The organism is Hanamia caeni, assembly GCF_003721595.1.
Taxonomy (GTDB): Bacteria; Bacteroidota; Bacteroidia; order Chitinophagales; family Chitinophagaceae; genus Ginsengibacter; species Ginsengibacter caeni.
This window is the reverse complement of the sequence record NZ_RJJR01000014.1, coordinates 57,672-173,014: the sequence shown is the minus strand read 5'-3', so window position 1 is coordinate 173,014 and position 115,343 is coordinate 57,672. Positions and strand designations below refer to the sequence as shown.

At 39.5% G+C, this 115,343-nt stretch carries 78 protein-coding genes (2 of these 78 cut by a window edge); 49 read left to right on the top strand and 29 right to left on the bottom strand.

Annotated elements, in window-relative coordinates; all coding sequences use genetic code 11:
* The 3 genes from EFY79_RS16535 to EFY79_RS16525 form a co-directional block, all read left to right on the top strand.
* Positions 1–982, top strand: partial view of a M1 family metallopeptidase gene (locus EFY79_RS16535; protein WP_123121837.1) — the 3' portion only. Its footprint begins 884 nt before the window's first position; 982 of the gene's 1,866 nt are visible here — the last part of the coding sequence; its start codon lies beyond the left edge, outside the window; the stop codon is at positions 980–982.
* Positions 983–1,118: 136 nt separating this feature from the next.
* The gene (locus EFY79_RS16530) at positions 1,119–1,937 is read left to right on the top strand and encodes a purine-nucleoside phosphorylase (RefSeq protein WP_123121836.1); all 819 of its coding nucleotides are present in this window, start codon (positions 1,119–1,121) and stop codon (positions 1,935–1,937) included.
* Positions 1,938–2,004: 67 nt separating this feature from the next.
* Positions 2,005–4,014: a putative porin gene (locus EFY79_RS16525; protein ID WP_158605232.1), complete on the top strand. Its 2,010-nt coding sequence runs from the start codon at positions 2,005–2,007 to the stop codon at positions 4,012–4,014.
* A gap of 496 nt (positions 4,015–4,510) precedes the next feature.
* Here EFY79_RS16525 and EFY79_RS16520 read toward each other — a convergent pair whose 3' ends face one another.
* Entirely contained in the window at positions 4,511–6,751 is a 2,241-nt protein-coding gene (locus EFY79_RS16520; protein WP_123121834.1) for a DUF3857 domain-containing protein, read from the bottom strand.
* A 5-nt stretch (positions 6,752–6,756) separates the two neighbouring features.
* Entirely contained in the window at positions 6,757–8,628 is a 1,872-nt protein-coding gene (locus tag EFY79_RS16515) for a transglutaminase domain-containing protein (protein ID WP_148041950.1), read from the bottom strand.
* Positions 8,629–8,994: 366 nt separating this feature from the next.
* On the opposite strand from EFY79_RS16515, the gene EFY79_RS16505 reads away from it, so the two are divergent.
* From EFY79_RS16505 to EFY79_RS16400, 22 genes are all read left to right on the top strand, one after another.
* A complete protein-coding gene (locus EFY79_RS16505) occupies positions 8,995–9,495 on the top strand; it encodes a GNAT family N-acetyltransferase (protein ID WP_123121831.1) in 501 nt (166 codons plus the stop codon).
* A 12-nt stretch (positions 9,496–9,507) separates the two neighbouring features.
* On the top strand, positions 9,508–10,431 hold the full coding sequence (locus EFY79_RS16500; RefSeq protein ID WP_123121830.1) for an NAD-dependent epimerase/dehydratase family protein: 924 nt from the start codon (positions 9,508–9,510) through the stop codon (positions 10,429–10,431).
* Positions 10,432–10,611: 180 nt separating this feature from the next.
* Positions 10,612–13,041: an ABC transporter permease gene (locus EFY79_RS16495; RefSeq protein WP_123121829.1), complete on the top strand. Its 2,430-nt coding sequence runs from the start codon at positions 10,612–10,614 to the stop codon at positions 13,039–13,041.
* 240 nt (positions 13,042–13,281) lie between these two features.
* Entirely contained in the window at positions 13,282–14,031 is a 750-nt protein-coding gene (locus EFY79_RS16490) for a head GIN domain-containing protein (protein WP_158605231.1), read from the top strand.
* Between the two features lie 60 nt (positions 14,032–14,091).
* Positions 14,092–16,479, top strand: a complete 2,388-nt coding sequence (locus tag EFY79_RS16485) for an ABC transporter permease (RefSeq protein ID WP_123121827.1) — start codon at positions 14,092–14,094, stop codon at positions 16,477–16,479.
* A gap of 401 nt (positions 16,480–16,880) precedes the next feature.
* Positions 16,881–19,301: an FtsX-like permease family protein gene (locus tag EFY79_RS16480; protein WP_123121826.1), complete on the top strand. Its 2,421-nt coding sequence runs from the start codon at positions 16,881–16,883 to the stop codon at positions 19,299–19,301.
* A 211-nt stretch (positions 19,302–19,512) separates the two neighbouring features.
* Positions 19,513–21,870 carry an ABC transporter permease gene (locus EFY79_RS16475; RefSeq protein ID WP_233578040.1) on the top strand — a complete coding sequence of 786 codons (2,358 nt, stop codon included), beginning with the start codon at positions 19,513–19,515 and terminating at the stop codon, positions 21,868–21,870.
* 119 nt (positions 21,871–21,989) lie between these two features.
* Entirely contained in the window at positions 21,990–24,377 is a 2,388-nt protein-coding gene (locus EFY79_RS16470; protein ID WP_123121824.1) for an ABC transporter permease, read from the top strand.
* Between the two features lie 157 nt (positions 24,378–24,534).
* Positions 24,535–26,904 (top strand): ABC transporter permease, encoded by a 2,370-nt coding sequence (locus tag EFY79_RS16465; protein ID WP_123121823.1) that lies wholly within the window; start codon positions 24,535–24,537, stop codon positions 26,902–26,904.
* 188 nt (positions 26,905–27,092) lie between these two features.
* Positions 27,093–29,489, top strand: a complete 2,397-nt coding sequence (locus EFY79_RS16460; RefSeq protein ID WP_123121822.1) for an ABC transporter permease — start codon at positions 27,093–27,095, stop codon at positions 29,487–29,489.
* A 230-nt stretch (positions 29,490–29,719) separates the two neighbouring features.
* Complete coding sequence (locus EFY79_RS16455) at positions 29,720–32,101, top strand: ABC transporter permease (RefSeq protein ID WP_123121821.1); 2,382 nt, start codon at positions 29,720–29,722, stop codon at positions 32,099–32,101.
* A gap of 107 nt (positions 32,102–32,208) precedes the next feature.
* Positions 32,209–34,593 (top strand): ABC transporter permease, encoded by a 2,385-nt coding sequence (locus EFY79_RS16450; RefSeq protein ID WP_123121820.1) that lies wholly within the window; start codon positions 32,209–32,211, stop codon positions 34,591–34,593.
* 111 nt (positions 34,594–34,704) lie between these two features.
* Positions 34,705–37,101 (top strand): ABC transporter permease, encoded by a 2,397-nt coding sequence (locus EFY79_RS16445; RefSeq protein ID WP_123121819.1) that lies wholly within the window; start codon positions 34,705–34,707, stop codon positions 37,099–37,101.
* A gap of 166 nt (positions 37,102–37,267) precedes the next feature.
* On the top strand, positions 37,268–39,673 hold the full coding sequence (locus EFY79_RS16440) for an ABC transporter permease (protein ID WP_123121818.1): 2,406 nt from the start codon (positions 37,268–37,270) through the stop codon (positions 39,671–39,673).
* Between the two features lie 182 nt (positions 39,674–39,855).
* A complete protein-coding gene (locus tag EFY79_RS16435; protein ID WP_123121817.1) occupies positions 39,856–42,270 on the top strand; it encodes an ABC transporter permease in 2,415 nt (804 codons plus the stop codon).
* Between the two features lie 95 nt (positions 42,271–42,365).
* Entirely contained in the window at positions 42,366–44,822 is a 2,457-nt protein-coding gene (locus EFY79_RS16430; protein ID WP_123121816.1) for an ABC transporter permease, read from the top strand.
* Between the two features lie 144 nt (positions 44,823–44,966).
* On the top strand, positions 44,967–47,345 hold the full coding sequence (locus tag EFY79_RS16425) for an ABC transporter permease (RefSeq protein ID WP_123121815.1): 2,379 nt from the start codon (positions 44,967–44,969) through the stop codon (positions 47,343–47,345).
* A gap of 164 nt (positions 47,346–47,509) precedes the next feature.
* Positions 47,510–48,337 carry a helix-turn-helix domain-containing protein gene (locus EFY79_RS16420; RefSeq protein ID WP_123121814.1) on the top strand — a complete coding sequence of 276 codons (828 nt, stop codon included), beginning with the start codon at positions 47,510–47,512 and terminating at the stop codon, positions 48,335–48,337.
* A 112-nt stretch (positions 48,338–48,449) separates the two neighbouring features.
* Positions 48,450–48,734 (top strand): YciI family protein, encoded by a 285-nt coding sequence (locus EFY79_RS16415; protein ID WP_123121813.1) that lies wholly within the window; start codon positions 48,450–48,452, stop codon positions 48,732–48,734.
* A 92-nt stretch (positions 48,735–48,826) separates the two neighbouring features.
* The gene (locus tag EFY79_RS16410) at positions 48,827–49,150 is read left to right on the top strand and encodes an EthD family reductase (protein WP_123121812.1); all 324 of its coding nucleotides are present in this window, start codon (positions 48,827–48,829) and stop codon (positions 49,148–49,150) included.
* 255 nt (positions 49,151–49,405) lie between these two features.
* A complete protein-coding gene (locus tag EFY79_RS16405) occupies positions 49,406–51,838 on the top strand; it encodes an ABC transporter permease (protein ID WP_123121811.1) in 2,433 nt (810 codons plus the stop codon).
* 231 nt (positions 51,839–52,069) lie between these two features.
* Complete coding sequence (locus tag EFY79_RS16400; RefSeq protein ID WP_123121810.1) at positions 52,070–52,981, top strand: sugar phosphate isomerase/epimerase family protein; 912 nt, start codon at positions 52,070–52,072, stop codon at positions 52,979–52,981.
* Between the two features lie 90 nt (positions 52,982–53,071).
* Here EFY79_RS16400 and EFY79_RS16395 read toward each other — a convergent pair whose 3' ends face one another.
* On the bottom strand, positions 53,072–53,482 hold the full coding sequence (locus EFY79_RS16395) for a bactofilin family protein (RefSeq protein ID WP_123121809.1): 411 nt from the start codon (positions 53,480–53,482) through the stop codon (positions 53,072–53,074).
* A gap of 1 nt (position 53,483) precedes the next feature.
* Positions 53,484–54,323: a M23 family metallopeptidase gene (locus EFY79_RS16390; RefSeq protein ID WP_123121808.1), complete on the bottom strand. Its 840-nt coding sequence runs from the start codon at positions 54,321–54,323 to the stop codon at positions 53,484–53,486.
* A gap of 271 nt (positions 54,324–54,594) precedes the next feature.
* On the opposite strand from EFY79_RS16390, the gene EFY79_RS16385 reads away from it, so the two are divergent.
* On the top strand, positions 54,595–55,710 hold the full coding sequence (locus EFY79_RS16385) for a Gfo/Idh/MocA family protein (RefSeq protein WP_123121807.1): 1,116 nt from the start codon (positions 54,595–54,597) through the stop codon (positions 55,708–55,710).
* Here EFY79_RS16385 and EFY79_RS16380 read toward each other — a convergent pair.
* Complete coding sequence (locus EFY79_RS16380) at positions 55,705–56,070, bottom strand: DUF6249 domain-containing protein (RefSeq protein WP_123121806.1); 366 nt, start codon at positions 56,068–56,070, stop codon at positions 55,705–55,707. The two genes, EFY79_RS16385 and EFY79_RS16380, sit on opposite strands and share 6 nt — an antisense overlap.
* A 134-nt stretch (positions 56,071–56,204) precedes the next feature.
* Between EFY79_RS16380 and EFY79_RS16375 the strand changes: the two genes are divergently transcribed.
* Both EFY79_RS16375 and EFY79_RS16370 read left to right on the top strand, forming a co-directional pair.
* Positions 56,205–56,786, top strand: coding sequence for an RNA polymerase sigma factor (locus EFY79_RS16375; RefSeq protein ID WP_123121805.1), 582 nt, complete (start codon positions 56,205–56,207; stop codon positions 56,784–56,786).
* Complete coding sequence (locus EFY79_RS16370) at positions 56,776–57,183, top strand: hypothetical protein (protein ID WP_123121804.1); 408 nt, start codon at positions 56,776–56,778, stop codon at positions 57,181–57,183. Before EFY79_RS16375 ends, EFY79_RS16370 begins: the two co-directional genes overlap by 11 nt.
* Before the next feature lie 141 nt (positions 57,184–57,324).
* Here EFY79_RS16370 and sucC read toward each other — a convergent pair whose 3' ends face one another.
* The 3 genes from sucC to EFY79_RS16355 form a co-directional block, all read right to left on the bottom strand.
* Positions 57,325–58,536: an ADP-forming succinate--CoA ligase subunit beta gene (gene sucC / locus EFY79_RS16365; protein WP_123121803.1), complete on the bottom strand. Its 1,212-nt coding sequence runs from the start codon at positions 58,534–58,536 to the stop codon at positions 57,325–57,327.
* Between the two features lie 97 nt (positions 58,537–58,633).
* The gene (locus tag EFY79_RS16360; RefSeq protein WP_123121802.1) at positions 58,634–59,971 is read right to left on the bottom strand and encodes a sensor histidine kinase; all 1,338 of its coding nucleotides are present in this window, start codon (positions 59,969–59,971) and stop codon (positions 58,634–58,636) included.
* Between the two features lie 26 nt (positions 59,972–59,997).
* Positions 59,998–61,353, bottom strand: coding sequence for a sigma-54-dependent transcriptional regulator (locus EFY79_RS16355; RefSeq protein WP_123121801.1), 1,356 nt, complete (start codon positions 61,351–61,353; stop codon positions 59,998–60,000).
* 394 nt (positions 61,354–61,747) lie between these two features.
* On the opposite strand from EFY79_RS16355, the gene EFY79_RS16350 reads away from it, so the two are divergent.
* The 7 genes from EFY79_RS16350 (at position 61,748) to EFY79_RS16315 (ending at position 68,329) form a co-directional block, all read left to right on the top strand.
* Positions 61,748–61,936, top strand: a complete 189-nt coding sequence (locus EFY79_RS16350; RefSeq protein ID WP_123121800.1) for a hypothetical protein — start codon at positions 61,748–61,750, stop codon at positions 61,934–61,936.
* Between the two features lie 33 nt (positions 61,937–61,969).
* Positions 61,970–62,158 (top strand): hypothetical protein, encoded by a 189-nt coding sequence (locus EFY79_RS16345; protein WP_123121799.1) that lies wholly within the window; start codon positions 61,970–61,972, stop codon positions 62,156–62,158.
* A 196-nt stretch (positions 62,159–62,354) separates the two neighbouring features.
* Entirely contained in the window at positions 62,355–63,611 is a 1,257-nt protein-coding gene (locus EFY79_RS16340; protein ID WP_123121798.1) for an efflux RND transporter periplasmic adaptor subunit, read from the top strand.
* 245 nt (positions 63,612–63,856) lie between these two features.
* The gene (locus EFY79_RS16330) at positions 63,857–64,534 is read left to right on the top strand and encodes an ABC transporter ATP-binding protein (RefSeq protein WP_123121796.1); all 678 of its coding nucleotides are present in this window, start codon (positions 63,857–63,859) and stop codon (positions 64,532–64,534) included.
* 117 nt (positions 64,535–64,651) lie between these two features.
* A complete protein-coding gene (locus EFY79_RS16325) occupies positions 64,652–67,009 on the top strand; it encodes an ABC transporter permease (protein WP_123121795.1) in 2,358 nt (785 codons plus the stop codon).
* A gap of 152 nt (positions 67,010–67,161) precedes the next feature.
* On the top strand, positions 67,162–67,821 hold the full coding sequence (locus tag EFY79_RS16320; protein ID WP_123121794.1) for an NAD-dependent epimerase/dehydratase family protein: 660 nt from the start codon (positions 67,162–67,164) through the stop codon (positions 67,819–67,821).
* Position 67,822: 1 nt separating this feature from the next.
* Positions 67,823–68,329: a uracil-DNA glycosylase family protein gene (locus EFY79_RS16315; protein ID WP_123121793.1), complete on the top strand. Its 507-nt coding sequence runs from the start codon at positions 67,823–67,825 to the stop codon at positions 68,327–68,329.
* A gap of 64 nt (positions 68,330–68,393) precedes the next feature.
* On the opposite strand, the gene EFY79_RS16310 is transcribed toward EFY79_RS16315, so the two are convergent.
* On the bottom strand, positions 68,394–68,984 hold the full coding sequence (locus EFY79_RS16310) for a TMEM175 family protein (protein ID WP_123121792.1): 591 nt from the start codon (positions 68,982–68,984) through the stop codon (positions 68,394–68,396).
* Positions 68,985–69,263: 279 nt separating this feature from the next.
* On the opposite strand from EFY79_RS16310, the gene EFY79_RS16305 reads away from it, so the two are divergent.
* From EFY79_RS16305 to EFY79_RS16280, 6 genes are all read left to right on the top strand, one after another.
* Positions 69,264–69,614 carry a DMT family transporter gene (locus EFY79_RS16305; protein ID WP_123121791.1) on the top strand — a complete coding sequence of 117 codons (351 nt, stop codon included), beginning with the start codon at positions 69,264–69,266 and terminating at the stop codon, positions 69,612–69,614.
* Between the two features lie 190 nt (positions 69,615–69,804).
* On the top strand, positions 69,805–70,839 hold the full coding sequence (gene proB, locus EFY79_RS16300) for a glutamate 5-kinase (protein WP_123121790.1): 1,035 nt from the start codon (positions 69,805–69,807) through the stop codon (positions 70,837–70,839).
* Positions 70,840–70,877: 38 nt separating this feature from the next.
* Positions 70,878–72,122, top strand: a complete 1,245-nt coding sequence (locus EFY79_RS16295) for a glutamate-5-semialdehyde dehydrogenase (protein ID WP_123121789.1) — start codon at positions 70,878–70,880, stop codon at positions 72,120–72,122.
* A gap of 141 nt (positions 72,123–72,263) precedes the next feature.
* Positions 72,264–73,415 carry a glycerate kinase gene (locus EFY79_RS16290; RefSeq protein WP_123121788.1) on the top strand — a complete coding sequence of 384 codons (1,152 nt, stop codon included), beginning with the start codon at positions 72,264–72,266 and terminating at the stop codon, positions 73,413–73,415.
* A gap of 2 nt (positions 73,416–73,417) precedes the next feature.
* Positions 73,418–74,368, top strand: a complete 951-nt coding sequence (locus EFY79_RS16285) for a D-2-hydroxyacid dehydrogenase (RefSeq protein WP_123121787.1) — start codon at positions 73,418–73,420, stop codon at positions 74,366–74,368.
* A 209-nt stretch (positions 74,369–74,577) separates the two neighbouring features.
* Positions 74,578–76,041, top strand: coding sequence for an alpha-L-fucosidase (locus EFY79_RS16280; RefSeq protein ID WP_199727558.1), 1,464 nt, complete (start codon positions 74,578–74,580; stop codon positions 76,039–76,041).
* Between the two features lie 104 nt (positions 76,042–76,145).
* On the opposite strand, the gene EFY79_RS16275 is transcribed toward EFY79_RS16280, so the two are convergent.
* Together EFY79_RS16275 and EFY79_RS16270 are read right to left on the bottom strand one after the other, a co-directional pair.
* Positions 76,146–78,740, bottom strand: coding sequence for an ABC transporter permease (locus EFY79_RS16275; RefSeq protein ID WP_199727557.1), 2,595 nt, complete (start codon positions 78,738–78,740; stop codon positions 76,146–76,148).
* A gap of 84 nt (positions 78,741–78,824) precedes the next feature.
* The gene (locus EFY79_RS16270; RefSeq protein WP_123121887.1) at positions 78,825–79,526 is read right to left on the bottom strand and encodes an ABC transporter ATP-binding protein; all 702 of its coding nucleotides are present in this window, start codon (positions 79,524–79,526) and stop codon (positions 78,825–78,827) included.
* Between the two features lie 163 nt (positions 79,527–79,689).
* On the opposite strand from EFY79_RS16270, the gene EFY79_RS16265 reads away from it, so the two are divergent.
* Positions 79,690–80,403, top strand: coding sequence for an arylesterase (locus tag EFY79_RS16265; protein ID WP_233578039.1), 714 nt, complete (start codon positions 79,690–79,692; stop codon positions 80,401–80,403).
* 124 nt (positions 80,404–80,527) lie between these two features.
* On the opposite strand, the gene EFY79_RS16260 is transcribed toward EFY79_RS16265, so the two are convergent.
* Entirely contained in the window at positions 80,528–81,289 is a 762-nt protein-coding gene (locus tag EFY79_RS16260) for an SDR family NAD(P)-dependent oxidoreductase (protein ID WP_123121885.1), read from the bottom strand.
* Between the two features lie 216 nt (positions 81,290–81,505).
* Between EFY79_RS16260 and EFY79_RS16255 the strand changes: the two genes are divergently transcribed.
* The 3 genes from EFY79_RS16255 (at position 81,506) to EFY79_RS16245 (ending at position 85,440) form a co-directional block, all read left to right on the top strand.
* Positions 81,506–82,741 carry a PQQ-dependent sugar dehydrogenase gene (locus EFY79_RS16255; protein WP_123121786.1) on the top strand — a complete coding sequence of 412 codons (1,236 nt, stop codon included), beginning with the start codon at positions 81,506–81,508 and terminating at the stop codon, positions 82,739–82,741.
* Positions 82,742–83,035: 294 nt separating this feature from the next.
* Positions 83,036–83,980, top strand: a complete 945-nt coding sequence (locus EFY79_RS16250; RefSeq protein WP_123121785.1) for a class I SAM-dependent methyltransferase — start codon at positions 83,036–83,038, stop codon at positions 83,978–83,980.
* A gap of 77 nt (positions 83,981–84,057) precedes the next feature.
* A complete protein-coding gene (locus EFY79_RS16245) occupies positions 84,058–85,440 on the top strand; it encodes a protoporphyrinogen/coproporphyrinogen oxidase (protein WP_123121784.1) in 1,383 nt (460 codons plus the stop codon).
* Positions 85,441–85,497: 57 nt separating this feature from the next.
* Here the strand turns inward: EFY79_RS16245 and EFY79_RS16240 are convergent, their stop codons facing one another.
* From EFY79_RS16240 to EFY79_RS16180, 12 genes are all read right to left on the bottom strand, one after another.
* Entirely contained in the window at positions 85,498–86,862 is a 1,365-nt protein-coding gene (locus EFY79_RS16240; protein WP_123121783.1) for an aldehyde dehydrogenase family protein, read from the bottom strand.
* Between the two features lie 3 nt (positions 86,863–86,865).
* Entirely contained in the window at positions 86,866–87,570 is a 705-nt protein-coding gene (locus EFY79_RS16235) for a gamma-glutamyl-gamma-aminobutyrate hydrolase family protein (RefSeq protein WP_123121782.1), read from the bottom strand.
* Between the two features lie 4 nt (positions 87,571–87,574).
* Positions 87,575–88,723, bottom strand: a complete 1,149-nt coding sequence (locus EFY79_RS16230; RefSeq protein WP_123121781.1) for an iron-containing alcohol dehydrogenase — start codon at positions 88,721–88,723, stop codon at positions 87,575–87,577.
* A gap of 137 nt (positions 88,724–88,860) precedes the next feature.
* Positions 88,861–90,219 carry a glutamine synthetase family protein gene (locus tag EFY79_RS16225; RefSeq protein ID WP_123121780.1) on the bottom strand — a complete coding sequence of 453 codons (1,359 nt, stop codon included), beginning with the start codon at positions 90,217–90,219 and terminating at the stop codon, positions 88,861–88,863.
* 29 nt (positions 90,220–90,248) lie between these two features.
* A complete protein-coding gene (gene eat, locus EFY79_RS16220) occupies positions 90,249–91,553 on the bottom strand; it encodes an ethanolamine permease (protein WP_233578038.1) in 1,305 nt (434 codons plus the stop codon).
* 230 nt (positions 91,554–91,783) lie between these two features.
* Complete coding sequence (locus EFY79_RS16215; RefSeq protein ID WP_123121779.1) at positions 91,784–95,212, bottom strand: ThuA domain-containing protein; 3,429 nt, start codon at positions 95,210–95,212, stop codon at positions 91,784–91,786.
* Positions 95,213–95,458: 246 nt separating this feature from the next.
* Positions 95,459–96,583 carry a DUF4249 domain-containing protein gene (locus tag EFY79_RS16205; protein ID WP_123121777.1) on the bottom strand — a complete coding sequence of 375 codons (1,125 nt, stop codon included), beginning with the start codon at positions 96,581–96,583 and terminating at the stop codon, positions 95,459–95,461.
* Positions 96,584–96,695: 112 nt separating this feature from the next.
* A complete protein-coding gene (locus tag EFY79_RS16200) occupies positions 96,696–99,137 on the bottom strand; it encodes an alpha-2-macroglobulin family protein (protein WP_148041949.1) in 2,442 nt (813 codons plus the stop codon).
* A complete protein-coding gene (locus EFY79_RS16195; protein WP_123121775.1) occupies positions 99,128–100,276 on the bottom strand; it encodes a DUF4249 domain-containing protein in 1,149 nt (382 codons plus the stop codon). The genes EFY79_RS16200 and EFY79_RS16195 overlap by 10 nt, the downstream gene beginning before the upstream one ends.
* A 6-nt stretch (positions 100,277–100,282) precedes the next feature.
* Entirely contained in the window at positions 100,283–103,060 is a 2,778-nt protein-coding gene (locus tag EFY79_RS16190) for a TonB-dependent receptor (protein ID WP_123121774.1), read from the bottom strand.
* Position 103,061: 1 nt separating this feature from the next.
* A complete protein-coding gene (locus tag EFY79_RS16185; protein WP_123121773.1) occupies positions 103,062–103,793 on the bottom strand; it encodes a hypothetical protein in 732 nt (243 codons plus the stop codon).
* Positions 103,794–103,946: 153 nt separating this feature from the next.
* A complete protein-coding gene (locus EFY79_RS16180; protein WP_123121772.1) occupies positions 103,947–104,669 on the bottom strand; it encodes an SGNH/GDSL hydrolase family protein in 723 nt (240 codons plus the stop codon).
* 576 nt (positions 104,670–105,245) lie between these two features.
* Between EFY79_RS16180 and EFY79_RS16170 the strand changes: the two genes are divergently transcribed.
* The 4 genes from EFY79_RS16170 to EFY79_RS16155 all read left to right on the top strand — a co-directional run bounded on the left by EFY79_RS16170 (position 105,246) and on the right by EFY79_RS16155 (position 108,463).
* Entirely contained in the window at positions 105,246–105,794 is a 549-nt protein-coding gene (locus tag EFY79_RS16170; protein ID WP_233578037.1) for an RNA polymerase sigma factor, read from the top strand.
* Between the two features lies 1 nt (position 105,795).
* The gene (locus EFY79_RS16165) at positions 105,796–106,617 is read left to right on the top strand and encodes an anti-sigma factor (protein ID WP_123121770.1); all 822 of its coding nucleotides are present in this window, start codon (positions 105,796–105,798) and stop codon (positions 106,615–106,617) included.
* Between the two features lie 275 nt (positions 106,618–106,892).
* Positions 106,893–107,597, top strand: a complete 705-nt coding sequence (locus tag EFY79_RS16160; RefSeq protein WP_123121769.1) for a ferritin-like domain-containing protein — start codon at positions 106,893–106,895, stop codon at positions 107,595–107,597.
* 11 nt (positions 107,598–107,608) lie between these two features.
* Positions 107,609–108,463: a ferritin-like domain-containing protein gene (locus EFY79_RS16155; protein WP_123121768.1), complete on the top strand. Its 855-nt coding sequence runs from the start codon at positions 107,609–107,611 to the stop codon at positions 108,461–108,463.
* 63 nt (positions 108,464–108,526) lie between these two features.
* Here EFY79_RS16155 and EFY79_RS16150 read toward each other — a convergent pair whose 3' ends face one another.
* The 5 genes from EFY79_RS16150 to EFY79_RS16125 form a co-directional block, all read right to left on the bottom strand.
* Positions 108,527–110,179 (bottom strand): UxaA family hydrolase, encoded by a 1,653-nt coding sequence (locus EFY79_RS16150; protein WP_123121767.1) that lies wholly within the window; start codon positions 110,177–110,179, stop codon positions 108,527–108,529.
* 2 nt (positions 110,180–110,181) lie between these two features.
* Positions 110,182–111,693, bottom strand: a complete 1,512-nt coding sequence (locus tag EFY79_RS16145) for a tagaturonate reductase (protein WP_123121766.1) — start codon at positions 111,691–111,693, stop codon at positions 110,182–110,184.
* A gap of 163 nt (positions 111,694–111,856) precedes the next feature.
* Complete coding sequence (gene kduI, locus EFY79_RS16140) at positions 111,857–112,699, bottom strand: 5-dehydro-4-deoxy-D-glucuronate isomerase (protein WP_123121765.1); 843 nt, start codon at positions 112,697–112,699, stop codon at positions 111,857–111,859.
* A gap of 119 nt (positions 112,700–112,818) precedes the next feature.
* Positions 112,819–114,060 carry a DUF2264 domain-containing protein gene (locus EFY79_RS16135; protein ID WP_123121764.1) on the bottom strand — a complete coding sequence of 414 codons (1,242 nt, stop codon included), beginning with the start codon at positions 114,058–114,060 and terminating at the stop codon, positions 112,819–112,821.
* Between the two features lie 152 nt (positions 114,061–114,212).
* Positions 114,213–115,343: the 3' portion of a glycoside hydrolase family 88 protein gene (locus tag EFY79_RS16125; RefSeq protein WP_123121762.1), read on the bottom strand. 63 nt of this gene lie beyond the right edge of the window; 1,131 of the gene's 1,194 nt are visible here — the last part of the coding sequence; the start codon falls outside the window, past its right edge; its stop codon occupies positions 114,213–114,215.

Genomic DNA, 115,343 nt, shown 5'->3' with positions numbered 1-115,343 from the left:
TTCACTGGAAAGAGCGTGGCAAACCGCTGCGGATGCGGCTGTAACTGTGCTGCCCTATATGGAAAAACGTTTCGGTAAATATGCCTATCCGCAATATTCCTTTATCCAGGGCGGCGATGGCGGAATGGAATATCCGATGGCTACCTTAATAAAAGGTCCGGGACTGGGAACAGTTTTCCACGAGTGGATGCATAGCTGGTACCAGATGATGCTCGGCTCAAATGAAAATGAGCACCCATGGATGGACGAAGGATTTGCGAGCTATGCTGAAGGGGAAGTATATTCCTATTACCGCAAAGCAAAGGGATTGAAAGAACCAGAATCGTTACCACTTAACCATGCCGACGCTTACAGGAATTATTACTACCTGGTGAAAACAGGGCTCGCGGAACCGATGACAACCAATTCTGATCATTACAATACCAATCTGGCTTATGAAATCAATGCGTATTCCAAAGGTGAAATTTTATTAGAACAATTAGGATATATCGTCAGTGATTCTGTGCGCAACAATATATTGTTGGAATATTATAAACTGTGGCGGTTTAAACATCCCAATCCTAATGACTTTTTTAAGATAGCGCAGGACGTAAGTGGGATTCAATTGGGATGGTACAAAGAATATTGGCTGAATACAATTAAAACGATTGACTATAGCGTAGATAGCCTTTGGGAAGAAGGAAATACGACTAAAATCAGGTTACGAAGAATCGGCGAAATGCCTATGCCTGTTGATCTTCAGCTTACATTTAAAGACAGCACCAAAGAGATGCATTATATTCCGATGGATATGATGCTGGCCGGAAAGCCTGCAGAAAATTCAGAAAAAAGATTCATTCATAAAGCATGGAGCTGGACAAACCCTACTTACACAGTGGAATTTGATCATCCCTTAAGCCAGCTAATAAAAGCAGAAATTGATCCATCGAAAAGAATGGCAGATGTAAACCAGGACAATAATGTATTGAAATTAAACTGGTGATTTCTTAAAAATAAATTCCTGTTTTTTGTTGCTTTACTGTACTGCTATAATTTAAGACAGCAATAACTAATCAGCAATTCAGTTGCCGGCAAACTGAAATAATCTTAACTATCTTTGACCACAATTTTTTTAATCAATGGATACGCTGAATCAAATTAATGATGCGATACGATATATACAGTCAAGATGCGCTACAAGACCGGTTGCCGGAATAGTGCTGGGGAGCGGGTTAGGTAGCTTTGTGGATGAAATAGATATCGAATGCGAAATATCATATAATGACATTCCACACTTTCCGGTAAGCACAGTGAAGGGCCACAAAAGCAAAATGATTTTTGGAAATATCGGTGGAAAAAATATAGTGGCTATGGCCGGAAGGTTTCACTATTACGAAGGCTATTCCACCGCAGAGGTAGTTTTTCCCATAAGAGTTCTTAAATTTCTGGGCATTCAAACCCTGCTACTCAGTAATGCGGCCGGTGGCATCAATCCTGATTTAAAAGTCGGAGACCTGATGATAATTCGTGACCATATCAGTTTTCTTACCATTAATCCTTTGATAGGAAAAAATGAAGACGTATTTGGCGAACGATTTCCGGATATGAGCGAGCCTTACAAAAATGATTTGATATTGAAAGCAAAGAAAATCGCCACGCTTGAAAACATTGCGATAAAAGAAGGCGTGTACGTGGGCGTAACAGGGCCTTCATTTGAAACAAGATCCGAATACAAAATGTTGCATATTCTTGGAGGCGATGCCGTAGGAATGAGCACTGTGCAGGAAGTGATAACCGCAGTGCACCTGGGCGTACCCGTATTTGCGCTTAGTGTTATTACAGACGTGGGCATAAGGGAAGAAGAAAATATTATTACCCATGAAGAAGTGCTGCAGGCTGCAAAGGAGGCCGAACCCAAGTTGACCCATATCTTCAAACAGATGATAGCAGCACTATAAGCATTCTTATTAAATGGCTACTTTACCTAAAATATTTAATAATTACCTTGTTTTAAAAAAGATATTCATGCTGGCAGGGCTGATATTTTGCATTGAATATTGCCATGGCCAAATCCCAGGTTTGAGAAGAGGAAACCCGATGGGAGGTTTCAGGAACATGAGTGGCAACTCATCAAGTTCTGACACCATCGCCTTTGAGCACCGCGATGATTTAAAAGATTCTATTACAATTTACTATTTTCATCTCAATTCACTGGTAAGGGAATACCTCGATTCTTCTATAAATGATTTTGGAAAAGTTTTTACGGTTCCTGCCGGCTACGTAACCCTTGGAAATAATGGCAATGCAGCATACCCTATTTTATTCTCGCCTATTCTTGATGCCGGTTGGGATGCAGGCTTTCATGCGTTTGATTTATACAAATTCACATTGGACAATACACGGTTTTACCAGACCACAAAACCTTACACTCAATTAGGATACTACCTGGGGTCGGGAAAACAGCAGGTAGTAAAAGTATTGCAAACTCAAAATATTAAACCCAATTGGAATGCCGGAATTGATTACCAGTTAATTTCTTCACCGGGTACTTTTCAAACCCAAAACACCAATGACAACAGCTACCGCCTTTTCTCCAATTACCGGGGAAAAAGAAAAAGATATGGCGCCTTTTTGGTTCTGTTGGGCAACAAGCTAAATTCATCTGAAAACGGAGGCATCAAAGCAGATTCTTTTTTGTATGACCCGCACAACAACAGGCGGCTTGCAGTGCCCGTAAACCTTGGTGGCGACAATCCGAGTCCAAATATTTTTTCAACCACGATTAATACAGGAAATCTTTATTCAAACTTTACCGCCTTTTTCAGGCAAACCTACGACCTCGGCAAAAAGGATTCAATTGCAGTAAACGACAGCACCACAGAATATTTATTCTATCCCAAATTACGATTCCAACATACTATCAATTATTCCTCCTACAAATACCAGTTCCAGGACACGTTGTCTGATTTCAATTTTGGAAAAGCAGATTCCGCTTTTTTTAAACAACACTACGATACCGCCATCAGCGCTAAAAACGGGATAAATTTTAAGGTGGAAGACCGGTGGAAATTTGTTTCAAATGATTTTGCCATCACTCAGTTTCCTGACACAAAAAACCTGGGACAATTTATACAGGCAGGCCTCCGGCTTGAAAATTTTTCAGGCTATTTTGAATCGGGAAAAAAGAATTTTTTCAATGTGGTGCTCCATGGTGAATACCGGAACAAAACACGAAACCGGAAATGGGACGCCAATCTTCAAGGTGAATTTTATGCTGCCGGGCTCAATGCCGCTGATTTCAACGTGTATGGCTCCCTGACAAGAACGCTTAATAAAAAACTGGGCGACATCCAGGTGAGTTTTCAAAATGTAAACCGCTCCCCTTCTTATATTTATGAAGGAAATTCTTCGTTTAACTTTGGAAACAATCTTCATACAAAAAAAGAAAACATCACTGTGCTTACGGCGATGGCAGCCAATCCCCGTTTTTCATTGATGGCGAGAAATATTTCAATTGCCAACTACACTTATTTTAAAAATTTTTATCAGACCGACCAATATAACGGCCTGGTGAACATCACCCAGTTTACCGCGTCAACTCATGCGAAAATTGTCGGCCATCTCAATCTTTACAGCGATTTTATTGTGCAGCAAACCGCCGGAAATAACCCGGTAAGAGTGCCGCTTTTCTACACAAGGCAGCGGTTAGCTTTTGAAGGTACCTTTTTCAAAAATTTAAACCTCAGCACCGGCCTGGATGTAAATTATAGCACACCGTATAAGGCATATAACTATTCGCCGGTAATGGGAAAATTTTTTCCGCAGGATAGCATAACCATCAGCAATCTGCCGCAGGTAAACGCGTTTTTTGACTTTAGAATCAAATCTCTTTTTGCGTTCATACGGGTAGAAAACTTAAATACAATGACCGTTCAGCCCGATTTTGGATTTACGAACAATAGCTTTGCCGCTCCCCTGTATCCATTGCCAGGGCTCGTTATCAGGTTTGGCATTAAATGGGGATTTGTGAATTAAATCCTTTGGGGTAAAGATATTTATCGTGAGTTCAACATAATAATAACTTCTACATCGTATGCCTTTTTATATCATCCGCCCTGTGGCGGATTTTCATTTACCATTTATTTGTTCCTATAATAATTTCAGCCTCTCAGCGGCTTAAAAATAATCCGGAAAAAAAAGCATGATTTTTAATGCAATTATTTCTTTCTACAATAATCTCATTCTTTCAGGGTAATAACAATCCGGAACGGATGCAATTATTATAGCCTTTGCAGAAAAGTATTTTAAAAACCCAAAGGAGTGATATTTTTTTAAATCCAACTTTCATCATTTTATTAATAAACTTGACTTTCTTTTTCAAGTGTTAGTCTCACCAAAAAGACATTCTTTACCTATCTTATAGGCTTGCATATAAATAACAATCCTTCTTATTTGTTTGTTTACTAACAGTTATGCATAAACGAAAATAAGAACGCCCCAAAAACGCAATTTCGTTTTCCAAAAAATAGATTCAGCTTTTTTTCAACAACAATTTACTATTGGCCCAATCACCGGCGGCATCTGTAAATTCAATAAGCTTATCCCAGTTTTTTGAAGGCTCATAATTATGCAGGTAATGCTTTTTTACTTTTATCGTAACAGTCTTTCCGGAAGTAGTTGCTTCAGCAATAAAAAAACCAGTTTCATTGGTAACATTTTTATTCAGCGCTTCAATGCCCTGAACCGTATAGCCATCGGGGATTTGGAATTCAATATTATATTCTATACTCCTGGCAAAAGGCGCATACATATCAATATCGCGTTTGCGTTGCTCCGGTTTAATTATTAATGGCTCGCCCTCAATTTTACCAATTTCAACAATAATATTATTACCCGCCTTTTTCACAAGACCATTTAAATTGAAACTAGAACTATACACAAAATTTGGCGCTGAAATTCTTACGCCAAGCGTGTCGGTTTTATAATCTTTTAAATCGCTAACATCCTGGTTAAACCATTCTTTTGCCTCACTCACAAATTGATCTTTTTGCTTGTTACGGGCTTCCTTAAATGCATTTTTTACTTCATCCACACTTTTTGCTGATCGTTTGCCATCTTCCAGCGATTCAATTAAAGATTTTTCTTCGTGAAAAGATTTTCTTTCTTCTTCATAATAATCTTCATACAAAATCAAAGCTCTTTGAGCATCCATTTTATAAAATCCTTTTAAAGTTGTAGAGCGATGAACAGTAAGATTATTTTTATCAGGAGTTAGCGACAACTGAAGATTTTCGATGTGTGCATTTTTATCGGAAGTGCTTGCCTTTACTTCCTGGCCATTATCAGCTTTTGGCTTTGACCTGGGATTGTAAATAAAAGATCTTACATCCTTCAGTCCTTCAATATCGGATGGTGTGCTAAGCGGCAGATCATACACCGATTGAAAAGAGAAAAATTTTTGTGACCCCGGAATAAATGTCGTGAGGAGAAGATCATCTTTGCTCAGGATTTCCTTCAGCCGGAATCCCGTACGGTCGCTGCTTATTAACACGCCAGGTTCAAGTCCCGCTGATTTAAAAGTAGCATAAATTGGAAAAGCCACATGATTAAAACTATAATTCCCGATATGGATTGTTTTCGACAGTTGGTTAATGTCGAAGTTTAATAATTGAGTAAACCTGATTGTGTAAAAGAGCCAGATTGCTTTTTCTTCATCATTCAAATTTTTATACTCCACATTGCATTGTTTGGCCATTCTTTTTGCTTCGTTTTCAATATGGCGGTATTCTTTCTTGCCGTCTTTGGCGATTAAAACACCGTAGGTAGCGGTGGAAAGTTCCTGAACTTTTCCCTGGATAAAATCGTCCGGATCTGAGTTCTTTGAAATTGAACCCGGTTTAATTTTGTCATGAAAATAGTTGGCCCCTCCTGCTCCCAGCGAAATGTTCATGCGGATAAAAGGCAATTGCCGCGCCGCTGCCACCCAAAGCGAAGTTTCAAAAGGAGGAATGTTGGTTTTTACCACATCTGCAATAATATCATCTTCATCATTTTTACTCACTTTCATATCCGGAGCGCCATTGTAGCTGCGGTATTGAATGCCATACTTCTTTCCTAATTGCGCATGAAAAGAAAGATTTAAAACCGGCGCATCAGAAAAAAGGATCACCTGGTAGGGTTTTATGGAGTTATCATTCGTTAATGATTGTGCGGTTGCGATAAAATAATCGAGAATATCGCCCGGCTGCAGGTTTGGAATCGCCACTTTTGCTTTCTTTTCCAAAGATTCATCCTGCGTCAAAACAATATCATCCGCATCTATTTCTTCTATCTTTCCATCAGGCTTTATAACCCGCGCTCCTAAATAAGAAGTAGATTTATCGGGGTGATAAAAACCGCTTTCTTTTTCAAATTGAGTAAAACTTAATTGTGAATATTCATCAACGGCCGTTTTATCATTTAGCTTCACCATCTCGCGAACTATCTCAGTTAATTTTTGCTCTTTATTGGTTCCAAAGGCCAAACCGTAATAGGCCAGTTTCGTTTTGCTTTCTGCTGTTAATTCAGTGCGTGAGGCAATAATTACTTTTGAAGCCTTACTGTATTCTGCGGGAATATTTCTTACATTAAACTGCGGCAGATTCCAGCCCCACACGTCTTTGCGAATTTCTTCAGATTGTTTACGGTACCGGGCTTCGTCTTTCGTTTGTGCATTAACGTTAGTAACGCCTGCGAGCAAAAGCGCTGCCACATAAATAAAATTATATTTCATTGAGTTTAGTTTTGAGTAAATACAATTTGCTGGTTATAAAAATCAGTAAGCTGCTTAATATCTTTATTCCATCTTGAAAAATTTTCAGGCTGCAAATCGGTATTGTTCAATAAAATTTCATTTTTATAAACCAGTTTGTCGCCTTCTATATTATACGATGCCAAAAAATTATAACCGGTATTTTTAACAGCTATATTTTTAGGTAAATCCGTTATCGTTTTGCCTTTTGGAATGGCGATTTCAGTCTCAAAAACTTTGTCATCTTTAAAATCAAACCAGTAAGGCAGTTTCCTTTTCAAAGTATCAATGGTTGCGCTTTCAAAATGTCGCCGGTTGTCAACAGAAACATAAGTTTCCTTATCAAACACAGAAAGTACATCTTTCCAAACCACATCGTATTCCACTTTCAAATCGGCATTATAGTTTGAAAGATTATCAATTTTCAAATTGCTGATTTCAAATTTCGGATTCCCTTCTGAAAGAAACTGCTTCAATGCTTCTTCCCTTTTTTGGTCTTTAATTTTATTCAGCACGGTAAGCATCCATTCTTTATTTTCACCTTTCCACACCTGACTTACGTGGCCTTTAAGATTGTTTCCATCTACTGAAAATTTCCTGTATTCAGTAGATGTATTTTGCGTGGCTTTTTCTACCGGCACTCTTTCTAATAAATAACTGTCGCCGTTTTCTATTAAAGTCTGGCGGCCTTGAATTCTTTCAGCAATTTCTCCAAAACCAATATATTTTTCAGTAGCGTCCAAATAAACAGGTTTGCCATCTTTTATCCACGCACAAATCATGTGATTGTCAACAGCAAGGCAAGGCGTGCTGTAATCGTAGGCGATATGTTTCGTGCCAATCCAGCATCTTCTTGCGTCAAGGTTTATGGAGCGCAACATTTCTGTTAGTAAATTGGCCATGCCTTTGCAGTCGCCATATTTTTTCCTCAATACTTCCTGCGCCTTCTCCGGCTTAAAACCTGCTATCCCGTTTTCAAAAGCAATATACCGGATGTTGTCCTGCACCCACTGAAAAATTGCCTTCACTTTTTGCTCGTCTGTTGCGGCGCCTTTGATGATCTCATCTGTCGTTGCTTTAATAATAGCATTGTCGTCGCCGATTTGCTGAACGAGGCTTCTGTACCAGGCATACTGGTCGCTCACCGTATTAAAATAATTATATTTTACATCTGCGGGTTTTGCCGACTTACACAATACTAAAATATGAGGCATATAATAACCGGGGCCAGGAGCGTCATTTTCGTTACTCGCAGCAGGCATATTTTTCATGTTGTAGGTATAAACAGTAGCGCCACCATCCGTAGAAATATTTTTTGTGATTTGGTAATTCTTAAAATTGAGTTCTTTAATTTCTATTTGCATCCACGAAGGAACTTTTAATTTTATTTGCTGCGCTGCAATCGGCTGCCCGCTCATAAAATAAACAGTGGAAAAATAGCGCGGATCAAGTGTTGTCTTTTTAAAAGTAACTTCCGAGGTACTTCCTTTTTTTAGAATCGGTAATTTGAAATAGCACACATGCGCATCAGAATAAAAAGTACCGTCTACATCATAATATTCATAATTGGGTTTAATACCATTTTTCTTTAACCCCTCTGTTTTTATATCCACATCATCCACCGAAACCACGTCGTTGTAAAATTCAACAATGGGCACTTCAGTGCGATAATTATTGCAGGTATACGAGCGTTGGCTTTCTTCTTTAATCTGCACAGGATGGGCGGTATTGCCTTTTACAAAAGAAAATTCCCTTACAGAATTAGTGATTACCACGTTTTTCTCATCATCGGTGTTTGTTTGTGCTGAGAGAGAACAGGCGATGGTCAGCAATGCCATGAATACAAAAAAAAATTTCATAAAGCAGTAACGAAAGTTATTTGTGATTATTTTGGGAAGATATTGAATAGTTTCAGAATTCAAAAAAATGTTGAATAGCAACCGTGTGAAATAAGAAAAAACATTATTTGTTGGTTTACTGAAAGGTGACACCTCCGCCGCCAAAACAACGGTAACATTTCGCAACGGAAGAATAGCCGATTTTGATTTGGTGGTAGGAGCCGACGGGTTGCATTCAAATGTGCGTAACCTTGTGTTTGGTGATAAGTCGCAAATTGAAAAGTTTTACATGGAAAATAAAGCCTTACCCCAAACACAAAAAATCACTCCTACTTCTGCAAGGTATTTTATAGCTAATTTTATCGCCGTTTGTAAAAAACAAAAAATATGCAAATAAGAAGAATCGCGGCTGCCGATAATGCTGCCCTTGCAAAAATTATCCGCAATTCCCTCGAAGAATTTAATGCGGTAAAAAAAGGAACCGTTTATTTTGATGAAAGCACCGACCATCTCAGCGATTTGTTTTCCGAAAAACGGTCTGCCTATTTTGTGATTGAAACCAATAATGAAATTGCAGGCGGAGCCGGAATTTTCCCTACAGAAGGATTGCCGCCGGATACCTGCGAACTGGTAAAAATGTATGTCGCGAATAAGTTCAGGGGTAACGGTTATGGACAAACGCTTTTGGACAAATGCATTCAGGAGGCATTGAAAAATGGGTTTTTAAAAATGTATATTGAAACGATGCCTGAATTATCCAACGCCATTGAGATGTACAAAAAAAACGGTTTCAAATATATCCCTCAACCTTTAGGCAACAGCGGGCACACTGGTTGTGATGTGTGGATGATGAAAACGCTTAATCAGAAAACAAAATTATTTAATTAAACCACTTATTTTATGCAAACCATTCTTGGTTCCGGCGGCGCAATCGGAATTCCGCTTGCGAAAGAACTAAAAAAATATACCGACAGGATAAGGCTTGTTTCCCGGAATCCTAAAAAAGTAAATGAACAGGATGAGCTTTTTAAAGCAAACCTTACTGATAAGCAAAAGGTAGATGAGGCTGTAAAAGGTTCAGATATTGTTTACCTGACTGCAGGCCTGGAATACAAAATAAAAATATGGCAAAAAGATTGGCCTGCTATCATGCAAAACACAATTGACGCCTGTATTCATCACCAGGCACGGCTTGTCTTTTTCGACAACGTGTATGCGTATGCGCCGGATGAAATGCCACACATGACTGAAAATTCGCGTATTGCTCCCCGGTCTGAAAAAGGTAAAGTGCGCGCCGCGTTGTTGGAAATGATTTTCGACGCCATTAAAACCAGGGGATTAAAAGCGCTCGTAGCACGCAGTGCAGATTTTTATGGCCCGGATGTAAAAACAGGTTTTCTAAATCTGCTCGTAATCGACAAATATAAAAAGAAGCAAAAAGCGATGTGGCAATCAAGCGCTTCTTTTATTCATTCCTTCACTTACACGCCTGATGCGGCAAAAGCAGTGGCCCTGCTCGGAAACACTGAGGATGCTTACAACCAAACATGGCATTTGCCTACCTCGTCACAAAAATGGACAGGAAAAGATTTTATCCACTTCATTGCAGAAAAATATGGAGCGAAGCCAAACTATTTTGTCCTCTCAAAAACTATAATCGGCTTGATGAGCTTTTTTTCAGGGATGATGAAAGAACTGAAAGAAATGCAATATCAAAATGACCGCGACTATTTTTTTGACAGCTCCAAATTTGAAAAAAGATTTTCACTTATGCCCACCAGTTATGAAAGCGGACTGAAGGAAGTGATAAATAATCCTGGTTGATTTTACGATATCTGAAAGATTTTTGTATCAGATTAATACACTAACTGTATCAAAACCGGACAGTTATTGTTTTTCTCATTCCATAAATGACTGAAAATTAACAGGAAAATACATGGCATTAAATTTCTTGGTTAAGGAAGAACATTGATATGTTCGATTGGCCACTTTCAATTTTTTGTCATGATTAAGAATTATATAAAGATTGCCTTCAGAAATCTGCGGAAGTATAAGTTTATTTCATTCATCAATATCTTCGGGCTTACTATCGGTCTTACCTGTTGCCTGCTGATTACCACCTATGTAATTAATGAATTGAGCTATGACCGGTATAATAAAAATGCTGAAAACATTTACCGCGTTACACGAAGCTTTAATAATTCAGAAGGCGTAGTTTCCTTAAAGCTGAGCACCGTGTCTCCCCCATTCGGATATTATTTTCCGACAGATTTTCCGGAGATAAAAAAGATGACGCGACTGCTGAATATCGGCACCATTCCATTTAAATACGATGATAAAATTATTGCTGAAACAAATGTATATGCAGCAGACAGCAATCTTTTCAAAGTTTTTACATTGAAAGTTCTGGAGGGAAATCCTGCAACGGCCCTGGCGGATCCTTATAGTGTTATGCTTACCAAAGACGTAGCTGAAAAATATTTTGGCAATGAAGATCCGATGAACAAAATGATAAGGGTTAACAACCAGTTTGACGTAAAAGTGACTGGCATTTTTGCGGGCTTCCCTGAAAATTCCTTTATGCACCCGCAGGTGCTGCTTTCTTTCAGCACGCTAAATGATTCTACTATTTACGGGGCAGAAAAACTCCGCACAAACTGGGGCAATAATTCATTTTTTACTTTTATTGAACTACCCGAACATTATGATCCGCAAAAGATGATAGCGCGATTTCCGGATTTTCTTGATAAAAGAATGACCGGACAATATGGCCCCAATCAACCATCAAAATTTACAAAGCTTGACCTGCAGAAGCTTACAGATATTCATTTGTATTCTCACACCGATTATGAAGCTGAAGCAAACGGCGACATCACGAGGGTATACATTTTTTCTGCTATCGCTTTATTTATCCTGCTGATAGCGTGCATTAATTATATGAACCTCTCCACCGCCCGGTCTGCGTTGCGGGCAAAAGAAATTGGTATCCGCAAAGTAGTGGGCGCACGCAAAAAAGAATTGATTTTCCAGTTCCTGAGCGAATCAGTTATTATCACATGGATTGCTATCTTTCTTGCCTTTCTATTTCTGTATTTTACTTTGCCCTGGCTCAACAAAGTCACAGCGCAACAGCTTTCTATAAGCATTTTGTTGAAATGGCAGATTCTTGTGCCACTGTTCATTACGCCATTCGTAGTTGGATTGTTATCCGGCATCTACCCTGCTCTTTTCATGTCTTCATTTCAACCGGTAAAAACACTGAAAGGATTGTTTAAATCAGCCGGAGGAAATATGTCATTCCGAAAAGTGTTGGTGATAGCGCAGTTCACCATTTCTATTGTGCTCATCATCACCACAATTATTGTGTTTCAGCAATTGCGCTTTATGCAGCACGCTTCGTTGGGCTATAACAAAGAGCATATAATTACGCTGCCCTATTATAATTCTGTAAAAACAAGCTATGATGCTTTCAGAAACGATTTGTTGCAAAACCACAATATCAGCGAAGTTTGCCGTTCCTCGCGCATTCCAACAGGCAGGTTGCTCGATGCAAGCGGGGCCTCAACAATGGTGGGCGATTCTATGCAGCCGGTGACTGCAGATATTAAATTCGTGTCTGCGGATTATGATTTTGTACCAACCTATGGAATTCATATAGTTGCCGGAAGAAATTTTTCGCGGTCATTTAGCATGGATACTTCCAATTTCATTTTAAACGAGTCAGCAGTAAAAGCCATAGGCTGGAAGTCGCCACAGGAAGCTATTGGAAAGAATTTTGCGTACGGAGGAGCGAAGGGAAAAGTAATAGGCGTAATGGCAGATTTTCATTTTGAATCATTGCAACATGAAATTGTTCCGATGATTTTGCTGAACCCTCCTGCAACACAAAATATGGCATTCAACAATCTCTCAATAAAACTGGCTGGCGATAATCAACAGGAAGCGTTGGCATCTGTAGAAAAAGTATGGAAAAAATATCTTCCTGAATTTCCTTATCAATTTACCTTCCTCGATGATAATTACAACAAGCTTTATCAAAGCGAACAAAGGCAGGAAACACTTTTTACAACCTTTGCCTTTATCGCAATTATGATTGCGTGCCTGGGATTATTTGGCTTATCCGCTTTTGAAATTACACAAAGAGTAAAGGAGATTGGTGTTAGAAAAATTTTGGGCGCAAAAGTAAGTTCCATAGTAGCCTTACTGTCAAAAGATTTTTTAAAGCTTGTTTTGATAGCAACCATTATCGCATTTCCGATAGCGTGGTATGCCATCTCCCAATGGCTGCAGGGCTTCGCCTACCGGGTGCCGATACAATGGTGGGTGTTCTTAATTGCCGCATTGCTCGCAGCGGTTGTGGCCCTTGCTACGATTAGCTTCCAGGCCATCAAGGCAGCTACGGCAAACCCCGTGGATAGTTTGCGCAGCGAATGATTAGCTAATGTGATGATTAGCTGATTAGCTAATTTGCTAATGAGAAAATATGAAAATCGGAAATGAAAATTCAGATTATTTGTTGGTTTACTGTAAAAGTCATGAATGCAATGGTAAAAAATAAAGCAAAGGACATTTGGCTTGTAACTTTTTGCTGCAGGCAAACGTTGCAATGAAATCAGCATTTTTTGTAAGCAAAAAATGATTTCAACAAAATTCAAAAACAAAAACTTTTTCAAAATGAAATTCAGCACTTTAAAAATCTTCATGGCAGGCCTCGTAATTCTTGCAGCACAAGCATCCCAGGCTCAAACCGCCACTTCCGTTGCGCCTTTTACCAAAGTGATCATCAGCCCAAACATACAGGTCACTTTTGTGGAAGGAAACAAGGAAAGTGTTACGGTAGAAAAATCAACTGTGAGCCCCGACAAAATCCACATCGAGGTAAACGACAATACGCTTCGCATTTATCTTGACGGGCAAAAAGATTTTCCAAAAAATAAAACCACTTATGAAGATGGCCGCAAAGAAAAAGAATCACTTTACAAAGGCACCGTCGTTACTGCTACCGTGGTGTACAAAATGCTGAACAGCCTTTCTATCCGCGGAGAAGAAACGCAGTTGTTGAAAAGTCCGGTGGAAGCTGATAAATTTAAATTAACGGTATATGGTGAATCGCATGTGATTTTTGAAAAGGTAGCTTTTAACGAGCTCCAGGCTGTTTTATATGGAGAAACTGAAGTGGATATTAAATCAGGAAGCATTCGCGACCAGCGCTATACGGCATATGGCGAAAGCAAAATAAATGCGCTGGGAATTGATAATAAAACCACTAAAATTACAGCCTATGGCGAATCCACTTTTCGTATCAATTCCGACGAGGCTATCAGGCTTACTGCTTTTGGCGACGCCAATGTAAAATACAAAGGAAAAGCTTCTGTGGAAAAGGGATTAACCATTGGCGATACACACATCAGCAGAATTGATTAAGCATTTTTGAAAATAAAAATTCAAGTTATTTCTTCCTTTACTGTTCATTAAAAAACTCTTATGCTGAAAAGCTATTTCAGAATCGGCTGGCGGAATCTTGTTCAAAACAAAGTGTATTCGCTCATTAATATTTTAGGCCTTGCCACGGGCATGGCGGTGGCAATGCTGATTGCATTTTGGATAAAAGATGAACTTTCTTATAACCATTATCATAAAAACCATCACCAGCTTGCCCAGGTGATGACCACCTTTATTGATAACGATGGATCAATGGAAACCGGCGAGGCAGTTTGTATGCCCATCGGCAATGAATTGCGCAGCAAATATGGAAGCGATTTCAAAAATGTTGCAATGGCCTCGTGGAATTTCGGTCACATCCTTGCCGTGGGCGAAAAGAAAATTTCAGAACAGGGCATGTGGGTGGAAGCTAACTTTCCAAAAATGTTTTCGTTAAAAATGCAGCAGGGCAACATCAATGCTTTAAACGATCCTTCCTCTATTTTATTAAGCGAAACACTCGCAAAAATTTTATTCGGCAATGACAATGCACTGAATAAAATGATAAAGCTCGACAATAAGGAAAGCTATAAAGTAGCAGGCATTTTTGAAGACTTGCCCCGCAACACCTCCTTATATGATGCGAAATATTTTTTGTCGTGGAAAAAATACGTCACTACACAAGAATGGCTCAAAAATGCTGCTACCCAATGGAACAATCATTCGTTCCAGGCTTATGTGCAGGTGGCCGATAATGTTGATATGGGCAAAGAAACAGAAAAAATAAAAAATGTAGTGATGGCGCATAAATCTGCAGCCACAGAGGGAAAGGAACAGGCCTTATTATTTCCTATGGATAGCTGGAGATTATACAGCGATTTTAGCAATGGAAAATCTTCTGGCGGACGCATTCAGTTTATCTGGCTTTTTTCAATTATTGGTGTATTTGTTCTTCTTCTCGCCTGCATCAATTTCATGAACCTTTCTACCGCGCGCAGCGAAAAAAGAGCCAAGGAAGTTGGCATCCGCAAAACCGTTGGCTCAGTGCGCAGCCAACTGATCGGGCAGTTCCTGAGCGAATCTGTGCTGATAGCTTTTATTTCATTCCTGTTTTCCATATTACTGGCGCTTTTATTATTGCCCTTATTCAATAAGCTATCCGACAAAGCTATCGGCTTGCCCTGGCTGGATCCGGTTTTTTGGCTGCTGGCATTGGCTTTTACATTCATCACCGGAATTATTTCCGGCAGCTACCCCGCATTTTATCTTTCAAAATTTGACCCGATAAAAGTGTTGAAAGGAACCTTTCGTGTGGGGAAGTTTGCTTCGCTTCCCCGGAAAATTTTGGTCATAGTGCAATTCACGTTTTCCATCGCATTGATTATCGGCACCATCATCGTGTTTAAGCAAATTCAATTTGCGAAAAACAGGCCTGTAAATTACAGGTCAGAAGGACTGATTTCTGTTGATATGTCTACGCCTGATTTATATGGCCATTATGATGCACTTCGCAGCGATCTGCTTGCTACCGGCGCTGTGGATAATATGGCGGAATCTTCAAGCCCGACTACTGCAGTGTATTCGAACCAGATTGGGTTTGACTGGCAGGGAAAAGATCCCAGCACGCTGCCGGCATTTGGAACTATTTGGGTTACCACCGATTTTGGAAAAACCATTGGGTGGCAAATAAAAGAAGGACGGGATTTTTCAAAAGATTTTATTACCGACAGCACGGCCATGATACTGAACGAAGCGGCCGTAAAGCTGGTAGGAATGAAGAAAGATATCGTCGGCCAGACTATCACTTTCAATGATAAAAAATATCATGTGGTAGGCGTAGTAAAAGATATGATTATGGAATCGCCATACAAGCCCGTAACGCCCACGATTTTCATGTGCAATCCGGAGAATGTAGGCATTGTAACGGTAGCCATCAAAAAAGCGGTTCCTGTAGCAGATGCGTTAAATAAAATTGAAGCCGTATTTAAAAAATATAATCCCGGCGCTCCGTTCGATTTTAAATTTAATGATGAGGTGTATGCGAAAAAATTTGACGACCAGCAGCGCCTGGGCAAACTGGCCACGTTCTTCACTATTTTAGCCACTTTTATTTCGTGCCTCGGATTGTTTGGTTTGGCTTCATTTGTGGCTGAACAGCGCAAAAAAGAAATTGGCGTACGAAAGGTCTTAGGCGCGTCGGTATACAATCTCTGGCGGATGCTTTCCAAAGAATTTGCCTTGCTGGTATTTATTTCCTGTTTTATCGCAATCCCGCTTGCATGGTATTATTTACATAGCTGGTTGCAGCAATATACTTACAGAACCAATATCTCAATCTGGGTTTTCATTTTTGCCGGCCTGGGCGCCTTAATAATAACATTGCTTACGGTAAGTTACCAGGCCATAAAAGCCGCCAGGTCCAACCCTGTGAACAGCTTGCGAACCGAATAACAGGCGAAGCAGAAACAAAACTAACTACAGTCGATTTTTTTTGATTTAAGATTTGGGGGTTTTTGAAAGTAAATAAGGCGCAAACAATAGGCGTCTTATTTTTTTTGAACCGGCGACGGGCAATCCAAAGCCTGCCTTCCCTTTTCATTTCTTTTTTGCAAAATGATGGCAATCTGCCACCGGAATTTTGAAACAAAACAGCCACAGAAGAATGTATCACAATGAAACACCGGGTGTATCAAAACCGTACACTTTCATTTTATTTAGAATTCTAATTCATTGAAAATGAATATCAAAATACATGGCTTGGTTTTTTTACAAAAAGAGAGTAAGGCCAGGTTTTTATTTAAATAAAAAACACAATTATTTGTCCGTTTACTGGTAAAAATAAAAGAACAGGTATGTTTAGAAATTATTTTCTACTCGCTTTTCGGAACATGCGCAAAAACAAGTTGCATGCTTTTATTAATATTTTAGGAATGACGGTTGCTTTTTCCTGCAGCATCTTCATTAGCCTCATGCTCTACCGCCACTTTACTTATGACAGTTTCCAATTGAACAAGAACAAAATTTACAAAATTTATAATTACCAGATTGGGCCGAATGGCGAGGAAACCGGCACTTCTATGCCCTATCCGCTTACAGCAGCATTGAAAGCAGAGGATATGGGCATTGCCCGCACAACAAGCATTCTGCCCTCCGGGCGCCTTGTCCGCTACCAGGATAAAACATTGGATATGCCCACCACGCTTGTGGATCCGGATTTTTTAAAAATGTTTACTTTCCCTGTCATACAGGGCAATGCGACGAATCCTTTAGGAAGCGTAAGCAATACAGTGCTTACAAAAACTACTTCAGAAAAATTATTTGGCAATGAAGATCCGATAGGGAAATCAATAGAAGTAAAGCTTGATGGAAACTGGTATAAACTGGTAGTTAGCGCGGTGGTAAAAGATTTTCCGGAAAACTCCACTATACAGTTTTCACTGCTGGCAAGAACAGAATTATTTCCTCAGTATCCGCAATTGCGAAACTTTTGGGATAGCCGCAACCACCCGGTGTATGTGGAATTGGCCGATGCAACTTCACGTCAGCAACTTGAAAGGCGGTTAAGAAGTTTTGTAAATAAATACACGCCAACTGATCCGGCGCAGGCGCAAAAAGACGGATACAGGCCAGATAATAATGGCGATTACTACAGTCTCCGGCTTCTCCCTTTTTCAGAAGAACATTTTAATCCGCAATTAGGAAGCGGCGGCACGGTAAGCAAGCCATTTTTGTATGTTCTTATGCTTATCTGTGGGGTTATTATATTAATCGCTTCTTTCAATTTCGTAAATCTTAATATTGGTTTGTCATTCACCCGCACTAAGGAAATCGGCATCCGAAAATGTCTTGGCGCAGGCAAAAAACAAATTTGGCTGCAGGTATGGGGTGAAAGCTTTTTTATGGTGCTGATTTCAATGCTGATGGCAATTGGCGTGGTGAGTATGCTTATCGGGGGCTTCAACCAGGTATTCAATGCGAAAATGACAACAGACGCTTTATCAGAACCTTCATTGATATTTGTCCTGGTCGCCTTGATTCTTATCGTTTCCTTTATCGCATCGGGCTATCCTTCTTCAGTGATGTCAAAACTCAAAACAGTGGAAATACTGAAGGGAAAGATCACGGTAAAAAAACCGGGGGCATTAAGAAATGCGTTAATAGTAACCCAATTTGCAATAGCTATTATACTGCTGTGCAGCACGGTTATCATTTTTCAACAGTTTGATTATCTGCGATCAGCGCCACTGGGCTATAATACGCAATCTATTATAAGCATTCCTTTAAAAAATGATGATAAAGGAAAGCAAATCGTATCGCAGCTTCGCAATCAGCTTTCTTCTCAATCCTCCGTTATTTCTGTTACAGGCAGCGATGTAAACCTTGGTGTAGGCGAAGACCGCACTACTACTACCTCTGTAATTTGCTTTACCTACGGCGACAAAAATATTTGTGGCCAGTTTATTAATGTGGGATTTGATTATTTAAAAACGTTAAGCATCAGCCCTGTTGCAGGCCGTGATTTTTCTATGGAATACGCTGCAGATACCAGCGCCCAGGTAATAGCAACAGAAAGCTACGCAGCTCAATTCGGGAAGAAAGAAGTGGCAGGATTTACTTATTATGCCGATAGCACCCAGCCGCCAATAAAAATTGTGGGCGTTATACCAGACATTCAAATTAAATCATTGGGTGCTCAGCAAAAACCTGTAGTCATTTATTTAAACCATGGCAACCGGATGGGTTATGCATTTATCAGGGTGGCCACTTCCAATCCTGTTGCTACAATGGATATGGTTAAGAAAGTATATGCAGGCATCGAACCCGGCGTAGTATTTAACGGATCATATGTAAACGAAAATATAGACCGCTTGTATAAAGAAGAACATATGATGGCAACCCTGTTTACCATTGCAGCCACCATTGCTATTATTCTTTCCTGCATGGGCTTATTTGGAATAGCATCAATAGTGATAAGGCAACGCGTAAAAGAAATCGGAGTACGGAAAGTATTGGGCGCCTCTGTCAGCAAGATATTGGCCATGGTGAGTAAAGAATTTGTGAAGCCCGTATTAATTGCATTATTGATAGCAGTTCCGCTTTGCTGGTGGCTGATGCATACCTGGCTTCAACATTACGCTTATCGCATCACTATTCAATGGTGGGTATTTATAGCAGCCGGCCTTGCGGCAATTTTAATCACATTGGGTACGATAAGTTTCCAATCTATTAAAGCAGCGACTGCTAACCCTGTGGAAAGTTTGAGAAGTGAGTGACGCCGAGTGATGACTGATGAATTATGAGTGATGAATTATGAGTGATGAGAGGGGAATAGAAATATCAACTATCTGTTGGTTTACTGGCAGAAAGCAATTATCAAAAAAAAATAAATGCAGATTCAATTAAAAACTTTTTTCGATTCAGTACTAATAAACTAATAACTAAGAGCACATGTTCAAAAACTATTTTAAAATAGCCTGGCGGAATTTGCAGCGTAATAAGGTGTATTCCTTTATCAATATTGCCGGATTAAGCCTTGGACTTGCTGCAGCCATGCTAATCATTCTGTATGTGAAAGATGAAGTGAGCTACGATCGCTTCCAGAAAAATATCGCTAATATCTATCGCATCACTTTTACGATGTTTAATAAAGATGGAGGTATTGAACACAGGGATGGAATTACCGGCTATTTTCAGGGACCAAGATTTACGGCAAATGTTTCGGGTATCCAATCTTTTGTAAGAATTCAAAGCGGCGGCATTGATATTAAAAAAGGAACGGATATAAATTCAGAAGATATGCTGAAGGCAGATTCATCTTTTTTTTCAGTTTTTTCATTTCCATTGTTAAGCGGTAATCCAAAAACATGCTTATCTAATCCTTATTCCATCGTAGTTTCAGAAGACGAGGCTAAAAAACAATTCGGAACAACAGATGCGGTTGGTAAGACGATCCTGGTAAAAAATGACAGCACCTTTGTTCCTTACACTGTTACTGCTGTCGCAAAAAGATGTCCGCAAAATTCTTCTGTTAAATTCAACATTTTGCTTCCGCTCCGCCCTTCGGCAGATGATATGCAGTCGCAGGAAAACTGGTTCAATTTTTTCCTGAACACATTTGTAGTTCTTGATCCACATGCAAATGTTGCGACAGTAAAAAAACAAATGCAGCAATTTTATGATCGCGATTCCAAAGAAGCGCTAAAGATGATTACTGAGAAATACGGAGCGGTGTTTGGCAAAGCGGAGTATGGGCTACAACCTATGGCTGCCATGCATTTAAGTAAAGATTTTCCGCCGAACACAGGCCTTGCAGATGCAAGTAATCCTGTATATTCTTACATTCTTTCCGGAATTGCGTTATTCATTTTATTAATCGCCTGCATCAATTTTGTAAACCTGACTGTTGCCCGTTCATTGAAGCGCGCAAAAGAAATTGGCATCAGAAAAGTAGTGGGCGGCAACAGGAAGCAATTGATGATCCAGTTTCTTAGCGAATCATTCATTTTATGTTTCATTGCTTTTGTGATGGCATTGGGCATTGTGAAGGTGGTGCTGCCTGTGTTCAACGATCTTTCTAACAAAGCCCTTGCGCTTTCGTATCTTTTTGATGCAAGACTGATTGCATTTTATATCGTTCTTTTTATAGTTACCAGTTTGCTTGCCGGTTTTTATCCTGCAATAATTTTGTCCGGCTTCAATCCGGTGCAAACGCTTTACAGCCGTTTTACTTTATCCGGTAAAAATTATTTACAGAAAAGTTTGGTGGTGCTTCAATTTGCACTTGCTTCATTTTTGATTTGTGCTACTATCATTATTTATTTACAGTTTAATTTTTTGACTACAGAAAAATTAGGATATGACGACAGCAATCTTGTATTGGTCAATAAAGATCTGAAACGCGACGAAGCAAAATTATTCACAGAGCAGCTAATGAAGGATCCTGACATTATTGGTGTAGCCCCCAAGAATGGCGGCTATTGGGGCACACGCGCAAAAGTAAATGGTGATTCAACTATTGATTTTGCCTATGAAACAATTGATGAAACATACCTGCCTTTATTAAAAATTCCCCTTGTTGCCGGAAGAAATTTTTCACGGGATTTCCCATCTGACTCTTCAAATTCTGTTTTGGTAAACGAGGCTTTTGTCAAACAGGCAGGATGGAAAAATCCGCTGGGACAGGAAGTAAATTTCTGGTATAAAAATAAAAAATACAACGTTATCGGAGTAGTGAAGGATTATCATTTTGAGGCGTTAAGCAAAAAGATCGGCCCGCAATTATTCACCATGGATCCTGGAAATAGTTTTGGAATGGCCAACATCAAAATACGCCCGAAAACCGCCGGTTCTTCACTTGCTTATATTCAAAAAACATTTAAAAATTTATTTCCGTTATCGCCTTACTCCTACACTTTTAAGCAGGATGAAAACAGTAAGAATTATGAAGCTGAAGCAAAATGGAAACAGATAATGTTGTTTAGCGCGATCCTCACGATTTTTATTTCCTGCATCGGATTGTTTGGATTATCAGTTCTTTCCGCAGAAAAAAGAACCAAAGAGATTGGGATCAGAAAAGTATTAGGTGCATCGGTCAGCAATATTATCACCACCTTGTCTTCAGACTTTTTAATACTGGTGTTAGTATCCATGCTGGTAGCGATTCCTGCCGCCTGGATTGCGGCTGCAAAATGGCTGGAGCATTACCCCTACCGGATTTCATTAAGTTGGTGGATGTTTTCCAGCGCAGCAATACTCGTAATCTTTATTGCTTTGGCAACGGTCAGTTTCCAGGCAATCAAAGCGGCAATAGCCAACCCGGTGGCGAGCTTGCGAACGGAATAATTAGGTAATGTAATAATGGGCCAAGGCCAGGCTGCGGGTTTAAGTAAAAAAGAAAATAAGAATCCAGGTTATTTGTTGGTTCACTATCATATAACAGTTATGCATAAACGAAAATAGAAATGATTGAAAACTATTTCAAATCCGCATGGCGAAATCTCACACGAAACAAGGTTTATTCTTTTATAAACATTGCTGGTTTAAGCCTTGGCCTGGCTTGTGCCATGTTGATTATGTTGTACGTAAAAGACGAAGTAAGCTTTGACAGATTTCATAAAAATGTAAACAACATTTACCGTGTTGCCAGAAAATTAAAGGGTGAGGGTATATCTGGCACCACAGGTTTTTTGCAGGGACCGAGGTTTACCCAAAATGTTCCCGGCATAAAATCTTTTGTTCGTGTGCAGGGCGGTTCTGAAGACATAAAAAAGGAAACCGGAGTGCAGGAGCAAGGAGTGTTGCATGTTGACTCGAATTTCTTTTCTGTACTTACATTCCCTTTATTATCAGGAAACCCTCAAACCTGTTTAACAGAACCTCATTCAATTGTATTGAGCGAAGATGCCGCAAAAAAATATTTTGCTACAACTGATGCTGTCGGCAAGGTATTAACGTTAAAAGAAGATACCAGCTTTGTTCCTTACAAAGTAACGGCTGTTGCAAAACGTTGCCCGCAAAATTCTTCCGTACAATTTGATGCCCTGCTGCCTTTTAAAGAATCTGATGCAGATGCAAAGGACACCCATAACTGGTTTAATTCTTTCCTGAACACATTTGTAGTATTGGATGACAAAGCAGCCCTGCAAACAGTGGAAAAACAAATGCAAAAGTTTTATGTTGCAGATGCGAAACAGACTTTTTATGAAATGCTGAAAATTGATGGTGTGAACCCTGATGATATTTCTATGGGCACCTATTTTTTGCAACCGTATCTTGACATGCATTTGAACACGGAACTGCCTGTAAACAACGGTCTCACTAACGCAAGCAATCCGATGTATTCATATTTACTTTCGGGCATCGCATTGTTTGTGTTATTAATTGCGTGCATCAATTTTGTGAACCTCACTATTGCACGTTCCGTTAGAAGAGCCAAAGAAGTTGGTATTCGCAAAGTGATTGGCGGAGAAAGAAAACAACTCATCACGCAATTTCTCGGCGAATCCTTTTTCTTATGCACTATTGCTTTTGTATTTGCGGTTGTGTTAGCTCAGTTGTTGTTGCCTTTGTTTAATAATCTTGCCAATAAAGCTTTATCAATTTCTTTTTTGTTCGATGTAAAATTGATTGCAGGTTATATTGCTTTGTATATTATGACAGGCTTGCTTGCAGGCTTTTATCCTGCATTGGTTTTATCGGGCTATAATCCTGTGCAAACTTTATATGGTCGTTTTCAGATAGCAGGGAAAAATTACCTGCAAAAATCTTTGGTGGTATTGCAATTCACACTGGCATCGTTTTTAATTATTGCCACATTTATAATTTATGACCAGTTTAATTTTTTAACTAAAACAGATTTGGGATATGATGACAATAATCTTGTTATAGTAAATAAAAACGGGCTAACACATACCGATGCTGCTGTTTTTAAAAACGAATTGCTCAAGAACCCAAACATTGTTGGCGTTAGTGTAAAGAATGCCGGCGAACGGGGCACTGGTACAAAAAATAAGGTTGGTTCTACCGTGTACTTTGCTGATGAAACTGTTGATGAAAATTATTTGCCTTTATTAAAAATTCCATTGGTAGCAGGAAGGAATTTTTCAACAGCATTTCCTACGGATTCTGCACATTCTGTTATCGTGAATGAAAGTTTTGTAAAAGCGGCAAACTGGAAAAACCCGGTTGGTGAAACCATAAACATTTTAGGAAGCAGTAATGAAACATATCGTGTAATTGGTGTGGTAAAAGATTATCATTTTGCATCATTAACCAAAAAAATAACACCGCAGTTATTTAACATGAATGGCTCGTATGGGACTTATTATATCAAGATAAAACCCAACACAGCAACTGAAAGTTTAGCGTGGATACAAAAAACATATCAGCAGCTATATCCCTTCAATCCTTATTCATACACATTCAAAAATGATGAGAACCGGATGCAGTATGCTGATGTTGAAAAATGGAAACAGGTTATCTTATTCAGCGCTATATTAACCATCTTCATTTCCTGCATCGGCTTGTTTGGCTTATCTGTTTTGTCTGCTGAAAAAAGAACAAAAGAAATCGGCATACGCAAAGTGCTTGGCGCCTCTGTTGGAAGCATTGTTAAAAACCTTTCTGCTGATTTTATAAAGCTGGTTGTACTTGCCTTAATCATTGCATCGCCGCTTGCATACATGACAGCAAATAGATGGCTTCGAAACTTTCCATATCGAATCGAGATGAACTGGTGGTTGTTTGCTCTGTCATCAATGTTAGTAATGATGATTGCATTAATAACAATAAGTTTTCAATCAATAAAAACAGCAATGGCCAATCCGGTAAATAGTTTGAGAAGTGAGTAATTAATGTGGTGATTAGCTAATGTGCTGATGCGCTAATGGGAAATGGCAGCGGTCGGTACCGACGGTCAGAACGGGGTTTAAGTAAAAAAGAAAATAGGAATTCAGGTTATTTATTGGTTTGCTATCATATAACGGTCACTCATAAACGAAAATAAAAATGTTGAAGAATTATTTCAAAACTGCCTGGAGAAATATCATAAGAACTATTGGTTATAGTTCACTAAATATTTTCGGCCTGGCAATAGGAATGGCGGTGGCTTTGTTGATTGGACTTTGGGTGTATAATCAATATTCGTATGATAAGTTTCTTCCGGAATACCAATCGGTATATCGCGTACAGCGCAACTTTGACAGCAATGGCGACACCCTCACTTTTCAAACCACTTCATTAAAACTAGCCGATGCATTGCGCACTCAAATTCCCGAAATAGAATATGTAGCTGAAAGCGACTGGACAGGCAGTCATGGATTGAACGTGGGTGAAAAGAAATTATATGTGAAAGGCGCCATTTCCGGATCAGGTATTTTTAAAATTTTTCAATATACTTTTCTTCAGGGAAATGCAAACAGTGCATTTAAAGAACCTTATTCCATTGTGCTTACGCAGTCTTTGGCAAAATCACTTTTCGGAAACGAAGATCCCATGAGTAAAACCGTGCGGTTTGATAATACGCATGATTTGAAGGTGACCGGCATTATAAAAGATGTGCCCCGAAATGCGACTTTTAGTTTTAACTACGTGGTTCCGTCGTCTTATGTATATACCACTAATCCTTCAATAAAAGCTGATGGACTAAGCAGTTTCAGCAATAACAATCTCCAGATTTTTGTAAAACTGAAACCAGGTATTTCCTATGCACAAGTCGCTCCGAAAATCAGGAATATCGAACACACAGAAAAAGGAAATATCAACGCCATGAGTTCTTATGTCACGCTGCAACCTATGACGCGGTGGCATTTGTATTCGAATTATGTGAATGGAAAAGACACCGCCGGTTTCCTTGTGTACGTAAAAATGTTTTCCATTATTGGCTTGTTGGTCTTGATCATTGCATGTATCAATTTTATTAATCTCACTACTGCGCGCTCAGAAAAAAGAGCGAAGGAAGTGGGCGTCAGAAAATCGATCGGTTCGCAAAGAAAAGACCTCGTGCTACAATTTTTGATGGAAGCCTTTTTGCTCACGTCTATTGCATTTGTCTTTGCTGTATTGCTCGCCTGGGCAATACTGCCCTGGTTCAATACCTTAACTAAAGGTAATATCATCATTCCCTTTGCCAATAGGTATTTCTGGATGCTAATGGCTGGATCTCTAATAACAATAGCTTTGCTTGCGGGAAGCCGGCCTGCGTTTTATCTTTCGTCATTCAATCCCGCGACAGTTTTAAAGGGCTCGGTGCACACAGGCAAATCTTCTTTCTCAAGAAAAATATTGGTGGTAGTACAATTCAGTTGTTCCATTGCTTTAATTATAAGCACCGTTATTATTTACCGGCAAATTCAATACGCCAAAAGCAGGCCTACCGGTTATAACTTAAACAGGTTGTTATCAACCAATATGAATGCTGACCTGGAAAAGAATTTTACTGCACTAAAGAATGAATTAAAGGCAAAAGGAATTGTCTCTTCCGTCACCACCGCAACAAGCCCTGCTACAGACGTGTGGTGGCATTCAGACGTGGACCAATGGCCGGGCAAAAACCCTGGCGAAACGGTGGAAATGGGAACAATCATCGTATCTGGTGATTATTTTAAAACGGTGGGTATGAGCATTTCCAACGGAAGAGATTTTTCCAATGCGTATGATAGTACCAGCGTTATATTTAATGAAATGGCAATAAAAAGACTGCGCTTAAAAAATCCTGTCGGGCAAAGGATAAACTGGCAGGGCAAGGAACTTACCATTGCCGGAGTTGTGAAAGATGCATTGATGATATCGCCGTTCAAGGCCGCTGATCCAACTATGTTTTTATGCGCTCCCAATCCACAGAACAACTTGCTATACAGGCTGTCACCGCATATAAAAACGCAGGATGCCATTACACAACTTACGAACATTTTTAATAAATATGAACCCGCTTATCCTTATGACTATTCTTTTTCAGATGCCACTTATGCTTCGAAATTTAATCTTGAAATATTGATCGAAAAACTGGCAGGTGTATTTGCAGCCCTGGCTATTTTTATTTCATGCCTCGGGTTGTTTGGGCTCGCTGCCTACGTTGCCGAGCAGCGTACGAAAGAAATTGGTATCCGCAAGGTATTGGGCGCTTCAGTACACCAAATCTGGCTGTTGCTGTCCAAAGATTTTATTGTGCTGGTTTTAATAAGTTGCCTGATTGCGGCACCCATTTCATTTTATTTTTTGCATAACTGGCTAATGAATTATGACTATCGTATCAATATTGGCATGGGCGTTTTTGTGCTCGGTGGACTAATTGCATTAATGATAACAATTATCACCGTTAGCTTCCAGGCCATAAAAGCTGCGATTGCCAATCCTGTGGAGAGTCTGAGAAGTGAATGATTAATTAGCTAATTAGCTGATGTGCTGATTAGCTAATGTGAAAATTCGAAAATGGAAAAATGGAAAATTGTAGCGGTCGGTACCGAAGGTCAGACCCGGTTAGATGAAAGAGAAAATAAGAATTCAGTTTATTTATTGATTTACTATCATAACATCCATATAACAGTCACTCATAAACGAAAACAAAATTGATAAAAAATTATTTCAAGACGGCATGGAGAAATCTTTTAAGGCAAAGGAGCAACTCCTTCATCAATATTGCAGGATTAGTAGTTGGTTTCGCCGCTTTTCTTTTAATATTCCTGGTGATACAATACGAGCAAAGCTTTGATAATTTTCACCCGGATAAAAACAACATTTATCGTGTGGTACGCATCGGAAAAAATGTGGTCAACCGCGAATACAGGGCGGGCGTACCTTTTCCCGTACCTTCTACATTGCGAACCGACTTTCCGCAGCTGGCGAATGCCGCTGCGATTTCCGCCGATAACAATGTACAGGTGGACATAACGGCACCGGATGGTTCTATAAAGAAAAAATTTAAAGAAACATATGTTTTTACTGCAGAACCGCAGTTTTTTAAAATGTTTAATTTCCCTTTAGCCACCGGCAATATTAATTCGCTCAACGAGCCTAATACTGTTCTGCTAACGAAAGATGTTGCGGCAAAATATTTTGGTGATTGGCAGCAGGCAATGGGCAAAACGATCCGTCTATATGGAAGGGATATAAAGATTGTGGGCATTCTCCATAATCCTCCTTCAAACACCGATTTTCCTCTTAGTGTAGTGGTTTCCTATGTAACACTTACTAATAGTATAGATATGAACGACTGGGGAAGTATTTCGGATGATAATTATTGTTTTGTTCAATTGAATACTGATGATTTGCAAAATCATTTTGATAAATTGCTGGCCGGTTTTACGGCAAGGCACATTACGCCGGTTAATGGCGGCTACGATCTTTCCCTTCAGCCATTAAATGAAATGCATTATGACAAACGCTACGGAAACTTTACCGGCCGCACTTTCAGTAAAGACCTGATTCTTGCATTAAGCCTGATTGCTTTATTCCTACTGATTATTGCCTGTGTTAACTTTATCAATCTTACCACAGCACAAGCGATTAACCGTGCCCGTGAAGTGGGCGTAAGAAAAGTGCTGGGGAGTAGCCGGAGGCAACTGGTATGGCAATTTTTTGGAGAAACCGGTATTACTACTTTTATCGCATTTCTTTTATCGCTTGCAGTTGTTTTGCTGTGCATCCCTTTTGTAAATAACCTGCTTGACATCAGGTTGTCAACTGTTATTTTATACAACTCCAAATTCATTTTGTTTATGTTATTTTCTTTGGTTGTTGTCACTATTCTTTCAGGATTTTATCCTGCATTGGTGTTGTCGGGGTTTAAATCAATAAATGTCTTGAAAGGGGCTGCGCTCAATCATAATAGCAAAGGGATTTCGCTGAGAAGAGCGCTTGTTGTTTTTCAATTTGTAATTGCACAGGCACTTATCATAGGCACATTGATAGTAGCTGCACAAATGAATTATTTCCGCACGGCTGATTTAGGTTTCAATAAAACCGCTATCATTAACGCAGGCATGCCACGGGATAGCCTGAGCCGCACAAAAACCGGGGTTTTAATCAATGAATTGAATAAAGTTCCGGGTATTGAAAAAATAAGCTTTAGCGCGTTCGCACCGTCTTTCAACGGTGGATGGTTTACAGACTTACGACTTCCTGATAATAATACTAAGAACCCTGATATGATTGTAGCTATGATGCCTGCAGATACCAGTTTCTTTAGCTTATACAATTTGCCACTTGTTGCAGGCCGGAAATATTTTCCATCAGATACCATCCGGGAATTTGTAGTGAATGAAACAGTAGTTAGAAAATTAGGAATTCAAAATCCCCAGGGTGCTATCGGCAAACTGGTGAATGTTAGTGGAAAGATTTGCCCGATAGTTGGTGTAGTTAAAGATTTTCATTCCAATTCACTCAGAGACCCAATCAACCCGATTGTATTAACAACCATTAAAAATGCATACGGGCAGGTTAATATTAAAATAAATATGGGCAAAGCAAAAACGGCTATAGCGGCCATGAAAAATATATGGGATAAAAATTACCCCGATTTTATATTCGAATATACTTTTTTGGATCAAACTATCGCCGGTTATTATAAACAGGAAAACCAGCTTGCGCAGCTCTACAAAATCTTCGCAGGCATCGCCATTTTTATTTCCTGCCTCGGCTTGTACGGCTTGATTTCGTTTATGGGTGTGCAGCGTAAAAAAGAAATCGGCATACGTAAAGTGCTCGGTGCCTCAGTACAGAATATAGTAATTATGTTGCTGAAGGAATTTACTATTCTTATATCAATTGCATTTCTTATCGCGGTGCCGATAGCCATGTATTTTATGCATGAATGGTTGCAGCAATACACATTTCGTATTACAATAGGTTTGTGGTTTTTTGCAATCACCATTATCAGCTCACTGATTATCGCCTGGCTGACGGTCGGACACACTGCCATAAAAGCGGCAATTACCAATCCTGTGAAGAGTTTGAGAAGTGAATGATTAATTAGCTAATTAGCTGATTAGCTAATGTGCTAATTAGCTGATGTGCTAATGTGCTGATGTGCTAATGGAAAAATGTAGCGGTCGGCACCGAAGGTCAGACCGCGGTTTTTGAAAAAAGAAAATAAGAACACCGAAAACAGACCGCGGTTAAATGAAATGGAAAATAAAAAATTCAGGTTATTTGTTGGTTTACTACCATATAACAGTTATACATAAACGAAAATAAAATGATAAAGAATTATTTCAAAACCGCCTGGAGGAATCTTGTAAAAAGCAAAGTCTTTTCATTTATCAATATCATGGGGTTAACCATCGGCATCACCGTATGCATGATGATATTTTTGTTCGTTACGAACGAATTTAGCTTTGATAACTTTCATAAGGATGGCGACCGTATTTACAGGTTAATGCGTGGTTTTGAGAGAGAAGGTAAAATTGCAAATGTTGCTTATGTATCAGGCCCATACGCTCCGGCATTAAAGAATGATTTTGCAGGAGATATTCAAAGTACAGTCCGTGTGAATACCAACGACGATCTCATTAGTATTGATAACCGTTCTTTTCATGAAAAGAAAGTAATTGATGCAGACAGCAACTTTTTCAAATTTTTTACTTTCCCTTTAATAAAAGGAAATCCGGAAAGCGTTTTGCAAAATCTACATAGTGTTGTATTGACAGAAACTACTGCAAAAAAATATTTTGGTAGCGTTGATAATGCGATAGACAAAATAATTGCTGTCGATAAAGATCTTCCGCTTAAAGTAACTGGCATTGCCAAAGATGTTCCTTCCAATTCTCATATTCAGTTTGACCTTGTTATTCCGCTCGAAAATTATAAAGACGCAACGTGGATGACTACTTGGATCAACAATGGGATTTATACTTATGTAAAACTGCAGCCGCATGTGGCTAAATCACAGATTGAAAAACAACTGCCTGCATTTTTGGAAAAATATATGGGCAGCGATATCCGCAAATATGGTTTGTATCATTATCAATTGTCGCTCACTCCGCTGAAAGATGTATATTTTGATGACACAGCTTTAGATGGTATCAAACACGGCGATAAAATGGTAGTATATATTTTTCTATCCGTCGCTGTTTTAATTTTATTGATTGCATGTATCAACTTCATGAATCTTTCTACCATTCGTGCGACGGAACGGTCGAAAGAAGTTGGATTGCGCAAAGTGTTAGGCGCTTTGCGAAATAATCTTGTATGGCAGTTCATTGGCGAATCGGTTTTGCTTACGCTGATTTCATGCGCGTTTGCTGTCGTACTGCTTGTGTTGGCGATGCCATGGTATGATCAAATACTTGGCTATTCATTAACTGTTTCATGGAATACGCTTCCGATATGGATATTTCTGGCCGGTGTTGTAATTGTGGTTGGCTTTTTAGCAGGAAGTTATCCTGCGTTTTTTCTTTCAGCATTTTCCCCGATAAATGCTTTAAAAGGCAAGCTACGCCTTGGTAAAGGCGGTTCTGCTTTCCGGCACGTTTTGGTAGTAGTGCAATTCAGTATCACCGTATTTTTAATTGTATCGACAATCATCATTGCCAAACAAATGAATTATGTAAAAAATAAACAGCTTGGTTATAATAAAGAACAAACCGTAATGGTGCGCATTGATAACAACGACATTTATAAAAACCGCAATGTTTTCAAAAGCCAGTTGCAGAATGAAAGCGCTGTGCAATCAGTATCATTGATGTCCGGCGAACCAGGAGGCTTTTTCGACGGGCAGGTATTTAATGTGGAGGATCATAATGAACGTTGGAATGCAAGAACAGAGTTTGCAGACTTTGAATTTGTAAAAACACTGGGTTTAAAAATTATAGCCGGCAGAGATTTTTCATCGTCCTATCCGACAGATACAACTGATGCGGTTCTCATCAATAAAACGGCTGCAACAAAACTTGGCTGGACTCCGCAACAAGCCGTGGGTAAATGGATAGAAAATACCATTCGTGATACTTCAAAACGGAGGATAATTGGTGTAGTTGCTGATTTCAATTTCCAATCATTAAAAAGTAATATTGAGCCGCTGGTTATTGCTCCAAATCCTGACAGAAGATTAGCGCTGGTAAAACTAAAACCCGGAAATATAAAAGCTGGTGTGGCGCTGGTAGAAAAAGCTTATAAGAACGTAGCTTCAGCCTATCCGTTTGAATATCACTTTTTAGATGAACAATTCGACGATCTCTATAAAAAAGACATCCGCCAGCAAACTATTTTATCGGTGTTCGCCGGTCTTGCCATTTTTGTTGCATGCCTCGGACTCTTTGGTCTGGCTTCGTTCACCACAACAAAGCGGTTCAAAGAAATCGGGGTCAGAAAAGTGTTGGGTTCATCGGTAAAAGGCATTGTATTATTATTATCAAAAGATTTGCTGAAACCCGTTCTGATTGCCACTTGTATTGCATTACCCATCGGATATTGGGCGACAGATAAATGGTTGCAAAATTTTGCTTACAAAACATCTTTAAGCTGGTGGATTTTTGTTATCGCCGCGATCACAACTTTTGGAATTGCTTTCCTTACAGTTTGTTTTAAGGCAGTAAAAGCAGCGATGGCTAATCCGGTTAATAGTTTGAGAAGTGAATGATTAATTAGCTAATGTGATGATTAGCTACTATGCTAATGGAGAAAACAGAAATAATAAGTATTTGTTGGTTCACTATATTATAATGGTCATGCATAAACGAAAACAAAATGTTTAAAAACTTTTTCAAGACAACTATCCGGAGCCTCTGGAAAAATAAAGGCTATAGCTTTTTAAATATTTTTGGATTGGCAATTGGAATCACCTGCGCCGGACTAATTTTTTTGTGGGTGGAAGATGAATTGAGCTTTGATGAGTTTAACGCTAAAAAAGATCAGCTATATTTTATCCGCGAAAACCAAAAATACGATACATATACCGCAACATTTGGCTCTACGCCCGCCCCAATGGCCCCGGAAATCAAGGCAGAAATTCCGGGCATTGCCAACGCCTGCCGCATTAATGGACTGGATACAAAATTGATAACTATTGGCAATAAATCAATGTATGCTGCCGGGAGTTATGTGGATGCTTCGTTGTTCAGCATGTTTACTTTTCCTTTTGTGGAGAGCAATGCAGAGACGGCTTTTAAAGAATTGCACTCAATGGTAATTACCCAATCAACTGCTAAAAAGTTTTTTGGAAATGAAAAAAATGTGATTGGCAAAACTGTGCGTGTTGATAATAAACAGGATTATGTTATAACGGGTGTTATCAAAGATATTCCTAAAAACTCAACTGTTCAGTTTGAATGGGCTTCGCCTTTCCAGGTTTGGTATGATGAAAATAAATTCTGGGCAAAAGAATGGGGCAATAACGACCTTTCAACTTATGTTGAGCTAAAGCCCAATGTTAGCGCCGCTTCGGTAAATAAAGTTCTTTATGATTTTATACAGAAACGCGAACCAAAATCTATTGCCCGGCCTTTTTTATGGAGCGCGCACAACTGGCATCTGCGGGATGAATTTGATGACGGCGTGCAAACAGGTGGCGGAAGAATAACTTATGTCCATCTCTTTTCTGTTATCGCATGGATTATTTTATTAATTGCCTGCATCAACTTTATGAATCTTGCAACAGCAAGAAGTGAAAAGCGTGCGCGGGAAGTGGGCGTTAGAAAAGTGCTGGGTTCAGGGAAAAGAATGCTCATCTTCCAGTTTATGGGTGAAGCTCTTTTTATGGCGTTATTATCTGCAACGCTTGCTGTGGTTATTATGATGCTTTTATTGCCTGCGTTTAATTTGCTGGTTCAGAAAAATCTTGCGCTGGGATTAAACAAGCCGCTGCACATTATAGCATTACTTGCCATCACTCTAATATGCGGATTGTTTGCCGGCAGTTATCCATCGTTGTATTTATCATCCTTCAACCCGGTATTTGTTTTAAAAGGAATGAAGATGAAAGGCAGCAGCGCCGCCATCATACGAAAGGGGCTGGTGATCGTACAGTTCAGTATTTCCATCATTCTTATCATCAGTACCATCATTATTTATCAGCAAATACAACACGTAAAAAACAGGAATCTTGGCTTTAATAAAAACAATCTTTTGCAGGTGGATATGAACAGGGAAATGACAAAAAACTATGAAGCCGTTCGCCAGGATTTATTGAATACCGGATCCATTGAAAACCTTGCTATTTCCAATTATAATACTTTATACAACGGCAATAACACTGGTGGTTTGGTTTGGGAAGGAAAAAAATCCAACAACCAGGTGTTAATTTCTATGCGTTATGTATCGCCGGGTTATATGAAAACATCAGGCATAAAAATTTTAGAAGGAAGAGACCTGGTGGAAACAGATAGTGTACAGTCAAAAAGGATAAATGTTTTAATCACACAATCCTTAGAAAAATTAATGGGCAGCAACAGCGCTGTGGGGAAAACATTGCATTGGGATGGCGATACGAGCGGCACCGTTTTAAATGTTGTAGGCGTTGTAAATGATTATGTGTATGGCGACATGTATGGGAAGCCCGATCCTGTCATGTTTTTTTCGGTGAACATACCTGATGCATCCAACATATATGTGCGGTTAAAACCAAACGCCAACGTAGAAAAGGCCATACAGCAAATTGCAACCGTATTAAAAAAAGACAATCCCTCCTACCCTTTTACATATCACTTTGTCGACGACCAGTTTAGCCAGATGTTTCAGAATGAACAATTGATAAGCAAGCTTTCGCGGGTATTTGCCATGTTGGCTATTATCATTTCCTGTTTGGGTTTATTTGGGTTAGCAGTTTATACGGCAGAACGCAGAGTAAAAGAAATAGGCGTAAGAAAAGTGTTGGGCGCCAGCATAACCAACATCACCACATTATTATCGAAGGATTTTTTACTATTGGTATTTATTTCATGCCTCGTCGCATTTCCACTCGCATGGTGGATCATGCACAACTGGTTGCAGAATTATCAATACCGGATTGAAATAAGCTGGTGGATATTTGTGGTTGCAGGTATTACTGCTTTATTGATCGCTTTGCTGACGATCAGTTTTCAATCTATAAAAGCGGCAATAGCGAATCCTGTAAAGAGTTTGAGAAGTGAATGAATAGCTAATTAGCTGATTAGGTAATTAAGAAAACAAGAATTGGAATTCTTTGTTGGCCTGCTGCCGGTAGACAGGTTTATTAGATAACGATCATGAATAAAAGGAAATAAAATGTTTAAAATTCATTTCAAGACCGCATGGAGAAGTATATTTCGAAACAAAATGTACAGTATCATAAATGTGTTTGGCATTGCCATTGGTATTGCTGCATTTTGGCTGATCTTTTTATTTGTTGCCGATGAATTAAGTTTCGACCGTTACAATCAAAATGCAGATAGAATTGTCCGTGTGGTACAACATTCAAAATGGAATGGGAATGATCTGCACCAGGCTACGACTTCAGCTCCATTTGCCGGCGCATTAAAAGAAGCTTTCCCGGAAATTGAAGACGCAGTGCGTATTGATCCGGAAGGTGGCGGTGTTATAACTTATAACGGTAAAAAAATAAAACAGAACGATATTGTATTTGCAGACAACAGCTTATTTAAAATATTCTCTTATCATTTTTTGTATGGCTCAGCAAAAGATGCGTTGCAAAAACCTCAAACGATTGTTATAACCGAAAGTTTAGCCAATAAGCTTTTTGGTTCTCCAGAGAAGGCTATAAACCAAACCGTTTATTTTGATAATGATTATCCTAACAAGGTTACAGGTATTATAAAAGACATTCCGACGAATTCCCATCTTCGTTTTAGTGCGGTACGTTCCGTTGCAAACGGCCTTGACGCTGACGGATGGCAAAACTTTCATGTGTACACTTATTTATTATTAAAAAAAGGCACAGATTTTAGTGCGTTTGAAAATAAACTTTGCCGGTTTGCGCAGCAGAATATTCAAAAACTGATCAAGGTAAATGATTATAAGCTGGAGTTACAGCCATTAACTTCAATTCATCTGACATCGAATCTCAGTTATGAATTAAGCAACAACGGCAGCAAGAGCAGTGTATATATTCTTATTGCGATCGGTGCACTTATCTTGATCATTGCCATTATTAATTATGTCAATCTTGCAACAGTACGCTCTTCATCAAGAGTAAAAGAGATAGGCGTCCGTAAAGTAATTGGTTCCGGCAAAATAAATATCGCCGGAATGTTCATAACAGAATCGGTATTGATAACTTGTGTCGCTGCAGTTCTTGCCGTATTTATTGTGCACCTAACGCTCCCGCTGTTTAACCAGCTTACCGGTAAATCTTTAACCATTTGGAATTTTGGAATTGCGACAACGCTTTTTGTGTTGCTGCTATTCTCAATTGTTACAGGTGCAATTGCAGGGGTTTATCCCTCAATATTCCTTGCTAATTTCAAAACTATTCCCGCATTGAAAGGGCAAACCGGCTTCAGAAATTCAGGCATAATATTTCGTAAATCATTGGTGATATTTCAGTTTGCCGTCAGCGTAGTATTGATCTTCAGTTCTATCGTTATTTACCAGCAATTGCAATATGTTTCGAATAGTAACCTTGGCTTTAATAAAGACCAGGTGATTACTTTCCATATTGATAACAGGAATGTACGAAATCAAATACCCGCCATAAAAAACCGGCTGCTTCAAAGTTCGGCGATACAAGGCGTTGCATCGGCAGGAAATCCCATTGGAAATAATGACCTTGGCGGGATGGGGTACAGGTTTGAAGAAAAGGACGGAAGCTTTTCAACTGCTACTACCATGGCAGAGGAACTTATGATTGACCCTGATTATATCCCGACGATGGATATAAAAATGCTGGAAGGAAGAAATTTTTCAGATTCAATACAATCTGATAAATATGGATCGGCATTAATCAATGAAACACTAATGAAAAAGTTAGGTTGGAAACGTGCTATTGGTAAGCATCTGCAATTCAAGGTTGAGGATACGGTTACTTTAGAGAGAACTATTGTCGGTGTTGTGAAAGATTTTCATACTTATTCATTACAGCATAAAGTGGAGCCATTGGTAATGGTTATGCCCGCCACATCAAGTATGCAGGACAACCTGTATGTTAAGTTTGCCGATGGAAAAATATCACAAGGCCTTGCTTACGTCGAAAAAATTTACAAGCAGTTTGATAAAGAGAGCCTGGCGGACTACCATATACTCAGTGAGAATTTTGACAGGCAATACGATACCGAAAAAAAACAGGGTACTATCGCTATGATTTCTACCATACTTGCGGTGTCTATAGCTTGTCTTGGATTATTTGGTTTGGTAGCATTTATTGTTACACAACGTACCAAGGAAATTGGTGTCCGTAAAGTACTTGGCGCAAACGTCATAAACATTGTGCAACTGTTGTCAAAAGATTTTATGTGGTTGGTAGGTATTGCTACAACCATTTCATTACCTGTTTCCCTGTATACGATGAATAAATGGTTGCAAAGCTTTGCTTACCGGATTCATATTCGTTGGTGGATTTTTGTAGTGGTTGCTTTGCTCGCTCTTTTGATAGCTTTAATAACAGTGAGTTTCCAGGCGATCAAAGCAGCGCTTGCAAACCCTGTGAAGAGTTTGAGAAGTGAATGATTGATGTGCTGATTAGATGATGTGCTAATGTGCTAAAGGGAAAATCGTAGCGGTCGGTACCGAAGGTCAGACCGCGTTTGAAATGAAAAAATAAAATAAGAATCCAGGTTATTTGTTGATTCTCTATATGACATCTATATAACAGCCACCCATAAACGAAAATAAATTGTTCAAAAATTATTTCAAAATCGCTGTCCGCCATCTTATAGCGCATAAATTGTTTTCCCTTATCAATATTTTATGCCTTGCCATTGGCATTACGTTTTCAATTATAACCGGCATTTATATCCTGAACCAGGAGGCTGTGAACAGCAATCTTAAAAACCTGGAGAACCAATACATCATTAAAAGCAAATGGAAGACGAGAGATATGGGGCTTGATATTACCACTCTTGGTCCTCTTGCCAAAACTTTGAAAACAGAATATCCAAATTTAGTCGCTGATTATTATCGTTATAATCCTGTCACTAATGTGGTATCTGCCGCCGACAAGCATTTTAAAGAAAATATTGCCATTGGTGATACAACTTTTGTAAGTATGTATGGACTTCCGGTTTTATATGGCAATCCTGAACAAGCTTTTCAAAATAATAATTCCGCTGTCATTACTGAAACTATGGCGCAAAAGCTCTTTGGGCAAAAAGATGTCGTAGGTAAACGGATTTCTGTTCAAACAACTGTGAATAACATAAAGCAGGATTATACAGTATCTGCCGTTTTAAAAGATATTCCCTATAATTCTGTTTTTAACCTTGTCGGTGATGAATATAACGTTTTTGTTCCATCTGTTGGCAATCGCTACTACCAGGGCGGAGATGGCGCAGATAATTGGAACCAATTATTTGAAGCGGGGATGGTTGAATTGCAAAAAGGAATTTTGCCTAAAGATTTAGAAAAACCATTCAAGCAAATCCTCGCGAAATATACACCCGAAACAATACAGCAAAATCTACAGGTAGAACTTGTGCCGGTAAAAACTTATTATTCGGGAAGTAGCCCAGTTCAAAAAATGATTGCCGCACTTTCCGTGGTAGCCATATTTATTTTGCTGATGGCAATCATTAATTTTGTAAATATAAATATTGGCATTTCTTCATACAGGTTAAAAGAGATAGGCCTGCGGAAAGTGTTTGGCGGAGCAAGGAGACAGCTTATCATACAATTTATTACAGAAGCTCTGCTGCTCACTTTCGTTTCAGGAATTCTTTCAATCGCTTTTTATGAACTGCTTCGGCCCACTTTTGAAAATATTTTGGACACCACTTTTTTCCCCTTCTGGAATTTTACTTTTTATCAGTTTTTATTACTCAGCTTGCTTATTCTTTCCGTTGGATTTATTTCAGGAATTTATCCGGCGTTTATTTTAAGCGCTTCCAATGTGTTGCATGCGGTAAAAGGAAAAATTGATTCCGCCAAAGGTGGGCTGGTGCTTCGGAAAATCCTGCTCGTGGTTCAGTTCACTATTGCGATTGTTGTTTTCATAAGTGCGCTGAACGTTTCAAAACAAATTTCTTATGTTTTCAATAAAGACCTTGGATACAACAAAGAGCAATTGATGATTATAAACGCTTTGCCCAAACAATGGGATTCTGCGGGCGTAAAAAGAATGGAAAATATGAAATCGGCTCTGCAACAGCTTTCTGTTGTAAAAGATGCATCGCTATCATTTGAAGTTCCTGATCGGAAGCCACCGAATGCCATTGATTTGTTGCCGGTGGGAAGCAGTAACAATCAGCCGGTTTTTATATCCAATGCTGTAGCGGATAAAGACTATGCAGCTACATTTGGCTTTCATCTCATATCCGGCACTTTTTTTAATCAGCAACAAGCCACTATTTCCGGGCAGGTTGTCTTAAATGAATCCGCAGCAAAAGCGCTTGGCTTTACGAACCAGTCAGCAGTTGGTAAACAAGTGAAATGGCTTTCTGCAAATGTGATGCTTACGGTGAGCGGCGTGGTTAAAGATTTTAATTATTCAAGCCTCCAGCAAAAAATTGAGCCTGTCGCATTTACAAATGTAGAAGATGCTCTAGCATACCGGTTTCTTACGGTGAAATTAAATACATCAAACATGGCTGATGCAATTAACCAGGTAAAAGAAAAATGGAAATCCATATTGCCTGCTTCTCCTTTTGAATACAGCTTTATGGATGACAATTTTCAATCGCTGTATAAATCAGAATTACAATTAAAATCAGCCACTGATATCGCTACTATTTTAAATTTCCTTATTGTATTTATGGGGATATTTGGTGTTGTTGCCTTCACACTGGCAAAGCGAAGTAAAGAAATTGCCGTAAGAAAAGTGCTGGGCGCAGGAGTAAAAAATATTGTTTTTTTATTTATAAAAGAATATGCATTGCTTATTCTTATAGCGAATATAATTGCATGGCCAATCGCTTATTCAATGGTAAATCATTGGCTGCAAAGCTATGCTTACAGGGCAGAGCAAACTATCACGCCTTATTTGTTTGCAGGCGCTTTCGTATTTATAGTGGCTTTTATTTTCATCGGGTTGCAATCCCTCAAAACAGCTTCAGCTAATCCTGTGGAAAGTTTGAGAAGCGAATAATCAGCTAATTAGCTGATGTACTGATTAGCTGATGAAAAACAAGAAACTATGTTATTTATTGGTTTACTGGAAGACGGCAATAATTCAATAATTTAATAATTATTTCTCATGATAAAAAATTATTTCAAAACCGTGTAGTGGATAATCAGAAATCAAAAAATCATAACCCCTAAATCAATTTTATGTTTAAAAATTATTTGAAATCCGCTTTGCGAAACATCAGAAAGAATAAGCTTTTTTCTTTCATCAATATTCTTGGCCTATCGCTTGGCATTGCAACCTTTTTTATGATCATGTTGTATGTGCACGACGAATTGAGCTATGATCGCTTTAATAAAAATGCGGATAATATCGTAAGAGTCGTTTTTCAGGCAAATCTTAACGGCGGCAAAATAAACGAGAGTGTCAGCATGCCGCCAGTTGCACAAACGATGAAAAAAGATTTTCCCGAAGTGCAGGATGCAACGCGGATCCTTGACTTTGGAACACCAAAAATTACTTACAACAATACGGTTTTTAAAGATGACCGTTTCGCCCTGGTTGATCCAAACTTCTTCAGCATCTTCACTTTGCCAATGATAAAAGGCGATGTTAAAACTGCCTTAGCACAGCCGGGTGGGCTTGTGCTTACACAGGAAACTGCAGAAAAATATTTCGGTAAAGAAGATCCGGTTGGAAAAATTATCCAGGTAAAAACAGACAGCAGCCGTGTGTATAAAGTAACCGGCATTATAAAAAATATACCAGCCAATTCACATTTTCATTTTGATGCCTTCGGCTCGATGACAAGCTGGGCTGATGCCAAATCGGATACATGGCTGGCCGGAGGTTATCATACTTATCTTTTATTGAATGCCGGCACAGATTTAAAAAAAATTGAAGCCCGGTTTCCTGCAATGGTTGCCAAATATATGGGCCCGCAAATACAGCAGCAAATGGGCTTGAGTTTGAACGAATTTATAACAAAAGGGAATTCGCTGGGTTTTACATTGCAACCTTTAAAAGACATTCATCTTAATTCATACACCACCACGGAATTTGAGCCCGGCGGCAACACAAATTATGTGTACATTTTTGGAGGGGTTGCTATTTTTATGCTTATCGTGGCCTGCATAAACTTCATCAATCTTTCAACAGCAGGCGCATCAAAAAGAGCAAAAGAAGTGGGCATAAGAAAGGTAGCAGGCTCGGCTAAATATCAACTCGTCAGCCAGTTTTTATCAGAATCAATTCTCATTACATTTTTTGCATTGCTTATTGCATATGCCCTGGTACAATTGGCTCTGCCTGCATTCAACAATATTTCCGGAAAACATTTAACAGTCGATCTAAAGCCTGGTCTTGCTTTTATAGGTTTGGGATTATTGGTTGGCGTTGTTGCTGGCATGTATCCGGCATTTTATCTGTCTTCTTTCAAACCCATTTCAGTACTAAAAGGAAAACTGATAAGCAATCATAAAAGCTTTGGCTTAAGAAGTAGTTTGGTGGTGTTTCAGTTTTTTATTTCAGTTGTATTAATCATCGGAACGCTGGTAGTGTACCGTCAAATGAAGTACATACAAAATAAAGACCTTGGCTACAACAAAGACCAGCTTATTACTATTTCAAATTCTTATGCATTAGGCAAAAATGAGAAAGTATATGAGCAACAAATGCTGCAGGACCCGCGCATCATAAATGCAACTGCGTCATATTACAAACCTGCAGGCCCAAGCAGTTATAATAACGCACTGGCTTACCCGCAGGGAAATGATCATTTAATCGTTAATGGTGTGGAATATCATGTGGATGAAAATTATATTTCCACGTTGGGCATGGAGATGATTAATGGCAGAAATTTTTCCAGGGATTTTGCGACAGACTCAACGGCTATTATTCTGAATGAAACTGCAGCGCGTGCATTAGGATGGAATGATATGACCGCTGTTGGCAAAACTGTGATCCGGCAAAATAGTGACAGAGGAAATAACACAGCTTTTCGTGTGATTGGTGTGGTAAAAAATTTCAATTTTAAATCGCTGCACGAAGCGATCAGTCCTTTATACATGACGTTGCAGCCTGAAGGCGGATTGATCTTTAAAATAAAAACAACTGATGTTGCAGGACTGCTTGCTACCATGAAAAAGAAATGGGATTCATACAATACCGGTGAACCATTTACCTACAGTTTTATGGATGATCTTTTTAATAAACTATATTCTTCAGAGCAAAAAACCGCGGACATCTTAAATATTTTCTCTGTGTTGATTATTCTCGTGGCCTGCCTGGGTTTATTTGGATTGGTAACCTATACTGCAGAACAACGCACCAAGGAAATCGGCATCAGGAAAGTGTTGGGCGCAAGTGTAAGCCAGGTAACACAAATGCTTTCAAAGGAATTTTTAAAATTGGTTTTGATTGCATCAGTCATTGCATTTCCTGTGGCATGGTGGGCGATGAACAAATGGTTGCAAAGCTTTGCCTACCGCACCAATATTTCATGGTGGATTTTTGTTGTGGCGGGTATAGTTGTATTAGCTATTGCGTTGATAACGGTCAGCTTCCAGGCGATAAAAGCCGCGCTGGCCAATCCGGTGAAGAGTTTGAGAAGTGAGTAATGTGCTGATTAGCTAATGTGCTAATTGAGAAAACAAAAATTAGAATTATTTGTTGGCTTACTATCATATAACAGTTACGTCTAAAAGAAAATATCATGTTTAAAAATTATTTCAAAACGGCATTCCGGGGCTTATCCCGCAACAAAAGTTACACTATCATCAACATTGCAGGACTGTCGGTTGGCATCGCTGTTTGCACGATGATTTTTATCATCATTCAATTTCAAACAAGCTTTGATAATTTTCATCCAAAGAAAAAACAGCTCTACCGCGTGCTGACAGAATTGCACCACGAAAATTCCGCAACCACCTCGTTGGCTAGGAATGTTCCCTTTGCAATGCCGGAACGATTAAAAACAGCATTTCCCCAGTTAGAACAGGTTGCGCCGGTGTATGCAAGCCACAATGACGAGTTGCAGGTATTGGACGATGCCGGAAATGCTGTAAAAAATTTCAAAGAGCAAAGCGGCGTATTTTACACGTCGCCGGCATTTTTTAAGATGTTTGATTTTCCGCTTCTTACTGGTTCTTATGCATCGCTTAATAATCCCAATAATGTTTTACTTACAAAAGAAACAGCAGAAAAATATTTCGGAGATTGGCAAACGGCGATGGGCAAAACAATTAAAATAGCAGGCTATTACAGCATGGGAGCCGGCCTTTTTCAATTTCCTGCAACGCCGCTAAAAGTAACCGGCATTCTCGCCTCAATACCCGCCAATACTGACTTTCAGCTAAGATTGGCGGTGGCTTATGGAACAGATTTCACGGGTGATGCACAATATGGATTTCAGCAGCCGGGATGGAATGGAACGGCGCCTGATTTTGGTTGCTATGTAATGTTGCCGCCAAATATTTCTGTTGACAATTTTAATACCCAATTAAACAGGTACACACGCCAGCTACAACCTACCGGAAATAATGATACCTATGTTCTGCAACCTGTATCTGATATCCATTATGACACACAAACAGGCGATTTCAGCAATAAGGTAATCAGCCGTCAACTGATTAATGTTTTGTGGCTGATTGCAGCATTCATCCTGTTAATTGCCTGCGTAAATTTTATCAACCTTTCCACTGCCCAGGCAATTAACCGCGCGAAAGAGGTTGGCGTAAGGAAAGTTTTGGGAAGCAATAAATTGCAGTTAAGAATTCAATTTTTAACTGAAACTTTTTTAATTGTTTTGAGTGCAGTCATATTCGCGGCCACCATTGCGCTGCTTGCGATGCCCTATATAAATCGCGTGTTACAGCTTTCGCTTTCATTCAATATAGTCCGCAATCCTGCAATAATTTTATTTCTTTTAAGTGTTACAATTGTTGTGACTGCACTCGCCGGCTTCTATCCTTCAATTGTTTTATCACGTTTTAATCCTGTGAGTGCATTAAAAAGTAAAATAACCGTACAGGCAACCAAAGGAATTTCGTTAAGAAGAGGGTTGGTAGTATTTCAATTCATCATCGCGCAAGGCCTTATTATAGGCACACTCGTCATTGTAAAACAGATGAATTATTTTATGAACCGTCCATTGGGCTTCGACAAAGAGGCGATTGTAAACGTTCCTTTCCGGCCTGATAGTACCGGGACAACGCTCACAGATTATTTAAAGCAGCAGTTGTTATCAAACGGCATACAATCAGTAAGCTTTAATTCCAATTCACCAATAGAAGATAACAACATGTTTACAGCATTTAAATTTAACCATGCGCTAAAGGACGCTGACTTCCAGGCTATTTCCAAATTCGTTGACGATGATTATGTTTCTACGTTCAAATTGCAATTGATAGCCGGCAGAAACCTGAAACCTTCCGGCCCCACGCGCGAATTTTTGGTGAACGAATCTCTCGTGAAAAGCTTAGGAATTACAAAGCCGGAAGATATCATTGGTAAGGAAATAAGCATGATGAATGGCTTGATAACGTGCCCTGTTGTTGGCGTAGTAAAAGATTTTAACGACAGGTCATTGCGCAATGAGGTGGCGCCCTTGCTGATGGCAACAAACAGCACCATGTACCGCCAGGCATCTATAAAGCTTTCCACCGCGAACATGGCCGCCGCCATGCAATCCATTAAGAAAATCTGGCAGCAAACCTTTCCGGATTATGTATATGAATACCGCTTTTTGAATGATAAGATAGCCAGCTTTTACCAGCAGGAAACACAGCTTTCGCAACTCTATAAAATATTTGCAGCCATCGCTGTTTTCCTTAGCTGTCTTGGATTATACGGGCTGGCATCCTTCATGGCTGTGCAAAGAACAAAAGAAGTGGGCGTAAGAAAAGTTTTGGGCGCTACGTCAGTCAGCATTGTTTATCTTTTCTCCAGGGAGTTTGTAATATTAGTTGCTATTGCCTTTGCCATTGCAACACCCCTTGCATGGTATTTCATGCATCTTTGGTTACAAAATTATGCTTACAGAATCAATGTAAGTTGGTGGCTGTTTCTTGTTGGCGGAATTTCGGCGATATTCATTGCCCTTGCAACCGTTAGCTTCCAGGCGATAAAAGCCGCGCTCGCAAATCCGGTGAAAAGTTTGAGAAGTGAATAATTTCATAATGTGAAATTCGAAAATGTGAAAATGTGCTAATTAGCTAATGTGCTGATTAGCTAATGAAAAATAAGAAACTGTGTTATTTGTGGTTCACTGGAAGATCCAATAATTTAATAATTAATAATTCAATAATTAATTACCATGATACCAAATTATTTTAAAATTGCATGGCGGAACATCATCCGCAATAAAGCATTTTCAGTTATTAATATACTTGGCCTTGTGCTGGGGCTTACCTGTAGTTTGCTTATTTTTCTTTGGATAAAAGATGAATACAGTGTGGATGCATTTCATAAAAGCGGTAAGGAGTTATACCAGGTATATGAACGCCAGACTTATGATGGAAAAATTGACGCAGGTTATCCTACACAAGGCTTACTGGCGCAGGAATTGAAGAAACAAATCCCTGAAATACGGTACGCAACTGCCTTTGACTATGCCGGTCCCCCCGGCACAGAAAACACTTTTGAAGTGGGCGATAAGATTAATAAAATGACGGGCATGTTTGCAGGCGCTGATTTTTTTAGCATGTTTAGTTTTCATTTACTGCAGGGAAGTGTAGCAGAAGCTTTAAATGAACCTTCCGGCATTGCCATTTCCCGCAGGATGGCTGATAATTTTTTTGGAAGCCCGGAAAAAGCAATTGGCAAAGCCATTAGGTATGAAAATAAAGAATCTCTTAAGGTGACGGCAGTTTTTGAAAATATTCCGGCAAACTCTTCACTTCAGTTTGATTTTTTAAGAAGCTGGACAGATTATATAAAACAAAATAGCTGGGTTAATAATTGGGGGAATACGGCACCGCAAACTTTTATCCAGCTTCGCAAAGATGCAAATGCCAATAAGGTGGAAGCCAAAATAAAAGATTTTATTTATAATTATCAACCAAAAAATAAAGGATTGCTTACCGAGCTGGCTTTACAACCATTTAGTCAACGATATTTATATTCCAATTTTAAAGATGGTTATATTGATGGCGGCCGAATCGAATATGTTCATCTGTTCACCATTATTGCGATCTTTATTTTACTGATTGCCTGCATCAATTTTATGAACCTGGCCACTGCGCGTTCTTCCAAAAGGGCCAAAGAAATAGGCATAAGAAAAGTAGTAGGTGCGATGCGTTCGTCATTAATTGGACAATTTATTGGGGAGTCGGTTTTGTTTTCTTTCATTTCCATTTTTATGGCTCTCCTGCTCACTTCATTATTGTTACCTGCATTTAATAATCTTACAGGCAAACATCTGGTTTTACCGGTTCATCAACCTTTTTTCTATGCAACTATTGTCGGTCTTTTATTAATAACCGGCGTGGTAGCCGGTAGCTATCCTGCATTTTTTCTATCTTCTCTTAATCCTGTTCGTGTACTAAAAGGAAAGTTACAATTTAGCCAGGCAACCGCTTTTTTTCGCAAAGGACTGGTTGTATTCCAATTTGCACTTTCTATCATTCTCATTATTGCAACCATCGTTATTTATGAACAAATGAAATACGTGCAAAATAAAAATCTTGGCTACAACCGGGAAAATCTTGTCTATATCCCAATTGAAGGAAATCTGGTTAAGAAATTTGATGTATTTAAACAGGAAGCAAAAAGCAATACAGCGATTTTGAATATTTCAAAAATGAGAAATTCGCCCACTTATATTGAACATCACACCAATAGTATCTCATGGCCGGGCAAAGGCCCTGATGTAAATGTTTCGTTTGCTGATGGAGTGGTTGGATATGATTTTGTAAAAACCCTAGGCTTGAAAATGGCAGCAGGACGTGATTTTTCTCCGGCATTTAATGATTCGGCACACTATATTTTAAATGAGACTGCAGTTAAAAAGATAGGCTTTGCCGGTGTCGCCACAGGAAAGGAAATTTCGTGGGGAAACCGCAAGGGGACTGTGATTGGAGTGCTTAAAGATTTTCATTTCAATTCTTTTCATACGCCTATTGAGCCGCTTATTATCCGGCTTGATGAAGGGTGGAGCTGGGGCACCATTTTGGTGCGCATTAAAGCAGGCGAAACCGGCCAGGCATTAGCTGATTTAGAAAAAATTTGCAAAACTGTAAATCCTGAATTCCCTTTTTCTTACCAATTCTCCGACCTGCAATATGCCAGTCTTTACAAAAGCGAACAAGTGGTAAGTAAGCTTTCAAACTATTTTGCTTTTTTAGCAATTTTTATTTCATGCCTGGGCCTCTTTGGACTGGCAATGTTTACAGCGGAACAACGCAATAAAGAAATCGGCATACGAAAAGTATTAGGCGCTACATCAAAAAATATTGTTGCGTTGCTATCTTCCAATTTTTTAAAACCCATTTTAATTTCTCTTGTGATTGCATTTCCCGTAGCCTGGCTCGCAGCTCAAAAATGGCTGGAGGGCTTTGCCTACAGGATTCATATCAGTTGGTGGATATTTTTAATTGCGGGTTTTATAGCGATTCTTATCGCTTTAATAACGGTAAGCTTCCAGGCAATCAAAGCAGCAATCGCAAATCCTGTGACGAGTTTAAGAAGTGAATAAGATTAAGGGTTAGCAAAATAAAAACATTACCTGTTTATTCTTTTACTGGTGTTGACACAAAAAACAAAATGAACGATACAACATTGCGGCTAAAATAGAATAAGCGATATCTCATATCCATCAATTAAAATTCATAGTCTAACAAAAAAGCATTATCGGGTTAAATGGAAATAAGCTTTCGGCATATCGCCATTCATCCCCATCTGCGGGGCCTCATCGAAAAGATTTGGATATTGGAATCTGCTGGCAGAGTCCCTGACAGGGATTTAAGGCTGGTGGTGCCCAATGGAATGGTAAAGCTGATAATTCCTGTCAAAAATGAATTCATTGCGCAACGAAATAATTTTTACAAATATTCTAAATCAAACCAGTTAACCATTGTAGGCATTAATGACATTCCTTTTGTAGTGGATACTGTTGAAGACCTTCCGTTTAGCACCATTGGTATAGAATTCAGTCCACACGCGGCTTACCGGTTCTTTAATTTCAACCTTCGGGAACTAAAAAATTCAATTTTTCACTCCGGTGAAGTATTCGGAAATAACAATTTCGAAATTGAAAGCCTAATTGCTTCTACTACATTGATAGAAGAGAAAGTATTAATTCTGCAGCAATTTCTTCTGGCTCTTCTTAATAAATCAGCAGAGGATAAAATATTTGAATATTGTATTCATACAATTAAAAAAAACTATGGCCACATCAGTGTAAAAAATCTTGAAAGAAAAACCGGTTACTGTGCCAGGTGGATCAACAGGAAATTTGAAGAAAGAATCGGAATCAGTCCAAAAACTTTTTGCGCTATTGTAAAATTTCAATGTGTGTACCAATCGGTCGTGAATAACCCAGGTGAGATTTTTGACGAAAAGTCGTATTATCATACTTACTACGACCAATCCCATTTTATCAAACAATTCAAAAGATTTACGGGTTATTCTCCATCAAAATTCGGACGATGTAAAAATATTTTTGGAAATATCTCGTATCTGAAATAGCAATTCCGATCCATACAATTCCAGTCCGTTTCGTTACCGCATCTTTGTATTAATCAATATACATCCTGATTGAGTTTCGATTAAAAAAAACAAACACATCATTATAGAACAAATGAATCACTTTTTTTACAAACTTATTCCGCCAAGACGGGATTTTCATTTAAATCAAAATGCCGAAGAACAAGAAATTATGCAAAAGCATTTCGGCTATTGGGCTGGGCTGACCTCGGCAAAAAAAGCATTGATATATGGGCCTGTATTTCATAAAGACGGCGTTTTTGGGATTGCCATCATCGCTTCTGAATCTGAAGAAGAGGCAAAAAATATTGCCAACAACGACCCCGCCATTTTGTCTAAAATACATACTTATGAATTGTCACCAATGCTTTTGGCCTGAAGCGTAAGGATTTAACTAAATTCAAGGCGCCCTTTCGAAAACATAATGCTTGCTGTATTGAGTTATTTAACGTCTTAGTATAAATCATAAAAATGAACCATCCATTATTTTGCGCCACCGTACTCTATCCAAATGAAGAAAGTGTGGCTTTTGATTTTGAATTGTATTCAAAAAAATTAATTCCTGAATATGCTGCTCTGCTTGGAGAGAATTGTGTAAAATTCGAAATCCGAAAAGGGCTTGCCTCACCGGGCACTCCCCTTCCCCATTTCATTTGTACTGCCAGCTTCTGGATTGTCTCAGCAGAAAAGTTTGCCGCAGCTATGGGTACGGCTGAAATGAACGAATTGATGAAGCGTATTGGAACATTTATAGACATTCAGCCCATCAGGCAATTTGATGCCATCATTCCCTGAATAAAATTGTTCACAAAAATGATTCAATATTTAAAAGAATTATTGAATGGTTCTATGATTGCCATGTATCAAAACCGGACTTGAAGGTGTATCAAAACCGGACACGTAAAATGCTTTTATAATTTTTAAATTATTGATTTATACTTAAAACGAAAATGGTTTAATTTTTTCAGCCATGAATTGATAATTCAAAATAAAAAAAAATAAGTATTTGCTGCTCTACTATATATAACAGTCACCGATAAACGAAATAAGATGTTCAAAAATTATTTTAAAACGGCCTTTAGAAATCTGCTGAAAAATAAAGGCTTTTCTGCTATCAACATCTTTGGCCTTGCATGTGGCCTTGCTACCTGCCTTCTTATCATTTTGTATGTTGCCGATGAGTTGAATTACGATCATTACAACAAAAAATTTTCACAGATATATCGTATCAACGCAGACATCAGGTTTGGCGGACATCATTTTGATCTGGCACAAACGCCCGATCCTATGGGGGCGGCCTTGAAAGATAATTTTCCGGAAGTGAAGCAATATGTTCGTTTTCGCGACCACGGCGGCTTTTTGGTAAAAAAAGAAAATCAGAATGTAAAGGAAGACAGGGTAATACTTACTGATTCCACCTTGTTTGATGTGTTTACCTTACCCATGATTGCCGGCAATCCCCACACGGCGCTTGTAAATCCTAATTCGGTAGTGATTACAAAAACGATTGCTGAAAAATATTTTCCTAAAACCAGCCTTACCAATGTAGTTGGGAAGACACTTACCATCAACGACACTTCACTTTATCAAATTACGGGTGTAATTGAAGATGTACCAAGGCAATCGCATTTTCATTATGATTTTTTTATTCCGATGTATGGCAAGCTGGCGCCGTATGAGATAAATCAATGGGCAAGCAATAATTTCAACACCTACATTGTATTAGGCAAACAGGCAAATGCTGATAAGTTAGCTACGCGGTTAGACGATTTTGTAATGAAATATGTAGAGCCGGTTTTTAAATCGCTTAATCTTACAAAAGAAGAGTTTTTAAAACAGGGGAATTATTTGCATTACACTTTAACACCGCTGAGGAAGATTCATTTGTATTCACATAAGAATGGCGAATTGGAAGCAAATGGTAACATCCAGTATGTCTACATATTTTCAGTTATCGCTTTTTTTATTTTAATGATAGCTTGTGTAAACTTTATGAACCTGTCAACTGCCCGGTCATCAGGGCGCGCGCGCGAAGTAGGCGTAAGAAAAGTGTTGGGTTCATTGCGAAAAAATCTAATCACTCAATTTCTCACTGAATCGATGTTGATCAGCCTTATTTCAATGATTTTAGCTGTTGCTATCGCGCTGCTACTATTGCCATATTTCAATATGCTCAGCGGGAAACAATTGACCAGACAGGCATTTTTTTCTTCATGGCTGGTATCTTCACTGGCATTTCTGACTATCATTGTTGGCCTCCTCGCCGGCATTTATCCTGCATTTTTCCTTTCTTCGTTCAAGCCCGTTGCTGTTCTTAAAGGAAAAGTGGCAACGGGTTTTAAAGCAGGCTGGCTGCGCAGCGGCCTCGTTATTTTCCAATTCGCCATTTCAATATTTCTTATCATCGGCACACTAGTGATTTATTCACAGCTCAATTATATTAATAATAAAAATATAGGCTACAACCGCGACCACGTTTTAATAATTAAAAATATAAATGCGCTTGGGAATGAGGCAACCGTTTTTAAAAATGAAGCCCTCAATCTGAGTGGGGTACAAAATGCTACCATGAGCGGATATCTGCCCACATCGGGATGGCGCAGCGACAGCCCGCTTTTCCCAACTGCTACCGGCGATACAAAAACGGCTATCAGCACGCAAATATGGAAGGTGGATGAAAATTATATCCCAACGCTTGGAATGAAGATGGCAGAAGGAAGAAACTTTTCAAAAGATTTTCCAACGGATTCATCAGGCATCATCATTAATGAATCTTTTGCAAAGATTGCCGGATTGCATGACGCCATCAATAAGCCGCTTTATTATATGGATAATTTTTCAAAAGATAGCATTACCAAATATCATATTATAGGAGTTGTAAAAGATTTCAACTTTAATTCATTGCATGATCCTGTAACGCCTTTGGTTTTCGTATTGTCTCCGCAAAATGGAAATCTCGCTTTTCGCGTAAATACTACTGATATAAGCAAACTCATCGCTTCGATACAAAACATCTATCAAAAAGTAGCGCCTGGCCAGCCTTTTCAATATTCTTTTATGGATGCAGACTTCAACAAAATCTACCAGGCAGAACAAAAAATGGGTGGCCTCTCTATCACATTTTCCATACTTGCCATACTCATTGCATGCCTCGGGCTTTTCGGCCTCGTAACTTATGCCTCCATGCAACGCACCAAGGAGATTGGCATCAGAAAAATTTTGGGCGCCTCAATTACCGACGTTACAACGATGTTATCCAAAGACTTTTTGAAACTTGTACTGATTGCAGCGCTGATAGCCTTTCCTATCGGCTGGTGGGTATTGAACAAATGGTTGCAAAACTTTGCCTATCGTATCGATGTGAGTTGGTGGATATTTGTAATCGCAGGAGCTATAGCATTTTTGATAGCCATCATTACCATCAGCTTCCAGGCAATAAAAGCGGCGGTCGCCAATCCGGTAAATAGTCTGAGAAGCGAGTAAAAAATCTCAGCGAAACAACAGAATAAAAATCAACTCTATTTATTGATTTACCGGTATAACGGCTAGGGGTAAACGAAAATTAATTTCGTTAAAGAAGTGGTTTAAGCAGACGAAAGATACGCGGTAAAACAATTTTGCTTTTTTGGCAGCAGTTGTGCTTTGAAAAAACATATTCCGCTTCGCCGGATTTTTTTTACTTTTAAAATCCATTCCTAAAACCAACCATCAATCATGAATATCTCCCGTCGTACTTTTATAAGAAATGGTAGCCTTGCTTTGGCTGGCGCATCTTTTTTACCGTCTCTCGGCAATGGCAAAGAGAAAAAAATTATCCTGGGAATACAATTGTATTCTGTAAGAAGCGATATGGCAAAAAACCCTGCCGGAACCCTTGAAAAGCTGGCAAAAATGGGCTATAAATATGTGGAGCATGCGGGATATGAAAATGGCAAGTTTTATGGATATTCCATCCCGGATTTTAAAAAAATATTAAGCGATAATGGTTTGATAATGGAAAGCGGTCATAGTTTTCTTGGAGCCAGTCAATGGAATAAATCTGCTCACGATTTTACTGACGAATGGAAAAAGACTATTGCAGATTCAAAGGCTGTTGGTATGAAATACCTGATAAGCCCCGGAGTGGATGAAAGCCTTTGCACTAACATGAACGACTTCAGGCATTATATGGATATGTTCAATAAAACCGGGCAGCTTTGTAAAAACACCGGGCTTCATTTTGCCTATCATAATGAAAACTATGAATTTAATCACAGCCTTGATGGCACTGTGTTGTACGACTTATTACTTCAATCTTCTGATAAAAATCTTGTATGGCAACAAATAGATACCGGCAACATGTATGAGCCTGGCGGACGGGCAATGGATTATTTAAAAAAATATCCCGGAAGATTTTTTTCGATGCACGTAAAAGATGAAATGAAAAAAGAGCCGCCACCACAAAAAGGAAATGAATATGAAAGCTGCCCGCTCGGAAAAGGCGTAATCCCCGTAAAGCAAATCGTAGATTATGCACGGAAATCCGGAATAAAATATTTTATTGTCGAACAGGAAGATTACCCCGATTTAAACCCGATGGACGCTGCGGCTTATGATCTCAAAGTTATGAAGGGCTGGGGTTTCTGATAAGCCTAAAATAAAAAGGAAACTATTTGTTGCTTTATTAATCAACATTCTTTTGAAAAAAGAAATCTCATAGCGCTTATACCTGACAAATCAGGAAGCTTTTTTTGCAGGCAATTCTGCCTCATTAGATTCCACCAACTGCGGCCTGCGCATGTTTAATTTACCGTTGTATTGCGCTCCCAGCTCTATTTCCAGCGAATCAGTAGAAATATCTCCATTCACCAGCCCTGTCTTCTTTATTTCAAGCTGAACGGTTTTTACATTCCCGTTTATTGTGCCAAAAATGATAGCCGAACGTGTGATGATATCACCCTCAACTTTTCCTTTCTCGCCCAATATCACTCCGCCTTCCACATTGATGTTTCCAACAACAGTGCCCTCAATTCTTATCACTGAAGCGCCACGCAGTTCGCCGGTAAAAATATAGCCTTCACCAATGATGGTAGATATTTCCTGCTGGTTGATTTCTAATGGCTGATTTTCTTTGCTTTTTTTAAACATGTTACTTAAGAGTTAAAAATGATTGAGGATTTATTTTTTGACCGTTTTTATGAATTTCATAGTGAAGATGCGGGCCTGTGGACCGGCCGGTAGATCCTATTTTTCCAATCACTTGCCCGATGCTCACCTTCTGCCCTACCCTTACCATAATTTGGGACAAATGGCCGTAAAGGGTTTCGAACCCATTTGCATGCTTTAGCATAATGCAATTTCCAAAACCGCCGCGGGTTCCGGCAAACTCTACTGTTCCAACAGCCATTGCTTTTACCGGCGAGCCAAAAGGTCCGGCAATATCAAGGCCTTTGTGGGTCTCAACATTGGCGCCGCCAAAAGGATTTTCACGATGCCCGAACGTGGAAGTGATTCTACCATAAGAAGGCAGGCCAAGCGGCGTGTGTGAAAAATCATAGCTAAGCCTGTTCAAATATTTTATATAAAAATCACTGATTTCATCCCCGGATAAAACGGCATCATCACTTTCGCCACCTTCCCCGCCTTTGACCACAGGCTTAATTCCGCGCGCCTTCAAAAATTCGTTTATGCCTGAGAGCTCTTTGTCTATTTTCAAAAACTTTTCTTTCATAGCGCTCGTGTCTACTCCTGAAAACGTTGAACGGATATAATGTATCCTGTTGGAAAGAAAAAGCTGCTTTTGCACCTGTTCATTTTGGAGAGAAATAAGATATACTACAGCGCCTAGCAATACCGCAAAGGAAACAATGATTCCGGCGATGTATTTTTTCCAATGTAAAATAAGGCCACTCGAAACCTGGATAGGTTTAAAAGCCTGTGCATTTTTATTGACAAATAAAATGGTGGTCTTTTCGCTTTTACGTTTCATCAGGCGGCATTCAAGGAGTATGATATTGAATATTATTTTGCTACTTCACAGCAGAAAGTGCGTCATGCTCACCAGTTATGAACGAAACGAAACTGTTAAAATTGCCTTAACGGTATTTTTTTTAAGATTTGTTGGCATTTAATGAAGTGGAATGTGGATTTCACTGTGCAGCCCGCAATTGTACGATTCCATTTTAAGTAGATAACCGCAAAAAATTGAAGCCATAGCCCGCCAATAACAAATAAATTTATATATTTAAACAAAAACCATCATGAATTCAAGACGTGATTTTTTAGGTAAAATGGCCGCCGCCTCACTCGCATTCCCTTTTGTAAACTCAGCAATGGCTACAGGGAACATTTTCAATCCAAAATCTTCTGATGAAAAAATATTGCGGGTAGCAATTATGGGGCTTGGCAGCTATGGAACCCGCGTGGCAGAAGCGATGCGAAGCTGTACCAAAGCAAAATTAGTGGGCGCTATCAGCGGCACGCCGTCAAAAATTAAAGACTGGCAATCCAAATACAACATCCCGGAAAAAAACTGTTACAACTATTTAAACTTTGACAACATTAAAAACAACCCGGATATTGATGCGGTGTATGTGATAACGCCAAATGCACTTCATCACGACGAAGTGATACGCGTAGCGAAAGCAGGGAAGCATGTTATTTGTGAAAAGCCTATGGCGATAAATGCGAAGGAAGGGCAGGAAATGGTTGACGCCTGCAAAAAAGCAAACGTAAAATTATTGGTAGGATATAGAATGCATTTTGAACCCCACACTTTGGAAATTATTAAGATGCGTAAGGCCGGCGATTTTGGAAAAATTCTCTTTTTCCAAGGTTTAAGCGGCTTCACCATCGGCGACCCCAATCAATGGCGGCTCAACAAACAACTTTCAGGTGGCGGGGCCATGATGGACATCGGTATTTATTCGATAAACGGATCACGGTATATGATTGGTGAAGATCCCATTTGGGTAACCGCTGAAGAAACCAAAAACAATCCTGAAAAATTTAAACCAGGAGTGGATGAGACTATCCAGTTTCAATTCGGATTTCCCGGGGGTGCAGTGGCTTCCTGCCTCTCAACGTACAGTATGAATAACCTGGACAAATTTTTCCTGAATGGAACAAAGGGTTTTGCTGAATTAGACCCCGCAACCGGCTATGGCCCCATCAAAGGAAGAACGAACAAAGGACCAATTGATGCGCCCATCGTCACTCATCAAACCGTGCAGATGGATGAAATGGCCGATATTATTTTGAGAGATAAAAAACCTGTTGTTCCCGTGGATGGAGAAGAGGCAGTCAAAGATCTCAAAATTATCGACGCTATTTATAAAGCCTGCAAATCTGCGCAAAAAATTAAATTGGATCTATAAAGTTTGACTATCGCTTAGCTTCTCCTGGTCAAGCTTTTTCGTCATATAAAAACCGATAAATAACCCAACTCCGGCCATTGTGAAAATAGTGGCTGAATAAGCAGCACCATTATTCATAGAAGTAAACGTGGATAAAATCAATCCTATAAAAACGCCAATTCCGATGCCCATCAGAAGAAGCGCTAAATTTAAAATGATGATTTTTCCAATGTTATTGGTGGCGCTTTTTCCTTTGATAAATATTCTTGCGTCAACACCTTTTTCAATCAGCGCCAAACGCTCTTTGTTGCGCGTAGATAAAAAAAGATAAAAGATCCCAAATATCATTAGAAAAAGGCTTACTGTAATAATTGCTTCCATAAAAAAAGAGGTTTAAATTTTAGTTTTAAATGTGTTCAGAGATTGTGACGCCAATATTTTAATTTGGTTACGTTTTGATAAAAATATTTAAAAGATGTAACCGGCAGCCTGAATAAATCGTCCAAAAAAAATTCATGGATAAATTAAACGATCTCGATTATATCAATCTTGTTAAAGATGGAAATACCAGTGCATATGCAATACTGGTAGATCGGTATAAGGATTTTGTTTTTAATTTATCTTTGAAAATGCTTCAGCAAAGAGAGGAAGCAGAAGAAGCGGCGCAGGATACTTTTATAAAAATTTTTAAGTCATTACAAAGCTTTAAAGGCGAATCAAAATTTTCGACGTGGCTCTACAAGGTGACTTATAACAATTGCCTGGACAGGTTAAAAAAGCAAAAGAAAAACCGCTTATTTCTTGAATTGAATGAATTTACTGAGCGTGAAGTAAGATCGATAATGAGTGCTGTGGAAACGATAGAAGAAGTGGAAAGAAAAAAAATGGTTCAGGAGTGTATTGCCTCACTTGATGAGGAAGACAGATTCCTGGTTACTCTTTATTATTTTCATGAAAATTCTTTGAAGGAAATTTCACAGATTATGAAGATCAATGAGAATAATTTAAAAATCAAACTCTATAGAGCAAGAAAGAAATTAGCTGGTCTTTTTAAACTAAAAATTGAGCCTGAAATAATAGATGGTTATGGAAAATAAAGAAGATCAAAATATAGAAAAACTGGTGGAGCGAATGATGATGAATAGCGAAATTGAATCGCCATCGCCCGATTTTACGCAAAACGTGATGAGTGGAATTTATGCATCACAAAAAAGCAGGGAAATAATGTACAAACCCATTTTCTCTAAGCGGACATGGTTCATAATATTTACAGGAATTATCGCAATTTTTATTTATTCTTTCTTTAATTCAAATACGCAGGCTCCTGTGTTTGAAGTTAATTTTTCATGGTTCAGATTAAGCCAGCTTGAAAAGCTTTTTCCTAATTTCAGGATTTCGTTTCTAACAGCTTATGTAATTCTGTTAGCAGCCAGCGCAGTAATGGTGCAGATATTTTTACTCAAAAAATATTTTGACAAGCAACTGGAGAGTTAATAATTTTTTTTAAAGCTGGAATTGGTGAAAATCCACTGACAGCAAACGAACAAATACCGGTGTTTTTATTCCGGTAAAACGATGGATTATGTATGGAAAGCTTTTAAGGAGTTTTATAATTTTTCTTCAAATAAACTGAAATCAGGCAACCGCCTTATTCACCAGATCAGCAGCTTCGCTCAATAAAATTGCAGATTCTACTTTCAGCCCGCTTTTATCAATCAGGTCTTTGGCCACTTCTGCATTTGTTCCCTGCAGGCGAACAATGATAGGTATTTTGATATCGCCAATCGATTGATAAGCGTCTATAACGCCCTGCGCTACACGATCGCAGCGAACGATACCGCCAAAAATATTTATCAGGATGGCTTTCACTTTTGGATCTTTTAAAATAATGCGGAATCCTGCTTCAACGGTTTGTGCATTGGCAGTGCCACCTACGTCCAGGAAGTTTGCAGGTTCTCCACCACTCAGTTTTATCATGTCCATGGTAGCCATTGCAAGCCCCGCACCGTTTACCATACAACCCACATTGCCATCAAGTTTTACAAAATTCAAATTAAATTTTGCAGCCTCCACTTCGGTAGGGTCTTCTTCGCTCACGTCGCGCAACGCTGCTATATCAGGATGGCGCAACAGCGCATTATCATCGATATTCATTTTACAATCTACAGCTATTAATTTTCCATCGCTTGTTTTAAACATAGGATTTATTTCAAGCATGCTGCAATCGAGGCCTACATAAGCATTATATAAATTAGTTACAAATTTTACGCAGTTTTTAAATGAGGTTCCGCTGAGGCCAAGATTGAAAGCAATCTTACGCGCCTGGAATGGCTGCACGCCTCCACCCGGATGAATCCATTCCTTAAAAATTTTTTCGGGCGTATCATGAGCGACATCTTCTATATTAACGCCACCCTCGGTACTATACATTATTACATTTCTTCCTTTGGACCTGTCCATCAATATTGATAAATAAAATTCCTTCACCGGCTCGGCTCCATCATAATACACATCCTGGGCAACGAGAATTTTATTTACCACCTTTCCGGCTTCCCCGGTTTGAACGGTGATTAAGGTGCCTCCCAATAAATTTTGCGCGATCGTTTTTACGTCTTCAAGGCTTTTTGCGACGGCCACTCCCTTTTGCTCTGTTCCTTTAATTTTTCCTTTGCCACGACCCCCTGCATGAATCTGGGCTTTAATTACCGCAAACTTGCTACCATACTCGCTATTAATAAACCGATATGCATCTTCCGCTTCAGAAATCGTGCTGCATGCTATGCCTTCCTGCACCGGAACGTTGTATCTTTTCAATAATTCCTTAGCCTGGTATTCATGTAAATTCATAGAAAAAAATTTTTGCGAAGATACTTTCAAAAAATTAATTGCACCGTCGTTTCCGCATCATGTAAAGACATAAAAGCACGTGATTGCTTCGCCTGTATCAGAACTGAAGTGTAAATGCAGTGCCCTGGCCGGGAACAGAATGCACATTTATATTGCCTTTGTGCAACATCATAATTTGTTTGCACAAGCTTAATCCAATACCGCTTCCGGTTTTTTTAGTGCTGAAAAAAGGAATAAAAATATTTTCCAAAACATCGTCCGGAATACCGGTGCCATTATCTGCTACCTTGATAGCCACTTTATTATTGTTGGAGGTAGCCGATAATACAATCATAGCATTCTCCCTGTCTTTCAACGCTTCAATAGCATTCACCACCAGGTTGATCAATACCTGCTCTATCAGGCTGGGATCTACTTCAACAGACAAGCTGGTATCTTTTAATACGATGTCCATTTCAATATTTTTTTTATCCAGCGTTGGCTCCATCAACTGGTATAAATTTTCAAACAGGTCGCGCACCAAAACCTTCTTCACATTCGGCTTAATAATCTTATTTAAATTCCGGTATGTTTCCGCAAATTTCAATAAGCCCTCACTCCGGCGCTTGATAGTATCGATACCAACTTCAAGATCGTGTATGGTTCCACCGGTATCATTTAAGTTGGGAATCGCCTGCTGAAGCCGCCCTTTTAAAGTATCAGCAAGAGAAGATATAGGCGCTACCGAATTCATGATCTCGTGTGTCATTACACTCAATAATTTTTTCCAGGCTTTTGATTCGGTTTCATCCAGCGCCTCATTAATATTTTGAAAAGCAATCAGCATAAATCTATTGCCATCCGTTTGGAACGTAGTGCCCGAAAGTAATATCTTAAATGAGTGGCTTTCAAGATGAACAACGGCGATTTTACTTTCTGTTGGTTTAAGAGAGATGACCTCTTCATACAATTCGTGGTCCCTGTTGGCTAAAGAATGAATATGTTTTAAGTAAGGCAGGCGAAGCATTTTTTTTAGCGCTTCATTCATCCAGATAATTTCCCCGTTCTCAAGGTTAAAAGAAATAATTCCCGTGTCTACCAGCTCGAGAATTTTTTGCAAATATTGAAATGACGTTTCTTTTTCTTTTGAAATTTCTTTAAAAGCATCCGTGATTTTGTTGAAGCTTTCGCGAAGCGCGCGAAGCTCAAGAGGCGCTTTTTTCACACTGAAATGACGTGAGAAGTCTCGATACCGGATTGACTCTACAAATTGGTCCAGTTCTTTTTTCCCCTTAAAATGATATCGGTACAATTCCACAAGCTGGTAAATGATGATGGGACCTACCAGGAATAAATAATTTAAATTATTGCTGATAAGCAAATAAGACGCAAGTGTTATAGAAACAAACAACAAAAATATCCTGATAAATATTTGAAATTCTACTTGTTTGAACATGTTTGGCAGATTTTACTAAGCAGTAATCATATGTCGTATTTGCTAAGCCTTCTGTATAAAGCAGTTCTGGTAAGGCCCAGTTCCCGTGCGGCTTTGCTGATATTGCCCTGGTGCTTTTCTATCACCCTCAAAATGGTACTTTTTTCAACATTGCTTAAATTCAAATCTTTAGGTTCTTCTTCCTTTTGAGGCGCCGATTCTATCGGCGAAAAAATAAGATCGTCAGCAGAAAGCATTTCCCCATCAGACATTATCACCGCGCGTTCCATAGTATATTGAAGCTCGCGCACATTTCCGGGAAAATGATATTGCTTTAATTTGGCAAGCGCCTTTGCATCAAACTCCAAAAGGGGTTTCATATATTTTTTGGCGTAAGTATTGGCAAAATGTTTGGCAAGCAGGACAATATCTTCTCCCCTCCTGCGCAAAGGGGGCACAGTAATTTCAACGGTATTGATGCGGTAAATTAAATCTTTCCTGAACCGGTTTTCATTCGCCAGTTCTGCCAAAGGCAAATTGGTAGCGCATATCAGTCGAATGTCAATATTAACAGGAACATTGCTTCCCAGCCTTATCACCTGCCGGTTTTGCAAAACACTTAGCAGCTTGGATTGTTGCTGCAAATTAATATTGCCGATCTCGTCAAGAAATAATGTTCCGCCATTGGCTGTTTCAAAACGGCCTGCCCTGTCTTCGGCAGCACCAGTGAATGCGCCTTTTTTGTGGCCAAAGAGTTCGCTTTCAAAAAGAGTTTCTGTAAGAGCGCCCACGTCTACTTTTATAAAGGGCTTCTTTGATCGAAGAGAATTTTGGTGTATCGCTTTTGCAATCAAGTCTTTTCCTGTTCCGTTTTCGCCGAGCACCAGGATGTTCGCATCTGTGGGAGCAATTTTTTCTATCTTATAAAAAATATCCTTCATCGCTTCAGAATCACCAAGCAGTTCTTTGCCGATTACTGAAGATTCTGAACTATCTTTTTCATCAGCTGGCTTTCCTTTTGCCTTTAAAGTTTTTTTGATGCAGTCAATCAGTCTTTCATTGTGCCACGGCTTCACCATAAAATCTGAAGCGCTTTCTTTTAATGACCTTACCGCCAAATCAATATCGCCATAGGCTGTAATCATTATCACATCGGCAGTTGAGCCAAACTCCCGAATTTTTTTCAGCCAAAACAGGCCTTCGTTTCCTGTATTGATAGAGCTGTTGAAATTCATATCCAGCATAATAAGATCAACGGGGTATTTCGACAACAACGACCTGATATTTTCCGGATTTTTTTCTGTAATAACTTCCTTTACTTCTGTTTTCAATAATAATTTTACCGCAGTCAGAATATCGGTATCATCATCAATTATTAAAACTGTAGCATTTTTTACATTCATTTTTACCGTATAAATTGTTTCGAAAAATTGAAATAAAAATATTACTTATTTATTCGCCTGCTGCAAGTTTCGACTCATTCATACACCAAAATCTCCATGAAAGTTAAAGCAGTTGCCACTGCAACATTAGCAATTTTATAAATAATTATTTGAAGGAATGTTGTAAAGATTTTAAAAAGTTGCACCACTGTTTCAAAAGCGGATGATCACTGTATCATAAACGAACACCGGCATTTAAAAATCTAATTCAAAGTTATTGAAAATCAACGCAGTATGGATTGGCACGTCTTTGTACTTCATTAATTCAAACAACAAAACGGATTAAAAAAAGATTGTAACAAAAAGAACTCAGAAACGTATTAAAAAATTACAAAAAAAAATAAAAACAAAAATCATGAAACTTTATTCAAACAACCTCCTGGAAAATCTTACAAAAGATGAATTAAAAAATCTGACCCTCCAGCTGAAAGAAACAATGGCCAAAGAATTTAAGAACGAAAAGAAAAGAATCTTTAGCGCTGCCCAATACTGGGACATCCAACGGCGTAAAAGAAATTTTACTTCAAAAAGATTTGCATTCTAAAAAACATTTTAAAAAAATTTAAAACAACAAGTCATGAAACTTCAATCAAACAACCTCCTGGAAAAGTTGACGATTCCAGAAATTAATCAGCTTACGTTCGAGGTGGAAGAAACCATCGCAAAAGATTTTGGACGGGAAAAGAAAAGAAACTTTACCGTTGCACAGTTTTGGAATATTGAGCGTAGCAAAAGAAACTTTGCAGCAAGAAGAAATGTTATCTGAAATTGCGCCTTTTTACAGAAATTTTGCTTGTATCAAAAATGAACTACACCTGTATCAAAACCGAACACTACACCGGAAATTATGTTTTCTAAGTATTTGAAAAACAATAGCATAATTAATGGCATACGGTTTATGATATTTGTAAAGAGAAAATTTAAAAACCAACGGCATTTTCCCGGAAAGTAAAAAAAATAGTATGGACAGAGTTATTGAAAAAAAGAAATGGTCACGTAAGAGGATTCTCACAATCTTAGGAATTGTTGCCATAGTTACATTGATTGGATTAAGTTATTATTTCACCTCGGGTAAAAGCAAGCTGAATGTAGATATGGACCGCATCACTATCAGCGAAATTAAAAAAGGAACTTTCCAGGAAACCATCCCGGTGAATGGCGTGGTGCTTCCGCTTACTACCATTTACCTCGATGCCGCTGAAGGTGGCCGTGTAGAAGAAAAATATGTGGACGACGGCGCTATCATGAAAAAAGGACAACCTATTTTAAAATTATCAAATACTGATTTACAATTGGCGCTGGTAACACAAAAAACCAATGTGTATAACCTGCTAACGCAGATGCAGATTTCAAAAAACGCGGCAGAACAGAATACAGTAAGCAAGCTCAACCAGATGACTGACGTGGAAAGCGCTCTGAAGGAAGCGAAAAGAATTTACGATTTGGATAAATATCTTTTTGAAAAAAAAGCAATCGGATCGCAGGAATTTGAAAAAGCTAAAAATGATTACAATTATTACCTGCAGAAAAAGCAACTGACCTCTAAAATTCTGGAACAGGATTCTACCACTACAGAGCAACAAATGAAGCAGGCAAAACAATTGTACCAGGGCTCGCAGGAGGCGTTAAATGTAATGCAGGAAAAAGTGGGCGACCTGATAGTTCGTGCGCCGATAGACGGCCAGCTTACTTCGCTCGATGCAGAAATTGGCGAATCGAAAAATAAAGGCGAGCGTCTTGGCCAGATTGACGTGTTGGATGGATTTAAAGTAAGGGTAGATATCGATGAGCATTACATTTCAAGAATATTTACCGGATTGAGAGGTAATTTCGATTTCAATAATAAAACATACACCCTGGAAATTAAAAAAGTGTATACGCAGGTGGTCAGCGGCCACTTCCAGGTAGACATGGAGTTTGTAGGCGATGTGCCTGATAAAATACGCCGCGGACAAACGCTGCAGATCAGCCTGGCCTTAAGTGCAGAAAGGCAGGCCCTGCTTTTGCCTAAAGGGGGTTTTTATCAGAAGACAGGCGGCAACTGGATTTTCAAACTAAGCAAGGATGGCAAAACTGCTTATAAAACTGATATCCAGCTCGGGCTGCAAAACCCGGATTACTACGAAGTATTAGAAGGATTAAGCCCCGGCGACAAGGTAATTACGAGCAGCTATGAGAACTACGGCGATATGCAGGAGCTCGTTTTAAAAAATAATTAATACAAATAAAACACTGATGCGATATGAAAAATTTTAAATCAATGTTGCTTTTCCTGCTTCTGCTGTTTTTTTGCATGGGCACGCAACAATGCTCTTTTAAGAAAAAACAGTATTGCCAAAATGCTTTACAAAAAGTTCAACATAACAAGCCGAATATAATCCTTGAAAACGCTCCGGCCGGAATTTTTCCTGGCGATGATTTGATAATTAAGATTTAATAAATAGCTTAAACCAAACAAAAAAATATGATAAAAATTACCAACCTCGAAAAAATCTACCGTACTGAAGAAGTAGAAACCGTGGCGCTAAACAAGCTTTCTTTTGCTGTGAAAGACAAAGAATTTGTAGCAGTGATGGGGCCTTCCGGCTGTGGCAAATCAACCCTGCTTAACATACTCGGATTATTAGACGACCCTGACAGCGGAAGCTTTTTATTTAATGGTATTGAAGTGGCGCATTTTAATGAAAGAAAAAGAGCCGACCTGCGCAAACGTAATATAGGCTTCGTTTTCCAAAGCTTTAACCTCATAGACGAGCTCACCGTGTTTGAGAACGTGGAGTTACCGCTTATTTATCTTGGCGTTAAATCTGATGAAAGAAAAAAACGCGTGGAAGAAGTGCTCGAAAAAGTTCAGATTATGCACAGGAGAAATCATTATCCACAACAGTTATCGGGCGGACAGCAACAACGCGTAGCCGTGGCCCGCGCAGTGGTGAACAAGCCAAAATTAATTCTTGCCGATGAGCCTACAGGAAACCTGGATTCATCAAACGGAAATGAAGTAATGCAATTGCTTATAGAGCTGAATGAACAGGGAACTACTATCATTATGGTAACGCACAGCGAGCATGATGCGAGCTATAGCCACCGGATTATCAGGATGCTTGACGGCCAAACCGTTACAGAAAACATCCTTGTATAGCCGATTAAAAAAACAATCCCTCTGCGCTAAAAAAAAAATTCGATTATTTGTTTGTTTACTGAATTCAGGAACTGCGTCCTATCTGAGTCGTAAGCTGATTAATAGATTTTGACTTCCATGATTCACAATTATCTAAAAACAACATTCAGAAATCTTTGGAAAAACAAAGGTTTTACCTTTCTGAATATCTTCGGGTTGGGAATAGGTATTGCCTGTGCGTCCCTTATATTTTTGTGGGTAGAAGATGAAATCAATTTCAATAATTATTTCAGTAACAAAGAAAACCTGTATAAAATAAAAGACAGCCAAACCTATGATGGAACTACGTTTACATTTGATGCTACGCCGGGCCCTCTTGCCGCAGGTATCAAAACAGAAATTCCCGGAATAAAAAATACCGCCAGGGCGTCGTGGGGAAATCAGTCTTTATTTTCTCTTGGCGATAAAAATATTTACGAAAGAGGAATGTATGTTGACTCCTCCTTTTTAAAAATGTTTCAGCTGCAATTTGTGCAGGGCAATGCCAGCAAGGCTTTTGAACAACTGCAGTCACTGGTAATCACCGAAAAAATGGCTCATAAATTTTTCGGAAACGACAATGCCATTGGTAAGTCATTAAGAGTAGATAACAATACCAGTTCAATAGTAACCGGCGTTATCAGCGACTTGCCCGAAAGCGTTTCATTTCAATTTGATTGGCTTGCTCCTTTTAAAATTTTTGAGAATCAAAATAACTGGCTTCAATCGTGGAGAAACAATGGCGTACTTACTTACGTTGAATTGCAACCAGGCGCTGATCCTAAAGCCATTAACAGGAAGTTATATAATTATGTGCAATCAAAAGCTGAGGACGCTGAAGCGAAAATGTCAGTTTACCCGATGAGTCGCTGGCGGCTGTATGATAGCTGGAAGGATGGAAAAGAAGTGCCGGGAAGAATAAAATATGTAAATCTTTTCAGTCTTATCGCCTGGATTATTTTGCTCATTGCGTGCATTAATTTTATGAATCTTTCCACCGCCCGCTCAGAAAAAAGAGCGCGTGAAGTCGGAGTAAGAAAAGTATTGGGTGCCGGCAAAAGCAAGCTGGTAGGCCAGTTCATTGGTGAATCTATCATCCTGGCTTTGATATCTGCAGTAGTTGCTATCTGTGCTACCTATGTTGTGCTTCCTGCGTTTAATACTTTGGTGGAAAAACAATTGTCCATCCGCTTATTTCAACCTCTTCATATTTCGGCGTTGTTGGCCATTTCATTGATTTGCGGACTGGTTGCAGGAAGTTACCCTGCATTTTATCTTTCTTCATTTAACCCTGTGGCAGTTTTGAAGGGAAACCGGCTAAAAACAAATGGCAGCGCGGGCTTTATCAGGAAGGGTTTAGTAGTTGTTCAATTCACGATTTCCATTATTCTCATAATCAGCACTATCATTATTTACCAGCAAATTAATCATGCTAAAAACCGTTCACTTGGCTACGATAAAGAAAATCTTATCTATCTGCCTTTGCAGGGAAAATTAAAAGAACATTTTAACGCGGTAAAAAATGATCTTGTACAGACCGGCATAGTAAAAGATGCTGCTTTGAGCCAGAGTACTATTTTGCAGCTTGGCAGCAATACAGCCGATTTTCAATGGCAGGGAAAAGATCCTGATAAACAGGTTTTAATCACTGTAGAATCTGTTAGTCCTGAATATACTTCTACCATGGGAATGAAGTTGGAAAAAGGAAGAAATTTTTATAGTGATATTAAATCAGATTCCGGCAATATAATTATTAACCAAACTCTTGCTAAAATTATCGGAGGTAAAAATATAATCGGTTCATTAATTACCGACGGAGACAATAAATTTACCGTGGTAGGTGTTATTGACGATTTTGTATATAACAATTTATATTCTCCCAGTTCTCCTTTGATTCTTTTTCCCGATACTTCGGGCACTAATTTTTTAACCATTCGCCTGAAAAAAACATCAAACGTTGCAGGCGCCTTAGAGAAAGTGGAAAATGTTATAAAAGGAAATAACCCGGGATTTCCATTTGACTATAAATTCGTTGATGATCAATTTGACCAGTTTTTCAAAACTGAAATGCTCATCGGTAAATTAGCGAGCGTGTTTGCAATCCTTGCAATTTTCATTTCTTGTCTCGGCTTATTTGGTTTAGCTGCCTACACCGCAGAACGGAGAACAAGAGAAATAGGCATCAGAAAAGTGCTCGGTGCCTCTGCAAACGGGCTTGCGGGCTTGCTTTCAAAAGAATTCTTAATCCTTGTATTAATTTCATGCCTGCTTGCTTTTCCCATTGCCTGGTGGATGATGCACAATTGGCTTGATAGCTATGAATACAGGGCTTCGATTAGCTGGCCTATTTTCCTCGTTGCAGGCTTGCTTGCTATGCTGATTGCACTGCTCACCGTGAGTGTGCAAGCTATTAAAGCGGCTCTGGCTAATCCCATTCAAAGTCTTAGATCAGAGTAAAAATTATTTTACAATCCGCTATCCGATAAATTGAAAATTGGCAATGGATCCTGCAAAATAAAATTCAACACCATTTTTTGCTTTACTACTCTTTAATTTTTTAACCTAATCTTTTTATTTCTTACGACCTTCATTGTCATAAATAATAAAAGATGAACCCGATTAAAGTGATTATCACCGGCGCAACAGGCATGGTGGGCGAAGGAGTTTTATTTGAATGTTTGCAGAACGAAAAAGTATCAGAAATATTAATTATTTCGCGAAGGCATTATGATTTACAGCATCCAAAACTTAAAGAATTATTAGTCCCCGATTTCTTTCAACTTCAACAATACAGCGAAAATCTTAAAGGATACGATGGCTGTTTTTTCTGCGCAGGAGTTTCATCAATTGGAAAAAATGAAGAAACTTTCAGGCACCTTACTTATGACGTAGCGCTGGCGTTCGCAAAATCTATCCTGGCATCGAATCCGAAAATAGTTTTTACTTATGTTTCAGGAGCCAAGACAGACAGATCAGAAAAAGGAAAAATAATGTGGGCGCGGGTAAAGGGAAAAACGGAAAACGATCTTGCTGCCTTACCATTTAAAGCAGAATACAATTTTAGGCCGGGCATTATGCAGCCTTTTGAAGGGCAAAAAAACTGGAAGCCCATCGTGAAACTTTTGGTAAAAGCGCTAAAATTTATTGTGCCGAAAAGTGTATTAACTCTGCAGGAAGTAGGTAGGGCAATGATTAACGCAGTCACGATTGGTTATCCTAAAAATGTTTTGGAAATAAAAGATATTAAAGAGCTTGCAAAAAATAACTGAGATGGACGAAATTGAAACGCATCCTTTTAAAGCTTTTGTTCCTGAGAACGCTACGGTGCTTATTGTTGGAAGTTTTCCCGGAAGAGATATTACGCATAGAAAATTGTCAGACGACGAATGGTTTTATGGAACAAAAAGAAACCAGTTCTGGAAAATTATTTCCGGAGTTTATAATGAGGAATTATTGACAAAAGCAGGCAAGCAAAAGCTTTTTGAAAAACACGGAATTGGTATTGTTGATATTTTTTTACGAATAAAAAGAAAAGGCAACAACAATACCGACAGCAACCTGGAAATAGTGGAATACAACGATAACGCAATTGAAAAAATTCTTGAAAATAAAAATATTAAAACGATTTTCTTTACCAGCCAGTATGTTGGAAAAAGTTTTCTAAAGCGATTTCCCAAAACAGAAAACTGGAAAAATCTGCCTTCTCCTTCTCCAAGATTTGCAAGGATGAGCCTTGAAGAAAAGATAAAATTTTACAAAGAACAGTTGCCCGCTTAAGCAGAAAAATTTAAAAAAATTCATGAGATTTAAAGCGCGTATGCAATAGAAATAAAAAAACATCTTATTCTGCTGTCGAATTATCCTGAATTCTTTTTTCAATTCTTTTGTCAGGAATAAACCAGATGCAGGCTACCACAATATAAAGTCCAAAGCCAAACCATGGATTTAAAAAAGTAAGCGCAATCCCTGCCACATAAATTAAAATTGAAACCTTTCCTTTGGTATCACCACCAATGGATTTGCCGAGTAAGGAATCTTTTCCATGAAGTTGAATTAAATAGTGAATAAGAACCGGATAAGATAAAGCGCATAACAGCAAAACCACTCCATATAAAGCGACCGGCGAAGCGCTGAAATGATTTTCACCCATCCAGGCCGTTACAAAAGGAATTAATGAAATACAAAATAAGAGAAGCATATTACTCCACAACACTTTACCATTCACATGCTTCACCGATTGCAGCATGTGGTGGTGATTGTTCCAATAAATGCCCACATAAACAAAACTCAGAATGTAGCTGATAAATTTAGGCAAGAGCGGTTTTAAATCTCCGAAGGTGGCCCCTTCAGGCGCATGCAATTCCAAAACCATAATGGTGATAAGAATTGCGAAAACCCCATCACTAAAAGCTTCCAGTCTTCCTTTGCTCATTTTTTTGATTGAAAAATAAAGAATTTATCGAAAATAGCTTCCATAAAATTAAGAAGGGAAAATGTAAGAAAATGTTTGGAAACTTTTTTTACGGTACATGAGTTTTGAACTCAGTTACAAATCTGAAAGGGAGTTGTCTGCAGTGAACGGATAAATAGGTGGAAAATTTATTTCAATAAATAGAAAATCTTTTCTAAATAAAAAATTTGACTTATAATTTGATGCAATTCAGCAAGGGAAGACTTTTTTAAAATAAATTTGGGCATTAGAAAATACAAAATGAGTGTAAACTGGATATTATTAATTATCGGCGGATTGTTTGAAACCTGCTTTGCCGTCAGTTTGGGAAAGGCCCAGCAATCTTCGGGAAAAGAATTATGGCTTTGGCTTTTGGCTTTTGCCATTTCAGTAAGCCTGAGCATGTTGCTCCTTTTCAAATCCATGGGCGGAGAAAAAGCAATTCCGGTGGGTACTGCTTATGCGGTGTGGACGGCAATCGGCGCGATTGGTACGGTTATAGCCGGCATTATTATTTTTAAAGAGCCGGTAAATTTCTGGAGAGTTTTTTTTCTGTCGACACTGGTTATCTCGGTAGTTGGCTTGCAGATGGTAAGCAGCCATGCTGCATAGTGTATGGCTTATTGATTACTCGTTAAAGAATTTCAAACTTATCTCATTTTGCAAATTATCTCACCATAACTTCTGCAAAAAATGATTTTCAAAACTAACGGGAAGGTCTTTTTCCAGGTGATAAAATCTTTTTATTTCTAAAAATCTAATTCCACATTTTTAATTATCACGTAATCAATATTTTTGCCGGATGCAAAAGCAGGTAATTGTAATTAAGCTGGGCACCGCTTCGATAACAGATGAGCAAGGAGTGATTCGTAAACCGGTAATCAAAAAAGTAGCAGCAGGAATTGCGGAGCTGTCAAAAACTTATCATGTAGTATTGGTTAGCAGCGGCGCCGTGGGCAGCGGTAAAGCTTTTATTCAGCATTACAAAGGAACATTAAGCGAAAGAAAAGCCGCAGCCGCAATCGGCAACCCGATATTAATTCAACTTTATCAAAAATATTTTTCTGATTATAAAATACCGGTGGCGCAGGCGCTTTGCGAACGCCATCATTTCAGTAACCGGTCACAGTTTGTACAACTGAAAGAAACCTTCGAAGCCTTTTGGAACAATGGGATTCTGCCTGTAGTAAATGAGAATGATTTGGTAAGTAATGTTGAATTAAAATTCTCCGATAATGATGAGCTGGCTACCCTGATAGCAATTGGTTTTAATGCGCAAAGCCTTATCATCTGCACTTCAGCAGGCGGATTTTTGAATGATAAACAGGAAATCATTTCTGTTGTCCCAAAAATCGACAGCACCATAATGAGCTATGTAAAAAAAGGAAAAAGTACGCTTGGCCTTGGTGGAATGGTTTCCAAGCTCACTTTTGCAAGGCTGGCGGTTTCCCTCGGCATACAGGTAATTATCTGCAGCCTCTCTGGCGACAATCCTTTTACCGATGCGCTTTTGGGCAAAAATGGCAGTTTGTTTAAGGCGCAAAACAGCAACCTGAAAGCACGTCAAAAATGGCTTGCCAGCGGCAGTATAACTATTGGCAGCCTCACGGTTGATAAAGGAGCTGTAAAAGCACTGGAACAACGCCGAAGCTTGCTCACAGTTGGCGTTACACAGGTTCAGGGTAAATTTGCTGCAGGCGAGGTAGTACAAATTATGAATGATGAAGAAAAAATTATTGGCGTAGCAAAGGTGAAAATTGCTGCAGAATCTTTACGCCAGAGCCTGCACATAAAGCACATCATGGCAGCGCATGCGGATGATATTGTACTGTTTTAATTTTATTAAAAAAAGAAAATGTAATCAAATAACAAACAATGAAACCTATTGAACCGCTCATTATAAAAACGTATAAGGCTGCAATCGATTTACGCAACAGCACCGACAAGCAAATTAAGTCAGCACTGAAATCCATTGCCGACGGCCTTTTGCAGGAGGCAGCTACATTACTTAAAGCAAATGCAAAAGACCTGGCAAAGCAGGAGCCTGATAATCCGCGCAACGACCGTTTAATGCTGAATGAAAAACGGATAAAAAATATCGCCAACAGTATTCGCAACATTAGCAAGCTGCCCAATCCTGCGGGTATAATTTTGCAGGAAAGAACACTTCCAAATGGCTTGCAATTGCAAAAGATATCAGTACCTATGGGCGTCGTTGGCGCTGTATTTGAATCACGGCCAAATGTCACTTTTGATATCGCAGCCCTTTGCCTGCGCAGCCAGAATGCATGCTTGCTTAAAGGCAGCAGCGACGCGGATGAAACCAATAAGGTTTCTATAAAAATTATTAAAAATGCATTAAAGAAAAATAATCTGAACCCGGATTGCGTAACGCTTTTACCTTCTGATAGGGAGGCAGTGAAGGAATTATTTACAGCTACGCGATATGTGGACGTGATTATTCCCCGTGGCTCAGATGGCCTTATCCGCTATGTTCGACAAAACAGCCAGGTTCCGGTAATCGAAACAGGCGCCGGAGTTTGCCATATTTATGTAGAAAAAGAAGCGGATATTAAAAAGGCAGTTGATATCGTAGTGAATGCAAAAGTATCGCGGCCCTCTGTTTGCAACGCTGTAGATGCCATTTTGGTAGATGAAAAAATTGCCCCTGAGTTTCTCGAAAAATTAAAACCAAAAATGGAGGAGAATAGTGTTGAAATTTTTGCAGATAAAAAAGCATACAAATTATTGAAAGGATATCCCAGGCTTGAGGCCGCATCCAGTGACGATTTTGGGCGTGAATTTTTAAGCCTTAAGTGCGCAGTGAAAGTGGTGAAGGATACGGATGAAGCCTTGCAACATATTCAAAAATATTCTACGCGGCATTCCGAAGCAATCGTTTCGGAAAATAAAAAACAATGCGAGCGCTTTTTAAAAGAAGTGGATGCAGCGGCTGTTTATTCCAATGCATCCACGCGTTTCACAGATGGTGAAGAATTTGGTCTTGGCGCAGAAATTGGAATTTCTACCCAAAAGCTGCATGCGCGTGGGCCATTCGCCCTCGAAAAATTAGTAACAGAAAAATGGGTGATAAAAGGGAACGGGCAAATAAGAGGATAATAAATTTTTTTGCCTATACAAATGATTTCCGCGTTTTTTTTGATAAAGTATAAAATATAAACCGACATTATTTGTTCATTTACTGCTGTAGCTATAAGCGGTAAATTTTTCATTTTTTAAAAATTCGTTACCATTGCGGTTATGCACATCGTCATTGCTCCCAATGCTTTTAAAGGCAGCCTCTCGGCTGGACAAGTGGCTCAACACATCGCTGCGGGGTTGAAGAAAAGTAAGCTTACGTGTTCTTTAAAATTGATTCCCATAGCGGACGGCGGCGATGGCACAGCGCATCTTATATCGAAAAAACTCTCAGCAAAATCAATTAAAATTTTTGTGCACGATCCGTTGGGAAAAAAAATTCTTTCGGCTTTTGCATGGGAAAATAAAAGCAAAACGGCTATCATCGAGCTTGCTGACGCATCCGGCATCCGTTTACTGAAAAAAGAAAATCTAAATCCACTAAAAGCAAATACACGAGGTACTGGTGAACTTATTAAAGCCGCTTTAGATAAAGGCGCTAAAAAAATAATTATTGGAGTTGGAGGCAGCGCTACTGTTGATGGGGCCAGCGGGCTCCTGGATGAATTGGGTGTTCATTTTTTAGATAATTCAGGAAAAAAAATTACAGAGTTTCCCAAAGGATTATTAGCGCTCAATCGCGTTGACACCAAAGAGATTGACGCCAGGCTCAAAGAATGTGAAATCATAGTATTATGTGATGTAACTAATAAATTATTGGGTAAGAATGGCGCCGCTGCTGTATTTGGCCCGCAAAAGGGCGCTGATAAAAAAGCGGTGTCTTTACTTGAAAAATGCCTGCATCAAATGAACAAAATTGTACAAAAAGATGTGCAGTCAACAATGGATGCATACACTCACGGTGGCAGCGCAGGCGGCGTGGCAGCAGGCTTAGCGGCATTTGCCCATGCGAAGTTGGTAAGCGGCATCTCTTATTTTTTGGATGTCGTGCAATTTGAAAGGGATTTAAAAAATGCCGACCTGGTAATCACTGCAGAAGGCAAAGTAGACAGCCAGACACTGGAAGGAAAAGGCCCCTTTGGCGTGGCTCAAAAAGCGTTGCAACATGCAATTCCTGTTGTCATTTTAGCGGGCGCGGTTCCGGTAAACTTTAATAAAGAGCTGCACCAATTTTTCGACGCTATATTTCCGATAAGCAATGAGCCAGCCCGGCTTGATGAAGCTATTTCAAATACTGCGTCAAACCTGGAGCGCACAGCATTTGAAATAGGGAATTTGCTGGCATTGAATATTTTCAAAAGAAAAAATAAGTAAACATGAAAATTGTAGTATTAGATGCTTTTGCAATGAACCCCGGGGATTTAAGTTGGGAGCAATTAAAAAATCTTGGCGATACAGATATTTACGACAGGTCATTGCCGGAAGAAAGCCGCAAAAGAGTATCCCATGCAGAAGTGATACTGACCAACAAAGCGCTCGTGAACAAAGATATCATGGAGGCAGCACCGAATCTTAAATACATCGGAGTGATGGCTACGGGGTATAATGTGGTAGATATAACGGAGGCGCATAAACGAAATATTATTGTAACGAATGTTCCTGCTTACAGTACAGCTTCCGTGGCGCAACTCACTTTTGCTTTTATTCTTGAACTTGCGAACCACACTGCTTTATATGCTCAGAGTGTGAAAAACGGCGATTGGGTAAGGAGTAAAGATTTTAGCTATCATTTGAAGCCCATAATGGAATTGCAAAATAAAACTTTAGGTATCATCGGGTTTGGACAGATTGGACAAAATGTTGCCAAAATTGCGTTAGCCTTTGGAATGAGGGTCATTTCTTCCCACAAACATCCTGAAAGAAATAAAATGGAAGGCGTCACTTTTGTTGATGAGAAAACATGTTTTAAGGAAGCGGATATTGTAAGCCTTCATTGCCCGCTAACCCAGGACAATTTTGAATTTGTAAATAAACAACTGCTCGCCACCATGAAACCAAAAGCATTTTTGGTGAATACCAGCCGCGGCGGATTGGTGAATGAAAATGACCTTGCTGAAGCGCTGAACCACGAAACTATTACTGGCGCTGCATTAGATGTGCTTTCTACGGAACCGCCTTCAGCAAATAATCCGCTTCTTCATGCAAAGAATTGTTTGATTAACCCACACGTAGCATGGGCTACTTTCGAATCAAGAGCCCGGCTTATGGATGTAGTGGTGAATAATATCGAATCATTTCTGAAAGGAAAACCTGTAAACGTAATTTAAAATACTTTAAATATTCTTTTTAAATTTCTTCAGAAGCGGGTGTGGGCCTTCTTTTTAGAAAGCCAAGCCACTATCCTGAAATTTTATTGTGGTACAGTAAAACAATAAATATTTCCTTTTTTTTATTCTGAATAAAAAATCTAAAAGCATTTAAATTCCCGTTAAAAACTTATCTTGAATTTTCATTTAATCTCAAATAAAATTTAGTAATGAAAATGTTCCGGCCTAAAAATTTGTTAGCTGCTTTCTTATTAATTATTTCAGTAAATGCGTTTGGCCAATACGAACCAAACTGGAAATCTCTCGACGCGCGAAAAGTGCCTGAATGGTACACCAATGCTAAGTTTGGCATTTTTATCCATTGGGGCGTGTATTCCGTTCCGGCTTATGGAAAAAAAGGAACTTATTCGGAATGGTACCAGCATGCTTTGCGTGAAGGAGATTCAGCAACCGTTAAATATCACAAAGAAAATTTTGGCGACCGCAGCTATTATGACCTTGCACGCGATTTTAAAGCCGATTTATTTAATCCTGATGAATGGGCAAACCTGATTGAGAAGTCAGGCGCAAAATATGTGGTGCTCACTTCCAAACATCATGACGGGTTTTGTCTGTGGCCCAGCAAAGAAGCGAACAGGGATTGGGGTTTCCCCTGGAATGCAGAAGTAGTAGGCCCTCACAGGGATTTGCTGGGCGATCTTTTTAAAGCCATCCGCAAAACGTCAGTACATCCGGGCATGTATTATTCTTTATACGAATGGTATAATCCATTATGGGTAAATAATAAAAATGAGTTTGTAGAATTGCATACGTGGCCGCAAATGAAATACCTGATTACTACTTACAAGCCGGATGTTTTTTGGACAGATGGCGGATGGGATGCGCCTGATACTACCTGGAAAGCAGAACAATTCCTTGCATGGGTTTACAATGAAAGTCCCGTAAAAAACAGCGTGGTAACTTTTGACAGATGGGGTCGCGGCGTCCGCTTTCATCATGGAAGCGTTTATACGCCGGAATATCAGCCTGACAAGGATTTTGAAGGTCATGCATGGGAAGAAAGCCGCGGAATGGGTCACAGCTATGGTTATAACAGGGCGGAGGATGCGTGGGATTACAATTCTACCCAGTCGCTGGTGTTGCAATTAATTGATAAGGTGAGTCGCGGTGGAAATTTTTTATTAGACATTGGCCCTGATGCACACGGAAAAATTCCACCCATTATGCAGGAAAGATTGTTGCAGATTGGCGATTGGATGAACATCAATTCTGAAGCTATCTACAATACGCAGCGATGGAAAACGCCTTCACAATGGAGCGCCGGCAGGCAGGATTATAAAATGAAAAAAGGAGATAATGATCTCTTGCTGAAGCTCACAATAGATCCCGATCCGGGTTATGCAGTGAAAGAAATATTTTACACTTACAATGCTTCAACCAATTCGCTGTATGCTATTTTCCCCAAATACCCGGCTGATAGGAAATTGATTTTGAAAAATATACAACTGCCCAAAGGCACTGGCATCACATTTTTATCAACTAAAGGCAAACTCCAATGGAAACAGCAAGGCAAAAATGTAGAAGTGGCGCTGCCTGCTTATGATCCTGAAAAAATAAAAGCGCCTTACGCCTATGTTATAAAAATTGCGAACTATGGAAGATTTACAAAGTGATGCTTTTGCCGGAACTCTTAAAGAGTAAAGCGACAGTAAAGCAATAAATTTTGTATTTTTTTTCTATACCAGAGGTGACACCTTTTGAAAAGGTGTCACTTCTATTACACCTCCTGCCTCAACACTTCCAGCGGTGGCCGGTTCAATAATCCAAAACTATTTATTAATCCCGTTATAACGGTTAAGGCACACACGATTATTCCTAAAATTAAAACCGGAACCAGGTTAGGATGAAAAGAAGTTTCGAAAAAATAATGCGCCAAAGCCCAGCTTGCGGCAACCGCTAATATAATTCCGGTGAGCGCGGCAAGGGTGCCGAGAAAAAAATATTCAAGCGCAGTGATGGCAAATATCTGTTTGCGGCTGGCGCCGAGTGTGCGCAGCAACACGCTTTCCTGCAAACGTTGGTATTTGCTGATGAGTACCGAAGATATTAAAACTACGATGCCGGTGAGGATGCTAAAGCCACCCATAAAACGGATCACGAAACCAATTTTTTCCATGATGGCATTTAAAATATTTAAGATCAATCCGAGATCAATGATGGACACATTCGGATAATGTTGCACCATTTGCTGTTGAAATTTTGCAGACACTTCCTGTGACGGCACTTTGGTCAATATCACTTCATATTGTGGCGCATCGTCAACAACCCCTTTCGGAAATACTACCAAAAAATTAGTACGGATGCGGCTCCAGTCTATATCTCTCATGCTTCCCAAAACGGTGTTCACCATCACGCCCTGCACATTAAAAGTAAGCGTATCGCCAAGAGAAAGGCCATTTCTTTCCGCATAATTTTCTTCAAAGGAAATTGACGGGAGGCCTTTTGCAGGCGCAGTTCCGGCCCATTTGCCTTTCGTTATTTTTTCTGTAGACGTTAGCGAATCGCGGTAGGTGACACGGTATTCCCTCGAAAAAAGATGCCGTGAAAGTTGATGCGAAGAATCTTCTTTTACATCCGAAGCGGAAATACCATTCACTTTTTCGAGCCGCATATTTACAATCGGAATCATTTCCTTTACCGGCATATCAAATTGCTTCACAAGCCCTGCCACACCTTCTTTTTGGCTGCTTTGAATATCAAACAAAACCATATTAGGCTGGTTTTCCCCCGCCGCAATCGTAACACGGGTAAGCAAAATAGATTGTATAAAAAACAAAGTGCTGATGAGCGCGGAGCCCAGCCCGATAGCAATAATTAAAATGGTAGTCTGGTTGTTGGGCCGGTATAAATTGGCCAATCCCTGCCGCCACAAATAGCTCCATGAAGAAGGGAAAAATTTTTTAACCAGCCATGTGAGCGAGCGTGCAATGGCAGCAAGAATAGCCAAAGCTGCAGCAATGCTCACCGTGAAATAGAAAGCGTTTTTGGCATTACCAATTTGCATCCATGAAAATCCATACACAAATAAAATGATGAGAAGATAGATTCCCCACTTTAGAAAATCTTTTCTATTGGTTATGGGTTCAAAGGAAGCGCGAAGAACCTGCAATGGTGATATTTTCCGGATAGAAATTAAAGGCAGTAATGCAAACAAAACGGAGATTATTGTTCCCAAAATAATTCCCTGTATAACGGCGGTCCATGAGATGGTAGTGGTAATTGCAACAGGAAGAAAATCCTTTAGGATAAAAGGCAAAAATTGTTGGACGACAACACCTAAAACTGCACCCACCAAAGAGCCGATAAAACCAACAGACACGATCTGCAAAAGAAAAATAATAAATGCCTGCGATGCCCTTACTCCAAGGCACCTGAGGATGGCGATGGAATTTATTTTTTCTTTTACATACACATGCACAGCGCTCGCAACGCCCGTACAACCCAGCAACAGCGCGATAAAACCTACCAACGATAGAAACTTAGTAAGGTCACTGAATGAGCGCCCCGTATCTTCTTTCTGTGTTTGAATGGTGTCGTAATTATAATCGCTTTCTTCAAGAGTAGGTTTTATCTTGCCGACTAATTTTTCGTCATCTACCTGATGAGGAAATTTGATAAAATAATGGTAACTGATGCGGCTGCCTTTTTGCATCAGGTTGGTGGCTTTCAGGTAGCGCAATGGAATATAAACAACCGGCGCAATGGACGAAGAAAAACCGGTTTGCCCGGGAGCGTTCAATAATTTACCTGCAATGGCAAAAGTCACTTCACCTACTTTTATGGAATCGCCTACTTTAGCATTGAACTGTAACATCAGCGTTTCATCCACCAGGGCCTGTTGCTGGTTTCTAAATGAATTGCCGGCAGAAACAGGTTCGGTTTCCAAAGATCCATAATAAGGAAATTGTCCGCTGAGCGCACGCACCTGCACCAATCTTGTTCCGTTGTTTTTGGGAAACAAAATCATGGAAGCAAAATTTCTTTGTTCAGATTGTGAGCCTCCCAGCGAGTCCAAAAGGCCTTGAATATTTTGCGGTGCCGGCTGGTTACCTGAAATCTCCAAATCAGCGCCCAGCAAGGCTGCTGCCTGGTTGTTGACTTCGTTACTTAAATTATTTCCCAACGAATAGATGGCTACCAGGGCAGCAATTCCTAAGATGATAGAAGAGATAAAAAGGAACAGTCTTGAACGGTTTCTGCGACTGTCGCGCCATGCCATTTGCAACAGCCAGCGGAAATGAAGCGAGTCAGGATTTCGGGTTATTTGCCTGCCTACCGGCGAGGTAGACTTATTTAGTGATTGTTCCTGCATTTATTCATTTTAATCGTTCAATGTAGGGGCCACCCTTGCGGTTGCCCTAACCCTTTTGGGCAGGGGTGAACCCGCACCCTACCATCATTTGAATGAGTTCATTTTTTTGGTAAGTTCATCAGAAAAAATTTTGCCACCTTTTAAATGGATGATGCGTTGCGTAAGTGCCGCCAGTTCATCATTGTGCGTTACCAAAATCAACGTAGTTCCGGCTTCGCGGTTTAGACCAAAAATAAGATCAACGATTTTATCACTGGTTTCTGCGTCCAGATTTCCGGTAGGTTCATCTGCAAATAAAATAGAAGGGCGATTGGAAAATGCACGCGCAATAGCAATGCGCTGTTGCTCGCCGCCACTCAATTGTGCAGGATAATGATGGCTTCTTTTTGAAAGGCCCACCTTGTCCAAAAATTCCATTGCTCTTGCCCGCACTTTTTTTTCGCCCCGAAGCTCTAAAGGAACCATTACATTTTCAATCGCTGTTAAAGAAGGCATTAATTGAAAATTCTGAAAGATAAAGCCAACATAGCGGTTTCTTATGGAGGCCAGTTGGTCTTCATTCAGATTTTCCAGGTGATTTTGTTGAAGCTCCACACTTCCGGAAGTTGGCTGGTCAAGGCCGGCACATAAACCAAGCAAGGTTGTCTTACCACTCCCCGACGGGCCTACAATAGCCATTGAAGCGCCTGCCTCTACAGAAAAAGAAATATCATCCAAAACGGTCAAAAGGTTGCCGCCGCTTTTATAATTTTTGCTTACATGTTGAAGAGAAAGAATCGTCTGCATTTTGTTATTTTTCAAATTACTTCAGATGAGGCCAGTAAGAGCAATGAATTTTTTCAATCATCACTGATTATTTTAAAACAACTTTAAAAATACAGCAGGGTATCTTTGTGCAAGTTGAAATTACAAATGAAAGTATTTAAAAAATTATACAATCTGTAACGGGATGAAGAGTTATAAAAATATTACCAAAAGATTAATGGAAAGCGCCAATATTTATTTCCTGGCTACTTTGGTTTTCACTCTCCTTTCCTGTAATAATAATTCCAAAGATACCGCGCAGCATATTCAGGAAGAGGTAAAGAATAATGCCGCTGATTCTTCCGCTCAAAAGAAAACGATTTTATTTTTTGGCAATAGTCTTACTGCAGGTTATGGCGTAGATCCTTCGGAAGCTTATCCGGCGCTGATACAGGACAAAATAGATTCTTTGCATTTGAATTATAAAGTGATAAATGCGGGCGTAAGCGGCGAAACTACATCCGACGGCAACAGCCGTGTTGACTGGATATTAAAACAGCCGGTTGATATTTTTGTTCTTGAGCTGGGAGGAAATGACGGGCTGCGCGGAATTCCATTATCCGTAACTGAAAAAAACCTGCAATCGATTATTGATAAAGTAAAAGCAAAATATCCTGGCTCAAAAATTATCCTTGAAGGTATCCAGATACCGCCCAACATGGGCCAGGATTACACCACTCAATTTCGAAAAATATATCCGCAACTTGCATCCAAAAATAAAATTGAGCTTATTCCATTTTTACTAAAAGGCGTTGGCGGCGATCCGAAATTGAATCAGCGTGACGGTATTCATCCCACCGCAGAAGGCCATAAGATTGTTGCAGAAAACGTATGGGAGGTTTTAAAAAATAATCTATAAATTCTGTAACATTCTGATAGGTGTACGATAGCAACTACCTCAACATAGAAGGTAAAATTTAATTTTTTGTTACAAAATCCTTTTATTCAAAAATTAAACTAATTCAATTTTTTTCGGAAAGTGTTTAAAACGGCGATGGGCTAATGCATGTCCAGCCGCCATCAACAATCAACGTCTGGCCCGTGATATGTTTTGCTTCGTCAGAAACAAGGAACAGCGCTACGTTTGCGACATCGGTTACTGATGCGGGCCTTCCCATTGGCGTTAGTTCAGACCAGATTTTATCGTAATTGGCGTCGCTCAAAGTCCGTTCCGTTAAAGTAGCGCCGGGCGCAATAGCATTCACATTGATTTTATATTTTGAAATTTCAATTACCAAATTTTTCGCCAGCATCTCAAGCGCTGCTTTCGTCATGCCATAAGCTGCAAGGTCTTTGTGCGCCTGGTGGCCGGTAACGGATGAAGTAAACAGTAACGATCCTCCGGAAGATTGCTTTCTCATTTGTTTAGCCGAGGCTTGTGCCAGAAAAAAAGAGCCTTTCAAATTCACATCCATTACTCTTGAAAAAGACTCCGGAGAATAGGTAAAAAAATCTCCGAATATCGTAATGCCCGCATTGGCAATCACTATGTCAATTTTACCAAATCTATCTGCCGTTTCATCAACCAGCGACTGTATAAATTCCACATCACCCGCATCGCCTGCAAATGGAATGCAACTGCCATCCGCTTGTTCATCAATGCGCTTTGCAGCCGGCAGACAAAGATTTTCATCAACATCATTCAAAACAACATGTGCACCTTCCTTTGCAAGTCTCCGGCAAATTTCAAATCCAATTCCCTGGCCCGCGCCTGTTACTATAACAACTTTTTCTTTAAAATTCATGATTATTTTCTTAAAAAATTTAACTTCAAATAAAAACAAAATAGTAACGCTACAAATGAAGCTACAATCAATTCTCTAAAGATATTTTTCTTAAAAGATTATACAAAATAACGTGAAGCAGAGCATTTACACAAGATTCCTGTTAAATACAACTTTCATTTGCTGTTCATGAAAAATAATACTTATCTTAAATCTTAACTAAAAAAATTATTTCGTATGCATACAAAATTGACCGGCATCGCCACCATCATCACAATCATTTTGTTATCGTGCAAATCGCCGACAAACGGTAATGCGCAAGCACAACAAGTTAATTCAGATTCCACCTATCCACCCGTGGAAACAAAAGCCGCTAATACGGATTATAAACCCGCATTTGAAGGGCAAACGCGGATACAAGGCGTGAAAACCACTACCCCGTTCCAGGTGAAGATTTTGACAAAAGATTTAAAGCGGCCCTGGGGAATTACCAGCCTTCCTGATGGAAGATTTTTGATAACAGAGAAATCAGGAGATATTCGCATAGCTTCTGCGGACGGCACTTTGGGCGAGCCAATTACCGGCATTCCCAAAGTGAACGACGGCGGACAAGGAGGATTATTAGGAATTACTACCGATCCGGATTTCAGCAATAACCGCATGGTGTACTGGGTATTTTCAGAAAAGCAGCCCAACGCCAATCTTACTGCAGTTGCTAAAGGAAAATTAGCCGATGATGAAAAGAGTATTCAAAATGCAACCGTAATTTATCGGGCTACGCCGGCGCACAACAGCACGCTCCATTATGGCGGCAGGATTCTTTTTGATAAAACCGGCAATATCATTTTCAGCACCGGCGAAAGGTCTGATTTGGAAACAAGGCCGCAGGCGCAATATCTTAATTCATCGCTCGGAAAGGTAATCCGCATTACCACCGCTGGTAAAGCGGCTCCCGACAATCCGTTCGAAAATCAAAAAGATGCAAGGCCCGAGCTTTACTCTTACGGTCACAGAAACGTGCAGGGACTGGCCATTAACCCCGCTACCGGAGATTTATGGGAAGCTGAATTTGGCCCACGTGGCGGCGATGAAATTAACCTGATTCAACCCGGAAAAAATTATGGCTGGCCAATTATTACCTACGGTATTGAATACGCCGGACCAAAAATCGGCGATGGTATTCAGCAAAAAGAGGGCATGGAACAACCAGTTTATTATTGGGACCCGGTGATTTCGCCAAGTGGAATTACCTTCTGCAGCAGTGATGCCATTCCGGAATGGAAAAACAACTTATTTGTGGCTTCACTGAGCGGCCAGCACATAGACAGGCTGGTGATAAAGGATAATAAGGTGATTGGTGAAGAAAGATTGCTGAGTGATCAGTCACAAAGATTCCGCGATATTACACAAGGCAAAGATGGCGCTTTATACGCCGTCACTGACGATGGAAGATTGTACAGGATTGGAAAATAATTTTTATTTATTTAGCCGCACTATAGCCAAAACCAGTGCTAAAGAAGAAAGGAAAGCTACATGGAAACAAATAGTAGCTTTCGTTTCTTTTGTGCCGAATTCTTAATTCGAAAATTTCCTAAAAAAACTGAAGACATTTTTATCCTGCGTTGAATTTAATTGTATCTTTATAAAATACCTTCATTCCTTCGAAAACACCGTAGAATGCCCAGCTACAGTAAGCATTCAATTATTTAATCTATTATTTTTTGTAAAGCCGCTTTATCTATTGTAGAAGCAAATAAGAGCCCCCTGATGGAAAACAAAAAATTAAGATTAAACAATGTAGATTGTTGCGTATGCGGAAGTACAAACGCTTCCCTTATCGGCAAAGGTGAAGATTTTGAATACCACACCAGTGCGGATACATTTTTTGCCATGCAGTGCAATTCCTGTAATCTCGTATATCTTGATCCGCGGCCCGCTGCTTCTGAATTTGAAACCATTTATCCGCCTACCTATCATGCTTTTGACTTTTCAAAAAAAGAGTTTGGTTTTGTTTACAATGTGAGATGCCGCCTGGAAGCCAGGCGCTCTTTAAAACGGTGCAGGCATTTAAAAGATAATGCACGTATCCTGGATGTAGGTTGCGGGGATGGGTTTCATCTGGGACTGTTGCGCCAGTACGGAAATAAAACGTGGAAATTAGAGGGAGTTGATTTGGACCAGAAAGCCGTCAAAGCTGCCACAAGAGCGGGATTGGATGTTCATTTGGGAAGAGTGCAGGATGTCAATCTTCCTCAACATAGTTATGATATGGTTTTCATGATACAAACCATTGAACATTTGGAAGACCCTCCCCAGGTATTGGAAACTGTTTTCGGCCTCCTTCGCGAAGGCGGACAATTGATAATAGTTACAGATAACACTGGCTCGATTGATTTTAATTGGTTTAAGAGCGGACATTGGGGCGGTTATCATTTTCCACGGCATTTTAATTTATTTAACCGTAACTCACTTTCAAAGTTAGCAAGGGACGTGGGTTACGACGTAAAAGATCTTACCACGATCGTTAGCCCTGTCAATTGGGTTTATTCAATTCACAATTATCTTGTTGACCATAAAATGCCGCAGTGGTTAATAAATAGGTTTACGCTTAAATCTTCCTTTTCACTATTTGTTTTTACCGTATTGGATTTTGTATTACAAAAGTTCGGCAGGGGCGCATTGCTACAGGCCACGCTGCAAAAGCCTTCATAACGTTTTTCCAGAGTTGTTCTTTAGTATGCACCTGTTCATTAATTTTTATTAAAAAATATAATCAAAAAATATAAACCATGAATTTAGCTAAACCTATCGCAATATTGGGAGCAGGGCTTGCAGGATTAACTGCCGCCAGCCGCCTTAAAAAAAGAGATATTCCTTTTGAAGTTTATGAAGCCAGCAATAAAGTTGCCGGGCTGGCTTCCAGCTTTAAAGACAAAGATGGTTTCACACATGATTTTGGCGCTCATTTTATAACAAACCGGCTTGCAAATGCGGTAGGAATCGGCGACCAATGCCGCGTAGTAAAACATTATGGAGAAGCCGTATGGCTAAAAGGGAAAAGCTATAATTATCCCTTCGGGTTGATAGAGATACCACAGATGTCATTAAGCTTTATCAAAAGCAAATTAAACCAAATTGGTGCCTCTAATCCTCCAGCTTCCGCTGCGGAATGGTTTAGAAAAAATTATGGACAGGCCTTAGCGGATCAGGTTGCGCTACCCCTTATTGAAGCGTGGTCAGGAGTTCCGGCTGATGAATTGTCTCCGGCCGTCGGAGAAAGTCTGCCGGGAAGTATTTTACAAACTCTTTATTTAAAAATGGCAAGCGTCCTTTCAGGCCGCGCCGTAGCTTGTGGGTATAACCGCGAAAAACCGGAAATGCCTTCCGTATGGCACGTTTATCCAAATCATGGCGTATCAACCATATGCGAAAAACTGATGGAAGGGATAGAGGATTCAATCATGTTGAATTCGCCGGTAAAAGAAATTATGGTTGAAAACGGAAAAGTAACGGCCATTAAAGTAAATGATGAAATAAAACCTGTTTCAGCCGTAATCAGTACTGCACCTGCCAATATTCTTGCCCAGATGGTAAAAGGAAGCCATGTATTGGATTATGCCAAAGAGTTTAAATTTCGGCCAATGATCTTTATCAATCTGCGCCTGGAAGGGCGAAGATTTTTGCCAGACACTGTCGAGTGGTTTCCTGAAAAAGATTTACCGTTTTTTCGCCTCACGGAGGTTACCCGATCCATGCCATGGATGGCGCCTGAAGGAAAATCAATCATTACTGCTGATATAGGTTGCACAAAAGACGAACCGTTCTGGACAATGGAAGACGATAAGCTAATTGCCCTATGCCTGGAAAATTTAGAGCGGGTATTGCCCGGGATTAAAGAAAAATTTCTTGGCGGAGATGTGTTACGGACCGGCTTTTCCTATCCTGTTTTTTTAAATAAATATGAAAAAGAGCGTCAGCAGTTTGAGAAATCTACTAATATTGATAATCTCTTAAGCATTGGCCGAAATGGTGAATTTGGCCACCGGTTTATGGAAGATGTTTATTGGAGAACCTGCCAGAAAGTAGATGACTTAATTCAAAATAATGCGATGAATGGCAGGACAGTAATATCAAACGAACATCAAAACAAATCAGTAAATACAGAAAGTTAATAATTAAATAAAATCTTTAATTATTTATTGCTTTACTGCAACAATTGATTTGACCGGTTATCCTTTCAAATGATAAGCTTTCGGCCTCGTAAAGGCTCTCAACCCGGCATGGGAAAGCGTCACGCCAATGCCAGAATGTTTTCTGCCGCCCCAGGGTAAAGCAGCGCTAACGCGATCACAACAATTCCAGTAGCCGGTGCCGGCATCGATTTGTTCTAATATTTTTTCTGCCCGTTCCTTACTGTTGCCATACACCGACGCAGTTAAACCATATTCGGTATCGCGCATCAACTGGACGGCTTCTTCATCATCTTTCACTTTCATAATTCCTATCACAGGCCCGAAAGATTCTTCTTTCATCACACTCATCGTGTGGTTTACATCGGTGAGCACAGTTGGCTCGAAATAATAACCCTTGCCTTCAATTTTTTTCCCACCAGTTTTTATCTGCGCGCCTTTTTCTACGGCATCTTTTACCTGTTGTTCAATTGTATTCAATTGTTCTTTCCGGGTGAGTGGACCGATATAAACGCCCTCTTCAAGCGGAAGGCCAGCTTTATATGATTTCACTTCGTTAACAAATTCGTCGACATATTGGTCGTATTTTTTTTCATGCACATAAATCCTCTCTACCGAACAGCAACTCTGGCCATTATTGTAAAAGGCGCCATCGGCAGTGGCAGCAGCAACCGCTTTTACATCTGAAATATCATCTGTTACATACAAAGGATCTTTACCGCCTAATTCGCATTGGCAGGGTACCATTTTAGGCGCTACTTTTTCATAAATGTATTTTCCTGTTTGGTAAGAGCCGGTGAAAAAATAACCATCAAAGGGAAGTTGCAAAAGCAATTCTCCCACTTCTTTTCCCCCAACGGCCACCTTGAAAATATTTTCGTGTACGCCTGACTGTTGTAGCAAATCCTGTATGGCAAGACCGGTGAGAACCGCGTATTCAGACGGCTTATACATTACTGCATTCCCCGCAAGCAATGCAGGAACAAAAACATTGATACCAACGAGATAAGGATAGTTCCATGCAGAGATATTGCAAATAACGCCCAACGGTTCATAAGAAATTTTTTCTTCCAAACCTTTTTCTGATTTCATTATCTCATCCGACAAATATTTTTCTGCATTGCCTGTAAGCCATTGGATGCGGGCAATGCCGCCTTTGATTTCATTACGCGATTGCTGGAGAGGCTTCCCGATTTCTTGCGTTAATATCAAAGCAATTTGCTCCAGGTTTTCTTCAAGCAATTCAGAAAATCTCTGAAGAATTGTAATCCTTTCTTTCAAAGGAATTCTTCTCCAGGCGGGTTGCGCGGCATGCAAATCCTCATATTTTTTTTCAACAGAAAGCTTATCATCTTCTGCCATTTCCTGAATTAATTCCTCAGTGGCCGGATTGAATATTTTCATAAATTATTTATTAGCAAATTGCCGTGAGGCGTCCATAAAGCTTTGCTTTACTTTTTTTACAAAACTACTTTCCTGGTTTATCATTCGTTCAGGATGCCACTGAACCAGCATCAGGTAAGATTTTCCTTCAGGATATCGTCTTTCCATTCCTTCGATAATTCCGTCTGCGGATACAGCGTTCGCCACCAATCCTTCTCCCGGAATATCCACGCTTTGATGATGGGCACTGTTCACCATGCCGCTTTGCTCGCCGGTTATTTTGTATAAAAGTGAATTGGTATCTACCATCACATTATGATGCCTGTCTTTGCCTTCTTCAAATTTATTATGATTGAATTTTCCAAAGGAAGGAATGTCCGGTAATAGAATGCCGCCAAAATACACATTTACAAATTGCAATCCGCGGCAAATGCCCAAGAGAGGCTTTTGTTTTTCTTCTGTATGTTGCACTATTTTCCACTCAAACTCGTCTCTTTTTTCGTCGATTTCATTGGGATCCGAAAAGGGAAGAAATCCGGGCTGGTGGTACAATACAGGATTTATATCACATCCACCGCTAAGAATAATTCCATCGCACTTTTCTATTTCACTGAAATTATCAAGACGGTAACTGAGCATGATTACGGCTACGTCAGGTTCTTTCTTTATCCAATCTTCATATTTTGAATAATTCAAACCTTCACTTATTCCAATAATAATTTTTTTCATTTTCTTACAATGCTTCTGAATAAAGCTGCTTAAAGTTTTCCCGGCTTACAGGCTTTGGATTATTTGGATGCGCAAAATCAGCAATGGCCAAATCTGCCAGTGTTTCAATATGCTCTTCCCTTACTCCTATTTCACGCAAATGATGCGGAACATTGATTTTAGAATTTAATTCAAACAGGTATTTCACTACTGCTTCACCACTTTCTTCTTCCAGGTTTAAAGTTCGCGCAATTCGCCGGAATTTATCTTCAAACCCGGAAATATTAAATTGCATCCCATAAGGAATATTTACGGCATTGGCCAGGCCATGATGCGTGTCGAGTAAGGAAGACAACGGATGGGCGAGTGAATGAACAACGCCCAGGCCTTTTTGAAAAGCCACGGCACCCATCAGCGAAGCAATCAGCATTTTACTTCTTGATTCCAGATCGGGACGGTTTACTGCCTTCTCCAACGATTGGCTAATCAGCGATATCCCTTCCAAAGCAATTCCATCACACATGGGATGATACATTTTGGCAACAAACGCTTCCATATTGTGTGTGAGTGCATCCATGCCGGTTGCAGCAGTAATAAATGGTGGCAAATCCATCGTTAGTAACGGATCGGCATACACGATTTTAGCCATTAGCTTAGGAGAGAAAAGAATTTTCTTCTGATGGGTTTCATCATCTGCTATAATTGCACTTCTTCCAACTTCGCTGCCGGTGCCCGCCGTAGTAGGAATGGTAATAAAATGAGGTACATCATTGGTGACATAAATATCTCCACCCACTAGGTCGTCATATTTAAAAAGATCTTCACGATGGTTTACCCGCAGCACAATGGCCCTTGCCACGTCAAGAGAAGCGCCTCCGCCAATGCCGATAACCGAATCTCTTTTGGTTTCATCATAAACCTCTGTTCCCCTGTACACATCAGATTTAACCGGATTTTTATGAATGTCTGAAAACACTTCCACAGAAATATTTTTGTTTTTCAGGTGATTAATAATCTCTTTAAAAAAATCCAGTTGAATGATGGTGCTGTCTGTCACAACCAGTGGATGTGATAAATTATTACTAATAAGATAGGCCCCTAACTCTTTGCTGGAGCCCGGTCCAAAGCGGATGTTGGTTGGAAAATTGTATTGCCAAATTTGGTCGTAAGTCATTGCAAATTGATTTGAGGGTTTGGAGCGCAGATATCTATAAACTATTGATTCAGGTACAAACATTCCAGTAAAAGAACAAATTTATCCGATTTCTATTTTTATTTATTTAAACAATTTTATCTTCTGAAAGGAAGTGATTATATAATTTCAAAATAGCGCTTATACTCCCAGTCGGTTACGGCTTTTAAATGTTGTTTCCATTCCCATTCGCGTGTTTGACAAAAGTGTTCAACAAATTTTTCACCGAACATTTCACGGGCCGCTTCTGACTGTTTCATTTTTTGTGTTGCATCATGCAAAGTTGTAGGAATTGTACCATTCGAAATATCGGTATATCCATTTCCTGCCGTTGCCAATTGGTTTAATGTAAGTTCATGCTTTATTCCGTATAATCCCGAAGCCAGCGATGCAGCCATTGCCAGGTAAGGATTTACGTCGGCGCCAATCACTCTGGTTTCCAACCGGCATGATTTTTCAGACGCGACCAGTGCGCGTAAGGCTGTCGTTCTGTTGTCAATCCCCCACGTCAATGTGGTGGGTGCCCAGGCACCTTCTACTAATCGCTTGTAGCTATTAATCAGCGGAGCAAACATAGGCAGCATTTGAGGAAGGCAATACAATTGACCGGCAATATAACGCTTCATCAATTCACTCATATTATTTGAACCGTTCGAATCATAAAACAAATTTTTCTGTTTGTCTTTGTTCCACAAGCTTTGATGAACATGTCCTCCACAACCGGGTAAATTTTCACTTATCTTAGCCATGAAAGTCGCCATAAACCCATGTTTGTAAGCAATTTCCTTTATTGCCGTTTTAAACAATACAGCCCGGTCAGCAGCTTCTGTAATTTCAGAACAGGTAATGGCTGCTTCAAATGTTCCGGGGCCTGTTTCAGTATGTAATCCCTCCAGCGGAATATTAAAATTCTTAAGCGAATCAAAGAGGTCAGTAAAAAAAGGATTGTTCAGAGAACTCCGCAAAATAGAATAGCCAAACATTCCCGGGCTAAGCGGAATAAGATTTTTATATTGTTTGTCACAAGCGCTATCAGGAGTTTCCCTAAAATTAAACCATTCAAATTCCTGGGAAAAAACCGGGAGATAACCCATTGCATCGGCATCATGTAAAACTTTCTTTAATAGTTGCCTTGGGCAAACCGGGGAGGGATTATAGCTGCTATCCAGCATTTCACCAAGGAAGAAAGGAAGTTCGTTTTCCCAGGGAATTTTTCTAAACGTGGATATATCAATTTTTGCGGGAGCATCCGGATAACCTGTATGCCAGCCGGTGTAGGTTACGTTATCGTACGCCACATCATTGGCATCCCAACCAAAAATTACATCGCAAAATCCTGTTGACGATTCTATTACAGAAAGAAACTTTTCTGTTGAAATATATTTTCCGCGCAAAATTCCGTCTATGTCTGTCAGGGCAATTTTTACTTTACCAGACGGATGATTTTTTACATACTGAAGAATTTCATTGGTATTCATAAAACTAATTTCACAGCATTTAATGAAAATTATTTTTTAAAGATTTTGAAAGCGCCAAAACATATACCCATAAATATAAAATATACGATAGCAAGTTCCCAGTTAAAAATCATCATAGCTATAAAAGAAATTATTGCCAGCAACAAAGCGATGATTGGAAAAAGCGGATAAGCAGGCACCTTAAATGGACGCTCAAGTTCAGGTTCTTTTTTTCGTAATTGAAAAAAAGAAATCATAGAAATAATATACAAAGTCAACGCGCCAAACACAGATATAGTGATGATTTCAGCAGTCTTTCCGGTAAGAAGCGCAATTATTCCGATTGCCATATTTACCAGTAATGCATTGGAAGGCGTTTTGAATTTTGGATGGACCCTGCCAATGAAAGCAGGCGCAAATTTCACCCGGCCAAATTCAAAAACCGATCTGCCTGCCGCAAGAATAATTCCATGGAAAGAAGCAATAAGGCCGAAAAGGCCAATGGTAATCAGCAGGTGATATAGCAGGTGATTATTGCCCACAATATGCGACAAGGCCAATGGCAATGGAGAATCAGACATGGTACCGTCTGCTTTATAAACAATGGCTTGCCAGCCGGCAACACCAACAGAGCTCGCGAAAGTAAGAATGCATAAAATGACCAGCGTAAAAATCGCTGAACCAAAACCAACCAGGATAGTTCTTTGAGGATTGATAGCTTCTTCGGCTACGTTTGCTACGCCTTCAATAGCCAGGAAAAACCATATCGCAAAAGGAATAGAAGCGAAAATGCCCCGCCACCCATTTGGCAATGCATTTTCCTGGAGATTGCTGAACTCGAAATGTGGTAAAGTAATGCCGCTAAACAGCAACAATTCGCCTACGGCAAGAATGGTAATTGTAAGCTCAAACATAGCTGCTGCCTTCACTCCGTAAATATTTAAAGCAGTAAAAAGAATGTAGGCAAAAATGGCAATTATAAGAATTGGTATTTGAGGAAAAAATAAATTAAAATATGCGCCAATAGCAAACGCAATGGCCGGCGGCGCAAATATAAATTCTATATTCTGCGCCATGCCGCCAAGAAAGCCGAGATCTTTTCCCATCGCCCGGGATGTATAGTCAAATGCGCCACCCGCTTTTGGTATAGCGCATGCGAGCTCAGCATAGCTAAAAGTGAACGTAACATACATGATGATGATAAAAAAAGTAGCGATAGCAAGGCCTAATGTGCCGCCTTCGGCAAGGCCCAGGTTCCAGCCAAAATACATTCCTGAAATAACATAACCTACACCCAGGCCCCATAACATGGCGGGCGTCAGTGTGCGCTTTAATTCGTTGGGCGATGAAGACAAGGTAAAAATTTTACGATGAAGTGTAAGAATATGTATTTGCTAATATATTCGATTTCTTTTTGGTGTGTAAAAAAAATTACAGTTTTTTCCCTAAGTCACTATTTTGTTGCTTTTTGGAAATCGTAATTGCCTGGTCGATTTAAATAAAAGGGCTGGCAATCCTGTTATGTTTGCCAGCCCGAAAAAATCTCTTAACTACAATAGCAAATTAAACTGCTGTGCATCCGATATTATTTCACAAAAAACTCAATTGATGAAAGCGCGGCCATGCCCTTAACTGACGGATCAGCAATCTTGCTTACAATGTAAATATTATGCATTTTTCCATCATTCACAGGAGAAATGGATGAAGTAATTACAGCAAATTGCGGCTTTGCATCTTTTGGAGCAGGACCATTTTTTCCGGCAAAAGTAAACTCCCCTATTTTTTGTCCGGTCGGTGAATCAAGATGCACTTCAAAAGTATATCCTGCCACCGGCGGCTTTTGCCAGCCCATCATTATAGATGCCTTTGTGATTGCGGAAAGATCGATACTGTCAATTCTGAACCAGCCTTCAGCAGGAATAATCAAAAATGTTTTGCCACCAAAAGTTGCTTTACTGTAGCCTTCCATTTTAGTTACCCCCTCAAAAGTCATTTTACTGCTTCTCAGTTCTGCAGATCCACTTCCCATTAACGGCTTTGTATTGTTACCGCCATTATCGGTGTAAGCTGCATAAATTGTCAAAACTCCATTGTCCCTGGCAGGCTGATTCATTGTGGCATCCACAGATCCGCTTTGAGGAAGGGATTTTGATTTTTTATCTGAATCCGCCAGCGACAATATCCAGGATACAATTTGCTTTGCATCACTCTCTTTTAATTCAGGATGCGCTGCCATGGCCACCTCGCCCCAATTACCACTTCCGCCTTTGATAATTTTCTCTGCAAGAACAGAAGTAGCATCCTTATTCTTTTGGTACCGTTGGGCCACGCTTATAAACGCGGGACCAACGGATTTTGAATCTACTTTATGGCAACCTTTACAATCAAGAGAAAGCATTAAAGTTTTTCCTGCCATTTCTCTTTCAAATACCTGGTGACCCTGCGTAGAGGCAACTTTGTCTTTTTGATCTGAATAATCAGCGTGCACCAAAAGATTGTGTGGATCTATTGTTGAATCGTCCTTATCCGTAATATCAACATTATATTTTACAGGATTGCCGGGAAAATAAAATGTTTTATTTCCATTTATAAGTACGTTCACAACAGGCGCGGTATTTCCTGCATACACATTTACGGTGTTGCTGGAAGATGAAGCATTTTTATCATCTGTTACATCAACAGATATCGCATAATCGCCTATTTTATCAAGCGTATATTGTAGAGTAGGATCTGTTGTTTTTTTCTGAATCTGGTTTCCAATATGCCAGATGTAAGAAACAGGATCTTTATCCGGATCAACAGCTTTTACAGATGCAATAATCTGCAAAGGAAGTTCGCCTGAAGTTTTATCTACGGTGAGGGAAGAAATTTTCGGAGCGCGGTTACCGCTGTTAAAATCAAGCCGGGCAAGGCCTGCGTTATCATTTTTTGCAAACCAACCAGTGCCATATTCAAGTACATACAACCTTCCGTCAGGACCTACTTCCATGTCGCTGATATTATTAAATTTGGTATCCGACATGAATGGTTCCATATTGTCAAAATCGCCATTTGGCAGCATTGTAACTACTTTTATCCAATTGCGAATCCAATCATAGAAAAATAGTTTTCCATTATAATAGTCCGGATACCGGGTTGAATCCGGAAACATATCGGTGTAATACACAGGTCCAGCCATTGTAGTACGGCCACCGCTTCCTACTTGTGGAAAATCTTTGGACTCCGCATAAGGATACCAGATGTAGGCTGGCTGAGCAGGAGGCAATACTTGTAAGCCTGTGTTATTCCTTGAATTATTTACAGGCCTTTGTGGATCAAACGGTTCGCCTGATTTTCCTGTTGCATAGTCGTAAGGACGGTAAGGAAGATTATCAGCAATAAAAAATGGCCATCCAAAAAATCCTGCCTTCCTGGCCTGGTTAAGTTCGTCATAACCGCGCGGCCCGCGGGTGGCAAGACTGTCGTTGTTGGCATCGGGCCCTACTTCCCCCCAATATAAAAATCCTGTTTTTTGATCCACTGAAATGCGGTAAGGATTTCTGTCGCCCATCACGTATATTTCGGGACGGGTGCTGTCTTTGCCTTTAGGGAAAAGGTTACCATCCGGAATAGAATAACTTCCGTCATCGTTTATTTTTATGCGAAGAATTTTTCCGCGCAAATCATTGGTGTTACCCGCGCTGCGGCGATCATCATAATGTTCAAAGCCCGGCCGATCATCGAGCGGCGCAAAGCCATACGTATTAAATCCTTTGCCTGGTTCATTAAAGGGCGTGGTGTTGTCGCCGGTAGAAACATACAAGAGATTATTTTTGTCAAATGCAATTGATCCGCCGGTGTGGCAACAGATTTCCCTTTGCTCATACAACTGCAAAATGATTTTTTCTGACTTCGGATTTATAGTATCATTCTCAAAAGTGAACCGTGAAAGGCGATTTACCGAAGTATCTGAAGGGCTATAGTACATATAAACATAATGGTTCTTTTCAAAATTGGGATCTTTTTGAATTCCCAAAAGCCCTTCTTCTGCGTTTACACCGGGTGTATGTTGCGTGCGCCAATACACATCAAGATAGCCCACCTGCTTTACTTTTTTGGTTGCGTGATTGTACATCATGATTTCTCCTCTGCGCTGTGCAACCAATATATCAAGGTTTGGCAGAATCGTCATTTCTGTCGGCTCAAAAAAAGTTCCCTCTACCAACTGCGTTTTTGTAAACCGGTCTTCTGCCGGAATTGTTGGTGTTTTTACTTTTGAATAATTCAATTCCCTGTTATCATCCATTGCATATTTGATGCCACCCAGGAGATGCTTTAAGAAAAGAGGATCCGTGTAAGATTCAGGCGTATGGCCCAATTCTGTATACCAGGCCCTGCCTCCATCAAAATCATGATACCAGGCCATCGGATGATTATCGCCGTTGGTGCCGCCTTTATAGCTTTTTTCATCTATGGTTATCAGCACATGTACATCTTTATTTAGATTTTTAAAATTATACCATTCATCTTTTCTCACCCATGGATCAGGTAATCCTTTTGTTGAAATGTTCTCTTTATCTACAATGTGTAGCGAAGCTGTTTGTTGCTCGGGATGCCCATTGAAATTCGCGCCCACCAATCTGGTATACCATCCCCAATGATAACCCGCGTCTGTAGCGGCATGCACGCCAACAAATCCCCCACCCGCTTCGATATATCTTTGAAATGCATTCTTTTCATAATTCGTCATCAGGACGTCGGTATTGTCTGTCGTACTCAAAAAGACCACTGCTGCGTATTTTTTCAGCGAATCTTCATTAAAGATTGCCGAGTTGGAAGTGGTATCAACATCAAAATTGTTTTCCTGCCCTAATCTAAAAATGGCCTTTACACCATCTTCAATAGAGGCATGATGAAAGCCGGCAGTTTTAGTAAATACCAGCAATTTTGGCTTGCCGGAGCGCTTGTTACAACTAAAAAAAAACATCAGGAATGCAAATGCAGGAAGATACAGAAGGCGTGATAAACTTTTCATTGATTAAATGTGTATTGAAGATTAATTGTTTGCAAAACGTTTTTAAAAAAAATGAAATTACTTATTTCTCTGCAAAGAAAAATACCGTACGTAATATTTTACGATACGGTAGCAATAAAATGAGAAAATTTTTTCTAATTATTCCCTGGCCGAACATTCAATATTTAATTACGCGCTATATTTTTCGCTGCTGAAGACTCAAAATAAAAACCTTTCCTATTTATTGCTTCACTGCTCAATAATTCCTTATGGCCAGAAAGAAGGCTTCACATTAGTTCCCAGGTAAGTACAATCCCCGCACTCAGTTAAAGTGGAACTCCATCCTTTTTTCCGATTAACATATTCTTCATACAGCGGCACATATCCATAAGGAAAATAATATTGCGCACTATCGCCCGGCACAAACGTTGTAATGCATCCTGTAGAAAGATTCCATGTTGGTGGCAAAACACTATTGTCAATAAATCCTCTGAATTGAGCAGTATTTCCGGCCCCGATATACCCGACGACTGTTTCAGTAGAATCTGTAGTACAATGAATATTTCCTGGCGCCTGATTGGGCTGATTATCAAAAATAGAACCGATATCTTCCGTATTGCTTTTCATCGCTTTCCAGAAATTGTAAGCCGATGAATCCAATAAATATTGGGTGACAAAAGCGCTGTATTTGACACTAAGCCTGCGGTCGTGATTCGGGAAAAAAATAAGCTGACCATGAAGAACATTGTTTTTTGCACTCGCCGTTGATCCGAGAATAACATTCGTTGAATTGTCTGAAACCCAGCAAATATGTACATCATTAGTCCGTGGCATTACAGCCCCCGACATAGGATCATATTGCAATCCCGAAACAAAGGGCGTGTGATATTCCCAGGCTCCTTCAATCACCCACCGGTAATAGGGAGATTCATTTTGACGGCCAACGGTATTTATATATACCTGGAGGCCGCTGTTCTTAAACGTCCAATCTATTCCATTGATTACCGGCGACTGTTCAAAAGGCACAAAATCAGAAAGATAATTTTTGCCATTTGCCAGCGTAATATTCAGCCGATATTTATAAGAAAAATTTAAAATACGCGCCGGCATTTCATAAGTTCCGGCGGAGTTTTCGCTTAACGGGTAAGCATTTCCATGATCATCTTCCACAAAAACATTTGCATTTGTTTCAGCTACTTTTTGGGCGGTATCATCTTTAGATATTTTTCTTGTACGGGTCAATCTGATAACAGTTACGGTATCGGAAGTGATGTAGCCTTCCACTACAAGATAATTGAGCGGTTTATTATTTACTGGTGGATAATATGGATCCTTGCATCGGTAAAATGCTAACACAAAACAGAGCAAAAGAAATGAAATCCCGCTTTTCACTTTTCAGTTTTTTATCTAAAAAAAATACTTTTTAAAGTTACTCTTGCCTCAAATAAAAATCCTGATTATTTATTGCTTTACTGCAATTTTAAAAATTAGAAAATGTTTTCTATTATTTCACACTAAAGGTAAAACTGCTACTTCCGGCATAGCCATCATTCGAAATTCCCTGTATCTCTACCAAATATTTTCCTGGAATATCGCCGGTATAAAATGAAATACTGCCTTGCCCTTCTTCACTGGTATTTATTGCAGGCGACCAATACAAAACATTTCTAAAATCCGGAAGGCGGCTGCTGATAGCGGTTTCCGAAGCATAATCAGGTGAATAAAAAATACGTTGCTTTTGCAATCCGTCATAATCCAAAATCACATCATGCGGGTTTAATGAAAATCCCGGCAAATCGCCCGAATAGGTAGTAAGGCTTACAATGCCGTAAGCACTGATGGGCCCGCGATAATATCTCGCAGCCACTACTTCAAGTTTGCGGACTTTCAGCGGATCGTAGGCTATAATTTTATCAACATCAAAAACAGGAATGCCATCCAGTAAAATCAACGGATCTTCCACCATCGTTCTTTCTGAAGGCTGTAATCTTTCCAATTCAAAACCTGCATTATTAAACGTATTGAAGTGGTACTGCTTATTTTTTCTTACCACGTTTACTTCTGCTACATATTCGCGCATCACTTCCTCCATCGTGGTAAAACGGGTGTAATTATCCAGTAAATAAGTTTTATAAGGTTTTTGATAAAAGGGAAGCGTATCTATTGAAAGAGGATACATTTTTTCAAATTCACCGGAATGATAAGCAGCTTGAATTTGCATGTGCAGATTTGCTTCTGCCAGTTCATCTGCGCTTTGTTCAGCAACTGTAAGCTTAGGAAGTTCTCCACCGCCATATTCATCCGAAAAAGGAGTGAAAACCTGCAGGCGGTATACGCTATCCACATTATAATTTGTTTGCAAAACTATCTGTCCTTTGTCATAAAAATTTTCCATATTAAAATGCACCAATCCCTGATCATCACTTTTGCAGCCATACAATTGCACGCGCTTGCCGGGTATCGAAAGATACACAAGCACATTTGGCGCAGGCTGCCCGGTGATTTCGTTGGTCACTTTTCCTGTAATAAGATGCCCCTGGTTTTCGGGAATATAAGCAAACGAACTTTTGGCATTGAGATGATCCCAGTCAAATGTGCGCCAGCCCTGTGTGAGCAATAAATTGTCTAAAGCTTCATTGGCTTCTGGGTTGCCGTCCTTACAATAATAATCCGGGTTTTCAATATATCCCTTCAAATCAGAAGACAGCCACAGATAAGAAAAAATATTTTCATCCTGAGGCCGGGTGAGGCTATCCAGCCTGTATACAGCCACCGATAAGTTTCCAGGCAAACTACCCGAATTTTTCGCAGAGGTGGATACATCAATTTTTACAGGACTTCTTTTGCCAAACAAATCCTTATCCGACCGGGCGTTAATAACTAATCTTTTCGAAGGCCTTTTGAAATATAATCTTTCAGCAATTGGCTGCCGCTTATCATTAAACAAGGTTATTCCCACCACACCATCTCCCAAATCATTTTTATTAATGGAAAAATTTGCGTTGCCATTTGTAATAGCGGCCGCTTGTGAAGCATCCACTACTCCGTTGGTTTGAGCAATCAAATAAATTTGAGAAGAGGGTTCGCCGGAAGTGTTAACCGAAATTTTTAAAATATCTCCTGCATCTTCTAAATGCATAACATATCCGTTGGCGTAGGCATCCGGCAAATTTTTTACCAACTTGCTGCTGTCAGGCAGTGAAATAATAGCGCGGTATTTTTTTCCGACCGCAGGAGTAAGCTCAAATTTTCCCATGCCAAATTGAAGAGGATGAAAGTGCAATATGGTATCGTTTGATTCGTCAACAATCACTCCGGTGGCATCCACTCCTTTCCCATAGTTGTTGTTAATCTTAAATGCTACCACGCTTTTTAAACCGGTCACCAGGTTTCCGCCTTCGGGATAAAATCCTGCGGTATAGGAAAAATGATTATGAACCATCGTTGTGTCAAGGTTACGGGTGGTATTCACTATGGTAATAATCTTTTTAAAAAAATAAACTGCTGAATCGTTTTTCATCCAGTTGGTATAAGCTCTTAGCTCATAATTTCCGGTTTCAAGCGTAAGGGGAAGATTAAAAGAGCCATTGCCATTGCCATCTTTAATGCCAATTTTGGCCTGCATTACAGGGTCGTGTGCTTTATTCAGAAGCTCTACATAAACGATTTTACTTACAGAAAGAGGATGATTATTTATTGCATTTTCAACATAGGCTTTAAACCACAAAATTTCACCACAGAGATAATAAGATTTGTCGGTGTGTACATATACTTTTTCACGGATATGGTTAGACGAAAATACATTGATACTGTTCGCCATCTCCTGCAACGGCCGGCTTTGTGCTGCCACAAATCCACAGGCCAGTAAACCAATAAATAAACTAAAAAAATATTTTAATATTTTACAAACATCCGGCATATTGAAACTATAAATTTTTAGGGCCAAAAGAATGGTTTAACAAGCGTTCCTCCTTCACGTGTACAATCCACGCAAGGAGCAGACGCGCCGAAATACGCGGTTGGTATTGCGGCGCCCGGTGGATCTTCAGAATATGGAATCATATAGCCAGTACCGAAATAAAAGTCCAAACTGTCTAACGAAACTCTTTTCTCATCGCAGTAGGGTAATAAATTCCAATCGCCCGGCAGGTCGGAATTACGGATAAAAATTCTTTTTTGTTGTATGGTTCCGGCGGTGACGTATCCAATTACGTTTTCAGAAGGATCGGAAACGTTATGGATATTGCCTTTTGCCTGGTTGGGTTGTGTGCCAAATATTGAACCTATCTCTTCTGTATTGCTCCGCATAGCCTTCCAATAATTGTATCCTGCCGAATCAAGTGCATATTGCGTTATCAGGGCGCTGTACAAAACGCTGATCCTTTTATCATGATTGGGAATTAATTCCAGTGGCGCTTCATGAATTACATCCTGCGACAATTTTTCGGACGAGCCTATAAAAATTTTTGTTGAATTATTGCTACGGTAACAAACGTACACAGGGAATTGCCGGTATACAACTTTTTTAATGTCAGGATCATAAATTAAGTTAGTGTAGTATTGAGCGTGATATTCCCAGGTCTGTACAAAATCCCAGCGGTAAAAAATGGTTTTATTGCTTTCGTCGTGCGCATTCACAAAAATTTGCACGTTACCGTCTTTAAGTTCCCAGCCCAGCAGGTCAATTGGGGGTGCATTTTTGCAGGCCACAAAATCTGACACATATTCTTTGTTATCCCGTGTGGTGATATGCAGCCTGTAATTGCCGGCCACATCTAAAAAGTAGCTGGCGGAATAATTGCCATCTCCCGATTCGTACAAAGGATAAATATTGTTATTATTATCTTCGATGGAAACATTCGCGCCTGTTTCGATTATAACAGCGGCGGTATCTTCTTTTGTAATTGCTCTCGTCCTTGTAAGCCTGATATTTGTTATGCCGTCAGGATTAATAAATCCCTCTACTACCAGGAAATGCGAGGTGGATGATTTCAATTCGGGATAATACGGGTCTTTACATCCGCTTATCATAAAGAAAAAAATGACTGGTGATAAAATGAATAAATAAAAATATTTCTGTCTCATCTTTTTTTAAAATCTGATATTATAGGTTAAAAACGGAATAGCCGATCCAAAAATGGATAATTTATAACCCTGTATTCTTCCATTTTGTGAAATAAAATATACCGAATACGCATTTTTTCTTGCTGTTAAATTATAAACACCGAGCGTCCAGGAATTATGAGTTAACTGGTGGATCTTATGATTGCCGTCAATATTTAATGAGAAGTCTGTTCGGAAATAATCGGGTATCCTGTATTCATTCCGGTTTGAATATAAAACCCTTACGGAGCCTGCATAATCATATTCCGCAACCGGCAGGGTAATTGGCCGTCCTGTGCTGTAGGTAGCATTTAAAGAAATACTAAAGCGATGATTGATTTTATAATTTGCAGCAATGGTAGCATCATGAGGCTGGTCAAAATTGCTTGGATACCTGTCACCATTATTTATCTTTTCTGTAGCAAGAGCATCATTTTGCTGAAGCATGGATCGCGAATAAGTATAGCTCATCCAACCGTTTAATTTGCCGGAAGATTTTTTCAGGAGGAGCTCAATACCATAGGCGGTTCCCTTCGTATTGATTACGTCCGTTTCAATATTGTGATTCATAACCAGTAGTGCTCCGCTGCGGTAATCAAGGTAATGATCAAACCATTTGTAATACACTTCCGCGGAAGTTTCGATGGTATTATTTTTAAAGTTTTTATAGAAGCCAAGTGCTACCTGCGTTCCCAATTGCGGCTGCAAATTTGGATCGCTTAATTTCCATACGTCCGTAGGCGAGATGGTAGTGGTGTTGGTAAGAAGGTGAATGTATTGACGCAAACTGTTAGCCGATGCTTTTACTGAACTGTTATCTGAAAGAGAGTATCTCGCTGAAAACCTGAATTCCGGCCCCTTGTAGGTCTTTATAATTTTTCCCGAAGGGTAATAATTTGAAGCAATCACATTGCTGAGATCAATTGGTAATCCCGGCGCATAAGTGTTTACATGCTTTGGTCCCAAATAGTTAAACATTGAATACCTGATACCTCCATCCAGCGATAGATTTTCAGACACATTAAAATGATCCGATACATACAAAGCGCTTTCCAAAGCGTGCTCCGCTTCAAGGGAGTCGCGGATAAACAAAGATTCTTTGCCGATAGGGCTTACGGTGCCTGAATGAATATTGTACAGGAGGCTGTTTATCCCGAAGGCTAATGTGTGCTTATTATTCAGGAAGTAGCTAAAGTCTGCGTTGAATTTATATTGATTAATTGAATACTTTAATTTGTAAGCATTCACAGAATCGCCGTTAAATGCTACCTGGTAATCATAATGGTCAATTCCTGCCATGAATACGCCATAAAAACGATTATTAAAAATGTGCTTCCAGTTTATATTAGCGTTTGCATTTTGATATTGATATGTCGTGTCACGGTTCAGTTTAAATTTATCTGTACTTATATATCCATTTAAATACACATTATTCTTGCCGTTGATTTTATGATTGATATGAATCGTTCCATCGCGGAAAGAGGCGTTACTATTACTATATTCCTTCGGCAAAACCTTTAATACCCAATCAGAATAAGTAGTTCGTAATCCTGCGATAAAAGTGGTTTTACTGTTAATGATGGGCCCTTGTAATGTTATTTTACTGGTGAGAGGACCTATGCCTGCGGTACCAGATAATTTTTTATCATTTCCATCAAGAGAAGTAATGTCCAATACCGAAGAAATGCGCCCCCCGTATTTTGCAGGGATGCTGCTTTTGTATAATGTAACATCTTTTATCACGTCAGGATCAAATGCAGAAAAGAATCCAAACAAATGGGAAGGATTATAAATATTGGCGCCATTAAAAAGGATTAAATTTTGATCAGTGGCGCCACCGCGCACATTCAGGCCCGTACTTGCTTCTCCAACAGACTTTACGCCAGGCAAAGTGAGCACCGCTCTCAACACATCCACCTCTCCCATCACTGCCGGTATTTGTTTTATTGCGGTCATCGTTAGCTTGTCCATTCCCATCGTAGTGCCGCGCACATTTTTCTCCTTGCCGGCTTCTACCAAAACTTCCTTCAGGCGAAAAACTTTTTCTTCCATATCGATATCAAACTTGCCATCTGAATAAAGCATTACCTGCCTTTTAGTATCAAACATTCCGGGGGCAATAATGTTAAGCACATTTCGCCCCGCAGAAAGTATCAGGGAATAATATCCAAACTGATCAGTATGCACCTGCACAGCGGGGTGATAAAGAAATATAACCGCGCCGGAAAGGGCTTCGCCCGTTTGTGCATCGCGAACATAGCCTGCGATATTTACTTTGCCCTTGGGAGCTGTGTTTCTTTTGATGCCGATATCAAAAACTTTATTTTCTATTGAAATATCCTGCTTTACTTTTTTGGGTTTATTGATATAGTCAACTTCATCTGCCTCACTGCCGGCCGTAAGCGCGGAGGTATCTTCTTCCCCGTTAAAAAAACCATAAGGGAGCTGGGCAGAAAGAGTAAATCCCTGCGTAATAAATACATTGTTATTCTTATCAATTGTATAATGCCATTGCGTGTTGTGGAAAATCTTATCAAGCACTGAAGGAAGGTGCGCCTTAGTTATAGCGATGGTAATAGCAGTGCTGTCAAACTGCTTTGTTTCATAAAAAAAATGATAATCTGTTTGTGCTTCTACTTTCTGAACAAATTCATTAAAGCTTACATTTTGAAAATTGGCGGTGATGAGGTTATCATTTTGTGCAAACCCATCCAACGAAAAAAATATTCCGCCACATAAAAAAAGAAAATAAAATAGCCCGTTCATATTAATGGGTTATCTGATCATAAAATGCTGAGGCTTTCACCATAGCGGTTTCAAAATTATTACGCTTCAATTTTACATGGTTGCGTCGCATCATTCTTTTTAACTCGTGAAGTTTATCAGCAAAAACACGGTATACATCTTTCTTATTATTCACGAGGTAATACAAACCATCTTTATGAATGTAATACCGGTCGCGATTCATAAATTTCGTTACAATCACCTGCCCTTCAATCACCGTCATGAGGGATTCTGAATATTTTGCAAGAAACCGGATGTTACCATTGTACAGCAAATCAAAAAAACCGGAGGTATACAAATTTTCTTTATGGTTTTCTTCAAGCGAAATAAACTTGTGGCCTGAAAGTGAAAAACTATCTATAAACTGATTCTGAATTGTGATGAAATAAATATTGTTTGGATACATCGTAACCAGCAGGTTTCTCGTAACGTCATACAGCAATTTCAGCGAATCATATTTCCGGCCTTTATAGCTTACCCACCCGGTAGTAAAATCGCCGGTTTTAAAATAAGGCGAGCCCTCCATTCTCATCGTGTAAAAAACGTAGGCTTCGCCGGTGTATAAAGGCGCGTTTTCCGAATTGTAATTGTCATAAAGCTCAATGGCATTGCTTACCTGCAAGTCAGCTATGCTTTGTTTATCTAATTGCTGGCAAAAAATATTATCACAATAAAATAGTGTTGAAAACAGAAAAAATAAAAGAGAAATTTTCATCTGTGACAATTTATACCAGGCATCGCCAAAAAAAGCTGTTAATTAGAGAACTCCTGCAAGCAATAATAACCCGAAGTTAAGTTTTGCTGTGCCCGGCCTACATATTTTTATATGAACGGTAAACACCCTAAAAAAATTATATTGATAACTATCCTATTTGCTCTTTAACGCTTTTTGGATACCTGGCACCACAAGCGATTCCATTATCTGATAACCTTCCGGCGTTGGATGAACGCCATCTTTGGATAAGTTTGCAGGCAATCCTTTTGCATTGTCCACCATCGCATCAAAATAATTTACGAATACAAAATTATTTTTCGCAGCGTACTCTTTCATCCATTTATTAACCGCAGCAATCTTTTCAATAGGGTTTATGGCAGGCCGCCACGGAAAGGCATTTGCAGGTGTTATCGAACATAAAACCACCTTAATGCCGTTGGCTTTGGCGAGCTCTGCCATTGACATTAAATTATTTTCAATCATCTGAACGCTGGATGGGCCAGTATTTTCAGCAATATCATTGATACCGGCAAGAATCACTACCGCTTTGGGTTTTAAGTCGATTACGTCCTGGCGAAACCTGATTAACATCTGTGGTGTTGTCTGCCCGCTTATGCCACGATCGATATAAGGATTTTTTGAAAAGAATTCCGGTCGCGCATTTATCCAGCCATCGGTAATAGAGTTTCCCATAAACACTACCCTGTTTTCACCGGGGGCCGGCAATCCTGCCTTTACGTTTTGACTTCTATAGCGCCGCAAATTTGGCCAGTCATTATTTTGATTTAAACTGTCAGTTACCGGATCGTTTTGAGCTTTGAGGGATGGAGCGAAAAGTAAAAAAAATCCCAGACACAACAAGGAGGTAATTTTCATGCAAAAAAATTTTAGGTTTTAGAAAGAAGTATTGAAATTAATAATAAAACGTTGAACGTAAATTTTCAATTTTAAAAGATTAGTAAAATTAATTTTAAATAGAATATCTGAATCACAGTTTCGAATCAGCGAAGAGCAGCCGAAATAAAAAATCCGCTTATTTATTTGTTCACTTAAAATTGCCGTGCTTGCCATTTCAGCGCCGCGCCGGAAATGAAGATCCATATTTATTTTTAAAAAATTGAACGTTATAAAAAGGACGATTAACATAATCCCAAACAGAGAAGAAGAAAGAATTAGCAGAGTGCAATAAAAGAGGTGAATTCATCAATATGGCTGAAACCCTCGTGATTGGTTAGCTGCAGCCAAGTAGAAGTAATTACAAAGAGGCAGAACCGGAGCATTTCAGAAAACGATATTAAATTGGCAAAATAATTGATTGCATGATTTAATGTTTAATTCATTGCTACAACAAAATAAAAAACTAATCTTTTTCTTTATTTACTGTAAAAAATTTACTTTCACCAAACAGCTTCTTTCATCAATTTACATCGTATAAAACTGATAACATAACATTTGCCGCACATAAAAAAATATAGCGAAGAAGAATTGATCTTGTTACTCAAAACAGGAGATCAATCTGCCTTTAGCTATTTATATGATAATTATGCCGGCGCTCTGAACACAGTAATTTGTAAATTAATCAGCGATCAACATTTAGCGGAAGACATACTGCAGGAAGCATTTGTAAAAATCTGGAATAACTTTTCCTCATATGATGCTACCAAAGGCAGGCTCTTTACATGGATGTTAAACATTACCCGGAACCTGACCATAGATACCATCAGAAGCAAAGGATATAAAACCCAGACAAAAATCCAAAATTCTGATATTGCCGTAACTACAGTCAATAACAATAGTAATGAAAATGATAAATTTGACACATTAGGCCTGAGGGAGCAAACTATGCAATTAAAGGAAGAACAAAAAAAAGTGATAGATCTCGCCTATTTCGAGGGATTTACGCAGGAAGAAATTTCAAAAACACTCGGAATTCCTTTAGGTACAGTGAAGACAAGAATCAGGTCCGGGATTTCCGTATTAAAAAAATTATTAGTAACATAAATTGAGTAAAGAAGAATTCATATCATCAGGTTTGCTTGAGCTTTATGCCATGGGCGCTTGTTCTCCGGAAGAATCGCAAGTGGTGGAAAAGCACCTGCAACAGTTTCCCGAACTTAAAGAGGAACTGGATAATATTGAATTGTCATTGGAAAACTATGCGCAGCTCCACGCCACACCTCCTGCTCCTTCTGTAAAAGAAAAATTAATGGAGCGCTTGTTTTCTGAAGATGAAAAACCTGTCGCGGATCAGCTTAACTCCTCTCAGGATTTTCACCCATCGCCGGTGATATCTTTACAGGCAAGAAATACGATCCCCATATTTTATAAATGGGTTGCTGCAGCCGTGATTGTATTATTAATTGGCAGCATCATTTTAAATTATTCTTATTTTAATAAATACCACAACACGCAAAAGGCGTTGGCAGCAGCCGAGCAACGACTCCAGGAGAAAGAAAAATCGAATGAAGCGATGACCCGCGACCTGAATGTAGTTACTGATAAATATGCAATGCCAGTGGTATTAAAAGGTACTGACAAAGCGCCTGAAGCGGTAGCAAAAATATTCTGGCTAAAAAATACTGGCCAGGTTTATATTGATCCATCAAACCTTCCTAAAGCGCCGGAGGGCAAGCAATACCAGCTTTGGGCCATCGTGGATGGCAAACCAGTAAGCGGCGGCATGATACAAACTTCCAAAGGTATTTACCATATACAGCAAATGAAATCTTTCGGCAACGTAGATGCATTTGCAATCACACTTGAAAAAGCCGGAGGCAGCCCCACTCCTACCATGGACCAGATGGTAGTGATAGGCAAAATGTAATTCAACAATCCTTATTCTTTTTTACTCTTACCAGGAAACATTTTTTAAAAGTTCCCTCCGTTATTATTTCCAGTGAACCCATGAATAGGGCTGATTTATATTTTACAATTAATTCTAAAGCCCGGTAACTCCAGGCCTTCACGGATTTCTTCCTTTTTAGAAAAAAATTTCTATTTCTGAAAATTCTTTAAATCCAGGGCGAAACATATTTCGTAAGTATTAATGAATTGATAAAAATTATCAACTACTTATTAATCACTTTAATCAATTAAATTATGTTACAAGAAGAAAAAAAAGAAGTTCAGCCATCCCAAATTGAAGGAATGGCGAATTCATTTTCAAGGAGAAAATTCTTTGGAATAATGGGAGGAGCCGGCGCTGCAATAGCCGTGGCCGCTGCATCCTGCAGAAAGACAACGCCGATGCACAACAATTCAGGAGTTGACCTGGGAAGCGGTGATATCGGCATTTTAAATTACGCTTATGCCCTGGAACAATTGGAGGCCGCATTTTATACCCAGGTTATTAAAACTCCGTTTAGCGGGATCAAAGACATGGAGATGGCGTACCTGAAGGATATAAGAGATCATGAAATTGCACACCGCGAATTTTTTAAAGCAGCTCTTTCATCGAAGGCCATACAGGACCTTGAAGTAAATTTTAGCAAAATTGATTTTACAAGCAGAGACAGCGTTTTGGGAACAGCTGTTGCGTTTGAAGATTTGGGCGTATCTGCCTACAACGGCGCAGGTAGCTTAATTACCAATCCCGATTACCTCACCATCGCAGGAAAAATTGTATCGGTAGAAGCAAGACATGCGGCGTGGGTTCGCGACATGGTAAAAGCCGGATCATTCGCAGCTATGGATGTAGTAGATATGAATGGCCTGGACCAGGCGAAAAAGCCGGACGAAGTATTAACCATTGCCAGCGCATTTCTGAAAACAAAAATCAACGCAAGTAATTTACCCACCAGTTAAAATTTATAATTATGAACTTACAAAATATATTTTCCGAAATAGAAAAAACAGATCCTGAAGTATACGACAGGCTGGATACACGAAGAAATGCAATGAAAGCCTTCGCAAAAACATCAGGGCGCATTGCAATTGCATCTATCCCTTTTGCTTTGGGGTCAATGTTTCAAAAGGCCTATTCATCGCCAACAGCGCCAACTGATATCATTTTTGACACGCTGAATTTTGCACTAACGCTTGAATACCTTGAATCTAATTTTTACATTAAAGCGGTTAGCTCCGGAATCATCCCTTCCGGGGATGCATTGACGGCACTTACACAAATACGCGACCATGAAAATGAACACGTAAAATTTCTAACAACTGCTATCAAAGCTGCCGGAGGCACACCCGTGTCGTTGACGGCTGACAATTTTGATTTCACTGCAGGTGGTGCCTTCGGTAATGTTTTTTCAGATTACGGAACACTGCTGGCAGTAGCCCAAACTTTTGAAGACACCGGCGTAAGGGCTTATAAAGGCCAGGCTCCCAATTTGATTTCCAACAATGATTACCTTACTGCTGCCCTCCAGATCCATTCAGTAGAAGCAAGACATGCAGCGCATCTCCGTGAAATGAGGCAGGCGGCAGGATACCTCGTTCCTTCCGGTGTTACCGTAAAACCGTGGATTACATTGAATCAAAGCGGAATCGGAACTTCAGCGGTACAGGCGAGCTATAATGGCGAAGAAAACGTAATGCAGGCGGGAGTTACCATCACGAATATTGGGGGAATGGATATTTCTGCAGCGGCCGCATCAGAAGCATTTGATGAGCCCCTGTCAAAAGATGAAATACTCGCTATTGTAAAGCCTTTTATTAAAGCGTAGATTGATAGTTATTCAACTAAACAAAAACCCGGAATCGTGCCCGGGTTTTTTTATTTTAATCACTTACAAACTCACTCCTCTTTTCCACGGAATAAAATCATTTTGTTTATGCCTTACTGAACTTACCTCAATTTCACCGCTGGCAACTTTAATTACATAATCTAATATTCTTTCGCCCACTTGTTCCACCGTTTCCTCTCCTTCGATAATAGTTCCCGTGTTGATATCAATAATATCATTCATCTTATTAAACAGGATAGTATTGCTTGACAATTTGATAACGGGCGCCACCGGATTGCCGGTCGGTGTTCCTAATCCAGTAGTGAACAAAACTATATTGGCTCCTGAACCTACTTCAGCAGTGGTGCTTTCGACATCGTTACCCGGTGTACAAAGCAAATTCAATCCAGGCTTTGTAACCATTTCAGGATAGTCCAGAACATCTGTAACCGGTGATGTGCCTCCTTTTTTTGCAGCGCCCGCAGATTTGATCGCATCAGTGATGAGCCCATCTTTTATATTTCCAGGCGATGGATTCATATCAAAACCAGAACCCACAGCTTTTGCCCTGTCGTTATAAGTTCTCATCAATGTTCCAAATCGTACGGCAGTTTCTTTATCAACACAACGGTCACTTAAATTTTGTTCCACACCGCATAGTTCAGGAAATTCAGAGAGTATCACAGTGCCGCCAAGCGCTACCAAAAGATCTGATGTGTAACCTATTGCAGGGTTAGCAGAGATGCCACTGAAACCATCTGAGCCGCCACATTCAAGACCAATAGTTAGTTTGTCAAGAGGCGCTGGCCTTCTCTCAATTTTATTAGCTTCAATTAATCCTGCAAATGTTTGTTTGATCGCTTTGGAAATCATGTCTGAACCTCTCCCAATCTGCTGTTGTTCCAAAATATATAAAGGCTTTGAAAAATTTTTATCTCTCTTTTTTATCTCTTCCTGCAAAATTCCAATTTGCGCATTCTGGCAACCAAGGCTTAAAACTGTTGCTCCTGCTACGTTTGAATGTGTAATATATCCTGCGAGTAAACCACATAAGGCTTGTGCGTCATCGCGCGTTCCACCGCAGCCGCCTTCGTGTGATAAAAATTTAACGCCATCTACATTGGGGAAAATTCTTTGCTTTTTTTCTTCGTCAATATTAGATGCCACATCCGCATTCAAAATCTCATCAATATTTTTTCCTTCTTTATAAAGATGAACGAGCTTGGAAACTTCAAGTTTTTTATTTTGATTTCTGCCGTATCCTAATTCATTAACCAACGCCTCCCGTAATACTTCGACGTTCCTGTTTTCACAAAAAACCAATGGAATAACCAGCCAGTAATTAGCAGTTCCCACTTTTCCATCAGCGCGGTGAAAGCCATTAAACGTTCTATTTTTAAATTTTGAAATATCAGGAATGTGCCATTCTGTTTTTCTTTCTGCCACCTCAAAACCACTGGCAGCATGCCTTACATTTGATGTAGTAATCCGGCTGCCTTTGGGAATTTCAATTTCAGCCCGGCCTACCAAAACGCCATACATAAATATTTCGTCTCCGGGCTTCATATCATGCATGACAAATTTATGTTTTGCCGGAACACGGGTAGTGAGCGTGTAACCATCACCGTTATATTCTACCGTTTCATTGGCAGCCAGGTCAGTTAATGCCACTAACACATTATCCGCCGGATGAATTTTCATTACTTTCTTTTTCATAATTATACCGATATTTTTGAATGATATTCGAGGGTTGTTTTCATACCATTCTCTTCAATGCTTTTCAAATTACTAATTACCGATTTTGCAAAACCGGGCAGTTGTGAAAGATCATCGCCCCAAATAGAAGTATCACTTAAAACTTCATTTACTACCTCTTCAACATTATTGTTTTTCCAAAAATGATAAAACTTATTCGCCGAGGGATCTTCAATCAAATATTCCTCACCATTTGCTTCGCCAAAATATTCTTTACCTTTTTGCTGCACCACTTTCATAAAGCAAAGATAGGCCGCAAAACCAAAAGTAAATAAAGCAGGAGCGATGTCTGATTGTTTGTAATGCTGCATCAATAAAGGAATACAACGCATTCGCATTTTTGAAGTGTAGTTAAGCGTGATGTTTATCCAATGATGGGCGATGTGCGGGTTTTTGAAACGATCAAGAACTTTGGAAATAAAATCCTGTTTAATTGTATTTTCAATTTGAAAAGGAATGGAAGGTGCAATTTCATTTCTCATCAGCTTTTCGATGAATGAAAAAAATTCTTTGTTTTCCATTGATTTATAAACAGTATCAAATCCGGCCAGAAAAGCTATGCCGCAGGTTAAGGTATGTGTTGCGTTTAACAATCGCAACTTTAATTCGCGATACAATTCAATATCAGGTGTTATTACGACTCCTTCATTTACTTCTGCAAACGAAAGAATATTTTTTATTTTTTCATCGCCCTCAATCGCCCACAGACTGTACACTTCCGAAACGATCATTAAATCATCCGTATATCCCAGTTCTATTTCAATCTGGTCGCGCAATTCTTTTTCAGGCATACCTGTTACAATTCTGTCCACTAAAGAATTGCAGAAGAAATTACTGTTTTCAAGCCATTCAATAAAATCATCTTCCAGGGAATTAAGATGCGCTAATTCCAACACGATGGATTCCAGTTTTTTCCCGTTGTCGGGAATTAGTTCGGTGGCAACGATTACAAGTCCTTTGTCATTTCTTCCTTCGAAAGCAGTAAATCTTTCATATAAAAATGCAAGTAATTTTCCCGGAAAAGAAACAGGCGGTTCTTTACGTATATCCTCTTTAACCAATTGAATACCTACTTCCGTTGTGTTTGAAATAATGATTTGCATATCCTCACTGTGCGCACAATTCAAGATTTCTGTCCAATCAGTCTGGGCATTTAAAACACGGCTGATAGCGGAACAAAGAATATTTTGCTCTACTCTTTGTCCGTTTTGAACGCCGCGTTCACACAATGTATATAAGCTGCCTTGCCTGTCGAAGGCACTGGTATCGCCCTTTGAGGTAGATTTTACCACAACAATTCTGCCGTTAAAAATGCCAGCCTTATTTGCTGCATCAATAAAATAATCCGGCAGGCCGCGAAGCAATACGCCGGTGCCAAATTGTAAAACTTTTTCCGGCAATTCAAGAATTTGCTGATCGGGAATTGATACCTTAACAGCAGATATGTTTTTTAAAGTAGAGGGTGATAATTTCATTTTTAAAATTCAGTTTTTTCACTTTACGTTTCGTTACAATTCTAAACCATTTTTATAATATAGCCCCCGAATTGCATTTTTATTTACGCAAACGATACCGAAGATTGCCGGCATTAAAAAAATAATGCCGGCAAAAGAATGCCTTTTAGCAGCCACAAAAAAATTAGCGCAAATCCTTTACAGCAGCCACGTCCATATCTCCATAATCCAGGTTTTCGCCAGCCATTCCCCAAATAAAAGTATAATTAGAAGTGCCGGCGCCTGCGTGAATGCTCCAGTTCGGCGATATCACCGCCTGGTCGTTCTTCATCCAGATGTGCCGGCTTTCCTGCGGCTCACCCATGAAGTGGCAAACGGCCTGGCCTTCAGGGATTTCAAAATAAAAATAAACTTCCATCCTGCGGTCGTGCGTATGCGCCGGCATCGTGTTCCACACACTTCCGGTTTTCAATTCCGTCATTCCCATTTGCAACTGGCAGGTTTGCACCACGCTGTTTACAATTAATTTATTTATGGTCCTGTGATTTGAATTTTCCAAAGAACCTAGTGTTACAATCTCTGCTTCTTTCTTCGTAATTTTTTTGGTTGAAAATTTATGGTGAGCCGGTGCAGAGTTAATGTAAAATTTTGCTGGGTTCGATTTATCTGCAGAATAAAAAATTACTTTTTTTGTTTCTTTACTGATGTATAAGGCTTCTTTAAAATCCAGCTCATATTTTTCGTCATCAGCCTCTACTGTGCCTTTTCCGCCTACGTTGATGATGCCCATTTCTCTTCTTTCCAGAAAATATTGCGCTTTCAGATTGTCCGGGTTTGGAAGTTCAAGCGGCTTATCTGCCGGCATGGCGCCGCCAGAAATGTAGCGGTCATAAAATGATAACGTAAGATGGATGGTATCTTTTTCAAAAACCTTTTCTATTAAAAAATTTTTTCTAAGTTGTTCAGTATCCATTCGTGCAGTTTCTGCCGGGCTTTGCGCATGTCTTGTTTCGATACTTTCATTCATAATTTATTTATTTTCTATGGTGATGATAAAAGCTTTTTTCGTAATCATGTGTTTTCCTTTTCAAATTTTCATTTATTTTTTTACAACCGCATCATGGGCTGTCGCAGGTCTTGCAAATTTTAAAAATTAATCGAATGATCACGTTTTGTGTTTTGTCCGCTCCAGATTTTTTTTGAAGTCCAGGGCTCATCTTTGCCCTGCCAGAAAATATTTTCTGCTGGCAATCCCAACATCAGAAATGCTTCTGAGCAGAGGTATAAACTTCCGGTAGAAATATAGGGTTCGCCCATAGCAGGCTGATGGCCGTATACACCAATTTGCAACCACCCGTTTTTATCAAAAGTTCCGGGCGCCTCAATTTGTCTCTTTATCAAAGTATAAAGAGCCGCACGCACTTGTTGCGGTTTAATAATATCGGATAGCTTTTGCATCAGCGCTATTTGCGACAGCAACTGGAAAGCGCCAAAGCGATAGGCAGAAGAACGTCCTATCACAGGATAAGTGCCCTCAGGAGAAATAAGCATCTCCTGGATTTCGGCATAGCGCTGTGCGCGTTTTAATACCAATTTGTATTTCAATTTCAAATCGGAATTTGAGATATTGCGCACGCTGTCTTGCTCAATAATCGTTTTTAATACATCAATCAGCATGGGCTGCATCACGAAGCTGTTATAGTAATCCCAATGAAAATTTTCGCCGTCTCCGTAAACGCCGTCTCCTTTATAATAGCCCAGGCATTGATTTATATAACCAATGGTTTCATCCCGGTGAAAACTGCCACTGAATTTATATAGTGCAGCCTCTATTGTGGCGCTGAACATTACCCAATTGTTGTCGTAGTGCGTAATCTGGCCGCTCTTTCGTAAAGCAGCGATAACATTGGCTTTGGTGGTTTTATCCAAAGGATACCACAACTGACCTGGGGCGCGAAGCAACGCCTGCGCGAGGAAAGCCGCATCCACCACCGGCTGGCCACAACAATTGAAATTCATATAATCAGCAGCCGTAGAATCGGTTGCGTTGTGAAGCCCCATCCTCGCCAGTTCGATATACTTTTTTCTCAGTTTACCTTCTTTTGTATCATCAGGACCCAATTCAAGCCACGGCGCCATTCCGGAAAGCAAGCGTCCAAAGGCTTCGAGGTGTGTAAATTGGGCTCTTCCCTCGCCGGAAGATTCTACAGGCATTTGCGTTTTCAGTTCATTTTTACTCAGGGCAATTAATACAGGGTCTGCAATTTTTGCAAGTGTGTTTACAAGATAAGAACGTTCAATGGCGTTCATTTCTACTTTATTATTGTGTACCTGTGAAAATCCTTTGGTAGTAATGAATAAAGTAAAAATGCACAGGAATAATTTCATGATTTATTTTTTGACCTCAAAAAAAGATAAAATAAAAAAACATTTTTTTATTTGTTTACTGTCCTATTCTGCCCTTTGCCCTTTGCTCTTTGCCTTCTGTCTTCTGCCTTCTGCCTTCTGCCTCTTGCTTTTTGCTTTTTGCCTCTTGTGTCCTACAAATACCAGTCCTTGTACCTTTTCAATGCTTCTAAAAAATAATAGTCGGCATAGATTAAGGGCACATCTACTTCGGAATTTTCTGGTTTGGCACCTGTGCAATGCATGATGATAAAGCCGCCATTTTCTTTTGCATTTGCCCGGTATTTATCGCTGGCTAAAGATTGCAGGATTTTTTCCGCATTGGAAATAAATTTTTGCTTTTCGCTGCCACTGGTGTATTGCCCCAATTCAAGAAGCGCCGAAGCCATGATGGCTGCTGCAGAAGCATCTCTTTGTGTGTAAGGAATTTGAGGCGCATCAAAATCCCAGAAAGGAATTTTATCTTCAGGAAGATTCGGATTGTTTAAAATAAAATGGGCGATATGCTTTGCCTGCTCAAGAAATTTTTTATCTTTTGTAAATCGATACATCATTGTAAATCCATACAAACCCCACGATTGCCCCCGCGACCATGACGAGCAATCAGCGGCGCCCTGCCAGGTAGCTTTGCGGATAACGCCGCCGGTTTGTAAATTATAATCTACCACGTGAAAAGAGCTGTAATCAGGCCTGTAATGATTTTTAATGGTAGTATTGGAATGATTAATGGCAATTTGTTTATATTTTTTATCGCCTCCATTATCGGTTACCCAATCAAGCAGTTCCAGATTCATCATATTATCAATTATAACCGGGCATTTAAAATATTTATTACTGTTCCAGCTTTGAATGGATTTTATAGAAGGCCTGTAACGGGTAGCCAATGATTGTGCGGATCGGAAAATTATATCCTTATATTTTTCATCTTTAAAAAGACGGTAGGCATTTCCAAAACTACAAAACATCATAAAGCCAAGGTCGTGCGTGCCGGTGTCGAACTTATTTGGCTCAATGAGCTTCAGCGCTCTTTCCGCTTCCTGCTTTAATGTTTCATCTTTTGTTTGTTCATAAATATATAAGAGTGAGCCCGGATAAAAACCGGTGCACCACCAGCCAATGTTGCGCGCAATAAACTTGTCATTTTTTGCATCGTAAGATTGCGGTAGTTTGTCCGGCGGAGTCAGTGTCATCATATAACGGTATTGCGTATCCGCAAATGCAAAATTTTCTTTAATTAAGTTTTGCATGGTATTCTTTGACGCGCT

Coding starts and splice junctions, on each gene's coding strand:
- EFY79_RS16530 (WP_123121836.1), top strand. CDS start 1,119: ATGGATACGCTGAATCAAATTAATGATGCGATACGATATATACAGTCA.
- EFY79_RS16525 (WP_158605232.1), top strand. CDS start 2,005: ATGCTGGCAGGGCTGATATTTTGCATTGAATATTGCCATGGCCAAATC.
- EFY79_RS16520 (WP_123121834.1), bottom strand. CDS start 6,751: ATGAAATATAATTTTATTTATGTGGCAGCGCTTTTGCTCGCAGGCGTT.
- EFY79_RS16515 (WP_148041950.1), bottom strand. CDS start 8,628: ATGAAATTTTTTTTTGTATTCATGGCATTGCTGACCATCGCCTGTTCT.
- EFY79_RS16505 (WP_123121831.1), top strand. CDS start 8,995: ATGCAAATAAGAAGAATCGCGGCTGCCGATAATGCTGCCCTTGCAAAA.
- EFY79_RS16500 (WP_123121830.1), top strand. CDS start 9,508: ATGCAAACCATTCTTGGTTCCGGCGGCGCAATCGGAATTCCGCTTGCG.
- EFY79_RS16495 (WP_123121829.1), top strand. CDS start 10,612: ATGATTAAGAATTATATAAAGATTGCCTTCAGAAATCTGCGGAAGTAT.
- EFY79_RS16490 (WP_158605231.1), top strand. CDS start 13,282: ATGAAATTCAGCACTTTAAAAATCTTCATGGCAGGCCTCGTAATTCTT.
- EFY79_RS16485 (WP_123121827.1), top strand. CDS start 14,092: ATGCTGAAAAGCTATTTCAGAATCGGCTGGCGGAATCTTGTTCAAAAC.
- EFY79_RS16480 (WP_123121826.1), top strand. CDS start 16,881: ATGTTTAGAAATTATTTTCTACTCGCTTTTCGGAACATGCGCAAAAAC.
- EFY79_RS16470 (WP_123121824.1), top strand. CDS start 21,990: ATGATTGAAAACTATTTCAAATCCGCATGGCGAAATCTCACACGAAAC.
- EFY79_RS16465 (WP_123121823.1), top strand. CDS start 24,535: ATGTTGAAGAATTATTTCAAAACTGCCTGGAGAAATATCATAAGAACT.
- EFY79_RS16455 (WP_123121821.1), top strand. CDS start 29,720: ATGATAAAGAATTATTTCAAAACCGCCTGGAGGAATCTTGTAAAAAGC.
- EFY79_RS16450 (WP_123121820.1), top strand. CDS start 32,209: ATGTTTAAAAACTTTTTCAAGACAACTATCCGGAGCCTCTGGAAAAAT.
- EFY79_RS16445 (WP_123121819.1), top strand. CDS start 34,705: ATGTTTAAAATTCATTTCAAGACCGCATGGAGAAGTATATTTCGAAAC.
- EFY79_RS16435 (WP_123121817.1), top strand. CDS start 39,856: ATGTTTAAAAATTATTTGAAATCCGCTTTGCGAAACATCAGAAAGAAT.
- EFY79_RS16430 (WP_123121816.1), top strand. CDS start 42,366: ATGTTTAAAAATTATTTCAAAACGGCATTCCGGGGCTTATCCCGCAAC.
- EFY79_RS16425 (WP_123121815.1), top strand. CDS start 44,967: ATGATACCAAATTATTTTAAAATTGCATGGCGGAACATCATCCGCAAT.
- EFY79_RS16420 (WP_123121814.1), top strand. CDS start 47,510: ATGGAAATAAGCTTTCGGCATATCGCCATTCATCCCCATCTGCGGGGC.
- EFY79_RS16415 (WP_123121813.1), top strand. CDS start 48,450: ATGAATCACTTTTTTTACAAACTTATTCCGCCAAGACGGGATTTTCAT.
- EFY79_RS16410 (WP_123121812.1), top strand. CDS start 48,827: ATGAACCATCCATTATTTTGCGCCACCGTACTCTATCCAAATGAAGAA.
- EFY79_RS16405 (WP_123121811.1), top strand. CDS start 49,406: ATGTTCAAAAATTATTTTAAAACGGCCTTTAGAAATCTGCTGAAAAAT.
- EFY79_RS16400 (WP_123121810.1), top strand. CDS start 52,070: ATGAATATCTCCCGTCGTACTTTTATAAGAAATGGTAGCCTTGCTTTG.
- EFY79_RS16395 (WP_123121809.1), bottom strand. CDS start 53,482: ATGTTTAAAAAAAGCAAAGAAAATCAGCCATTAGAAATCAACCAGCAG.
- EFY79_RS16390 (WP_123121808.1), bottom strand. CDS start 54,323: ATGAAACGTAAAAGCGAAAAGACCACCATTTTATTTGTCAATAAAAAT.
- EFY79_RS16385 (WP_123121807.1), top strand. CDS start 54,595: ATGAATTCAAGACGTGATTTTTTAGGTAAAATGGCCGCCGCCTCACTC.
- EFY79_RS16380 (WP_123121806.1), bottom strand. CDS start 56,070: ATGGAAGCAATTATTACAGTAAGCCTTTTTCTAATGATATTTGGGATC.
- EFY79_RS16375 (WP_123121805.1), top strand. CDS start 56,205: ATGGATAAATTAAACGATCTCGATTATATCAATCTTGTTAAAGATGGA.
- EFY79_RS16370 (WP_123121804.1), top strand. CDS start 56,776: ATGGAAAATAAAGAAGATCAAAATATAGAAAAACTGGTGGAGCGAATG.
- sucC (WP_123121803.1), bottom strand. CDS start 58,536: ATGAATTTACATGAATACCAGGCTAAGGAATTATTGAAAAGATACAAC.
- EFY79_RS16360 (WP_123121802.1), bottom strand. CDS start 59,971: ATGTTCAAACAAGTAGAATTTCAAATATTTATCAGGATATTTTTGTTG.
- EFY79_RS16355 (WP_123121801.1), bottom strand. CDS start 61,353: ATGAATGTAAAAAATGCTACAGTTTTAATAATTGATGATGATACCGAT.
- EFY79_RS16350 (WP_123121800.1), top strand. CDS start 61,748: ATGAAACTTTATTCAAACAACCTCCTGGAAAATCTTACAAAAGATGAA.
- EFY79_RS16345 (WP_123121799.1), top strand. CDS start 61,970: ATGAAACTTCAATCAAACAACCTCCTGGAAAAGTTGACGATTCCAGAA.
- EFY79_RS16340 (WP_123121798.1), top strand. CDS start 62,355: ATGGACAGAGTTATTGAAAAAAAGAAATGGTCACGTAAGAGGATTCTC.
- EFY79_RS16330 (WP_123121796.1), top strand. CDS start 63,857: ATGATAAAAATTACCAACCTCGAAAAAATCTACCGTACTGAAGAAGTA.
- EFY79_RS16325 (WP_123121795.1), top strand. CDS start 64,652: ATGATTCACAATTATCTAAAAACAACATTCAGAAATCTTTGGAAAAAC.
- EFY79_RS16320 (WP_123121794.1), top strand. CDS start 67,162: ATGAACCCGATTAAAGTGATTATCACCGGCGCAACAGGCATGGTGGGC.
- EFY79_RS16315 (WP_123121793.1), top strand. CDS start 67,823: ATGGACGAAATTGAAACGCATCCTTTTAAAGCTTTTGTTCCTGAGAAC.
- EFY79_RS16310 (WP_123121792.1), bottom strand. CDS start 68,984: ATGAGCAAAGGAAGACTGGAAGCTTTTAGTGATGGGGTTTTCGCAATT.
- EFY79_RS16305 (WP_123121791.1), top strand. CDS start 69,264: ATGAGTGTAAACTGGATATTATTAATTATCGGCGGATTGTTTGAAACC.
- proB (WP_123121790.1), top strand. CDS start 69,805: ATGCAAAAGCAGGTAATTGTAATTAAGCTGGGCACCGCTTCGATAACA.
- EFY79_RS16295 (WP_123121789.1), top strand. CDS start 70,878: ATGAAACCTATTGAACCGCTCATTATAAAAACGTATAAGGCTGCAATC.
- EFY79_RS16290 (WP_123121788.1), top strand. CDS start 72,264: ATGCACATCGTCATTGCTCCCAATGCTTTTAAAGGCAGCCTCTCGGCT.
- EFY79_RS16285 (WP_123121787.1), top strand. CDS start 73,418: ATGAAAATTGTAGTATTAGATGCTTTTGCAATGAACCCCGGGGATTTA.
- EFY79_RS16280 (WP_199727558.1), top strand. CDS start 74,578: ATGAAAATGTTCCGGCCTAAAAATTTGTTAGCTGCTTTCTTATTAATT.
- EFY79_RS16275 (WP_199727557.1), bottom strand. CDS start 78,740: ATGCAGGAACAATCACTAAATAAGTCTACCTCGCCGGTAGGCAGGCAA.
- EFY79_RS16270 (WP_123121887.1), bottom strand. CDS start 79,526: ATGCAGACGATTCTTTCTCTTCAACATGTAAGCAAAAATTATAAAAGC.
- EFY79_RS16265 (WP_233578039.1), top strand. CDS start 79,690: ATGAAGAGTTATAAAAATATTACCAAAAGATTAATGGAAAGCGCCAAT.
- EFY79_RS16260 (WP_123121885.1), bottom strand. CDS start 81,289: ATGAATTTTAAAGAAAAAGTTGTTATAGTAACAGGCGCGGGCCAGGGA.
- EFY79_RS16255 (WP_123121786.1), top strand. CDS start 81,506: ATGCATACAAAATTGACCGGCATCGCCACCATCATCACAATCATTTTG.
- EFY79_RS16250 (WP_123121785.1), top strand. CDS start 83,036: ATGGAAAACAAAAAATTAAGATTAAACAATGTAGATTGTTGCGTATGC.
- EFY79_RS16245 (WP_123121784.1), top strand. CDS start 84,058: ATGAATTTAGCTAAACCTATCGCAATATTGGGAGCAGGGCTTGCAGGA.
- EFY79_RS16240 (WP_123121783.1), bottom strand. CDS start 86,862: ATGAAAATATTCAATCCGGCCACTGAGGAATTAATTCAGGAAATGGCA.
- EFY79_RS16235 (WP_123121782.1), bottom strand. CDS start 87,570: ATGAAAAAAATTATTATTGGAATAAGTGAAGGTTTGAATTATTCAAAA.
- EFY79_RS16230 (WP_123121781.1), bottom strand. CDS start 88,723: ATGACTTACGACCAAATTTGGCAATACAATTTTCCAACCAACATCCGC.
- EFY79_RS16225 (WP_123121780.1), bottom strand. CDS start 90,219: ATGAATACCAATGAAATTCTTCAGTATGTAAAAAATCATCCGTCTGGT.
- EFY79_RS16215 (WP_123121779.1), bottom strand. CDS start 95,212: ATGAAAAGTTTATCACGCCTTCTGTATCTTCCTGCATTTGCATTCCTG.
- EFY79_RS16195 (WP_123121775.1), bottom strand. CDS start 100,276: ATGAGACAGAAATATTTTTATTTATTCATTTTATCACCAGTCATTTTT.
- EFY79_RS16190 (WP_123121774.1), bottom strand. CDS start 103,060: ATGAACGGGCTATTTTATTTTCTTTTTTTATGTGGCGGAATATTTTTT.
- EFY79_RS16185 (WP_123121773.1), bottom strand. CDS start 103,793: ATGAAAATTTCTCTTTTATTTTTTCTGTTTTCAACACTATTTTATTGT.
- EFY79_RS16180 (WP_123121772.1), bottom strand. CDS start 104,669: ATGAAAATTACCTCCTTGTTGTGTCTGGGATTTTTTTTACTTTTCGCT.
- EFY79_RS16160 (WP_123121769.1), top strand. CDS start 106,893: ATGTTACAAGAAGAAAAAAAAGAAGTTCAGCCATCCCAAATTGAAGGA.
- EFY79_RS16155 (WP_123121768.1), top strand. CDS start 107,609: ATGAACTTACAAAATATATTTTCCGAAATAGAAAAAACAGATCCTGAA.
- EFY79_RS16150 (WP_123121767.1), bottom strand. CDS start 110,179: ATGAAAAAGAAAGTAATGAAAATTCATCCGGCGGATAATGTGTTAGTG.
- EFY79_RS16145 (WP_123121766.1), bottom strand. CDS start 111,693: ATGAAATTATCACCCTCTACTTTAAAAAACATATCTGCTGTTAAGGTA.
- kduI (WP_123121765.1), bottom strand. CDS start 112,699: ATGAATGAAAGTATCGAAACAAGACATGCGCAAAGCCCGGCAGAAACT.
- EFY79_RS16135 (WP_123121764.1), bottom strand. CDS start 114,060: ATGAAATTATTCCTGTGCATTTTTACTTTATTCATTACTACCAAAGGA.